Source organism: Arthrobacter sp. Y3221159 (assembly GCF_059089885.1).
The window spans coordinates 1-89581 of sequence record NZ_JBNHFC010000018.1 but is presented as its reverse complement, the minus strand read 5'-3'; the positions used below and the strand labels follow the sequence as shown (position 1 = coordinate 89581).

The 89581-nt window shown below is 66.6% G+C and carries 80 protein-coding genes and 1 pseudogene; 29 read left to right on the top strand and 52 right to left on the bottom strand.

The window, feature by feature from the left end:
• Both AC5RT3_RS17165 and pgl read left to right on the top strand, forming a co-directional pair.
• The coding region (locus AC5RT3_RS17165) for a glucose-6-phosphate dehydrogenase assembly protein OpcA (protein ID WP_494124742.1) at positions 1–478 on the top strand (478 nt) is incomplete at its 5' end.
• A complete protein-coding gene (gene pgl / locus AC5RT3_RS17160; protein WP_494052270.1) occupies positions 468–1286 on the top strand; it encodes a 6-phosphogluconolactonase in 819 nt (272 codons plus the stop codon). The genes AC5RT3_RS17165 and pgl, both read left to right, overlap by 11 nt.
• On the opposite strand, the gene AC5RT3_RS17155 is transcribed toward pgl, so the two are convergent.
• The 17 genes from AC5RT3_RS17155 to AC5RT3_RS17075 form a co-directional block, all read right to left on the bottom strand.
• Complete coding sequence (locus AC5RT3_RS17155; RefSeq protein WP_494009076.1) at positions 1239–1634, bottom strand: RNA polymerase-binding protein RbpA; 396 nt, start codon at positions 1632–1634, stop codon at positions 1239–1241. The two genes, pgl and AC5RT3_RS17155, sit on opposite strands and share 48 nt — an antisense overlap.
• A 126-nt stretch (positions 1635–1760) precedes the next feature.
• On the bottom strand, positions 1761–2015 hold the full coding sequence (gene secG / locus AC5RT3_RS17150) for a preprotein translocase subunit SecG (RefSeq protein WP_009357659.1): 255 nt from the start codon (positions 2013–2015) through the stop codon (positions 1761–1763).
• Positions 2016–2065: 50 nt separating this feature from the next.
• Positions 2066–2881, bottom strand: coding sequence for a triose-phosphate isomerase (gene tpiA / locus AC5RT3_RS17145; RefSeq protein ID WP_494124741.1), 816 nt, complete (start codon positions 2879–2881; stop codon positions 2066–2068).
• Positions 2882–2971: 90 nt separating this feature from the next.
• Positions 2972–4198 (bottom strand): phosphoglycerate kinase, encoded by a 1227-nt coding sequence (locus AC5RT3_RS17140; protein WP_494124740.1) that lies wholly within the window; start codon positions 4196–4198, stop codon positions 2972–2974.
• Between the two features lie 10 nt (positions 4199–4208).
• The gene (gene gap / locus AC5RT3_RS17135) at positions 4209–5219 is read right to left on the bottom strand and encodes a type I glyceraldehyde-3-phosphate dehydrogenase (RefSeq protein WP_494124739.1); all 1011 of its coding nucleotides are present in this window, start codon (positions 5217–5219) and stop codon (positions 4209–4211) included.
• 261 nt (positions 5220–5480) lie between these two features.
• Positions 5481–6107 (bottom strand): superoxide dismutase, encoded by a 627-nt coding sequence (locus AC5RT3_RS17130; protein WP_494009073.1) that lies wholly within the window; start codon positions 6105–6107, stop codon positions 5481–5483.
• Positions 6108–6206: 99 nt separating this feature from the next.
• A complete protein-coding gene (gene whiA, locus AC5RT3_RS17125; RefSeq protein ID WP_009357654.1) occupies positions 6207–7187 on the bottom strand; it encodes a DNA-binding protein WhiA in 981 nt (326 codons plus the stop codon).
• A gap of 9 nt (positions 7188–7196) precedes the next feature.
• Entirely contained in the window at positions 7197–8216 is a 1020-nt protein-coding gene (locus tag AC5RT3_RS17120; protein ID WP_494124738.1) for a gluconeogenesis factor YvcK family protein, read from the bottom strand.
• Entirely contained in the window at positions 8216–9139 is a 924-nt protein-coding gene (gene rapZ, locus AC5RT3_RS17115) for an RNase adapter RapZ (RefSeq protein ID WP_494009071.1), read from the bottom strand. Before rapZ ends, AC5RT3_RS17120 begins: the two co-directional genes overlap by 1 nt.
• Before the next feature lie 70 nt (positions 9140–9209).
• On the bottom strand, positions 9210–11255 hold the full coding sequence (uvrC, locus tag AC5RT3_RS17110; protein WP_494124737.1) for an excinuclease ABC subunit UvrC: 2046 nt from the start codon (positions 11253–11255) through the stop codon (positions 9210–9212).
• A 62-nt stretch (positions 11256–11317) separates the two neighbouring features.
• The gene (locus AC5RT3_RS17105; RefSeq protein WP_494124736.1) at positions 11318–11986 is read right to left on the bottom strand and encodes a lysophospholipid acyltransferase family protein; all 669 of its coding nucleotides are present in this window, start codon (positions 11984–11986) and stop codon (positions 11318–11320) included.
• Complete coding sequence (locus AC5RT3_RS17100; protein WP_494124735.1) at positions 11973–12689, bottom strand: HAD hydrolase-like protein; 717 nt, start codon at positions 12687–12689, stop codon at positions 11973–11975. The genes AC5RT3_RS17105 and AC5RT3_RS17100 overlap by 14 nt, the downstream gene beginning before the upstream one ends.
• Before the next feature lie 69 nt (positions 12690–12758).
• Positions 12759–15683, bottom strand: coding sequence for an excinuclease ABC subunit UvrA (uvrA, locus tag AC5RT3_RS17095; protein WP_494124734.1), 2925 nt, complete (start codon positions 15681–15683; stop codon positions 12759–12761).
• 50 nt (positions 15684–15733) lie between these two features.
• Entirely contained in the window at positions 15734–16114 is a 381-nt protein-coding gene (locus tag AC5RT3_RS17090) for a GntR family transcriptional regulator (RefSeq protein WP_494124733.1), read from the bottom strand.
• Positions 16111–17832, bottom strand: a complete 1722-nt coding sequence (locus tag AC5RT3_RS17085) for an ABC transporter ATP-binding protein (protein ID WP_494124744.1) — start codon at positions 17830–17832, stop codon at positions 16111–16113. Before AC5RT3_RS17085 ends, AC5RT3_RS17090 begins: the two co-directional genes overlap by 4 nt.
• An 89-nt stretch (positions 17833–17921) precedes the next feature.
• Positions 17922–19664, bottom strand: coding sequence for an ABC transporter ATP-binding protein (locus AC5RT3_RS17080; protein WP_494124732.1), 1743 nt, complete (start codon positions 19662–19664; stop codon positions 17922–17924).
• 172 nt (positions 19665–19836) lie between these two features.
• A complete protein-coding gene (locus AC5RT3_RS17075; RefSeq protein WP_494052264.1) occupies positions 19837–20613 on the bottom strand; it encodes a trans-aconitate 2-methyltransferase in 777 nt (258 codons plus the stop codon).
• A gap of 96 nt (positions 20614–20709) precedes the next feature.
• Here AC5RT3_RS17075 and AC5RT3_RS17070 point away from each other — a divergent pair, with 96 nt between their 5' ends.
• From AC5RT3_RS17070 to AC5RT3_RS17060, 3 genes are read left to right on the top strand one after another with little or no spacing between them, the layout of a single operon-like run.
• Positions 20710–23250, top strand: coding sequence for a DEAD/DEAH box helicase (locus AC5RT3_RS17070; protein ID WP_494124731.1), 2541 nt, complete (start codon positions 20710–20712; stop codon positions 23248–23250).
• 51 nt (positions 23251–23301) lie between these two features.
• On the top strand, positions 23302–23814 hold the full coding sequence (locus tag AC5RT3_RS17065) for a GNAT family N-acetyltransferase (protein ID WP_494052262.1): 513 nt from the start codon (positions 23302–23304) through the stop codon (positions 23812–23814).
• Positions 23807–25120 (top strand): alpha/beta fold hydrolase, encoded by a 1314-nt coding sequence (locus tag AC5RT3_RS17060; RefSeq protein WP_494124730.1) that lies wholly within the window; start codon positions 23807–23809, stop codon positions 25118–25120. The genes AC5RT3_RS17065 and AC5RT3_RS17060 overlap by 8 nt, the downstream gene beginning before the upstream one ends.
• Here AC5RT3_RS17060 and AC5RT3_RS17055 read toward each other — a convergent pair.
• The 4 genes from AC5RT3_RS17055 to coaE all read right to left on the bottom strand — a co-directional run bounded on the left by AC5RT3_RS17055 (position 25106) and on the right by coaE (position 31243).
• On the bottom strand, positions 25106–26464 hold the full coding sequence (locus AC5RT3_RS17055) for an MFS transporter (RefSeq protein ID WP_494124729.1): 1359 nt from the start codon (positions 26462–26464) through the stop codon (positions 25106–25108). The genes AC5RT3_RS17060 and AC5RT3_RS17055 overlap by 15 nt on opposite strands.
• Positions 26465–26572: 108 nt before the next feature.
• The gene (locus AC5RT3_RS17050) at positions 26573–27601 is read right to left on the bottom strand and encodes a TerC family protein (RefSeq protein WP_494009059.1); all 1029 of its coding nucleotides are present in this window, start codon (positions 27599–27601) and stop codon (positions 26573–26575) included.
• Between the two features lie 219 nt (positions 27602–27820).
• Entirely contained in the window at positions 27821–29935 is a 2115-nt protein-coding gene (gene uvrB, locus AC5RT3_RS17045) for an excinuclease ABC subunit UvrB (RefSeq protein WP_494124728.1), read from the bottom strand.
• A gap of 78 nt (positions 29936–30013) precedes the next feature.
• Positions 30014–31243 carry a dephospho-CoA kinase gene (gene coaE, locus AC5RT3_RS17040; protein ID WP_494124727.1) on the bottom strand — a complete coding sequence of 410 codons (1230 nt, stop codon included), beginning with the start codon at positions 31241–31243 and terminating at the stop codon, positions 30014–30016.
• Positions 31244–31280: 37 nt separating this feature from the next.
• Here coaE and AC5RT3_RS17035 point away from each other — a divergent pair, with 37 nt between their 5' ends.
• On the top strand, positions 31281–31970 hold the full coding sequence (locus AC5RT3_RS17035) for an IMPACT family protein (protein ID WP_494052256.1): 690 nt from the start codon (positions 31281–31283) through the stop codon (positions 31968–31970).
• Positions 31954–32487, top strand: a complete 534-nt coding sequence (locus AC5RT3_RS17030; RefSeq protein ID WP_494124726.1) for a GNAT family N-acetyltransferase — start codon at positions 31954–31956, stop codon at positions 32485–32487. The genes AC5RT3_RS17035 and AC5RT3_RS17030 overlap by 17 nt, the downstream gene beginning before the upstream one ends.
• Positions 32488–32553: 66 nt before the next feature.
• On the opposite strand, the gene rpsA is transcribed toward AC5RT3_RS17030, so the two are convergent.
• The 4 genes from rpsA to polA form a co-directional block, all read right to left on the bottom strand.
• A complete protein-coding gene (gene rpsA / locus AC5RT3_RS17025; protein ID WP_009357636.1) occupies positions 32554–34029 on the bottom strand; it encodes a 30S ribosomal protein S1 in 1476 nt (491 codons plus the stop codon).
• Positions 34030–34237: 208 nt separating this feature from the next.
• Complete coding sequence (locus tag AC5RT3_RS17020; protein ID WP_494124725.1) at positions 34238–35536, bottom strand: GNAT family N-acetyltransferase; 1299 nt, start codon at positions 35534–35536, stop codon at positions 34238–34240.
• The gene (locus tag AC5RT3_RS17015; RefSeq protein ID WP_494124724.1) at positions 35524–36204 is read right to left on the bottom strand and encodes a GyrI-like domain-containing protein; all 681 of its coding nucleotides are present in this window, start codon (positions 36202–36204) and stop codon (positions 35524–35526) included. Before AC5RT3_RS17015 ends, AC5RT3_RS17020 begins: the two co-directional genes overlap by 13 nt.
• 31 nt (positions 36205–36235) lie before the next feature.
• Positions 36236–38878: a DNA polymerase I gene (gene polA, locus AC5RT3_RS17010; RefSeq protein WP_494124743.1), complete on the bottom strand. Its 2643-nt coding sequence runs from the start codon at positions 38876–38878 to the stop codon at positions 36236–36238.
• Between the two features lie 220 nt (positions 38879–39098).
• Between polA and AC5RT3_RS17005 the strand changes: the two genes are divergently transcribed.
• Entirely contained in the window at positions 39099–39572 is a 474-nt protein-coding gene (locus AC5RT3_RS17005; RefSeq protein WP_494052252.1) for a hotdog fold thioesterase, read from the top strand.
• A gap of 35 nt (positions 39573–39607) precedes the next feature.
• On the opposite strand, the gene AC5RT3_RS17000 is transcribed toward AC5RT3_RS17005, so the two are convergent.
• From AC5RT3_RS17000 to AC5RT3_RS16975, 6 genes are all read right to left on the bottom strand, one after another.
• Positions 39608–40159, bottom strand: coding sequence for a dihydrofolate reductase family protein (locus tag AC5RT3_RS17000; protein ID WP_494052251.1), 552 nt, complete (start codon positions 40157–40159; stop codon positions 39608–39610).
• A gap of 57 nt (positions 40160–40216) precedes the next feature.
• Complete coding sequence (locus AC5RT3_RS16995; protein ID WP_009357630.1) at positions 40217–40438, bottom strand: hypothetical protein; 222 nt, start codon at positions 40436–40438, stop codon at positions 40217–40219.
• Positions 40435–41697 carry an inorganic phosphate transporter gene (locus AC5RT3_RS16990; protein WP_494124723.1) on the bottom strand — a complete coding sequence of 421 codons (1263 nt, stop codon included), beginning with the start codon at positions 41695–41697 and terminating at the stop codon, positions 40435–40437. The genes AC5RT3_RS16995 and AC5RT3_RS16990 overlap by 4 nt, the downstream gene beginning before the upstream one ends.
• A 155-nt stretch (positions 41698–41852) precedes the next feature.
• Positions 41853–42359: an HAD domain-containing protein gene (locus AC5RT3_RS16985; protein WP_494052249.1), complete on the bottom strand. Its 507-nt coding sequence runs from the start codon at positions 42357–42359 to the stop codon at positions 41853–41855.
• Positions 42360–42372: 13 nt separating this feature from the next.
• Positions 42373–43059: a hypothetical protein gene (locus AC5RT3_RS16980; protein WP_494124722.1), complete on the bottom strand. Its 687-nt coding sequence runs from the start codon at positions 43057–43059 to the stop codon at positions 42373–42375.
• Positions 43060–43157: 98 nt separating this feature from the next.
• Positions 43158–43592, bottom strand: coding sequence for a VOC family protein (locus AC5RT3_RS16975; protein ID WP_494052248.1), 435 nt, complete (start codon positions 43590–43592; stop codon positions 43158–43160).
• A gap of 125 nt (positions 43593–43717) precedes the next feature.
• On the opposite strand from AC5RT3_RS16975, the gene AC5RT3_RS16970 reads away from it, so the two are divergent.
• The 3 genes from AC5RT3_RS16970 (at position 43718) to AC5RT3_RS16960 (ending at position 46561) form a co-directional block, all read left to right on the top strand.
• The gene (locus tag AC5RT3_RS16970) at positions 43718–44338 is read left to right on the top strand and encodes an L-threonylcarbamoyladenylate synthase (RefSeq protein ID WP_494052247.1); all 621 of its coding nucleotides are present in this window, start codon (positions 43718–43720) and stop codon (positions 44336–44338) included.
• A 161-nt stretch (positions 44339–44499) separates the two neighbouring features.
• Positions 44500–44982, top strand: coding sequence for a hypothetical protein (locus AC5RT3_RS16965; protein WP_494124721.1), 483 nt, complete (start codon positions 44500–44502; stop codon positions 44980–44982).
• A gap of 142 nt (positions 44983–45124) precedes the next feature.
• Entirely contained in the window at positions 45125–46561 is a 1437-nt protein-coding gene (locus tag AC5RT3_RS16960) for an HNH endonuclease (RefSeq protein ID WP_494124720.1), read from the top strand.
• 50 nt (positions 46562–46611) lie between these two features.
• Here AC5RT3_RS16960 and ligD read toward each other — a convergent pair whose 3' ends face one another.
• Positions 46612–47634: a non-homologous end-joining DNA ligase gene (gene ligD, locus AC5RT3_RS16955; protein WP_494052245.1), complete on the bottom strand. Its 1023-nt coding sequence runs from the start codon at positions 47632–47634 to the stop codon at positions 46612–46614.
• Positions 47635–47704: 70 nt separating this feature from the next.
• Here ligD and AC5RT3_RS16950 point away from each other — a divergent pair, with 70 nt between their 5' ends.
• Positions 47705–48385, top strand: coding sequence for an alpha/beta hydrolase family protein (locus AC5RT3_RS16950; RefSeq protein WP_494052244.1), 681 nt, complete (start codon positions 47705–47707; stop codon positions 48383–48385).
• 19 nt (positions 48386–48404) lie between these two features.
• Here AC5RT3_RS16950 and AC5RT3_RS16945 read toward each other — a convergent pair whose 3' ends face one another.
• The 4 genes from AC5RT3_RS16945 to AC5RT3_RS16930 form a co-directional block, all read right to left on the bottom strand.
• Entirely contained in the window at positions 48405–48557 is a 153-nt protein-coding gene (locus tag AC5RT3_RS16945; protein WP_494052243.1) for a hypothetical protein, read from the bottom strand.
• A 153-nt stretch (positions 48558–48710) separates the two neighbouring features.
• Entirely contained in the window at positions 48711–51326 is a 2616-nt protein-coding gene (gene hrpB / locus AC5RT3_RS16940; RefSeq protein ID WP_494124719.1) for an ATP-dependent helicase HrpB, read from the bottom strand.
• A 26-nt stretch (positions 51327–51352) separates the two neighbouring features.
• A complete protein-coding gene (locus AC5RT3_RS16935; protein ID WP_494124718.1) occupies positions 51353–51871 on the bottom strand; it encodes a hypothetical protein in 519 nt (172 codons plus the stop codon).
• A 106-nt stretch (positions 51872–51977) separates the two neighbouring features.
• On the bottom strand, positions 51978–52325 hold the full coding sequence (locus AC5RT3_RS16930) for a hypothetical protein (protein WP_494052240.1): 348 nt from the start codon (positions 52323–52325) through the stop codon (positions 51978–51980).
• 276 nt (positions 52326–52601) lie between these two features.
• Here AC5RT3_RS16930 and AC5RT3_RS16925 point away from each other — a divergent pair, with 276 nt between their 5' ends.
• Positions 52602–53015 carry a CBS domain-containing protein gene (locus AC5RT3_RS16925; RefSeq protein ID WP_494052239.1) on the top strand — a complete coding sequence of 138 codons (414 nt, stop codon included), beginning with the start codon at positions 52602–52604 and terminating at the stop codon, positions 53013–53015.
• Positions 53016–53082: 67 nt separating this feature from the next.
• Here the strand turns inward: AC5RT3_RS16925 and AC5RT3_RS16920 are convergent, their stop codons facing one another.
• Both AC5RT3_RS16920 and AC5RT3_RS16915 read right to left on the bottom strand, forming a co-directional pair.
• Positions 53083–53598, bottom strand: a complete 516-nt coding sequence (locus AC5RT3_RS16920) for a flavin reductase family protein (RefSeq protein ID WP_494052238.1) — start codon at positions 53596–53598, stop codon at positions 53083–53085.
• A gap of 167 nt (positions 53599–53765) precedes the next feature.
• The gene (locus AC5RT3_RS16915) at positions 53766–54704 is read right to left on the bottom strand and encodes a 5'-3' exonuclease (RefSeq protein ID WP_494124717.1); all 939 of its coding nucleotides are present in this window, start codon (positions 54702–54704) and stop codon (positions 53766–53768) included.
• Positions 54705–54822: 118 nt separating this feature from the next.
• Here AC5RT3_RS16915 and AC5RT3_RS16910 point away from each other — a divergent pair, with 118 nt between their 5' ends.
• On the top strand, positions 54823–56136 hold the full coding sequence (locus AC5RT3_RS16910; RefSeq protein ID WP_494124716.1) for an aspartate aminotransferase family protein: 1314 nt from the start codon (positions 54823–54825) through the stop codon (positions 56134–56136).
• A 3-nt stretch (positions 56137–56139) separates the two neighbouring features.
• Here the strand turns inward: AC5RT3_RS16910 and AC5RT3_RS16905 are convergent, their stop codons facing one another.
• Positions 56140–56514, bottom strand: a complete 375-nt coding sequence (locus AC5RT3_RS16905; protein ID WP_133346879.1) for a cupin domain-containing protein — start codon at positions 56512–56514, stop codon at positions 56140–56142.
• Between the two features lie 248 nt (positions 56515–56762).
• Between AC5RT3_RS16905 and AC5RT3_RS16900 the strand changes: the two genes are divergently transcribed.
• From AC5RT3_RS16900 to AC5RT3_RS16880, 5 genes are read left to right on the top strand one after another with little or no spacing between them, the layout of a single operon-like run.
• On the top strand, positions 56763–58061 hold the full coding sequence (locus AC5RT3_RS16900; RefSeq protein ID WP_494103344.1) for an SWIM zinc finger family protein: 1299 nt from the start codon (positions 56763–56765) through the stop codon (positions 58059–58061).
• On the top strand, positions 58058–59500 hold the full coding sequence (locus AC5RT3_RS16895; RefSeq protein ID WP_494103345.1) for a DUF5691 domain-containing protein: 1443 nt from the start codon (positions 58058–58060) through the stop codon (positions 59498–59500). Before AC5RT3_RS16900 ends, AC5RT3_RS16895 begins: the two co-directional genes overlap by 4 nt.
• Positions 59497–60603, top strand: a complete 1107-nt coding sequence (locus tag AC5RT3_RS16890) for an ATP-binding protein (RefSeq protein WP_494009034.1) — start codon at positions 59497–59499, stop codon at positions 60601–60603. The genes AC5RT3_RS16895 and AC5RT3_RS16890 overlap by 4 nt, the downstream gene beginning before the upstream one ends.
• Positions 60604–60606: 3 nt before the next feature.
• The gene (locus AC5RT3_RS16885) at positions 60607–62856 is read left to right on the top strand and encodes a DUF5682 family protein (RefSeq protein ID WP_494124715.1); all 2250 of its coding nucleotides are present in this window, start codon (positions 60607–60609) and stop codon (positions 62854–62856) included.
• Positions 62838–64037 (top strand): VWA domain-containing protein, encoded by a 1200-nt coding sequence (locus AC5RT3_RS16880; protein ID WP_494124714.1) that lies wholly within the window; start codon positions 62838–62840, stop codon positions 64035–64037. Before AC5RT3_RS16885 ends, AC5RT3_RS16880 begins: the two co-directional genes overlap by 19 nt.
• Before the next feature lie 13 nt (positions 64038–64050).
• Here the strand turns inward: AC5RT3_RS16880 and AC5RT3_RS16875 are convergent, their stop codons facing one another.
• Positions 64051–64686, bottom strand: a complete 636-nt coding sequence (locus AC5RT3_RS16875) for a dihydrofolate reductase family protein (RefSeq protein WP_494052229.1) — start codon at positions 64684–64686, stop codon at positions 64051–64053.
• A gap of 115 nt (positions 64687–64801) precedes the next feature.
• Between AC5RT3_RS16875 and AC5RT3_RS16870 the strand changes: the two genes are divergently transcribed.
• A complete protein-coding gene (locus tag AC5RT3_RS16870) occupies positions 64802–66958 on the top strand; it encodes an amylo-alpha-1,6-glucosidase (protein ID WP_494124713.1) in 2157 nt (718 codons plus the stop codon).
• Positions 66959–66976: 18 nt separating this feature from the next.
• On the opposite strand, the gene AC5RT3_RS16865 is transcribed toward AC5RT3_RS16870, so the two are convergent.
• A complete protein-coding gene (locus tag AC5RT3_RS16865) occupies positions 66977–68977 on the bottom strand; it encodes a vWA domain-containing protein (RefSeq protein WP_494124712.1) in 2001 nt (666 codons plus the stop codon).
• A gap of 14 nt (positions 68978–68991) precedes the next feature.
• The gene (locus AC5RT3_RS16860) at positions 68992–70380 is read right to left on the bottom strand and encodes a sigma 54-interacting transcriptional regulator (protein WP_494124711.1); all 1389 of its coding nucleotides are present in this window, start codon (positions 70378–70380) and stop codon (positions 68992–68994) included.
• A 120-nt stretch (positions 70381–70500) separates the two neighbouring features.
• Here AC5RT3_RS16860 and AC5RT3_RS16855 point away from each other — a divergent pair, with 120 nt between their 5' ends.
• Positions 70501–70902 carry a RidA family protein gene (locus tag AC5RT3_RS16855; protein ID WP_494124710.1) on the top strand — a complete coding sequence of 134 codons (402 nt, stop codon included), beginning with the start codon at positions 70501–70503 and terminating at the stop codon, positions 70900–70902.
• A 6-nt stretch (positions 70903–70908) separates the two neighbouring features.
• On the opposite strand, the gene AC5RT3_RS16850 is transcribed toward AC5RT3_RS16855, so the two are convergent.
• On the bottom strand, positions 70909–71541 hold the full coding sequence (locus AC5RT3_RS16850; protein ID WP_494124709.1) for a dihydrofolate reductase family protein: 633 nt from the start codon (positions 71539–71541) through the stop codon (positions 70909–70911).
• Between the two features lie 133 nt (positions 71542–71674).
• Between AC5RT3_RS16850 and AC5RT3_RS16845 the strand changes: the two genes are divergently transcribed.
• On the top strand, positions 71675–72502 hold the full coding sequence (locus AC5RT3_RS16845; protein ID WP_494124708.1) for a DNA/RNA non-specific endonuclease: 828 nt from the start codon (positions 71675–71677) through the stop codon (positions 72500–72502).
• A gap of 11 nt (positions 72503–72513) precedes the next feature.
• Here the strand turns inward: AC5RT3_RS16845 and AC5RT3_RS16840 are convergent, their stop codons facing one another.
• Positions 72514–74097, bottom strand: coding sequence for an esterase/lipase family protein (locus AC5RT3_RS16840; protein ID WP_494124707.1), 1584 nt, complete (start codon positions 74095–74097; stop codon positions 72514–72516).
• Between the two features lie 242 nt (positions 74098–74339).
• Here AC5RT3_RS16840 and AC5RT3_RS16835 point away from each other — a divergent pair, with 242 nt between their 5' ends.
• Complete coding sequence (locus AC5RT3_RS16835; RefSeq protein ID WP_494124706.1) at positions 74340–75368, top strand: M12 family metallopeptidase; 1029 nt, start codon at positions 74340–74342, stop codon at positions 75366–75368.
• 434 nt (positions 75369–75802) lie between these two features.
• On the opposite strand, the gene AC5RT3_RS16830 is transcribed toward AC5RT3_RS16835, so the two are convergent.
• From AC5RT3_RS16830 to AC5RT3_RS16820, 3 genes are all read right to left on the bottom strand, one after another.
• Positions 75803–76591, bottom strand: coding sequence for an AfsR/SARP family transcriptional regulator (locus AC5RT3_RS16830; RefSeq protein WP_494124705.1), 789 nt, complete (start codon positions 76589–76591; stop codon positions 75803–75805).
• Between the two features lie 130 nt (positions 76592–76721).
• The gene (locus AC5RT3_RS16825) at positions 76722–77516 is read right to left on the bottom strand and encodes an alpha/beta fold hydrolase (RefSeq protein WP_494124704.1); all 795 of its coding nucleotides are present in this window, start codon (positions 77514–77516) and stop codon (positions 76722–76724) included.
• 47 nt (positions 77517–77563) lie between these two features.
• Positions 77564–78775, bottom strand: coding sequence for an ROK family protein (locus tag AC5RT3_RS16820; protein ID WP_494124703.1), 1212 nt, complete (start codon positions 78773–78775; stop codon positions 77564–77566).
• Positions 78776–78862: 87 nt separating this feature from the next.
• Here AC5RT3_RS16820 and AC5RT3_RS16815 point away from each other — a divergent pair, with 87 nt between their 5' ends.
• From AC5RT3_RS16815 to AC5RT3_RS16805, 3 genes are read left to right on the top strand one after another with little or no spacing between them, the layout of a single operon-like run.
• Complete coding sequence (locus tag AC5RT3_RS16815; protein WP_494124702.1) at positions 78863–80137, top strand: ABC transporter substrate-binding protein; 1275 nt, start codon at positions 78863–78865, stop codon at positions 80135–80137.
• 38 nt (positions 80138–80175) lie between these two features.
• Positions 80176–81114 carry a carbohydrate ABC transporter permease gene (locus tag AC5RT3_RS16810; protein WP_494052216.1) on the top strand — a complete coding sequence of 313 codons (939 nt, stop codon included), beginning with the start codon at positions 80176–80178 and terminating at the stop codon, positions 81112–81114.
• Positions 81111–81998: a carbohydrate ABC transporter permease gene (locus AC5RT3_RS16805; RefSeq protein ID WP_494052215.1), complete on the top strand. Its 888-nt coding sequence runs from the start codon at positions 81111–81113 to the stop codon at positions 81996–81998. The genes AC5RT3_RS16810 and AC5RT3_RS16805 overlap by 4 nt, the downstream gene beginning before the upstream one ends.
• A 53-nt stretch (positions 81999–82051) precedes the next feature.
• Here AC5RT3_RS16805 and AC5RT3_RS16800 read toward each other — a convergent pair whose 3' ends face one another.
• Both AC5RT3_RS16800 and AC5RT3_RS16795 read right to left on the bottom strand, forming a co-directional pair.
• Positions 82052–82411 (bottom strand): hypothetical protein, encoded by a 360-nt coding sequence (locus tag AC5RT3_RS16800; RefSeq protein ID WP_494009017.1) that lies wholly within the window; start codon positions 82409–82411, stop codon positions 82052–82054.
• Positions 82412–82457: 46 nt separating this feature from the next.
• Positions 82458–83177 (bottom strand): HNH endonuclease family protein, encoded by a 720-nt coding sequence (locus AC5RT3_RS16795; protein WP_494124701.1) that lies wholly within the window; start codon positions 83175–83177, stop codon positions 82458–82460.
• A 382-nt stretch (positions 83178–83559) separates the two neighbouring features.
• On the opposite strand from AC5RT3_RS16795, the gene AC5RT3_RS16790 reads away from it, so the two are divergent.
• Both AC5RT3_RS16790 and dapA read left to right on the top strand, forming a co-directional pair.
• A complete protein-coding gene (locus AC5RT3_RS16790) occupies positions 83560–83847 on the top strand; it encodes a hypothetical protein (RefSeq protein ID WP_494052212.1) in 288 nt (95 codons plus the stop codon).
• Between the two features lie 77 nt (positions 83848–83924).
• Positions 83925–84692: pseudogene (gene dapA, locus AC5RT3_RS16785) on the top strand (4-hydroxy-tetrahydrodipicolinate synthase); the annotation flags it as partial.
• A 70-nt stretch (positions 84693–84762) separates the two neighbouring features.
• Here dapA and AC5RT3_RS16780 read toward each other — a convergent pair.
• From AC5RT3_RS16780 to AC5RT3_RS16770, 3 genes are all read right to left on the bottom strand, one after another.
• On the bottom strand, positions 84763–85497 hold the full coding sequence (locus AC5RT3_RS16780; protein ID WP_494052211.1) for a lytic transglycosylase domain-containing protein: 735 nt from the start codon (positions 85495–85497) through the stop codon (positions 84763–84765).
• Positions 85498–85656: 159 nt separating this feature from the next.
• A complete protein-coding gene (locus tag AC5RT3_RS16775) occupies positions 85657–87063 on the bottom strand; it encodes a ferredoxin reductase (protein WP_494052210.1) in 1407 nt (468 codons plus the stop codon).
• Entirely contained in the window at positions 87060–88364 is a 1305-nt protein-coding gene (locus AC5RT3_RS16770; RefSeq protein ID WP_494052209.1) for an aromatic ring-hydroxylating oxygenase subunit alpha, read from the bottom strand. The genes AC5RT3_RS16775 and AC5RT3_RS16770 overlap by 4 nt, the downstream gene beginning before the upstream one ends.
• 157 nt (positions 88365–88521) lie before the next feature.
• Between AC5RT3_RS16770 and AC5RT3_RS16765 the strand changes: the two genes are divergently transcribed.
• The gene (locus tag AC5RT3_RS16765) at positions 88522–89454 is read left to right on the top strand and encodes a LysR family transcriptional regulator (protein WP_494052208.1); all 933 of its coding nucleotides are present in this window, start codon (positions 88522–88524) and stop codon (positions 89452–89454) included.
• The last annotated feature ends 127 nt before the right edge of the window (positions 89455–89581 follow it).

The window sequence follows — 89581 nt, the reverse complement described above, 5'->3', positions numbered from 1 at the left end:
GCTCGAAAACATCCGCGCCACCTACAAAGCAGGCGACACCGACCTCGCCTGGACCCGCCTCACCAACTGGCGCATCCAACTCGCCGCAGCCCTGGACGAGGTGGACACCTCCCCGGTGACGGCGGTCGCCGTCGAAGGTGCCTCGGATTCACCCAGCACCATCCTGCTCGCCGCCTGGCTCACCCTCACCCTGGATGCGCCGGTCACCATCGTGGCCGACCCAGCGGGGACCGGGATCCGCCGGGTGCGCCTCAGCCGCCCCGGCGGCGATGTGCAGCTGTTCCGCCCGGGGCTTTCCGTCGCCGAGCTCACCCAGCCCGGCCAGCCGGCCCAACGGATCTCCCTGCCACGGCGCAGCCTCCGCGACTGCCTCGCCGAAGAACTCCGCCGGCTCGACCCCGACGAAGTGTTTGGCGAAGTGATTACTATTGGACTGCCACGAACCAATCTAAGGAGCGTCCGTCCCAGTGAGCGTTGAGCCCAGAGTAAGCGTCCATCCTGATTCGTCCGTCCTGATGGCGGCCATTGCGGCCCGGCTCATCACCAAGCTCGTGGATGTGCAGGACAAGCACGGCGAGGCGACCGTGGTGCTCACCGGAGGCACGGTGGGCATCGGCACGCTGAAGGCTGTAGCTGACTCTCCGGCGGCGCCCGCCGTCGACTGGTCCAGGGTGAACTTCTGGTGGGGCGACGAACGTTTCGTCGGTTCCGCGGATCCCGACCGAAACACGAAGCAGGCGTTTGACGCCCTGCTCTCGCGTATCCCGGTGGACCCGGAGCGCGTCCACCAGCCCGGTTCCTCCGACGACTTCGAGACTCCCGAGGAGGCCGCCGAGGACTATGCACGGCGGCTGCGGGAGGCTGCGGCGGCCGAACATGCGGCCGACATGTCCGATGACCGCCCCGAACATCCGGCGGCGCTGCCCCGGCTCGATGTGGTGCTGCTCGGCGTGGGGCCTGACGCCCATGTTGCTTCGCTCTTCCCCGAGCAGGCAGGGATCCGGGAAAAGGAACGGACGGTGGTGGGAGTCCGCAACTCCCCCAAGCCCCCGCCCCTGCGCGTGTCACTCACCCTGCCGGCCATCAACACGGCCGCGGAGGTGTGGATGGTGGTTGCAGGCGAGGACAAGGCGGGTGCGGTTGGTCTGGCCCTTGCCGGGGCCAACCCCGTGCAGGTGCCTGCCGCCGGTCCGCGGGGAACGTCCCGGACCCTCTGGCTTATCGACGAGAACGCCGCGTCACGTGTCCCGCAGCAGCTCGTCCGAAAGGATCCCGCGGGCGCGTAGCTTTTCCAGCGCTCCGGCCAGGACGTCTTCGGCGTCCTGGCCGGAGCGCCTTTCTTTAACGTACTCAAGATGGCTCTTGTAGCCATCGTCCAGCGCGTCGGCCGCTGCCGCGGCATGGCCGTCCCTGGTGGCGGGAGCCCCGCACCTCCGGCAGTCCCACACCACCGGGATCTGGTCTTCCGGCAGCTTGAGGAACACGGGCTGCGTTTCGTGGCCCTTGGCGCACCAGTAGGACACCTTGATCCGCGGCAGGGGGGAGCCGTGGTCCTCGCCGGACTGGAGGCTGGAACCTGATCCCGCTGTTACTCCTGCACGGGTACCGCGGAAGCCTGATGCTGGATGGACCACCGGAACTCCTGCCTCGAAATTGCCTGGCTTAAACAAAAACTGTGGCTGTCGGGAACCGACAGCCACAGTTTAGTAGGCAGATCCGCCGGGCGGGAGTGCCCGCCGGCGCGCCTCAGCCGAGGAGAATCATGAGTCGCCGCCGCTGAACCGCATGATCAGGCCCAGGGCGATGATGACGATGCCCCAGGTGACGCCCAGGATCACGGTGAACCTGTTCAGGTTCCGCTCGGCCACGCCGGAGGAGCTCAGGCCCGAACTCATTCCGCCGCCGAACATGTCCGACAGACCGCCGCCCCGTCCCTTGTGGAGAAGGATGAGCAGCGTCAGCAGGAGGCTGGTGATGCCCAGGAGGATCTGCAGGATGACATGAAGAACGTCCACGACGGCCTTTCAGGAAGTTGGGATTGCGGGAGTGTGCGCAGCGGTACGGACTAGTCCGCCACCAGGTGACTCTCGAACCTGACAATATTAGCAAACTCGGCCGGATCGAGGCTTGCGCCGCCCACCAGCAGGCCGTCGACGTCGCGCTCCTTCAGGATGGCGGCGGCGTTGTTGGCCTTGACCGATCCACCGTAGAGCAGGCGGGTCCTGGCAGCGACGTCGGCATCGAACAGCGAGGCGAGCTCGGCGCGGATGGCGGCGCACATCTCCTGTGCGTCCTCCGGGCCGGCAACTTCACCGGTGCCGATGGCCCAGACGGGCTCATAGGCAACTACGAGTTCTGCAGCCTGCTCGCCGGTCAGGCCCGCGACGCCGGCGCGAAGCTGTTCCAGCGTGTGGTTCACGTGCGTGCCCGACTGGCGGACCTCCAGGCCCTCCCCGACGCACAGGACGGGCGTGAGGCCATGCTTGAAGGCAGCCTTGACCTTGGCGTTGAGGACGTCGTCGGATTCGTTGTGGATGGTGCGCCGTTCGCTGTGGCCTACCAGCACGTACTTGCATCCGAGCTTGTTGAGGAACTGGCCGGAGATGTCACCGGTGTAGGCGCCGGAATCGAACTGGGAAAGGTCCTGGCCGCCGTAGGCGATGTCCAGGTCGTCGCCCTGGACGAGCGTCTGGACACCGCGGAGGTCAGTGAACGGCGGGAAGACAGCTACCTCGACGCGGCTGTAGTCGTGCTTGGCATCCGAAAGGGTCCAGGCCAGCTTCTGCAGGAGGGTGATGCCCTGCACGTGGTCCATGTTCATTTTCCAGTTGCCCGCGATGAAGGGCTTGCGGTCGAAAGCGCCGTTCGTTGACGAAGTCACGTAATCTCCAAAAAGTCTTGATAAGTGATTGGCCGGCAGGCTGCCGCGCGGGCAACCTGCCGGCCTGAGGACTGGAAGGGGGGGTGCTGGCTAGCGGTCCAGGACGCTGAGGCCGGGAAGTTCCTTGCCTTCGAGGTACTCCAGGCTGGCGCCGCCGCCGGTTGAGATGTGGCCGAACTGGTCATCTGCGAAACCAAGGGTGCGGACGGCAGCCGCGGAGTCGCCGCCGCCCACCACCGTGAACGCTTCGGTTTCAGTGAGGGCCTGCGCAATGGAGCGGGTTCCGGCGGAGAATGCTTCGAATTCGAAGACCCCCATCGGGCCGTTCCAGAAGACCGTCCTGGCTCCCTTGATCCGGCCTGCGAACGCAGCGGCCGAGTCCGGGCCGATGTCCAGGCCGATACCCTGGGCACCGAAGCTGCTGTCCTCGATGGCGTCGGCGGAAACGGTCTCGTGCGCAGCGTCAGCCGCGAACTTCTCCGCCACCACGACGTCGGTGGGCACCACGAATTCCGTGCCGGCGTCCGAGGCGCGCTTCAGGTAGTCCTTGACCACCGGGATCTGGTCCTCCTCGAGCAGGCTGGAAGCCACCTTGTGGCCTGCCGCGGCGAGGAAGGTGAACAGCATGCCGCCGCCCACCAGGATGGTGTCAGCCTTGCCGATCAGGTTGTCGATGACCGCCAGCTTGTCCGAAACCTTGGATCCGCCGAGCACCACCACGTAGGGACGCTGGGTATCGGCCGTGAGCTTGCGCAGGACCTCCACCTCGGTGTGCACCAGGTCGCCCAGGTAGGACGGAAGCCGGGTGGCGACGTCGTAAACACTGGCATGCTTGCGGTGCACAGCGCCGAAAGCGTCATCCACGTACGCGCCGTTGTCACCGGTCAGCGCCACCAGCTCGTCAGCGAAGGCGCCGCGCTCAGCGTCATCCTTGCTGGTTTCGCGGGCGTCGAACCGGACGTTCTCCAGGACCAGGGCTTCGCCGTCCTGCAGCGACGCCGCGGCTTCCTTGGCGGAACTGCCGACGGTGTCCCCCGCCAGGGTGACCTTGAAGCCGGCAAGTTCCGCCAGGCGGTCCACTGCGGGGCGGAGGGAGTACTTATCCTCGGGGGCGCCCTTGGGGCGTCCAAGGTGGGCTGTTACCAGCACGCGGGCACCGGCGTCCGTGAGCTTTGACAGCACTGGAAGTGAGGCCTTGATGCGGCCGTCGTCAGTGACTGTAGAGCCGTCGAGCGGCACATTCAGGTCACTACGAACCAGAATGTACCGCCCGCGGACACCTTCAGCGAGAAGTTCGTTGAGGGTGTGTGATGTCATGTGTCTAACCCTAGCCCAGCTTGGACGCGACAAGCTCCGTAAGGTCGACGAGGCGGTTCGAGTAGCCCCATTCGTTGTCATACCAGGAAACAACCTTGACCTGGTTGCCGATGACCTTGGTCAGTCCGGCGTCGAAGATGGACGAGGCGGGGTCGCCGACGATGTCGGAGGACACGATGGGCTCCTCCGTGTAGGTCAGGAAGCCCTGCAGTTCCTCGGACTCGGCAGCACGCTTGAGGGCGGCGTTGACTTCCTCAACGGTGGTCTCGCGGGAGACGGTGACGGTGAGGTCGGTGGCGGAACCGGTGGGGACGGGAACGCGGATGGCGTAGCCGTCCAGCTTGCCCTTCAGCTCGGGCAGGACCAGGCCAATGGCCTTGGCGGCACCGGTGGAGGTGGGCACCATGTTGACGGCGGCGGCGCGGGCACGGCGGAGGTCCTTGTGCGGGCCGTCCTGCAGGTTCTGGTCGGCGGTGTAGGCGTGGACTGTGGTCATAAGGCCGCGCTCAATGCCGAACTCGTCGTTGACCACCTTGGCCAGCGGGCCCAGGCAGTTGGTGGTGCAGGACGCGTTGGAAATGATGTTGTGGGTGGCGTTGTCGTACAGGTTGTGGTTGACACCCATGACGATGGTGATGTCCTCGTCCGAGGCCGGAGAGGAGATCAGGACCTTCTTGGCGCCGGCGTCGATGTGCTTCTGCGCATCGGCGGCCTTGGTGAAGAAACCGGTGGACTCGATGACGATGTCCACGCCCAGCTCGCCCCAGGGGAGTTTGGCGGGATCGCGCTCTGCAAGGACCTTGACGACGTTGCCGTTGACGACGATGTTGCCGTCTTTGACCTCGATGGTTTCCTTCAGGCGGCCGCCCACGGAATCGTACTTGAACAGGTGTGCCAGGGCCTCGGGGCTGGTGAGGTCGTTGACGGCTACGATCTCGAGGTCCGCGCCCTGTGCAAGTGCTGCGCGGAAGTAGTTGCGGCCGATGCGGCCAAAGCCGTTAATACCAATACGGGTCGTCACTTTTTCAGTCTCCTTGGTGCTTTTAGAAGCACTACTAGTTGAGCGGGCGTTCAAGCCAACTAACAGATCCCGCACGCCATTGGGCAGAGATGATTTACATACGGAGGGCGACCAGCCTCATTGCTGAAGGCTAACCGCCTTCCGTGACCTATCTTACGTTTAACTGGGTCCGCCCCCGCAAGTGCGGGGGCGGACGGTCCACATCGCGGCCCATTTAAGTCCGAATGTGAAGTTTGTAACAAGCGCTTGTAGCGCGGGTCACTACGGGAGGGTGATCAGGCCCGTGGCGTTGGTGCGTGCTGCCTCGAAGCGCTTGGCGACGTCGGCCCAGTTCACGATGTTCCAGAACGCCTTGACGTAGTCGGCCTTGACGTTGACGTAGTCCAGGTAGAAGGCGTGCTCCCACATATCGAGCATCAGCAGCGGGGTGGTGCCCAGCGCAGTGTTGCCCTGCTGGTCGTAGAGCTGCTCGATGACCAGGTTGCCACCGATGGGCTCGTAGGCCAGGAAGCCCCAGCCCGATCCCTGCAGGCCGAGTGCGGCTGCCGAAAACTGCGCGCGGAAGGCGTCGAAGGAGCCGAAGGCGTCGTCGATGGCGGCAGCCAGCTCACCCTCGGGCTTGTCGCCGCCGTCCGGGGACAGGTTGTTCCAGAACACGGAGTGGTTGACGTGCCCGCCGGTGTGGAATGCGAGGTCCTTTGAGAGCCTGTTGATGTTGGCGAAGTCGCCCTTCTCGCGGGCATCGGCCAGCTGTGCCAGGGCGTTGTTGGCGCCAGCAACGTAGGCGGCGTGGTGCTTGCTGTGGTGCAGCTCCATGATCCGCGCGGAGATGTGCGGTTCAAGGGCGGCATAGTCGTAGCTGAGTTCCGGCAATACGTACTCGGTCACAAAATCCTCCAATATCGTGGACGCTCGGTCCGGTTGGTAACTCTCGGATTGTGCATCCGGGCGGCGGGCGCCCGGAATCTTTTTGATTCTATGGGTCGGTTACTCGTCCAGCATTTCGGGCGTCACATTGGCGTCCGTACCGGGAATGCCCAGGTCAGCGGCGCGTTTGTCCGCCATGGCCAGGAGGCGGCGGATGCGTCCGGCGATCGCGTCCTTGGTCATGACGGGGTCGGCCAGGCGCCCCAGTTCGTCCAGGCTGGCCTGCTTGTGGGCCACGCGCAGCTCGCCGGCGTACTTCAGGTGCTCGGGAACGTCGTCGCCCAGGATCTCGAGGGCACGCTCTACACGGGCACCGGCTGCCACTGCAGCCTGGGCCGAGCGGCGCAGGTTGGCGTCGTCGAAGTTGGCCAGGCGGTTGGCGGTGGCGCGGACTTCCTTGCGCATGCGCCGCTCCTCCCAGACCATCAGCGCATCGTGGGCGCCCATGCGGGTGAGGAGGGCGGCGATGGTATCGCCGTCGCGGATGACCACGCGGTCCACGCCGCGGACTTCCCGCGCTTTGGCCTGGATGTCCAGCCGGCGCGCGGCCCCCACCAGCGCCAGTGCGGATTCCGGGCCGGGGCAGGTGACCTCCAGCGAGGAGGACCGGCCGGGCTCGGTGAGCGAGCCGTGGGCAAGGAACGCGCCCCGCCACACGGCTTCCGCGTCCGCGGCGGAACCGTTGACGACGGCGGACGGCAGCCCGCGTACGGGCCGGCCGCGGCCGTCTAGGAGGCCGGTCTGCCGGGCCAGCGCCTCGCCGTCGCGCACCACCCGCACCACGTAGCGGCTGGCCCGGCGGAGTCCCCCGGCGGACACCACGATGATCTCGCTCTGGTGCCCGTAAACCTCGGCGATCGCTGCGCGGAGGCGCCGCGCCGTGGAGGCCAGGTCCACTTCGGCCTCGATGACGATCCGGCCGGAAATGATGTGCAGCCCGCCGGCGAAGCGGAGCATTGCGGAGACTTCGGCCTTGCGCACCGATGACTTTTTGATGTCCAGACGGGACAGTTCTTCCTTGACCGATGCTGTCAGTGCCATGGCACCTTCCTAACTGTTCCCAAAAATGTCCTGGTACGCCGTCGCCAGACGCAGGGGATCATGGACGGGCCGGCGTCCCGACGCCCCTACTTTACCCAAGACAACCTCGGCCCCGATCATCGCGGCGGCCCGCTCGAACTCCTGCCGTTCCGGCACCGAGGCAGGATCTGCCAGGACGACGTCCACCGTGAACTCCGGGGCGTAGCGCCGCAGCACGTCGAGGTGGTCCGCGGCCGTCATCCCGGAAGTCTCCTTGGTGTCCGTGGCGAGGTTCATGGTGAGGCAGCGTTTGGCCGGGGTGTTGCAAAGCGCCTGGCGCATCTCCGGCAGCAGCAGGTGCGGCAGCACGGAGGTGTACCAGGAGCCCGGGCCCAGGATGACCCAGTCAGCCAGTTCGATGGCCGTGAGCGCCTCCGTGCAGGCCCGGGCCGCCTCGGGCATGAGCCGGACGTGTTCCAGTGAGCCCGCCACGGCACAGCGCGCCTGCCCGCGGATGGTCTGCAGGGCGGAGGCGCCATCCGGCGCGGTGACGCGGACGTCGCCTTCGATGGTCAGCGGCTCGGTGGACATGGGCAGGACCTGGCCGCGGGCGCCAAGCAGCGCACCGGCCCACTTCAGTCCGGCCACGGTGTCCCCCAGCAGCTCCCAAAGCGTGACGATCAGCAGGTTCCCCATGGCGTGCTCGTCCAGCGAACCGCCCGGGCCCTTGCCGGGACGGAAGCGGTGCTGCATGACGTCGCGCCAGGTCCTGCCCCAGTCCGTGTCGTCGCAGAGCGCGGACAAGGCCATCCGCAGGTCCCCCGGCGGGAGGACGCCGTACTCTTCGCGCAGGCGCCCGGAAGAGCCGCCGTCGTCCGCCACCGTAACGACGGCGGTCAGTTCGGACGTGAGCAGGCGCAGCGCCGAGAGGGAGGCGGAGAGGCCGTGGCCGCCGCCGAGCGCCACAACGTTGGGACCTTTGTCCTGCTGGCTGGCTCCGGTTCCGGACGCAGGCGGAACCAGCGGCAGCGCGCCGGTGAACAGCGCCATTATTCGCGGCCCAGATCCCGGTGCGTGGTGGTCACGGTGACCCGGGGGAACTGCGCCAGTTTCTTGGAGAGCTCGACGGCGACTGCGACGGAGCGGTGTTTCCCGCCGGTGCAGCCCACGGCGATGGTGGCGTAGTGCTTGTTTTCGCGGCGGTATCCGTCCAGGACGGGCTCCAGGGCCATGACATACCGGTCCACGAAGTTCTTGACGCCTTCCGCCTCCAGCACGTAGTCGCTGACGTCCTTGTCCAGCCCGGTGTGCGGGCGAAGCTGCGGAACCCAGTGCGGGTTGGGGATGAACCGGACGTCGGCTACGTAGTTGGAGTCGACGGGCAGGCCGTACTTGAAGCCGAAGCTCATGATGTTGAGCCGGAGGGCCACGGGGCCCGTTTCGCTGAAGAGTTCCGTGATGGCCGTGGCCAGCCCGTGGACGTTGTAGCCGGAGGTGTCCAGGACGACGTCGGAGCTGTCGCGCAGTTCCTGCAGCAGCTCGCGTTCGGCGGCGATGCCGTCCAGGATGCGGCCGCCGCCCTGCAACGGATGCGGCCGGCGACCCTGCTCGAAGCGGCGGACCAGGACGTTGTCGCTGGCGTCGAGGAACAGGACCCGGAAGGTAACGCCGCTGGCCGCGAGGGCACCGAGGGCGGCACGGATATCCGCGAAGAGCCCCTTGCTGCGGACGTCGATCACCACGGCGAGCCTCGGGATGGACTGCGGGGCGTGGGAGACGAGTTCGGCCAGCGTGCCCAGCATCTGCGGCGGCAGGTTCTCCACCACGTACCAGCCGTGGTCCTCCAGCGCGTCGGCGGCGGTGCTCCGGCCGGCTCCGGACATTCCGGTGACCACAAGCAGCTCCGCTTCGAGCGGCTTGACGGGCTGCATCCCGTCCTGCCCGGCTCCGGATTCCGCCGTCGTGTCTGCCATTAGGTCCGCCCCGTTTCTGTTGTTGCCATGCCGGGGCGCGCACCGGCGCAAACCCCGCCCCTTACCCTAGCTAAGTTTCAATGATTTCGCCGGTGGACATGTTGATGGCGGGCACCGTTGCCGCAGCCGGCTCGCCCGTGGAGAAGTGGCTCACGATGGCGCTGGCCAGCGCAGGGCCAATGCCCTTCGCCTGCGAGAGCTCTTCGGCGGAGGCGGCCTTGACCCCCTTGACGGACCCGAAGTGGGCCAGCAGTGCCTTGCGCTTGGATGCGCCCAGCCCGGGGACTCCGTCCAGTGCGGATACCGTCATCGCCTTGCCGCGCTTCTGCCGGTGGAACGTGATGGCGAAGCGGTGGGCTTCGTCACGGATGCGCTGCAGCAGGTACAGCCCCTGCGAGGTCCGGGGAAGGATTACGGGGAAGTCGCTGTCCGGCAGCCAGACCTCTTCGAGGCGCTTGGCGAGGCCCACCACGTAGACATCGTCGATGCCCAGGTCCGCGAGGGCCCGGGCGGCGGCGTTGACCTGCGGCTTGCCGCCGTCGACCACCACCAGGTTGGGCGGATAGGCGAACTTGGCGCGCGGGGCGGGCGTCGTGGTGTCCGCCACGGTGCTGTCCTTCGGGCTGCTGTCCATGGGCGTCTCCTGCTGCCCGGGTTCCGGCTGTTCCGCATCTTCCGGGCCAGGGCCCAGCACCGAGTCATCCACCTGGGCGGACTTGTCCTGCAGGTAGTGGCGGAACCGCCGGGTGAGGACGTCGTGCATGGCGGCGGTGTCGTCGGCTGCTGCGGGCCCGGTGACGGAAAACTTCCGGTAGTCGGACTTCTTCGGCAGGCCGTCCTCCACCACCACCATGGAGGCCACCACGTTGGTTCCCTGGACATGGGAGACGTCGAAGCATTCGATCCGCAACAGGGGCACAGGCAGGTCCAGCGCTTCCTGGAGTTCCTGGAGTGCCTGCGAGCGGACGGTGAGGTCTCCGGCCCTTCGCGTCTTGTGCAGCTTCAGCGCATGCTCCGCGTTTTCACGGACGGTTGTCATGAGGGCGGCCTTGTCGCCGCGCTGCGGAACCCGGATGTCCACCTTTGCGCCCCGGATTCCGCCGAGCCACTGCGCCAACTCCCCGGCGTTGCTGGGCTCCACGGGAACCAGCACCTCGCGGGGCAGCCTGCCGTGGCTGTCGCCGTCGTTGCCGTAGACCTGCTGCAGGAGGTGCTCCACGAGGTCCGGCGTGGTGAAGTCCTCCACCTTCTCAACCACCCAGCCGCGCTGGCCGCGGATCCTGCCGCCGCGGACGTGGAACACCTGCACCGCGGCCTCGAGCTCGTCCTCATGGAGCGCGAAGATGTCCGCGTCCGTGTCCTCCGCGAGCACCACTGCATTGCGCTCGAAGACTTTCCGAAGGGCGGCGATGTCATCCCGGATCCTGGCTGCGTGCTCGTAGTCAAGCTCGGCCACGGCATCCGCCATCTGCTTTTCCAGTTTGGCGATGAAGCGCTTGGCCTCGCCGCCCATGAAGGCGCAAAAGTCCTCGGCCAGGGAGCGGTGGTCCTCGGCAGAGATGCGGCCCACGCACGGGGCCGAGCATTTGTCGATGTAGCCCAGGAGGCAGGGCCGGCCGGTGGCTTCGGCACGCTTGAACACCCCTGCGCTGCAACTGCGGACCGGAAACACCCGGAGCAGGGTGTCCATGGTTTCCCTAATGGCGCCCGCGGTGTAGGGACCGAAGTAACGGGTCCCCTTCTTCTTGTCGCCCCGCATGACCTGGACGCGCGGGTACTTCTCCCCCATGGTTACGGCAAGGTAGGGGTAGGTCTTGTCATCCCGGAACACCACATTGAACCGCGGCTTGAATTCCTTGATCCAGGTGTATTCCAGCTGCAGCGACTCCAGCTCGCTGCCCACCACCGTCCACTCCACGCTGCTCGCTGCGTGGACCATGGCGTAGGTCTTGGGCAGCAGCCCTGCCGGGTTGGCGAAGTAGGAGTTCAGCCGGGAGCGGAGGCTTTTGGCCTTGCCGACGTAGATGACCCGGCCGTGGGGGTCGCGGAACCGGTAGACCCCCGGGTTGGTGGGGATTTCACCCGTCCTGGGCCGGTAACTTGCTGGATTTGCCACTTATCCATTCTACTGAGCCGTACCCGCCGGCTGCGCCAGCCGGACCCCCTGCCGCTGGCGGCCTAGTCGAGCACTTTGCTCTGGTTGTAGCTGGTGGACCGTTCCTGACCGCTGAGTTCCGCGATGGCATCCATGATCCGGTCAGTGACCTCGCGCCGGGCCGGCAGCGAATGGTCCGGGCCGGTCTTGTCGAAGTACAGCGGCTCCCCCACCTTCATGGTGAAGTGCTGGGGCCGCACGCCCTTCTCGCCCGCACGCTGCAGGTTCTCCGTGCCGACCAGGCCCACCGGGATTACCGGCGCGCCGGTGGTCAGCGCAAGCCAGCCCACGCCGGTGCGTCCGCGGTAGAGGATGCCGTCCCGGGAGCGCGTGCCCTCAGGGTAGATGCCGATCCCGCGGCCGGACTCGAGGATGTCCAGGAGGGTCTTGAGCGCCTGGACACTCGCCGCCTGCTCGCCCCTCTCCACGGGAATGGAGCCCACGGACTCAAAAAAGGCCTTCATGACTTTGCCTTTGATCCCGCCGGTGGTGAAGTACTCGGCTTTGGCGAAGAACGCCACCGGACGGGGCATCAGCGCCTGGACGATAACACTGTCGAAGAAGGACAGGTGGTTGGGTGCCACGATGAAGGGACCGTCCGTGGGGACGTTTTCAACGCCGACGACGGTGGGCCGGCAGGTGCCCGCGATCAGGCTCCGCGTGGTCCAGCGGACGGCTTCAAACATTTCCATCGTTGGTCACCTCGCTCATGGCGGCACTGTGGATGGCCTGCAGCCGGTCGATGACCTTCACCAGCTCTTCCGCAGTGTGCACGACGGCCACGGACCCGGCGTTTTCCAGTTCGCCGTCGGGAGCGAAACCCCAGGCAACACCGATGCAGTCGAGCCCGTTGGCAATGGCTCCCGAGACATCCTGGGCGCGGTCCCCCACCATGAGGGCGTGCCGGGTTTCCAGGTCCCCAAGGGCGGCGGCGATGATTTCCGTCTTTCCCAGGGGCACTCCTTCGACGGCCGTCTCGTCGTCGGCCGAGCCGCGGATGCTCAGGAACAGCCCGTCGATGCCGTGGTGCGCCAGGACCTTCCGGGCCAGGTTCTGCGGTTTCTGGGTGGCTACGGCCACCGGTGTCCCGGCGGCCGCGAAGGATTCCAGCACTTCGCGGATGCCCGGGTACAGCCGGCTCTGGGCGATGCCGGTAGCCACGTAGTGCTCACGGTAGCGGCGGATGACCTCGTCCAGGAGGCGGGCGGGCACTTGTGCCACATTGAGCAGGGAATCGCTGAGCTTGGGGCCGATCATGGCTTCGAGCAGGTCCTGGCCGGGAACGGGAAGCCCCACGGCCGTCAGGGCCGCCGCGATTCCGTCTGTTATTCCACCGGCCGGATCGACAAGAGTGCCGTCCAGGTCAAAGATCACGGGCACTGTTGTTGGAGTCACCGGGTTAGTTTCTCACGTCAGCAGCAGTGCCTGAAACTCGCATTCCCGCGGCGGAATATTTCTCTTGTCCTAGCCCAGGATTTCGGCGAGGAAGGTGGCGGTGTGGCTGGTGGTGGACGTTGCAACCTGCTCCGGCGTGCCGGTGGCGACAATCTGTCCGCCGCCGGAGCCACCGTCCGGTCCCAGGTCCACTATCCAGTCGGCGCTCTTGATGACGTCCAGGTTGTGCTCGATGGTGATGACGGTGTTGCCTTTGTCCACCAGGCCCTGCAGGACCAGAAGCAGCTTGCGGATGTCTTCGAAGTGCAGGCCGGTGGTGGGCTCATCCAGCACATACACGCTCCGGCCGTTGGAGCGCTTTTGCAGCTCTGCCGCCAGCTTGACGCGCTGCGCCTCACCACCGGAGAGGGTGGTGGCCGGCTGGCCGAGCCTGACGTAGCCCAGGCCGACGTCCACGAGCGTGTTCAGGTGCCGCGCGATGGGTGAGAACGCGGCGAAGAACTCCGCGGCCTCCTCAATGGGCATGTTAAGGACCTCGGCGATGGTCTTGCCCTTGTAGTGCACCTCCAGGGTTTCCCGGTTGTACCGTGCGCCATGGCAAACCTCGCAGGGGACGTAGACGTCCGGCAGGAAGTTCATCTCGATCTTCAGCGTGCCGTCACCTGAGCAGGCCTCGCAGCGCCCGCCCTTGACGTTGAAGGAGAACCGGCCGGGAAGGTAGCCGCGGACCTTGGCTTCAGTGGTTTCGGCGAAGAGCTTGCGGATGTTGTCGAAGACGCCCGTGTAGGTGGCCGGGTTGGAGCGCGGCGTGCGCCCGATGGGGCTCTGGTCCACGTGGACCACCTTGTCCAGGTGCTCGAGGCCCTGGACGGTCTTGTGGCGCCCTGCCACCTGCTTGGCGCCGTTGAGCTTGTTGGCCAGCACCTTGTACAGGATCTCGTTCACCAGGGTGGACTTACCGGAACCGCTCACCCCGGTCACCGCGGTAAAGAGGCCGAGCGGGAATGCGGCGTCAACGTTGTTGAGGTTGTTTTCGCGTGCACCCACCACCTTGAGCTCGCGCTTCTTGTCGTACTTGCGCCGCTTCTTGGGCACGTCGATGCTCTTGCGCCCGGACAGGTAGTCGCCGGTCAGGGATGCGGTGTTCTCCAGGAGCTCCTTGTACGAGCCGGAGTGCACTACCTGGCCGCCGTGCTCGCCGGCGCCGGGTCCGATGTCCACTATCCAGTCGGCGACGTGAATGGTGTCCTCGTCGTGCTCCACCACGATCAGGGTGTTGCCCATGTCGCGGAGCCGGGTGAGGGTATCGATGAGCCGCCGGTTGTCGCGCTGGTGCAGGCCGATGGAGGGCTCGTCCAGGACATAGAGCACGCCCACCAGTCCGGAGCCGATCTGGGTAGCCAGCCGGATGCGCTGCGCCTCGCCGCCGGACAGCGTCGCGGACGGGCGTTCGAGGTTCAGGTACTCCAGCCCGACGTCCAGGAGGAACGTCAGGCGCGCCTGGATTTCCTTGAGGACCTGGTGCGCGATCTGGGCTTCACGGCCGGTGAGGACGAGGTTCTCCAGGAACGCGGCGCAATCCCGCATGGGAAGTGCCGCCACTTCGGCAATGGACTTGCCGTTGATGAGCACGGACAGGGACGCAGGATTGAGGCGCGCGCCGTTGCAGGCAGGGCAGGGGATCTGCCGCATGTACTCCTCATACCGGTCGCGTGCCCAGTCGGAGTCGGTTTCGCCGTGCTTGCGGTGCACGTACTGGATGGCGCCTTCGAACCCAGTGCTGTACTTGCGTTCCCGTCCGAAGCGGTTCCGGTACTGCACCACCACCTTGTGGTCCTTGCCGTGCAGGACAGTCTGGCGGACGTCCTTGCCCAGCTTCTCCCAGGGGGTATTCATCGAGAATCCGAGTTCCTTTGCCAGGCCCTCGAGGAGCCGGTTCCAGTACTCGGTGGTGGCAGTTCCCATCGACCAGGGGGCGATGGCGCCCTCGGACAGGGAGAGCTCCGGGTTCGGGACGATGAGTTCCTCGTCCACTTCCAGCTTGGTGCCGATGCCGCTGCAGGCTGCGCAGGCGCCGAAGGGGTTATTGAAGGAGAAGGATCGGGGTTCGATCTCGTCGATGGCGAGGGGATGCTCATTGGGGCAGGCGAGGTTCTCGGAGAACGCCCGGATCCGTGCGGGGTCATCCGCCTCGAGGTCCACGAACTCCGCCAGGACGCGGCCCTCAGCCAGCCCGAGGGCGGTTTCGATGGAGTCCGTGAGCCGCTGGCTGATGCCTTCCTTGACCACCAGCCGGTCCACCACCACCTCGATAGTGTGCTTGAACTGCTTGCCCAGCTTGGGCGGATCGCTGAGCTGGACGAGGTCCCCGTCCACCCGTGCCCGGGAGTAGCCCTTGGCGCTGAGCTCCTTGAAGAGGTCCACGAACTCGCCCTTCCGCCCGCGCACCACCGGGGCGAGGACCTGGAAGCGGGTGCCTTCGTCGAGCTCGAGCAGCTGGTCGACGATCTGCTGCGGTGTCTGCTTGGCAACGGGCTTGCCGCAGACGGGGCAGTGCGGCCGGCCCACGCGCGCCCAGAGCAGGCGCATGTAGTCGTAGATCTCGGTGATGGTGCCCACCGTGGAGCGCGGGTTCTTGCTGGTGGATTTCTGGTCGATGGAAACTGCCGGCGACAGGCCTTCAATGAAATCGACATCCGGCTTGTCCACCTGCCCGAGGAACTGGCGGGCGTAGGCGGACAGTGATTCGACATAGCGGCGCTGGCCCTCGGCGAAGATCGTGTCGAACGCCAGTGACGACTTGCCCGAGCCTGACAGGCCGGTGAAGACGATCATCGCATCGCGCGGCAGGTCCAGGTCAACGTTCCGGAGATTGTGTTCGCGGGCGCCCTTCACCACGAGCCGGGACAGGTCATGGCGCTGCACAATGCCAGTGGAAGGCTCGGTGACGGAGGTGGGTTCGATGGCGGTTTCTTCAGCTAAGGCTTTAGGCACCCAATAATGCTAATCGAAAACTTCTTCGAAACCGTCACCGCCCAGGGCCCTCAGCGGGCGTCGTAGGCGGCCGCCAGCAGCTTCACGGCTTCGGCAAACGTTGCCCCCTGCGACTTAGCGGCTTCGGCGTAGGCCGCCGCCGCCGCGGAGAGCCCGCTGAGACGTTCGTCACGTGCACTGACCACCGTCCCGTTCCGGCCACGGGTGGCCACGATGCCCGCCGCCTCCAGCTCCTTATAGGCCCGGGCCACTGTGTGCGGCGCCACGTCAAGGCTGTCAGCCAGGGAGCGGACAGCGGGAAGCCGGGTGCCGGGCGGAAGCGCACCGCTGTCAGCCAGGTGGATGATGCGGAGCCTCAGCTGCTCGTACAGCGCCACCGTGCTGGCGGTGTTGGGCTTCCAGGCCCCGGGGAAGTCGGGGACGGCCTTCACCGGCCCGCCTCGAGGACGCCGGCATTGCCGGCGCGGGCAGCGAACTGGGCGTAGTAGAGCCGGGCGTAGAAGCTTTTGGCCGCCAGGAGGTTTTGGTGGTTGCCCTGTTCGACGATGCGTCCGTGGTCCATGACCAAGATTAGATCAGCGTTGCGTACCGTGGACAAACGGTGGGCAATCACGAAACTGGTCCGGCCGCGCCTCAGCCGCTGGGTGGCCTGCCGGATCAGCAGTTCGGTCCTGGAGTCCACGGAGCTCGTTGCCTCGTCCAGGATCAGGACGGCGCGGCCAGCCAGCTGCGCCCGGGCAATGGTGACGAGCTGGCGCTGGCCCCGGCTGAGGGGTTCACCCCCGTCTTCCAGCACGGTGTCGTATCCGTCCGGCAGTGCCCGGACAAAACGGTCAACGTGGCTGGCCTCTGCGGCGGCCAGGATGCCGGCCTCGGTGGCGTCCGGCAAACCGTAGGCAATGTTCTCGCGGATGCTGCCCGCAAACAGCCAGGCGTCCTGGAGCACCACGCCGAACTGTGCACGCAGCCGGTCCCGGGGCACGGCGGAGGTATCGGTTCCGCCGATGGTGATCCGGCCCGAGGTCGGCTCATAGAACCGCATCAGCAGGTTTATCACGGTGGTTTTTCCTGCACCGGTGTGTCCCACGACGGCCACCGTCTGCCCGGGCTCCACCCTGAACGAAAGGTTGCGGACGGCCGGGGACGAGCCCGGGTAGCCGAACGTCACGTCGTCGAACACGATTGCTCCGCCGGCCGCAGGCTGCCCGTCCGCGGCATCAGGGTCGGCAGCTTCCTCTTCCGCGTCCAGCAGGGCGAAAACGCGGGCGGCGGACGCGGCGCAGGACTGCATGACATTGAGCAGGCCGCCGATCTGTCCCACCGGCTGGGTGAAGAGCCGGCTGAACTGGATAAAAGCCTGGATCCCGCCGATGGTCATGGCTCCCGCTATGACCTGGAGGGCCCCGATGACGGCCACCGCAACATAGTTCAGGTTGGCCATCAGCACCATGAGGGGCTGGACGACACCGGCTGAAAACTGGGCTTTCGTGGATGCACGGGCCAGCCGCGAGTTGCCGGCCGCAAAAACGCCGGCCGCCCGGGACTGGTATCCGAAGGCTTTGATGACTTCGTGGCCCGTGATGAATTCCTCTGCATGCGCATTGAGCTCACCGGTTTCCATCCATTGCCGCGCGTAATGCACCTGCGACCTGCGCGCCACGAAAAAGGTGATGCAGGTGGACAGCGGAACGGTGGCGAGTGCGATGGCCGCCAGCAGCGGCGAGATCCACAGCATCATGGCGAGCGACCCGGACAGCATCAGGACGGACATGATCAGCTGTGTCAGGAGCTGGTTCAACGCCTGGGAGATGTTGTCAATATCGTTGGTGGCCCTGCTCAGGACGTCGCCGCGGGAGCTGTCGCGGTAGTAGGAGGCGGGCAGCCGGTGCAGTTTGTCCTCCACGGCAGCCCTCATGTTGTACATCAGTCCCTGGACGGAACGCGCCGTCAGTGCGCCCTGGATCCAGTTGAACAGCGATGCGAGGACGTACATCACCGCCACTGCCGCAAGCAGCAGGACGAGTCGTTCCTGGTCCGTGCTGCCGCCGTAGACGCCATCAACCACCACGTCCGTGGCATCGCCCAGGTACTTGGGGGCGGCCACGTTCAGGCCGGCGAAGGCACAGGTGGCTGCGACGGCTCCGAGCATCAGCCGCAGGAACGGCCGCAGCAGCCCGAGGAGCCGCCACGATGTGGCGCGGAAAGCCGGGTCTGCCGCCGTAGCGCCGGCCGGGGCCGTCACTGCGGGCCATCCAGGGCCAGCTGTGATTCCGCGATTTCCCGGTAGGTGGACGACGTCTCCAGCAACTCCCGGTGCGTACCCTGCGCAACCACGTGGCCGCCGTCGAGCACCAGGATCAATTCGGCGTCCTCGACAGTGGAGACGCGTTCGGCCACAACAAGGATGGTGGCGGCCGCAAGTTCGGAATCCAGCACCTGCCGCAGCCGCGTGTCCGTGTGGTAGTCAAGTGCAGAGAAGCTGTCGTCGAAGAGGTACAGGGATGACTTGCGTAGCAGTGCACGGGCTATGCAGAGCCGTTGGCGCTGTCCCCCGGACAGTTTGGTTCCGCCCTGCCCCACCGGCGTCTCAAGGCCCAGGGGCAATCCGCTCATGAAGCGCATGGTCTGCGCCTTTTCAAGGGCATCCCACAGTTCCATGTCCGAGGCTCCGGGGGCCGCCATCCGCAGGTTGTCGGCGATGGTTCCGGAAAACAGGTGCGAATGCTGGGGCACCACGGACATGGAGCCGCGCAGCACATCCAGGGGCAGGTCCTTAATGTTGACGCCGTCGAGTGTTATGGCGCCTTCGGTGGTGTCGAGGAAACGCGGGACCAGGTTCAGCAGGGTGGACTTTCCGCTGCCCGTGGATCCCACGATGGCCGTGGTGGTGCCGGGCAGCGCGGCGAAGCTGACGCCGGCAAGGACAGGCGCCTCGGCCCCCGGATAGGAGAAGCCGACACCCGTGAACTCAATGGTGCCGCCCTGCGGGACGGACCCGCTGGGTCCGTCCCGGGGCTGGGCCGGCAGCATGGGTGCCGCGGGCTCCCCGGGATCCGCCACCGAGGGCTCGGTGTCCAGGACAGCGCCGATCCGTTCCGCGCACACGGCTGCCCGCGGTGCCGTCATCAGGACGTACATGGACATCATGATGGCCAGCAGGATCTGCATGATGTAGGCAATGAACGCCGTGAGCGCACCGATGTTCATCTGTCCGGCCTGGATGCGCTGGCCGCCGAACCACACGATTGCCACCGAGGACAGGTTCACCACCAGCATGATCATCGGCAGCATGGCGGCCACGAGCAAGGCTGACTGGAGGTTGTTGGCGGTGAGGCTGCCGTTGGCGCGGGCGAAGCGGTCGCTCTCATGCTCCTGGCGCACAAATGCCCGGATGGTGGCCACGCCGATGATCTGCTCCCGCAGGATGCCCCCGGAATTGTCCAGCAGGTCCTGCCCCTCGCGGTAGAGCGGGATGAGGCGCCGCACAATGGCGGACATGATCAGCACGAGCAGCGGCACGATGACGATGATGACTGCGGACAGCCCCACGTCCTGCTGGAGGGCAAGGATGACTCCGCCCAGGCCCATGGCGGGCCCGGCGATGAGCATGGTGAGCACCAGGAGCGCGAAGGCCTGGATTTGCTGGGTGTCGTTCGTCACCCGGGTGGTGAGGCTCTGGGTTCCAAACCGGGCCACCTCGCGCGAGGACAGGGACTGGATCTTCAGGAAGATCTCCGCCCGGAGCTGCTGGCCGAGCTTCATGGCGATGGCTGCGCCGAAGTAGCCTGCCCCAATGGCCGCAGCCGCCTGCACCATGGCGATTCCCGCCATGAGGAGGCCCAGTCGGTGGATGGACAAGGTGTTGCCTGCCACGATGCCGTCATCGATGATGGCCGCGTTGATGGTGGGGAGCAGAAGGTTGGCGGCGGCCTGCACCAGTTGCAGGAGCACGACGGCGGCAACGGGAGCTTTATGCGCCATAAGCAGCCGCCCCATGAGTCGGATCAGCAACGCACCTCCGGAAGGTCGGGAAGCCTGCGGGGCGGCGGCAACCGTTCCCCACCAGCCACATCGCTCATTGTAAGGCAGATCACTTACTAATTTTGTCAAGCGTGTGACAGTGCGGTAGAGGTTGTCCAGCGAATGGATTTCGTTACTTCTTGCGCCCCACAGCGAAGATCCGGCGGAATGGGAAGACGGTGCCGTGCCGTCCCGGCGGATAGGCGGTGCGGAGTGCCGCTGCGTATTCTGCTTCGAACTCCCTGCCGTCGTCGGGTGAGAGAACGGCCAGTACGGGGCGCAGGGCCGCGCCACGCACCCACTCAAGGACCGGGTCCGGGCCCGGCAGGACCTGCTGGTACGTGGTTTCCCAAGCATCTGCGGTGCAACCGGCGTCGAGCAGGATAGTGAGGTAGTCCGCCGGCTCACCTACCGATTCCCCGCCGCGAAGCACGCCGTCGAGTTTCGGTGCCCAACGGGCTGACGCTGCGAGTTCCCGCATCAACGTGTGGGAGGGCGCCCCGAAGTTCCCCGGCACCTGCATGGCGAACCAGCCCCCGGGACGCAGGGCGGCCAGCCAATCCCGGATGAGGTCCTGGTGCCCGGGCACCCATTGAAGGGCGGCGTTACTGACCACCACATCCGTTTCCGCTGGCGGCATCCAGCCGGCAATGTCGGCCTGTTCGAACCGCAGGAGCGGATGCCGCGCGGCCACAGTCCCCGCCTTGTCCAGCATCTCCGCCGACGAGTCCACGCCCACCACCTCGGCTTCCGGCCACCGCCCGGCCAGCGTGGCGGTGAGGTTCCCCGGTCCGCAGCCCAGATCCACAACGCGTCCCGGCCGGTCAGCAGTGATCCTGCCGGTGAGGTCGAAAAACGGCCGGTTCCGGTAATCACCGAACTGGACGTATTTGGCCGGATTCCATTTCATAAGCTTCCCCGTTGCCTGGTCGTGTCACAGATACCGCGAAGCCTAGCCGGTACGCGGCGGATTTCCGGGAGCACCCTGGCACTAAGCTGGAAACCAATGAAACTCGTTGACCAGCTGACCGATCTGCCCCGGAACTCCTCCGCCGCCGTCGATCCCGATGACCTTTACACCCGCTTTGTCGAATGGACGGAAAGCCGCGGCCTGGCGCTGTATCCGGCGCAGGACGAGGCTGTCATGGAACTGGCCACTGGTGCCAACGTCATCCTCGCCACCCCCACCGGGTCCGGAAAATCACTGGTTGCCATCGCCGCGCACTTCCAGGCCATGGCCCAAGGCCGGCGCAGCTACTACACGGCGCCCATCAAGGCCCTGGTGTCAGAGAAGTTCTTTGCCCTCTGCGACATCTTCGGCGCCGAGAACGTCGGGATGATCACCGGCGATTCCGGGGTCAACCAGGACGCACCCATCATCTGCTGCACCGCCGAGATCCTGGCGAACACGGCACTGCGGGAGGGTGCGGCAGCCGAACTCGGCGCCGTCATCATGGACGAGTTCCACTTCTACTCGGATCCGCAGCGCGGCTGGGCCTGGCAGGTGCCGCTGCTGGAACTTCCGCAGGCCCAGTTCCTGCTCATGTCCGCCACCCTGGGCGACGTCACCAGGTTCGAGAAAGGCCTAACCGACCTCACCGGCCGCCCCACCACCACGGTGAGTTCCGCCGAACGCCCCATCCCGCTGCACTTCTACTATCACGAGATCCCGGTGCACGAGACGCTGGAAGAGCTGCTCACCACTAAACAGGTCCCCGTCTATGTGGTGCACTTCAGCCAGATCGAGGCAATCGACCGGGCCCAGACGCTCATGAGCATCAACGTCTGCACCCGTGAGGAGAAGGACAGGATCGCGGAGCTGATCGCGAACTTCCGCTTCGCCGCCGGCTTCGGCAAGACCCTCAACCGGCTGGTCCGGCACGGCATCGGCGTGCACCACGCGGGCATGCTGCCCAAGTACCGCCGCCTGGTGGAACAGCTCGCGCAGGCCGGCCTGCTCAAGGTCATCTGCGGCACCGACACCCTGGGCGTGGGGATCAACGTCCCCATCCGCACCGTCCTGCTCACCGCTTTGAGCAAGTACGACGGCGTCCGCACCCGGCTGCTCAACTCACGCGAGTTCCACCAGATCGCGGGCCGTGCCGGCCGCGCGGGCTACGACACTGCCGGAACCGTGGTGGTCCAGGCCCCCGAGCATGTGACGGAGAACGTCAAGGCGATGGCGAAAGCCGTGGCAAAGTTCGGCGACGACCAGAAGAAGCTGCGCCAGGTGGTCAAGAAGAAACCCCCCGAAGGCTTCGTGTCCTGGGGCGAGCCCACCTATAAGCGCCTGGTCGAGTCCGTACCGGACCCGCTCACGTCCAGTTTCACCGTCACCCACGCCATGCTCATGAACCTCATGGAGCGGCCCGGCGATCCCTTCGCTGCGGCACGGCGGCTCCTGACCGAAAACCATGAGCCCCGCTCCTCGCAGCTGCAGCTGATGAAGAAGGCACTGGGCATCTACCGCGAGCTGCTGGCGGCGGAGGTGGTGGAGCGGATCCCGGCGGACCAGCAGGAAGCTGACGGACGCACCGTCCGCCTGACCGTCCACCTGCAGCCGAACTTCGCACTCAACCAGCCGCTCTCCCCCTTCGCACTTGCTGCGCTGGAGCTCCTTGACCCGGAGTCGCCGTCGTACGCCCTGGACGTGGTGTCCGTGATCGAGGCGACGCTGGAAAAGCCCCGCCAGATCCTCTCCGCGCAGCAGAAGAAGGCGCGGGGCGAAGCCGTGGCGGCCATGAAGGCGGACGGCATCGACTACGACCAGCGGATGGCGATGCTGGAGGAGGTCACCTACCCGCAGCCGCTCGCGGACATCCTTGGGGAGGCCTTCGAGGTCTACCGGAAGGCGGCCCCCTGGGTGGGCGACTTCGAACTGGCGCCCAAGTCCGTGGTGCGGGACATGTACGAACGCGCCATGAACTTCGGCGAGTTCGTGCAGTTCTACGGGCTGGCCCGCTCGGAAGGCATCGTGCTGCGATATCTGGCGGACGCCTTCAAGGCCCTGCGGCAAACGGTTCCGCAGGACATGCTGCGGGAGGACCTTGAAGACCTCACCGCGTGGCTCGGCGAAATGGTGCGCCAGGTGGACTCCAGCCTCCTGGATGAATGGGAAGAACTCGCGTCCGGGGCCATGCCCACCCCGCACGACGCGCCGCCGCCTCCCCCGCCGTCGCTCACCTCGAACATCCGGGCCTTCCGCGTGATGGTCCGCAACGAGATGTTCCGCCGCGTTGAACTGTTCGCTGACGAGGACGCGGCGGCCCTTGGTGAACTGGACGCCGGCTCGGGCTGGGACCGGGACCGGTGGGAAGACGTTCTGGACGACTACTTCGACGAGCACGACGACATTGGGACCGGTCCGGATGCCCGCGGCCCGGGGCTGCTCATCATCACCGAGGAATCCGGGCTGTGGAAGGTGCGGCAGATCTTCGACGATCCTGCCCGGAACCACGACTGGGGCATCTCGGCCGAGGTGGACCTGGCAGCGTCGGACGAAACCGGAACCGCCGTGGTGCGGGTAACGGACGTCAACCGGCTCTGACGCAGGGCTGACCTGCAGCAGGGGGAACGGGCCCGGCGGTAAGCTCGGACAATGAGTGTTATCCGCCCCGCCACCGAACACGACGTGCCCGCGATCCTTCGCATGATCCACGAACTGGCCCACTACGAGAAGGAACCGGACGCAGTCCGCAACACTCCCGAGATGCTGCGGCAGGTCCTCTTCGGCGAGAACCCGCGCGTCTTTGCCGCCATGGCCGAGAACGAGGCCGGAGACGTCCAGGGCTTCGCACTCTGGTTCCTCAACTACTCCACCTGGGAAGGCGTGCACGGCATCTACCTGGAAGACCTGTACGTCAGCCCGGAGGCGCGCGGCGAGGGCCACGGCAAGGCCCTCCTGCAGCACCTTGCCTCCATAGCGGTGGCAAACGGCTACGCCCGGGTGGAGTGGAGCGTCCTGGACTGGAACGAGCCATCCATCAATTTCTACCGCCGCCTGGGCGCCCGCCCGATGGACGGGTGGTCAACCTTCAGGCTCACCGGCGACGCCCTCGAAAAGTTCGGCAGCGCCTCATCCGCCCCCGTCCCCGCAGCGGCCCATGGCTGAAGCAGGCCACGAGGTCCGTGCCCGGCACGAATTCCGGGGCATGCGCACGGTGGAACACTACTTCACCGTGCCGCTTGACCACTCCGCGCCGGACGGCGAGGCCATCACCGTCTTCGCCCGTGAGTATGTCTCGGCCTCCCACAGCGGGGACGAGGCGCAGAACCTGCCCTGGCTGCTGTTCCTGCAGGGCGGCCCGGGCGGCCGCGGGAACAGGTTCGGCTCCCTCGGCGGCTGGGGCAAGGCCGCCGCTAAAGAGTTCCGGATACTGATGCTGGACCAGCGCGGCACCGGACTGTCCACCCCCGTGGACCGCAACACCCTGCCGCTCCGCGGGTCTGCGGCCGACCAGGCCGCGTACCTGGAGCACTTCCGGGCCGATGCCATCGTTGCTGACGCAGAACTGATCAGGAAAGCGCTGGGCTCGGAACCCTGGACCGTGTTCGGGCAGAGCTACGGCGGTTTCTGTGCCCTGACCTACCTGTCCTTTGCCCCCGGCGGCCTGAAGGAGGTCCTCATCACCGGCGGCCTCGCTCCCCTGACCGGTCCTGCCGACGACGTCTACCGCGCCACCTTCCAGCGGGTGGCGGCGCGGAACGCCGAGTACTTCAGCTGGTACCCGGAAGACCGCACTATGGTGGAGCGGATTGCCCGCCACCTGCGGACCACGCCGGAGTTCCTGCCCGACGGCGGTCCCCTCACCGTGGAGCGCCTCCAGATGCTGGGTGCGTTCCTTGGCGGCAACACCAGGGTGGACAGCCTGCACTACCTGCTGGAGGATGCGTTCACCGGAACCCCGGCCGGGCCGAGGCTCTCCGATCCCTTCCTTGACCAGATGCAGGGAATCGTCTCGCGCCGGTCCAACCCGCTCTATGCCCTGATGCATGAATCCATCTACGGGCAGGGCCAGGCAACAGACTGGTCGGCCTGGCGCGTACTGGCGGAGTATCCCGAATTCCGGCCTGACGCCGAGCCCCTGCTGCTGACCGGCGAAATGGTCTACCCCTGGTATTTCGAGCAGGATCCTGCCCTGCAGCCCCTCCGGGAGGTGGCCGGGCTGCTCGCCGCGAAACAGGACTGGCGGCCGCTCTACGATATCCGGCAGCTTGCCGCCAACCGGGTGCCGGTGGCGGCAGCCGTGTATTCCGAGGACATCTATGTGGACCGGAAGCTGTCCCTGGAAACGGCCGCCGCGGTCCGTGGGCTCGAGGTCTGGGAGACCGGGGATTTCCATCATGACGGCATCGCCGATGACGGCGAGGGGATCTTCAACCGGCTGCTTGGGATGGTGAGGTCAGGCCGCCGCTGACGCCCGGCGGCCCGCCACCCGGGTCAGGAACGCTACGGCCAGGACGAGGGCGCCCACCACGCCGCCCAGCATGTTCAGCCCCAGGTAGCCGGTCCAGCTGAGCACAAGGCCGGAGACAGCGCCGCCCACCGCCCCCGCTGCGCCCATCAGCATGTCCGAGACACCCTGCACCACCACCCGGGACTCCTGTCCGACGCTCTCGGCCAGCAGGGTGGACCCGGAGACAGTCGCTGCGGACCAGCCCATGCCCAGCAGCACCAGGCCGACGGCGACGGCTGCGGTGGAGCCCTGCCCGAACCCCGCCACGAGGACGGCGGTGATCAGCAGCATGCAGCCGATCATGACGGTCTCGGTCCGGCCAGCTTTGTCCGTTAGCCAGCCCATCACCGGTGACAGCGCGAACATGCCGGCGATGTGCAGGGAAATCGTGAAGCCGATGATGACCAGCACATCACCAGATGCCGTATGGCCGGCATGGGATGCCGCGGGTCCTTCCACGAGGTGCTGCAGGTGGAGCGGCGTCATGGACATGACGCCCACCATGACGGCGTGGGCCCCGACGACGGCGGCGACGGCCAGCAGCGCAGTGCGGGAACCCCGGATTGCGCGCATCCCGCGTGCCAATGAGCCCCCCGGCCGGGGCCCGCCCGGGGCGGCAGCCGCCGCAGCGCCGGCGGCTGCCGGCCCACGTTCCGCAAGCTGGCGGGCCGCAACTTCACGGGCGAGGTGCAGCGGGTCCGGCCGGAGTCCGATGAGGACAAGCAGGGTGGCCACCAGAAGCCCGGCGCCGGAAATCACAAACGGTCCTGCCACCGCTGGCAGCCCCAGCGCCGCACCCACCACCGTGCCGGGCTGGATCAGATTGGGTCCTGCCACGGCGCCAACCGTCACGGCCCACACCACGGTGGACAGCGCCCTGCCCCGGTGTTCCGCTTCGGCGAGGTCCACGGCGGCGAACCTGGCCTGCAGGTTCGCTGCGGTGCCCACCCCGATGCCTGCCGCGCCCAGCACAAGCAGGACAAAGATTCCAGTGACCACGGCCAGCACCATGAGCACCGTACCGGCCAGGGCAGCCGAGAGGCCGGCCACCTGGCCCATCCGGCGGCCACTGCGGTCCGCCAGCGAGGCGAGCGGCAGCGCGGACAGCGCTGCCCCCAGGGTCATGACCGTTGCTACGGCTCCCGCCCACGCGCTGGAGCCGGACAGCTCCACAGCGAGGATCGAACCAATCGAAACTGTTGCCCCCGTGCCGATTCCGCCGAAGACCTGGGCGGCGGCCAGCAGGGCGACGGTACGCCGCTGCACCCGCCGCACATCGTTGTCGGTTATCACCGTGGGGGCCATGGACAGAGCATAGTCCCCGCCGGTGGCCTCCTAAAGGGGTCAATTTAAAAGAAGCAGTCCCGGCCGCTCGCGTGGCCGGGACTGCTGCTGATAGAAGGCTGGAAGCCTTTAGTCGACGTCGCTGTGGCTCTTGCGGACGTCTTCTTCCAGGCGCGGATCCAGGTGCGCTTCCTTGGCCTTGGAGCTGACCAGGCTGGCGATCACCGCGATGACGATGGTGCCGACAATGACGGCCAGGGACACGAACGTGGGGATCTCGGGAGCCCATTCAATGTGCTGGCCGCCGTTGATGAACGGCAGCTCGTTCACGTGCATGGCATGTAGCACCAGCTTGACGCCGATGAATGCCAGGATGAAGGACAGTGCGTGCTTCAGGTAGATCAGGCGGTTCATGAGGCCGCCCAGCAGGAAGTACAGCTGGCGCAGGCCCATCAGGGCGAACAGGTTGGCCGTGAACACAATGAACGGGCTCTGGGTCAGTCCGAAGATGGCCGGGATGGAGTCGACGGCGAACAGCAGGTCCGTGAGGCCGATGGTGATGAAAACGATCAGCATGGGGGTGAAGACCTTCTTGCCGTTCACCGTGGTGCGCAGCTTGTTGCCGTCGAACTTCTCCGACATGGGGATCACCTTGCGGATCTTGGCGATCAGCGGGTTCTCACGGTCTTCTTCGTCTTCGCCCTCGTCCTGGGCCTGCTTCCAGGCGGTCCACAGCAGGAAGGCGCCGAAGATGTAGAACACCCAGCTGAACTGCTCGATCACCATGGCGCCCAGCAGGATGAAAATGCCGCGCAGGATCAGGGCGATGATGATGCCCACCATCAGCACTTCCTGCTGGTACTTCCGGGGCACCGAGAACCGGGCCATGATGATGATGAAGACGAACAGGTTGTCGATGCTGAGGCTGTATTCCGTCACCCAGCCGGCCACGAACTGGCCGCCGTATTCCGGGCCGGTGAAAGCGAACATGGTTCCGGCGAACACCAGCGCAAGGCTGACGTAGAACGCTACCCAGAGGCCGGCTTCCTTCATGGATGGTTCGTGGGGCCGGCGGACCACCAGGAGAAGGTCGATCAGGAGGATAAGGCCGAGGACGACAAAAGAGCCGACTTCGAACCACACGGGCAATTCGAGCACAGGGTAGCCTTTCGCAGGGTACAGAGATGCGGTGTAAGTCTCTCCGGCCTGCCTGCGCACTTGGTGCTGAGATGGCGGCCCGCTACGCCCGGCCGGGCAACCATGCCCTGCGTGTTGACGATCGTAGCGCTCGGGATACTCCCCTACGTGACGTTAACTGTACATGAGCCGGGAGCGTTGCCGCTCCCGGCTTACGTTGGGTGACGCCCTGGCGCCGGGTCAGGCGTGGCCTGCCGCCTGCATCTGCCGCAGTTCCTTCTTCAGTTCGCCGACCTCGTCGCGGATCCGGGCGGCCACCTCGAACTGCAGTTCGGCAGCGGCGCCGTGCATCTGCTCGGTGAGCTGCTCGATGAGCCCCACCAGGTCCTCTGCCGGGGCCGCCGCGAGGCCGTCCGAACGGACCTTCGCAGCACCCTTCTTGGCCCCGGCCTTGGTTGCCCCGGTGATCCCGCGCTTGCCCTTGCCGTAGTCGAAGCTGCCCAACAACGCATTGGTGTCGGCGTCTTCCCGGGCCAGTTGGTCCGTGATGTCCGCGATCTTCTTCCGCAGCGGCTGGGGGTCCACGCCGTGCTCAGTGTTGTAGGCCACCTGGATGGCGCGGCGCCGGTTGGTTTCATCAATGGCATTGGCCATGGAGTCCGTGATCCGGTCCGCGTACATGTGGACCTGGCCGGACACGTTACGGGCCGCGCGGCCGATGGTCTGGATCAGGGACGTGGAGGACCGCAGGAAGCCTTCCTTGTCCGCGTCCAGGATGCCCACCAGGGACACCTCCGGAAGGTCCAGGCCTTCCCGGAGCAGGTTGATGCCCACCAGGACATCGAAGCTGCCCAGCCGCAGCTCGCGCAGCAGCTCGACGCGCCGCAGCGTATCGACGTCGGAGTGCAGGTACTCCACCTTCACGCCGTGGCTCAGGAGGTAGTCCGTGAGGTCTTCCGCCATGCGTTTTGTCAGAGTGGTGACCAGGACGCGCTCGTCCTTCTCCACGCGCGTCCTGATCTCGCCCAGGAGGTCGTCGATCTGGCCCTTGGTGGGCTTGACGATCACCTCGGGGTCCACCAGGCCGGTGGGCCGGATGATCTGCTGGACGAAGCCGTCCGCCTTGCCGAGCTCGTACTTGCCGGGCGTGGCGGACAGGTAGACGGTCTGGCCGATCCGTTCCAGGAACTCGTCCCATTTCAGCGGCCGGTTGTCCATGGCGGACGGGAGCCGGAAGCCGTGGTCCACAAGGGTCCGCTTGCGGGACATGTCGCCTTCGTACATGGCACCGATCTGCGGGATGGTCACGTGGGATTCGTCCACCACCAGCAGGAAGTCGTCCGGGAAGTAGTCGATCAGGCAGTGCGGGGCGGTGCCGCCGGCCCGCCCGTCAATGTGGCGGGAGTAGTTTTCGATGCCGTTGCAGAATCCCATCTGCTGCATCATTTCAAGGTCGTAGGTGGTCCGCATCCGGAGCCGCTGCGCCTCGACCAGCTTGTTCTGCCCCTCCAGGACTGCGAGCCGGTCCGCGAGTTCGTCCTCGATGGACTTGATGGCGCGGCTCATGCGTTCCGGGCCGGCGACGTAGTGCGATGCCGGGAAGACGTACATCTCCGTTTCCTCGCGGATGACCTCCCCGGTGACGGGGTGCAGGGTGTAGATGTTCTCCACTTCGTCCCCGAAGAACTCGATCCGGAGCGCGAGTTCCTCGTACATCGGGATGATCTCGACGGTATCGCCGCGGACCCGGAACGTGCCGCGGTGGAAGTCCATGTCATTGCGCGCGTACTGCATGGAGACGAACTTGCGCAGCAGCGCATCCCGGTTCATTTCCTGTCCCCTGCGGAGCGTGACCATGCCGGCGATGTACTCTTCCGGCGTGCCCAGGCCGTAGATGCAGGAGACCGTGGCCACCACCACAACGTCCCGGCGCGTCAGCAGCGCGTTGGTGGCGGAGTGCCGGAGCCGCTCCACTTCCTCGTTGATGGACGAGTCCTTCTCGATGAAGGTGTCCGTCTGGGGAACGTACGCCTCAGGCTGGTAGTAGTCGTAGTAGGAGACGAAGTACTCCACCGCATTGTTGGGCAGCAGCTCCCGGAACTCGTTGGCCAGCTGCGCGGCGAGGGTCTTGTTCTGGACCATCACCAGGGTGGGGCGCTGGACCTGCTCGATGAGCCAGGCGGTGGTGGCGCTCTTGCCCGTGCCGGTGGCGCCGAGCAGCACCACGTCCTTCTCGCCGTTGTTGATGCGCTCCGTCAGCTCCGCTATGGCGGCCGGCTGGTCACCCGCAGGCTTGAACTCGCTGATGACCTCAAACGGCGCTACAACACGGTTTATATCCTGCGCAAGGCTCATGGATCTAATCTACAACCGGGCACCGACAGAACGGGCCGAGTCCGTTACGGGCGAACAGCGCAGCGGGTTTCGCAGGGGTCAGGACGCGCACGACGGCGGCTGCCACCCTGCGCTTTCGGCCCACCGTTCCATGGGGTCTTCCGCATTCCGGAACCACTCCTCCTTGGCTTCCGCGTAGCCTTCGGTGGTTGCGTCGCCGGCATGCTCGGCGGCCAGCCGCCGCTTGAAGGCCAGATAACCGGCGGCGGCGCCGGCATCGGCGCGCAGCCAGTCCCGGAAGCACAGGGCGAACCGCCATCCGGGCGACCCCGCAGCCCGCACATGCAGGTTCACGTCGCGGCCGGGGTCGGCGCTGGCATGGAAACGCTTGTACCAGTCCTCCGGCCGCGGATGGCCCGGTTTGGGTGCATCGGCGGAACTGCCCGGAACGAAGGGGAACCCGGCGGCCGACAGGAGCGGCGCAAGGGTGTCTGCCGCGGCCAGGTCAGGGACAGCGAGCTGGAGGTCGATGACGTCCTTGGCGTCGAGGCCCGGGACCGAGGTGGAACCGATGTGCTCCAGGCTGAGGCCGTTGACGTCCACCGCGTCCTGGCGGGACAGGGCGGCACGGATCCGGGCCATGATGCGCCGTGCCTCCTGCGGCCATTCCGGGCGGGACGGGAGCAGGACGGGTCCACCTTGCCGGCCGGCGCGGACCCCCTGGGCGATGTTCAGCGCAAAGGGCTGCAGGCGTCCTTTCCAGAGCCGGTCCACCTGCTCCAGCAGTTCCGCGACGCTGCCCGAATTGTCCAGGACCACGTCTGCGGCGGCCAGCCTGTCCTCCCGGGACGCCTGGGCCTGGATGCGCGAGCGGGCGGCCTCCGCGGTCATGCCCCGGTACTCAAGCATCCGCTGCACCCGCATGTCCTCCGGGGCGTCCACCACCAGGACCAGGTGGAAGTCGCTCCCCTGGCCAGTCTCCACCAGCAACGGGATGTCCTGCACCACCACGGCGTCGTCCGCAGCAGCTGCCACGATGGCCGCGGCGCGGGAACGGACAAGCGGGTGAACAATCCCGTTCAGGGCGGCAAGGCGTTCCGGCTGCCCGAAGACCACCGCGCCGAGACGGGCACGGTCCAGCCGCCCGCCGTCGTCGAGCATCTCCGCACCGAACTCGGCCACGATCCTGGCCAGCCCCTCCGTACCGGGCTCCACAACTTCACGGGCCAGCGCGTCCGCGTCCACCAGCACGGCGCCCAGCTCCTTCAGCCGCCCGGCCACCAATGACTTCCCTGAGGCGATTCCGCCGGTCAACCCGATCTTCAGCACGGCTCCCACCCTATCCCGCCTGACTAGACTGGGGCGGGTGCATGAGCAAGAGAGCAGGGCGGCGTCCTACACCACCCTGGCCGCGGGTCCGGACTTCCGCCACGAGCTGGAGATCAAGCGTTCACGCTTCATCACCGTCCTCCGGCGGGCAGGCACCGAAGAGGATGCCCGTGACCTGGTGGCAGGCCTCCGCCGGGAGTTCCACGACGCACGGCACCACTGCTCCGCTTTCATCATCGGACCGGATCGGGACATACAGCGGTCAAACGACGACGGCGAGCCCTCCGGGACGGCCGGAATACCGATGCTGGAAGCCCTGTCCAAGAGGGAGACGGCACCCGGAGTGGCGGACCTCAGCGACGTCAGCGCCGTCGTCGTGCGCTATTTCGGCGGCGTGCTGCTCGGGGCTGGAGGCCTGGTCCGTGCCTACTCAGAATCGGTCTCCTCAGCACTGTCACTGGTGCCCCTGGTACGGCGCAGCCGGCTGCGCATCTGTTCCGCGGCGGTACCCCATGCGGCAGCCGGCAGGCTGGAAAACGACCTCCGCGCTGCCGGCTTCGTGATGGCCGAAACCAGCTACGGCGCGAAGGACACGGTCCTGCGCCTCGCCGTTGCCGATAATGCGGATGCGATCGCCGCCGCCGCGGAACGGCTGCAGGTGCTGACTTCCGGCGGCGTTGGCCTGGCGACCGAGGGAACGGAGTGGGTGGATGTCGCGCTTGCCTGACGTGTCCCTGGTGGACGTGGACGACGCCGTCATGGAGTCGCTCCTGGCGCTCGCCAAGCGGGACGCATCACCGGACGAGGTGGCTCCCCCGCTGGGCGGGCCCGGCTGGAACCCGGAACGCACCGCGTGGTTCCGCAGCTACCACCGGGCGGCGGCTGAAGGCCTGGACGGAAAGGCCGGCGAAAAATCCTGGGGCATCCTCTGCGGCGGGGACCTGGCCGGATCCATCCGGCTCCGCCGCCTCGCACCGGGGCACCGTGGGTCTGGCCCTGAAGACGGGGCTGTGGCTGAGACGGGCATCTGGCTGGGCAGGAGCTTCCGGTCCCGGGGAATCGGAAGTGCCGCGCTGCACCTGGTGCTGGCTGAGGCCCGGAAGGCAGGACTCTCCCGGGTGATCGCCCGCACCCTGGCCGGCAACGGAGCGGCGCAGCATCTGCTCGAGTCGGCGGGCGGGCACCTGCAGCCCGAAAACGACGGAACTGTCCTCGCCGTCGTCGAACTTCAATCCGCCGGTTAACGCACAATGGGCCCCTGCTTCCGCAGGGGCCCATTGTGTCAGCCCGGAAATCCGGGCCGGCGGCAATTAGTTGCCGGTCAGCTTCTCGCGCAGGGCGGCAAGAGCCTCATCCGAAGCCAGGGTGCCGGCGCCGGTGTCGGCGGCAGCAGGCTCGGAGGAGTAGCTGGTGGCGCCGGAGTCGCTGTCACCGGACGTTGCAGCAGCAGCGTCGTCGGCAGCGTGCTGGGCAACCTGCTTCTTGTGGGCTTCCCAGCGGGTCTGGGCGTCAGCGTACTGCTGCTCCCAGGCGGCGCGCTGGTTCTCGTAGCCTTCAAGCCACTCGTTGGACTCGGGATCGAAGCCCTCGGGGTACTTGTAGTTGCCCTCTTCGTCGTACTCTGCGGCCATGCCGTACAGAGCGGGATCGAATTCGGTGCTGTCGGCGTCGACGCCCTCGTTGGCCTGCTTGAGGGACAGCGAGATGCGGCGGCGCTCGAGGTCGATGTCGATGACCTTGACGAACAGTTCGTCGCCAACGGAAACAACCTGCTCGGCCAGCTCAACGTGGCGGACAGCGAGCTCGGAGATGTGGACCAGGCCTTCGATGCCGTCTTCGACGCGGACGAACGCACCGAACGGAACGAGCTTGGTGACCTTACCCGGAACAACCTGGCCCAGGGCGTGGGTGCGGGCGAAGGTCTGCCACGGATCTTCCTGCGTAGCCTTGAGCGACAGGGAGACGCGCTCGCGGTCCAGGTCCACCTCGAGAACCTCGACGGTGACTTCCTGGCCAACCTCGACAACCTCGGACGGGTGGTCGATGTGCTTCCAGGACAGCTCGGAAACGTGAACCAGGCCGTCTACGCCGCCCAGGTCCACGAAGGCACCGAAGTTGACGATGGAGGAAACGACGCCGGGACGGACCTGGCCCTTTTCCAGCTTGTTGAGGAAGGTGGAGCGGACCTCGGACTGGGTCTGCTCGAGCCATGCACGGCGGGACAGAACAACGTTGTTGCGGTTCTTGTCCAGCTCGATGATCTTGGCTTCGATCTGCTGGCCGATGTACGGAGCCAGGTCGCGCACGCGGCGCATCTCGACGAGGGATGCGGGCAGGAAGCCGCGCAGGCCGATGTCGAGGATAAGACCACCCTTGACAACCTCGATGACGGTACCGGTGACAACACCGTCTTCTTCCTTGACCTTCTCGATGTCGCCCCAGGCACGCTCGTACTGAGCACGCTTCTTGGAGAGGATCAGACGGCCTTCTTTGTCTTCCTTGGTGAGCACCAGGGCTTCGACCTGATCGCCGACGGAGACAACTTCTCCGGGATCAACATCGTGCTTGATGGACAGCTCGCGGGAGGGGATGACACCTTCGGTCTTGTAACCGATGTCGAGCAGGACTTCATCGCGGTCGACCTTGACGACGGTACCTTCGACGAGGTCTCCGTCGTTGAAGTACTTGATGGTGGCGTCGACTGCTGCGAGGAAGTCCTCAGCGGTACCGATGTCGTTAATGGCGACTACGGGGGTACCGGGCTTCTCGGTGGAGGTGATGGTCATGTAGTAGGGGCTCCGTTGTGGATAGTTAGTCGGTCAGGCAAACCGGCGCGCCCGCGTTATGGAACGCAGGCGCGATTCGCGGTGAATCCGACGGATCCTCCGGGTCATCCTGATTTTGTGGATTTTACAGAACGTGCACGTGGTACACGTCCGTTTATTCTAGTCGCCGCCGCCAACAAGGGCAAAAGCGAGCAGGTACCCCTCCCCCTCAGAAGTGGGTAAGGCAGTGGGTGGCCCGCTCCACCGCGAACATCTGGCGGGCCTGCAGCGCCGCGCCTTCAGTGTTTTCACGGATCTTCCCTGCCGCCGCTAAAGTCACCGGGCAGACACCGCCGAGGTAGATGGAGGAAAGCGCGGAGACGTCCAGTGCCAGGTCCGCGGGGGTGCCTTCCGGGAGGCGTTCGACGGCGGCCCGGCCCCCCTCGACTGCCAGGACCCAGGTTCCCGCGGTGAGCCCGAGCGGGTCATCGAGGTCCAGCATCAGCCTGCCGTCGGCCGGATACTGCCGGGCCTCGAGGGCCGCGGCGGCGTCCAGGATCCGGAGCCAGAGCATGTCCCTGCTGTCCGACGAGTCGATGCAGCGGGGGTCCGTGAGGGCCCAGGGCAGGGGGTCGTCCAGTGGAGCTTCGCCCCAGGTGATACGTTCCACCAGGTCGATCGCCGCCAGGAACTGCCAGAGTTCGAGGTAGGCGTCGTTTGTGGCCGCCAGCAGGTCCACCACTTCCACTGTGTAGGGCTTGGTGTCCCAACCAAGGAACTTGTACGAGACGTAGCCGTCCACGTCACCGCCGGGCCCGTAGTGGAGCGCCACCTTGACGGCGGGGTCCTCTTTGCCGTCGTGTCCAAGTGACCCGGACGCCAGCTGCCGGTACCACTCCTGCCGTCCGATGGACCCCGGCGTCAGCCGGTGCACGCGGTCGAACACCACCGGGGCCAGCTCCAGCAGGGCCTTGGGGTCGGCAACCTCCACGGAGCCGGTGGGCTGGTGCTGCAGGGTGAACCGGGTGGTGGTGTCAACCTTCAGGGAGCGCTCGAAGCTCGCCACCCCGTAGCCGAACCTTCCGTAAATGGACCCCTCGGAGGCAGTGAGTGCGGCCATCGCCACGCCGTCCTCCTTCGCGAGCCTGAGGTCCTCGCTCATCATCCGCCGCAGCAGGCCCCGCCGGCGGTGCGAGGTACGCACCGTCACCGAGGTGACCAGTTGCGTCTCCAGTGTCCTTCCGAACCCGATGTTCAGGGTCTTCCGGAGCGTCGCGAACGTGGCCACGGGAACTTCTGCGGGCAGGGATCCAGGAGCCACGCCGCCGGTCTGGTAGGCGCCCGTCAGGACGCGGCCATCCACCTGGTAGGTGGCGAGGGCCTTTTCCACGTGCTCGGGCGTGCGGGTGGACTCGTGGAAACCGAATGACACCGCCCGGGACCACATGGCGGCTTCCTCATAGCCGTCGTTGCCTTTTGAGACCGCGCCAAAGCGCCGGATTTCATAGTTGCCGCTCAGATCGCCCATTCGTCCGAGCCTAGCCAATCCATCCGGCGCCTGACCAGCGCAAACAGCCGGGCATCACGTTCAGAGCGGGCGGACGGGCTGGCGCAGGATGGTCCGGAGTTTTCCGGCGCCACTTTCCGGGGGTCGCTGAGGTAGATCTCGTGGTGCGGCGCGAATCCGTACCTGTGGGATGGCATGAATTTACTGTGCAGCCGGTGCAGGGCAGGCCCTTCGTCGTCGTAGCTGCCGATGTGCAGGATCTGTACCGACAGGCCTTCGTCCAGGGTCTCCAGCCGCACTGCGTCCAGCCCGGCAACCCCCTTGGCAGCCGCCTTGGCCACGCCGGAGTGCAGTTCGGCGTGGCCGATCCAGTCGGGCTGCGGAACCATCATGGTCCACTTCCACCTGTCCTTGTCACGGGTGGTGAAAGCCTGGGGGTCGTCCGCGGTCCACAGGCCTTCCAGCGGTCCCACCGCGTAGTCCCGGCCAGCGCTTTTGCTGGCGAACCTGATGGCGTAGGACACCGAGTACAGTGCTTCCAGCGCCGCAGCGTAGGCGGGAGCAGTGCCCGGGTTTCCCTGCCCGTCCACCATCAGGTACTGGAACGGCGGGACGGTGACCACCTCGAAATCACGGGTGCGGGGCGCGTACAGCTCCTTGAACTGCCTCCGGACGTCGTATTTGTCCATCGCCCCGCCCCCGTTCGACTCGCGCTGGCGGTCAGTGGCCGGCGTCGTACCAGCTGGGACCGACGCCGATCTGGACTTCCAGGGGCACGCTGAGGTCCGCCGCGGCAGCCATCTGCTCCGTGACCAGCCTCTCCACCGCCTCGCGTTCCCCGGTGGCGACTTCGAGGACCAGTTCGTCATGGACCTGCAGCAGCATACGGGATTTGAGCCCCTGGGACTGCAGTCCGGCGTGGACTCCCAGCATGGCGCGCTTGATGATGTCCGCGGCCGAGCCCTGGATGGGGCTGTTGAGGGCGATGCGTTCCGCGTTTTCCCGCAGCTGCCGGTCGGTACTGGTGAGGTCCGGCAGGTAGCGCCGGCGGCCTTCGATCGTGGCGGTGTACCCGTCCACGCGCGCCTGGTCCACCACGCCGCGGAGGTAGTCGCGGACCGCGCCGAACCGGTCGAAGTAGTCCTTCATCAGGGTGCGGGCCTCGTCCACGGAGATCTCCAGCTGCTTGGACAGGCCGAAGGAGGTGAGGCCGTACGCGAGCCCGTAGGATATGGCCTTGACCTTCGAGCGCATGGCGCTGGTGACCTCGCTGGTGGGCACGTGGAAGATGTTGGAGCCAACGAAGCGGTGCAGGTCCTCGCCGTCGCGGTACGCCTGGATCAGGCCCTCGTCGCCGGACAGGTGCGCCATGATCCGCATTTCGATCTGCGAGTAGTCGGCGGACAGCAGGCATTCGTAGCCGTCGCTGACCACGAAGATCCCGCGGACCCGGCGGCCCTCCTCGCTGCGGATGGGGATGTTCTGCAGGTTGGGGTTGTTGGAAGAGATGCGGCCGGTGGCGGCCACATTCTGGGCGTAGGTGGTGTGGATGCGTCCGTCCTCCGCCACCGACTTCTTTAGCGACTCAATCATCTGCCGGAGCTTGGCCGCCTCCCGGTGCGCCATGAGCTGGACCAGGAACTCGTGCCCGGTCTTCTCCAGCAGGTTCTTCAGCGACGCGGCGTCGGTGGTGTAGCCGGACTTGATTTTCTTCGTCTTGGGCAGCTGCAGTTCGTCGAACAGGACCGTCTGCAGCTGTTTGGGTGAACCGAGGTTGACCTCGTGGCCGATGGCTGCGAACGCCTGCTCCTGGGCCTGGTCGATGACCCGGGCGAGGTCGGCGAGCTGTTCATCCATGCGGTCCATGTCGATCCTGATGCCGGCAAGCTCCATGTCCGCCAGGACCCGGCTGACGGGCAGCTCCAGGGTGGACAGCAGCTCCTCCGCCTTGCGCTCCTTGAGCTCCCTTTCGAAGTACCGGCTCAGGGAGAGTACGACGGCGGCTGCCTGGACGAGCGCGTCGGCGGCGGCGGTATCGTCCCCGTCAAACGACAGTTCCAGCTGGCCGGCTTTGCCGGTGGCCGCGGAAATTCCGACGTTCAGGTGGTGCTGGGCGAGTTCGTCCAGCTCGTAGGAGCGGCGGTCCGGCTGGATGAGGTACCCGGAAATCGAGGTGTCGTCCACCACGCCTTCCAGTTCCAGCCCGCGGGCCGTCAGCGCCTTCAGGGCGGCCTTGAAGCCGTGCATCACCTTGGGCGCTTCGGGGTCGCGCAGCCAGCGGGCCAGCAAGTTCTCCGTTTCGGCATCCTGGCCGGACAGGTCGATGTAGGCGGCCGCACCGTCGCGGACGATGGCCACGGCCGCAGCATCCTCGCCGATCCGTCCCGGGATGAGGTCCACGGCGAGGGCCGAGCGCTGCCCTGCACCGGCGGCCAGGAACGCCTCCAGCTCGGCGGCGGTTGCGGGGGTGGTGTAGTCCGGGGCGTCGATGCTTTCGCGTTCCGCGGCGGGCGCGTCCTCTTCACTGTAGAGCGCGAAGAGCCGGCTGCGGATGGTCTTGAACTCGAGCTGGTCGAACAGGTCTTCCAGGGCTGCCTGGTCCGGGCGGGGCTGGTACAGGTCGTCAAGCGTGACGGGAAGCTCCAGGTCCGTGTGGAGCTGGTTGAGCATTCGGTTCCGCTTCACGTTTTCGACGTTCTCGCGCAGGGCGTCACCCACCTTCCCGCCGATGGAGTCCAGGCGTTCCAGGACACCTTCCAGTCCGCCGTAGAGGTTGATCCACTTGGCCGCGGTCTTCGGGCCGACACCGGGCACGCCGGGAAGGTTGTCCGCCGTCTCCCCCACCAGGGCGGCAAGGTCGGAGTACCGGGACGGGCTGACGAAGTACTTGGCCTCGATGGCAGCGGCGTCCATCCGGGGGATGTCGCTGACGCCCTTCTTGGGATACAGGACGAACACGTTGTCCGTGATGAGCTGGAACGCGTCCCGGTCGCCGGAGACCAGCAGAACCTCAAAGCCGGCCTTCTCCCCCATGGCGGCCAGGGTGGCGAGGATGTCGTCCGCCTCGTAGCCCGGCAGCTTGATGGTCTTGATGCCCCAGGCCTCCACCACCTGCGCGATCAGGTCGATCTGGCCGCTCATCTCGCGGGGGGTCTCGTTCCGGCCGCCCTTGTATTCGCTGTATTGGGCCTTGCGGTGGGTGGTCTCATCGGAGACGTCGAAGGCCACGGCGATGTGCGTGGGCTGCTGCTCCTTGATCAGGTTGATCAGCATGGAGGTGAAGCCGTGGATGGCGTTGGTGTGCTGCCCGTTCATGGTGGAGAACTTGTCCGCGGGCAGGGCGAAGAAGGCACGGAAAGCCATGGAGTGGCCGTCCAGGACCAGGAGCCGCGGCTGGCCTGTCATGGGGACCACGGGGGCTGCGGTGGCTGAAACCGACTCACCGGCGGGAGCAGGAATCTTGTCCTTCACGACGGTGCCGCCCTGGGCACTTCCGCCTTCCAGGGCAGGGTCCTGCGGAAGAACTTCGGACGGGAAAGGGGCCGGTTTGGTTGTTTCACTCACAGGTGCCAGCCTAGTTGGCATGATGGACAATTTCACGCCCGGCCCCTTCGCGGAGGAGCTGACGGCGGCTGGCGTTCCGGACCACCTGCATGGCTGGCTGGGCCGGTACGGGATCGGCGCACTGGTGGTGAAGATGGGTATCCGGTTCCTTGAGATGAGCCCCGAACGGACAGTGGCCACCATGCCGGTGGAGGGCAACACCCAGGTGGCCGGCATCCTGCACGGCGGTGCGCATGTTGTGCTGGCCGAGACGCTGGGCTCGTTTTCCGCGGCCATGCATGCCGGCGACGGCCGGCACGCGGTGGGGATCGAGGTCAGTGCCACGCATCACCGTTCCATCTCAACAGGCATGGTGACCGGGACATGCACCGCCATCCACCTGGGCGGGACCCTGGCAACGCACGAGATCGTCATGACGGACGGACAGGGCCGGCGGCTCTCGACCGCCCGGATCACGAACCTGATCAGGAAGAACGCGCCGGCAGGGCAGTAGCCGGGTGCCTGGCGAGCTCCGGCAGCCGGGAGCTGCTAGGAACTATCGCGGTTGAAGTGGTAGCGCAGCTCCACCACGCCCCTGCCCAGGGTGCGCGAGGCAGCCAACTCAAGGGGCGGCGTCGGGCCCGCCAGCGGAAGCAGCCGCTTGCCGTCGCCAAGGACCACCGGGATGACCGAGAGGATGATCTCGTCCAGCAGCCCGGCGTCGGCGAACTGGGCGGCCAGGTTTCCGCCGCCCACCACCCAGACGTTCCTGCCTGCAGCGTCACGCTGGAAGTCCTCGACGAACTCACCCACGTCGCCCCGCACAAAGGTGATGTCCGCCCCTGAGGGTGCGGAATACTCGTGCCTGGTGAACACATAGCTCGGCGTCCCGGAATACGGCCACTTGTCCGGTTCGTGCGCCATCAGCCAGGCGTAGGTTTCCCCACCCATGACGATGCAGCCCACGTCGGCCATGAAGGCGTCGTAGCTTTCGGATCCGCCCTCGAAGCCGTCAAACTGCAGGAGCCAGCCGAGGTCGTCGGTGGACGTGGCGATGAAGCCGTCCAGCGAGGCAGCGACAAAGTACTGGAAGCGAGGCATGCGCCCAGCCTAGCCAAAGCCGCCCGGCGTGGACAGTGTTCCGAGCCCCCGCCCGGACTAGCCGGAGAAGTACGGGATGATCAGGTACAGCCCGAAGAGCACGGCCAGGCCGCACAGGCCGAAGCACACGTAGGCGAACGATTTCTTGATGCCGGGCGATGCCTGCTGGGAATCGGCAGCGATGGCGGTGAGCCGGACACCCAGCGAGTACAGGGTCACCACGGTAACGGCCGCGATCAGGGTGGCGCCGGCCACGGTCACGAGTTCCAGCCACTTCATCGCCGGGGCTCCTTCGGGTTGCTGGCGTCGGCGTCGGCTTGCGCCTCGGCCTCTTGCTGTGCCTTGTGTGCCTGCGCCCTCGCTCGGGCCATGGCCTTCTTCTTCCTGAAGCGGACAGCCTGGCCGGCTTCCTCCACTTCAATGGCGTTGTGGTGGCCCACGGCCGACTTGCGTGAGTAGAAGAACATGAAGAGTACGGCGGCGGTGCCGGCAACGGCCGCGATCAGCACGCCCACCACGCCGGTCTTGACCAGCAGGGCGGTGAGGGCACCCACGATGCCCGCGGCGGGCAAGGTGAAGAGCCAGCCGAGGGCGATCTTCCCCACCATGCTCCAGCGGACGCTGGTGCCCTTGCGACCCATCCCGGAGCCGATCACGGATCCGGAGGCCACCTGGGTGGTGGACAGGGCGAAGCCAAGGTGGGAGGACGCCAGGATGGCGGACGCGGTGCTGGTTTCGGCGGCGAACCCCTGGGCGGGCTTGACCTCGGTCAGCCCGGCGCCCATGGTCCGGATGATGCGCCAGCCGCCGGCGTAGGTGCCGATAGCGATGGCGAACGCGCAGGCAGCGATGACCCAGAAGAGGGGGCCGGAGCCAGGCTCCTGTGTACCGGCTGCGATCAGGACCAGCGTGATGATGCCCATGGTCTTCTGCGCGTCATTGGTGCCGTGGGCCAGCGCCACCAGGCTGGAGGTAAAAATCTGTCCGGTGCGGAAGCCGCCGCGTTTCTGGGTGAGCTTGCTGCCCGTTTCGGGATCGTGGCGTGACGTGAGGGCATAGGCGAGGCGGGTGCACACGTACGCCACGATGCCGGCGATGAGGGGCGCGAAAATCGCGGGGAGGATGACCTTCTGCATGAGGCCCTCAAGGTTGATGGAGTGGAACCCGATGCCGGCAATCGCCGCGCCGATCAGGCCGCCGAACAACGCGTGGGAGGAACTGGACGGCAGGCCCTTGAGCCACGTGATCATGTTCCAGAGGATGGCACCCATCAGGCCGGCGAAAATAATGTCCGGCGTGATCTGGATGCCGTCCGAGCCCTCACGGATGATGCCGCCGGAGACCGTCTTGGCCACCTCGGTGGACAGGAAGGCGCCCACCAGGTTCAGGATGGCAGCCAGGGTTACCGCGGTTTTCGGCTTGATGGCACCGGTTGCAATGGGGGTGGCCATGGCGTTTGCGGTGTCGTGGAAGCCGTTCGTGAAGTCGAAAAATAATGCCAGCGCAATGACCAGCGCCACCATGAAGGTGATATCCACCTGTTGCCCAATCTGCAGAGACGACGTTCGGCAGTTTCTATCCCCCGGCTGCTGCCTTGGACAGCATAATTCACCGACTGTTCGTGTGGAATGAGTTGCGGCGTTTACCAAACCGGCGGGAAACCTTATCGATCGTACGCGTCCCGGCCATCAGGTCAAAACATCGGTTGGGTCAGGAACGTGCGGACCGCCGCCAGTTCAGCCGGTGAAATCCCCCGGCGCGGATGAGGCGAAACAAGGCGGATCCGCCTGCCCAGCAGCCGTGCCCACGCTTGCGCCTCCGATTCGAAATCCAGTTGGTCATCGATCCAGGCCACCGCGTCCGGACCCGTCGCTTCCACATCGTCCTGGATGGCGCGCAGCTTCCACCATTCGTTTCCGCCCGACGGCCCGGTTGCCGAGAGATAGGGCCAGCTGCCGCCGTCGAGACCGATGGCCGGGCACAAGTACTGCGGAGCAAGTTCCTCCCAGCTGGTAAGCCAAACGCAGCGGACCCCGTCGGCCCGCGCCAGCGAATTCAGCCCGTCCACCAGTTCCCTGGCATAGGCAACGGGCAGGAGGCCGGCATCCGCAAGGCACCACGCTGAACCCCATCCGGTGGTTCCCGCCGGGCCGAAAGGGCAGATGACGCCGTCGACGTCGATATAAAGCGTGCGGCCCACGCTGCGCTGCCTCTCAGCTCCGGCGGAACTCCGAAGGCGCCCGTCCCGTGTCCAGCCCGGGGGCCATGCGCTCCTCCAGTGCGGCGACAGTCACGTCCGGCAGGACGATAAGGCCGTCCAATTCGCGCCGCGCCCGCTTGTACGCTGCCTGGCGCTCGGCGGGGGTGGCAGCCTGGTTCTCCGCGATCATCAGCAGCTTCCGGGCGGTGGCCAGCCGCTCACGCTCAGGTCCACTGAACTTGCTGTCCCTGATGCGCCGGGCTTCCCGCTCGGCCACATCCAGTGCCACGGCAAAACTGTTGACGGCCTGCCGGTAGGCCTCCAGCCGGGCGGGTGAGGTGATGTCCGTTGCAGCGTTAGGTCGCTGGCCGTCGGCCTCCCGCTTCGCCCGCAGGAATGCCACGGTCAAAGGTTCCCGGACATCCGTCATGAGCGGAAAATCGATGAGTTTGCCGACGTCCAGTTCATAGTCCAGCCAGCGCCGGTTGGTGGCGTCATGGGTTGCCATCAGGGCTTCCACTTCCGCCGTTGACGCCTGCTCCGCTGCCAGGTGCTGGTTGCGCAGCTTGTACAGTTCCACCTTGCGCTGGTGCCGGCGCTCACTGGCCTTGCGCCAACTGCTGGCCCAGTGTCCCGTAAAGGCAGCCAGCGGAAAGACCAGCCACCATTTGTCAGACAGGAACTCGAAAAGGGACTCCACCCGTCCATCGTCGCAGGCGCCGCAGCGCGCCTCAAGGAGGATTTCGGTCGGGACTGCTTCCCCGGGGAATGATCCCCGGGGAGACAGTCCGGCCAGGATCAGGCCGCGCCGGTGGTGCCCTGGGCGGCGTTGACGTTAACCAGCCAGCCGATGCCGTAGCGGTCCGTGCACATGCCGAACACATCACCCCACGGGGACTTCTCCATCGGGACGGTGACCGAGCCGCCGTCGCCGCTGAGCTTCTCGTAGTAGCCCCGCAGCTCTGCCTCGTCCTCGCCGCTGAGCGAGATGGAGATGGCGGACCCCTCACGGTATTCCATGCTGTTCGGGGTGTCGGCGCCCATGAGGACCAGACCCTGCGGTGTGGTCAGCATGCCATGCATGATCTTGTCCCCCTCCGCGGGATCCTCGCTGGCCTGGTAATCCCCGAACGTGCTGACGCGGAGGTCGCCGCCGAACACGGACTGGTAGAAGTTCAGCGCCTCGCGGGCGTTGTCACGAAAGTTGAGGTAAGGGTTGAGGATGGTCGGCATGGTTAATCTCCTTAGTGGGGACTGACACGGTGAAACCAGACAACATCCTGCCCCAAAGAAGGGCGCGCTGGTAGGGGGTTTGGCACCTTCGTGCAGGCAGGGCCGGGTGCCACTAGGCTCGGGGCATGGCCAGATACTTCGACGTTCATCCCCAGGATCCCCAGCCGCGGGCCATCACCCAGGCTGTGCGCATCATCCTCGACGGCGGGCTGATCGCTTACCCGACCGACTCCTGCTATGCGCTGGGCGCGCAGATGGGCAACAGGGACGCCCTCGACCGGATCCGCAGCATCCGGCAACTGGACGACAAACACCACTTCACCCTCGTCTGCCGTGACTTCGCCCAGTTGGGTCAGTTCGTGAACATCGGCAACGACGTGTTCCGGAGCATCAAGTCCGTCACCCCAGGGAGCTACACGTTCATCCTGCCCGCCACCCGGGAGGTTCCCAAGCGGCTGCTGCATCCCAAGAAGAAGACCGTTGGCGTCAGGATCCCGGACAACCGGGTGGTCCAGGCGCTGCTGGCCGAGCTGGGCGAGCCGCTGTTGTCCAGCACGCTCCTGCTGCCGGACGAGGAAGACCCGCTGACCCAGGGCTGGGACATCAAGGAACGGCTGGACCACCAGGTGGATGCGGTGATCGATGCCGGCGACTGCGGAGCCGAACCTACCACCGTGGTGGACTTCTCCAGCGGCCTGGCGGAAGTTGTCCGGCACGGCGCCGGAGACGCGTCCCGGTTCGAGTAGGTTCCGGTTGCGGTAGCGTACGACGGCGGCCTGCCGGGTCCGCGGCGCTGAACTTCTTGCGGTAGCTGGCGTGCGTCGATGTGACGGCGGGCCATCAGGGTCAGGCTGATAGGCTCCACGAGCGGCCGCTGGGGCCGCCAACTAAATGGGGGAATCGTCTCATGCGCACCAAACACCTGCTCCGCCTTTCAGCCTGTGGGGCCGTCGTCGCGGCCCTGGCAGTCGCGGCACCACTCCCGGCCCATGCGGCCAGCACCGAAGGCACGGAAACGACGTCCTCCAGCGAATGCACTGAACTAGCGCCCGGCGTCATCACGTGCCTGACCATGGAAGAGCGCCGGATCAAAGTGGTTACACCGTCGGGCACTGCAATCCTCCAGGGGTACCGGGAGTACTCGGATGCCACGACTTACCCTGGCGGCTCGTGGTCAAGTGATGGGGCACGGAGATACGTTGCCGTTTTCGGATCGTCGATAGTCGTTCCGGACGGAACCGTTTACTTTGACCCGAAGGTGACCAGGGTCGATGGTTGGGACATTCTGTCCTACTCAGATGGCCTGAATTGCGTACTGGACACAAATTACGTCGAGGTCAACGGCGCAAACAGCTACAACCACAGCACCGGGACTTGCACCACCAACTAAGCCAGGTTACTTGAGGCCCGCTCCGAGCGGAGCGGGCCTTGAGCATCCTGCGGTGAAGGAAACGACGTCGAGGCACGGATGGTTTTCCACATAGCGCTCTTGCCTGGACCGGATTGTCAGGGTTCGCTGGAAGACTCTATTCATGGAGGCGGTTGGGGCGTTGGGAGCGGTAACGGCGGGGCGCGGTGGTGTCCCGACCATCGCGGATGTGCTTGCTCTGCTCGCCCGGGTGCCTGTCTCCTCTGATGGTGCGGGGATGATCGACCAGCTGCGGCAGCTCGAGGATTTGAAGTCCTTGTCCGCCGCCCGGCAGGCCGAGATCGCTGTCGCCTTTGATCTGTCCCAGCGGCGGGAGCAGGCCGCTGCGGGTGTTCCGGCCGAGGAGCAGGGCACGGGTGTTGCTGCCCAGATTGCTTTGGCGCGGCGGGAATCCCCCGCCCGGGGCGGCAGGCTTCTAGGGATGGCGAAAGCGCTGACGGGGATGCCGCGGACGCTGGCCGCGTTCCGGACCGGGCGGCTGAACGAGTGGCGGACCACCCTGATCATAAAAGAGACAGCTTGCCTGACCGTGGAGGACCGGGCAGCGGTCGATGAGGAACTCGCCGCCGACACCGGCACCTTCGACGGCGCCGGAGACCACGCCATCACCAGCGCCGTCCGCGCCACGGCGTATCGACGTGACCCGCGTTCTGTTGCGAAGCGGGCAGCCCATGCCGTGACGGAGCGGACCGTGTCATTGCGGCCGGCTTCGGACACGATGACGTACCTGACCGCGCTGCTGCCCGTCGCCCAGGGCGTGGCCGCACACGCCGCGCTGGCCCGGGACGCCGATGCTGCCCGGTCGGCCGGGGATGAAGGGTCCCGCGGGCAGGTCATGGCCGACACCCTGGTCGAACGCGTCACCGGAACTCCGGGAGGGATCACCGGCATCGACCTCCAGGTCGTGATGACCGACCGGGCCCTGTTCCAGGGCGACAGCGAACCGGCCAGGATCCCCGGCTACGGCATCATCCCCGCCGAAACCGCCCGCACCCTCCTCGTCAGCCCCGAACATTCCGGCGCCGACGCCCATGGCATGCGCGGACTGCCAACCTGGGTCCGTCGGCTTTTCACCGCACCCAGAACGGGAGAACTGGTCGCGATGGACTCCCGGGCCAGGCTCTTCCCGGCAGGGCTCAAACGCTTCCTCCAGGTCCGGGACGACACCTGCCGCACACCCTACTGCGACGCGCCCATCCGCCACCACGACCACATCACCGCCTGGCACAACGGCGGAACCACCACCGCGAAGAACGGCCAAGGGCTCTGCGAAGCCTGCAACCACACCAAAGAAACCCCCGGCTGGGCAGCAAAACCGCTACTGACACCGGGCCTCCGGCACACAGTCCAGACCCGAACACCCACCGGGCATCTCTACCGATCAACAGCGCTGCCATTGCCTGGCGGCGGACCAGCAGCGGCCGCAGCTCCCGCAAGCGGCCGGTTGCGTGACACACTCACCGATTCAAAGGCATCTAGCCGGGAACACACTGCGGCGAAGAACTCTGTCCAGGTGTTAGGCAGGGCCGGACCTGGATAGATAGATCAATGCTGCCGCAAGTCCGGAGCAGGAGCTGTGGCGGTTAAGAATCAGTCCTGCTTCTTGGCCCGGCTTGGCTGTACCCGGGGCGGCTCGCCGGGCATCTTGGGGTAGTCCGGCGGGAAGGGCAGTTCACCGAGGCCGTCTTTGACGTCGCGTTCCCACCACTCCAGCAGGGTGTCGATGCTGCCGGGGTTTCGGTGGAAATCGGCCCAGGGGTCGCCGGTGGTCCGCAGGCGCTCCGGAACAGTGAGGATGGTGAAGTTCTTCGGATCGGCGTTCCCCAGCTCATCCCAGGTGATGGGGCAGGAGACCGGCGCATGCGGCAGGGCGCGCGGGCTGTAGGCGCCGGCAATGGTGCGGTCCCGGTTGGCCTGGTTGAAGTCGAGGAAAATCCGCTGGCCCCGTTCCTCCTTCCACCAGGCCGTGGTCACCTTGTCCGGCATCCGGCGCTCGACTTCCCGCGCTGCGGCAATCACGGCGTGCCTGACATCCAGGAACTCGCGGACGGGCGCGATGGGCGCGTAGACGTGGAGGCCCCGGTTTCCTGACGTTTTGATGAAGCAGTCCATGCCCGCTTCCGCCAGCACTTCCTTGAGGACCAGCGCAGCCGGAACAGCGTCGTCGAAATCTGTTCCCGGCTGCGGGTCGAGGTCGATCCGCAACTGGTCCGGGTTGTCAGTGTTTTCTGTGCGGGACGGCCAGGGATGGAACACCACTGTGTTCATCTGGACTGCCCACACTGCCGCCGCAGGCTCATCCAGCACCAGCTGCGGATGGGAGCGTGCGCTGGGATAAACCACCTTGACCGAGCGGACGAAGTCCGGGGTGCCTTTAGGCGGGTTCTTGGAAAAGAACATTTCCCCGTTGATGTTGTCTGAGTACCTCTGCAGGGACACGGGCCGGTCGCCGTTCGCGGCAATGAAGGCCTCCCCCACATCGCAGATGTAGCGGGCCAGGTCCAGCTTGGTCAGTCCCAAGTCAGGCCAGAGGACCCGGCTGGGGCTGGAAATGCGCATCGCGCGTTCACCGTGGGGACCCTGGACCGTGATGGTGGTCTGTTCGCTCGCCATGGGGACAACGTACACCCCGCCGTCCTGAAGGCGGCACATTTCAGCCGCCGCGGTCAGGCATGATGGAGTCATGCCCGATGCCGAAACACACCTTTCCCTTGACGTGGACGGGACCAAGGTTTCCGCGGCCTATGCCTGCCCCGAAGAGCACTGGGCTACGGTGGTGGTCGCCCACGGTGCCGGAGCCGGCATGGAACATCCTTTCCTCCGGGGCTTCACCGGGGCCCTTAATGCCCTGGGACTGGCTACCCTTCGGTTCAACTTCCCGTACCGTGAAGCCGGGCGCCGGTTTCCTGACCGGCCTCCCGCGGCCATCGCCACCTGGCGGGCCGCCATGGCGGAGGCTGTCCGGCAGGCTGCCGCGTATGGAGGCTCCGGCCCGTTCTGGGCTGCCGGGAAGTCGTTTGGCGGCCGGATGGCGTCCATGGCGGTGGCGGACGGGATGCCGGCCGACGGGCTCATCTACCTGGGGTATCCCCTGCACCCGCCGGGAAAACCAGAGAAACTGCGTGACGAGCACCTGTACGGGATCACCACCCCCATGCTGTTCCTGCAGGGCACCCGCGACACCTTTGCCACACCCGAAATCCTCGAGGGCGTAGTCTCCCGCATCGGGCCGTCAGCTGTACTTCAGTGGATGGAGGGCGGCGACCATTCCTTCGCCGTGGCCGGCCAGAAACGCCAGGCGGACGAGATAGGGGCTTCGCTGGGAGCGCCCGTCGCCGGGTTCATCCGCGCCAGCAGTCACTAGGCCCCCGGGGCAGCATCCGCTACGCGGCCTCCTCGTGCCACCAGCCCTCCCAGGCTGCGGAGGTGAGCTGCCCCTCGGGGAAATCCGTTTTTCCGGTGCTCCCGCTGGAAGACCAGGCGTCGTCGCCGCGCCGGCCGTCGAGCAAGAGGTTAAGGCTGTTCAAGAGAAACATCTTTACGTCCTTCCATAAGTTGAATGGACCACGCTGTCCATGTACCTGTGAGCCTAGCCAAGGCATGTTTCAGCACGTCGACGCAACGTTTCGATCTTGTATCGGAGTTATCACCCGGCCGCACCAACACAGACAGGAAGCAACTCGAAACGGCTACCTGCGTTGCTTGGTCCGGGCCGTGGCAGGCTCGCTCCAGGGGTCCTCCGGCCACGGATGCTTGGGGTAGCGGCCCCTCATCTCCGCCCGGACCTGGCTGTAGGGGCCGGACCAGAAGGAAGTGAGGTCGTCGGTCACCGCCAGCGGACGGCGGGCCGGGGACAGCAGATGGAAAAGCACAGGCACGGTACCGCCGAGCAGCCGCGGCGACTCGGCGAGGCCGAAGCACTCCTGCAGCTTCACGGCGACCACCGGGCGGGCGCCGTCCTCATCGTGGCCGGGATAGTCGATGGAGACCCGTGAGCCGCTGGGAACCTCCAGCCATTCCGGGGCAAGGTCGTCCAACCTGGCGGCCTCGGGCCAGGGCAACAGCCGGCGCAGCGGCTGGGCGAGGTCCACGGACCCGACGGCGGCCCCTGCCGCAAGCGTTTCGAGCTCAGGTCCCAGCCACTCATCGAGGCACAGCAGGAGGCCCGCGTCTGAGACGTCCGGCCAGGGCTCCCCCAGTTCCCGCCTCAGGAAGGCAATACGGCGGCGTAAGCCCGCGGCCGCCGTCGACCATTCCAGGACAGCCAGACCCTCCTTGCGCAGGGCGCCGATAACTGCGGACCTGCCCTCTTCCGGTCCGGGGCGGACTGGCGTGTCAGCAAGCACGATCGCGCCGAGGCGGCGGACCTTACGGGCCGTCACCCGCCCCTGGCCGAATTGCGCCTCGACAGTCTCGGCGACGAGGCCGGAGGCAGCGGCCAGGGCAAGTTCGCCGGTCAACGGTGCCGCCGCCCGGATGACGGCACCGGTGCCGGCAGAGTCCCGTCCGTCGGCCCGGGACACCTCGGCCACGGCCAGCCATTCCTGCCCGGACAGGGTGCTTCCTGCAGGAAGTCCCGCCCGTGTCCCGGAGGAAAGCAGGTAGCGGGCCGGCCCGTCGCCCGGTACCAGGCGGGCCACCCGGTCGGGAAAGGCGAGGGCGACGACGGCCCCCACCGCCGCGCTGTCCGCGCCGTCGATGGATAGGGCCGGTTTCGGGGCGGAAGACATGTTCCGGGCCAGTCGTTCCAGCCGCCGGGCTTCTTCGGCCCAGCGCCGCCCGGCGGGGCCGGAGTCACTCCGGAGCCGGGACAGGAGGCCGGGCAGGTCCGCGCCCGGAGCCCGCTGGTCGCCGGCCACGGCCGCCACCACTTCGGCGGCTTCCCGGGCTCCGAGGGCTGCGGAACCGTCAAGCAGGGCGCGGGCAAGCCGCGGGTCAGCCGGAATCCCGGCCAGGATCCTGCCGGCGGACGTGGCATGCCCGTCGGCGGAAACCGCGCCGAGTTCCCGCAGCACCTCCACGGCGTCCTCGAGGGCCTGCCGCGGCGGTCTGTCCGGAAGGGCCAGGCCTTCACCGCCAGGGGACCCCCAACAGGCGAGCGTCAACGCAGCCCCCGTTAGGTCCGCCACCTTGATCTCCGGTGTTACGTGGGCAGGTGACGCCCCATACGCCTGTTGGCTGTAGCAGCGCACTACTATTCCCGGGCCCTGGCGGGCAGCCCGTCCCGCACGCTGGTCTGCCGATGCCCGCGAGCAGGAAACCGTCACCAGGCCGCTCATCCCGCGGCCGGAGTCCCTGCGCGGCTCACGGGCCAGGCCGGAATCGACCACCAGCCGCACCCCCGGTACGGTCAGTGACGACTCGGCCAGGTCCGTCGAAACGATGATCCGCGGGCGATCCCCCGGCCTGCGTCCCGACACCGCCCGGTCCTGCTCAGCGGCGCCCACCTGGCCATGCAGTTCCAGCACGTCCACGGCCGGCCCCAGCCGCCGCCGCAGCCCTGCCGCCACCTGTGAAACTTCCCGGGCACCGGGAACGAAAACCAGCGCGTCCACGCTGCTGTCTTCGGCCAGCACTTCCGAGTGCGCCAGTGCCGCTGTCTCCGCCAGGTGGTCCAGGAAGCCCGGCGCCACTCCCCTGCCGTCCAGCCGCAGGCCCCCGCCCGGAGCCCACGCCAATGCCAAGGGATGAAGCACCGAAGGGCAGTCGACCACGGGAGCCGCGGGTCCGCCGTCGAGATCCCCCAGCAGGGAAGCGAAACGGGGCGCGTCCAGGGTGGCGGACATTGCGGCGACGGTCAGGTCACCGCGGAGCTGCCGCACTTCGGCCAGCATGCCGACCAGCAGGTCGGTCTCGAGGCCGCGCTCGTGCACTTCGTCCAGGACGACGGCGGCAGTGTCCTCAAGGCCCGGATCGGCCAGCAGGCGGCGCAGGAGAATCCCCGGGGTTACGAATTCAACGAGCGTTTCCGCTCCTGCCTGCCGTTCCCCGCGGACCGTGTAGCCCACCCGGCCGCCAAGCCGGGACCCGTCCAGGGCAGCGAGCCGCCGTGCCGCAGCACGCGCCGCAACACGCCGCGGCTGCGTCACGACCACCCGTCCAGCGGGGTGCACGAGGTTTGCCAGCAAGGGCGGAACAAGGGTGGTTTTGCCGGTGCCGGGCGGCGCTTGTACTACTGCCGTGCCGTTGGCAAGCGCATCCTTCAACGCGCCAAGCGAGCCTGCGAATGCCAGCCCCGCACCGATGGCATCGAGGTCGAAGGCCTTAGCTTCGAGGGGCCATTCCTGCCGCCTGGATAAAGTCACCCGTCCATTTTGCCCGGTCCAGAGGGTTACTGCTTGCCCTGAGCTTTGCCCTTCCCCTTGTTCTCCTTGGCCACCTCCGGGACCGCAGCGGGCGGTTCGGCCTGGTCGGCCGGTGGCAGCGGCGCAATGACCGGCTCTTTCGGCACCTGCCGGACAGGTTGGGGCTGGGTGTCCGCTGCCTCAGACGGGACGGTTTCCGTGGTACCCGGTGCGGCCGCTGCGCCCGCCTGGGACGCCTGCGAAGCCAAGTACCCGTCGATGTCTGTGCGGACAGCCGCCAGCGCTGTCTCAATGCCACGCAGCCGCGGTGCTGAAATCCGCCCATCCCGGGCCGCGGCATCCAGGTCGCTTTCCAGCGCCTGAAGGGCGGCCAGGGCTCCTTCCATCCGGTTCTCGGCGGCGGCCTGGCTGATGCTCAGGACCCTGATCTGGAAGCCCCGGAGCGTTGCTGTATCCGAATCGGACGGCCGGAAACCGGTGGTCGCCGCGAAGACAATGGCGGCCACGGCAAGCGCGGCTGCAAGCGCTGCGGCTGCTGTACGCACCCGCCTCCCCGGCACCGGCCCCGCTGCCACTTGCCGGGCTTTTACTGACCTTGCTTTGACTGGACGTGCCGCTCCCGCCAGCCTCTGCTGCCCGGCAGGCTGCAGGTCAGGCCGCATGCCGGCCCCGCAGGGGTGGAACCGCTGCGGGCCTGGGTGCCAGCACGGACACAGTGGCAAGCCGGACCTCGGGCGCCTCTGCTGCCGGGAGGGTGGACGCCGCAGCCGTCACCGCAGGGGTTGAAGCGGCGCGGGAGCGGACCCGGCGGACAATCCTGCCAAGGCCGGACCGCACCAGCATTGCCGCCAGGTGGCCGAGTCCCACGCCCAGCAGGACGTGGCCGGCGAGATACTGGCCGCCCAGGCCTGCAGCGCCGCCGAAGGGGGCGCCCGCTGCCACCGCGGCTCCCCCGGCCGTCAGCGTGATTGACAAGGCAACCGCAAACACTGTGCCCATTACTCCTGCTTCCATCATCCGATTCATCAGCAAGCTTACTAGTAATGCTCAGCAAGCTTACTACCTAACTTAGGAGGTGCAAGAAGGGAGTCTGAGCGAAAAGCCGCCGGCGCCTGCGCGGACCGGCGCGAAGAACACCCGCCGGCTCTGGACAGTAATAATCAGTAGGCTTAGCATTTTTCCAACGGTTCGGTCTTCGGATCCGCAGCTGGCAGCGGCTTTCCGCAGGGCCTTCCGGGCAAAAAATCACACGAGGTATCGCATCAGGAGACAATCATGGCAACGGCACGGGAAATCATGACCGGCGGCGTGGAGTGCATCGGCGAGAACGAGACTCTGGAGGCGGCCGCCCGCAAAATGAAGGACCTCGACGTTGGGTCGCTCCCCATCTGCGGCGAGGACAACCGGCTCAAGGGCATGCTGACGGACCGCGATATCGTCATCAAATGCCTGGCGGAAGGCGGCGACCCACGGTCAGTCAAAGCCGGTGAACTCGGCCAGGGCAAGCCTGTGACCATCGGCGCCGACGATTCCATCGAAGAGGCGATCAGGACCATGCAGGACCACCAGGTGCGGCGCCTTCCGGTTATTGACGGGCACAACCTCGTCGGCGTCCTCAGCCAGGGCGATATCGCCAAGAACTACCCCGAGGACCGGGTGGGCGAGCTGGTGGCTTTTATCTCCTACTGATCATCACGAAAAGAATGCTGCCGCAGCCATCCACGGCTGCGGCAGCTTTCTTTTCCTGACAGGCAGGTCAGCCGGCAGCCTCAAGGAGTCGCTCCGCCGGTGCCAGTCCTGCATAACGCCCCTTGAAGAACAGCAGCGGCTCGGCGTTCCGGCGGGCACGCAGGTGCCGCACGGCCGCCACCACGATGGTGTGGTCACCGCCGTCGTATTCGGCGTGCAGCTCGCAGTCAATCCAGGCAAGGGCGTCGTCAAGAACGGGGTTGCCCAGCGGCGAGGTCGTATGGCTGACCCCGGCAAACTTGTCCGAGCCGGACCGGGCGAACTGCGCGGCCAGGTCCTGGTGCTCTGCGGGAAGGATATTGACAGTGAAGGAGCCGGCCTCCCTCAGCACCGGCCAGGTGCTTGATGTCCTCGCGGGGTTGAAGGTGACCAACGCAGGTTCCAGGGACAGGGAGGCGAAGGACTGGCAGGTGAACCCGGCCGGCCCGTTCCCGGTGGAGCCTGAGATGACCGTCAGGCCGGTGGCAAAGGTGCCAAAAATGTCCCGTAGCCGGCGGGGTGCCAGGTCGGAGGTGAATGTCATGGGCGTGGCCTCTCACTTGGATCGTCACCTCACCAAACCAAAGGCCCGGCACCGTGATCAAGCCTCTGCGCAACGCTCCGACGCGTCCCGCAACGGGCCGTCATGGAGGGTCATTGCGCGACACCGGCCGTCACACGCCGGCCAGTGTTACGCCCGGGATGGTGGTCTTACGCCGTCCGGTCGAGCGCGTCGAGGAGCCGCCGCACCGACACGCCCAGGTTCCAGTCCGCCGCCAGCCGCTCCAGCTCCGCGCGCGGGTTCCCGGTCACCGGCCGCAGGCGCGCGCCGGCCTCCTCAAGGCCGGGCAGTTCGAGGTTCCGCACCAGCCGGACGACGGCGGGAGCTACTTTGAGGTAGTCGGCGGCAGCGGCGAGCTTGGCCCGGACCGGGCCGGCCAGTCCGCCGGCGTCGTCCTCTGCCGCCTCCAGCAGCCCCTCAAGGGTGCCGTACTTCAGGAGCAGGGAAGCCGCCGTCTTCTCCCCGATACCGGCAACGCCAGGCAACCCGTCGGAGGCGTCGCCCCGGAGGGTGGCATAGTCGGCGTACTGCTGCGGCAGCACCCGGTATTTGGCCACCACCGTTTCCTCCGTGACCACTTCGAGGTTCCGCATCCCGCGGGCGGTGTAGATGACGCGGACCTGCCGCCCGTCGTCGCACACCTGGAAAAGGTCGCGGTCGCCGGTGACCACGTCCACCGGGAAGGCGGCATTGCTCGCGTAGGTGCCCACGACGTCGTCGGCCTCATGCTCAGCGGCACCCACGATGGCGATGCCGGCAAGGCCCAGCACCTCGCGGATCATGGGAAGCTGTGCCTCGAGCGCGTCCGGGACAACCTCGATGTCCGGGGCGTCAACGACGGCCTCGGCCACCCGGTGCGACTTGTAGGTCGGAATGAGGTCCACGCGCCACTGGGGACGCCAGTCATCATCCCAGCAGGCCACAAGGTGCGTGGGCCGGTAGTCGGTGGCCAGCCTCGCGACCATGTCCAGCAGCCCGCGGACCGCGTTGACAGGTGTTCCGTCCTGCCGGCGGACCGTGTCCGGCATGCCGAAGAAGGCACGGAAATACAGGGAGGCAGTGTCCAGCAGCATCAGGCGGTCCGGCATACCTGCATCCTGACACGGATCTGCCGGGGTTTGCAGCCGCCCACGCAGGCCTGCCGTTGCCAGGCATAGGATGCAAGCAGGTCATACCGGGCCTATGCGGAGCCCAACGGAGGGTGGCATGAATCTCGACGACCTGGTGTTCCATCCCTGGGCGGTGCAGGGGCCGCGAGACGTGCCGACGCTGGTGGGGGGCTCCGGAAGCCATGTCTTCGACGACGGCGGCCGGCGATACCTGGACTTCGGCTCGCAGCTGGTGTTCGCCAACCTCGGCCACCAGCATCCGCGCATCGTAGCGGCGATCAGGGAGCAGGCGGACCGGCTCTGCACGCTGGCACCCGGCTGGGCCTCCGATGTGCGGGGAGAAGCGGCGCGCCTGATCGTGGACGTGGCTCCGGAGGGCCTGGGCCATGTCCTTTTCACCAACAGCGGCACGGAGGCCATCGAGCATGCGGTGCGGATGGCACGGCTCTTCACAGGGCGGCCTAAGGTGCTCGCCGCCTACCGCTCGTACCACGGCTCGACGACGACGTCGATCCACCTTACGGGCGACCCCCGCCGCTGGCCCTCTGACACCGGAACGGCCGGCGCTGTCCACTTCTTTGGACCATTCCTGTACCGGTCGGCGTTCGGATCGACGACGCCAGAGGAAGAATGTGATCGCGCCCTGGCCCACCTGGAACAGGTGATCCTGCTCGAAGGCCCCGGAACCATTGCCGCGCTGGTCCTGGAATCGGTAACAGGCAGCTCCGGCGTCATCGTACCCCCGCCGGGATACCTGCGCGGGCTCCGCGAGCTCTGCGACCGGCACGGCATTGTCTATATTGCCGACGAGGTAATGGCCGGTTTTGGCCGCACGGGGGCCTGGTTCGGCGTGGACCATGCCGGTGTGGCACCGGACCTGATGGCGTTCGCAAAGGGTGTCAACTCCGGGTACGTGCCCCTGGGCGGGGTCCTGATCTCCGATGCTCTTTACGAGCTGTTCACCACCCGCCCCTACCCGGCGGGCCTCACGTACAGCGGCCACCCGCTGGCTTGCGCGGCTGCCGTGGGCGCCATTTCGGCGATGCGCGACGAGAACACCGTTGCGGCCGCTGCCCGCCTCGGTTCCGAGGTGCTGGGGCCCGGCCTGCGGGAGCTCGCCGGCAAGCACCGGGTTATCGGGGACGTGCGCGGCATTGGCGGGCTGTGGAGCCTGGAGCTGGTGCGTGACCCGGTGACGCGGGAGCCGCTGGTGCCGCCGGGCGCCGTCGGCCCGACGAACGCGCCGATGGCTGCCGTGGCAAAGGGCTGCCTGGAGCGGGGCCTGCTGCCTCTGGTCCTGGGCAACCGGCTGCACGTCGCTCCCCCGCTGAATGTCAATGACGACGACGCCGCGGCGGGCCTGGCCGTCCTGGACGAGGCGCTGTCCGCCGCGGATGCGTACGCAGCCTGATCCTCAGGCAGGCTTGGCGTAGGTGGCGGCGCTCATGAGCTCGTAGCCCACGAACGTCTCATCGCCCTCCACCCAGGCATCATGGCCGGCCGGGATCGAATAGGCGCCTCCGGCCGTGACCGTGGCCCGGGTGCCGTCCTCCATTTCCACCGTCAAGGTCCCGGCCGTGCAGAAGCCCAGGTGGTTGACCTGGCAGCTGTCGGTGTGGACCACCGTCTTCACCGTTTCCGACCAGCGCCAGCCGGGTTCGAAAGTCATCCTCGCCAGTGTGGTGTCTCCGAGGGTGACCACATCAACCTGCGTCTTCGGCGGCCGGCGCTTTTCGTCGGGCTCGTCGAAGGACTTTGACTCAAGGGCTTTGACCGTTACTGCGGTCATTTTCTGTTCCTCCTGGCGGAGAGTTGTGCTGCTGTTCGTCCGGAAACCGGCGAGGGGATCCGGGTAGCGGGACGTGGCACGGGCTGCGCGTCGTGGACGCCGCGGCCCGCGCACCCCATCGACTGCGCTTCCAGCGTGCTCTTGGCAACAGGCCCTGTCAATGCTCCCTGACCTGCGGAAAGAGACACACTGAATCCGGTTCGCCGCAGCTGTGCCGGAACCGTCCCGCATCAGGCACAATGTGGTTCATGGGGCGTTGGAGCGAGGACCGGGTTGTCAGCGCCGCGCCCGACGACGCCTCCCTCGCGGCCGCGCGCAGGCTGGCCCATCCGGGACCCTGGTCCGATACCGGCAGCAACGAGGACCTGGTCTGGGGAAAGTGCCAGGGAAGCGGAAAGACCCCGTACCAGGTAAGCGTGGACACCACGGCGCCCGCATACCGCTGCACCTGCCCGAGCAGGAAGTTCCCCTGCAAGCATGCCCTCGCCCTGCTGCTCCTGTGGGCCCGGGGCGAGGCCGCCGCGGCCGGCAGTGAGGCCGCCGGCTTTGCCCAGGAATGGGCAGCCAAACGGACCGGTCTCTCCGTTGCCCGCAACCAGCGCCAGGGTGCTGAGCCTGCGGATCCGGCGGCGCAGGCCAGGCGACTGGCAGACCGGATGGCGCTGATGGACACCGGTATTGACGACTTTGCCCGCTGGCTGGCAGACCTGGCGCGGACAGGGCTCGCCCCGGCACGCAACCAGCCGTACTCCTGGTGGGACGGGGTGGCGGCCCGGCTGGTTGATGCACAGCTTCCCGGCCTGGCCGACCAGGTGCGTGCCATGGGATCGGACGTCCATGCCCGCGCCGACTGGGCCGACCACCTGTTGCTCCATGCGGGCCGCTGGTGGGCCCTCACCAAGGCCTGGCGGCAGCGGGACCGGCTTGGGCCCTCAGAACTGGCTGACCTTCGCGCAGCAGTGGGATGGCCTACGCCCTCCGCTGAGGTGCAGGGGTCCGAGGCGCTGCCCGGACCCTGGTTGGTGCTGGGCGCCCACCGGAGCGACGACGGCCGCCTCCAGCAGCAGCGCACCTGGCTGCGCGGCCCGGACGGAACAGTGGTGGTGCTCCTCGACTTCGCCGCCCGGGGTGAGGCGTTTGCCATGCCGCAACTGGCAGGGGCCATGCTGGACGGAACCGTCGCACGCTATCCCGGCACCGCACCCCGGCGTGCCCTGTTCAACGCTCCGGCCGCGCCCCGGGGTGCGGCCGGAGGGCTCGGTCCGGGCTGCAGCATCCAGCAGGCCCTGGAAGCGGAGTCGGGCGCCGTCGCGGCCTCCCCCTGGCGGGACCGGCATCCGGTACTGCTTTCCGGCGTCCGGATCTGCCCCGTGGACCACGGGTGGGTGCAGGACGGGTCCGGCCAGGGACTGCCACTGGTTGACGCCCGCCTCGACTACCTGCTTGCGCTGACAGGCGGGCACGCCGTCGAACTTTTCGGGGAACTGGAGGACGGCCGCCTGCGTCCCCTGTCGGTTGTTGTTGGCGGGTCTGTGGTGGCCGCATGAGGTGGCTGGCGGAACTCCGCGCCTCTGCGCTCGTGGGCACGGGCCGCCACCCGGCCCCTGCGCCGCCGGCCCAACTAAACCTCGACGCTCCCGTCGGCCTCTCTGCCGAGGAATCGCTGCTTGAGCAGGCGGCCCTGGCGGATGTGGCAATGCGTGCGGCGCGGACCGCCGGGCAGGTTCCGGACGGCCACCTGCCGGCGGCGCCGCCTGATGACGCCCCGGCAGCCGACGGTGAAGCCGCCAGGCTTTTGGAACTGCTCCTTAACCAGCCCCCGGTCGGGGCTGAGTTGCGGACCCGCCTGGTGGCTGACTGGCTTCAGCTCGCGGAACGCGCAGGCCGTCGGGTGCCGCACCCGCTGTTGCCTTCCTTGTTCTCGCTGGCGGACTCGCAGCCGCGCGTCGCAGAACGGCTCCACCCGGCCATCGGGACGCGCGGCCGCTGGCTTCAGGACGTCCTGCGGCCAGGACGCACGGCCCCCTTGCCCGGCACTAGGCCGGTGGCGGAGGAAGCCGGTACCGCCGCCAACCTGGAACGGCTGCGGAGCACCGACCCGGCTGCCGCAGCCGGCAAGCTGGCCGCGGACTGGGACGGCCTTGGCGCCCGCGACCGCGCCACCCTCCTGGCGCTGCTTTCGACGAACCTCTCCGCGGCTGACGAGCCCCTGCTGGAACGGGCGCTGGATGACAAAGCAAAAAGCGTGCGGGAGGTTGCGGCCGGGCTCCTCGACCGGCTTCCGGACAGCGCCCGGGCAACCCGCATGGCCGCCCGCCTCCGCCCCCTGCTGGGCACCCGCGGCATGCTCCGCAAGCGGCTGGAGGTCGACCTGCCGCCCGATCCCGACGCTGCCGCCCTACGGGACGGGCTGCCCCCGGCGCCAGCCACTGGGGACCCGGACCGGTTCCGTTGGCTGGATGCGATCATCCGCGGCGCACCCTTGGCGGTATGGACGACGGCGGCAGGCCGGGACCCCGCAGGCACGCTCGCCCTGCTGGACGCGGAACCCCGCATTATCGGTGCGATCAGCGCCACCGCGGTCCTCAGGGACGAGCCGGAGTGGGCACGGGCCCTGCTGGGTGTCCGCACAGACCCGCGGCTCCTGTCCTGCCTGCCCCCTGAAGAACGCGAGCGGTGGCTGCTGCAGCACCTGCGGTCCGGCGGCATCCAGCCGGTGGCGCTGGTTCAGCTGCTCCGCGACCTTCCAACGCCCTGGGGTGCGCCGCTCGCCGGAGCTGTCCTTGAGGTCATCGCCCGCAAGGAGAACGGTTACATGGCGGGCATGCTGGCTTCCATCCTGCCCGGTGCGCTTCCGCCGGAGGCCGCCGACGAGTGCCGGCGCCTGCTCGCGCGTCCCGACGACGACGGTTCGCGGCGGCGTGTCCTGCGGGACGCCGTCCAGTACCTTTCATTCCGACAATCACTGACGGAGGCTTTTCCATGACCGATGCCCAGGCACCCGCCGACATTGTCCGCGCCCATGCCGAGGACGCCTACGCCAGGGAACTGCAGGCACTGGCCGCCGCCGACGACCGGCCCCGCCCGCCCAGCTGGCGGCTCTCCCCCTGGGCCGTCACCACGTACATCCTTGGCGGCACCCTGCCCAACGGGGTGGAGATCACGCCCAAGTACCTCGGTTCGTCCCGGCTGGTGGAGATCGCGGTGGCGTCCCTGGCCACCGACCGGGCACTGCTGTTGCTGGGCGTGCCGGGCACGGCGAAGACCTGGCTGGGCGAGCACCTCTCCGCGGCAATCTCCGGCTCCTCCACCCTGGTGGTGCAGGGAACCGCCGGGACGCCGGAGGAAGCACTGCGCTACGGCTGGAACTATGCGCGGCTGCTCGCCGACGGCCCGTCACGCGAGGCCCTTGTCCCCGGGCCCGTGATGCGGGGCATGGAGTCCGGAAGCCTGGTCCGGGTCGAGGAGCTGACCAGGATTCCCTCGGACGTGCAGGATTCATTGATCACGATTCTCAGCGAGAAGACGCTTCCCATTCCCGAGCTGGACGCCGAAGTGCAGGCGCGAAAGGGCTTCAACATCATTGCAACGGCCAACAACCGGGACAAGGGCGTCAACGACCTGTCCTCCGCGTTGCGCCGGCGGTTCAACACGGTGGTGCTTCCGCTTCCCGACACCATCGACCAGGAGGTGGAAATCGTCACCGCACGGGTCCGTGCCCTGGGCAGTGCGCTTGACCTGCCGGCGGACCTCGCGGAGCTCTCGGAGATCCGGAGGGTGGTTACGGTGATGCGGGAGCTCCGGGCCGGCGTGACGCAGGACCAGCGAACCACCATCAAGTCGCCGTCGGCCACCCTGTCCACGGCGGAAGCCATCTCTGTGATGACGAACGGCCTGTCCCTGGCTGCCCATTTCGGTGACGGCACCGTCCGGGCCGGGGACGTGGCTGCAAGCCTGGTAGGTGCCGTGATCAAGGATCCGGTGCAGGACCGGGTCATCTGGCAGGAGTACCTGGAAACAGTGGTCCGCAACCGCCCCGACTGGAAGGACCTTTACCGGGCCTGCCGCGACCTCGATTCCTCCAACTAGCCGATGACAGACGTCCACGTCTTGGGAATCCGGCACCACGGTCCGGGATCCGCCCGGTCCGTCGCCGAGGCCCTGGCCGAGCTACGGCCCGGCCTGGTCATGGTGGAGGGTCCCCCGGAACTTGACCAGGTCCTTCCCCTGCTCGCCGACCCTGACATGGTGCCGCCCGTAGCCGGGCTGATCTACGCCCAGGACGAGCCCCGGCTGGCGTCCTTCTACCCGCTGGCCGGCTTCTCCCCGGAATGGGTGGCCATCCGCTGGGCCCTGTCCACCGGGGCCCAGGTCCGGGCCATGGACCTCCCGGCGGCCATCACGTTCGCGCGCCGCATCGCGGATGTGCCCGAGGGCCCTCCGGGCGGCTCCGACGGCTCGTACCGGCCGGACGCGATCGCGATGCTGGCTGAGGCAGCCGGCTACAGCGATGCCGAACGGTGGTGGGAAGACGCGGTTGAGCACCGAAACGGCGGACCCCTTGACCGGTTCCTTGCCATCACTGATGCCATTGCGGAGATCCGCGCCGGGGATCCAAGGCCCGAGGGGCATCCGGATGTGGTGGAGAACAGCCTGCGCGAGGCCGCCATGCGGCGGGTGATGCGCGCCGCTATCCGCGAGGGGCATCAAAGCGTGGCGGTGGTGTGCGGCGCCTACCACGCGCCCGCGCTGGTGCCGGACAACTTCCCTCCGGCCACGGCAGACAACAAGCTCCTGTCCGGATTGCCCAGGGCCAAGGTCACTGCCACATGGGTGCCGTGGACCTCGGACCGCCTGAGCTTCCGCAGCGGATACGGTGCCGGGGTCACGGCCCCCGGCTGGTACCAGCACCTTTTCAACCACTGGATGGTCCGGGACGGGGGGGCCGACGTGGCCACCACGTGGCTCGTTCGGGTGGCCCACGCCCTGCGCCGGGAAAACCTTGGCGCCTCCACCGCTTCGGTGGTGGAGGCAAGCCGGCTTGCCACTGCCCTGGCCGCCGTGCGGGGCCGGCCCAGCCCCGGTCTGGCCGAACTCGACGACGCCGCTCAGGCCGTGCTGTGCGACGGCTCGCCGGAGCCACTGTCCATCGTGCACCGCGAGCTCACGGTGGGACAGAAGCTCGGAAGTGTGCCGGATACCGTGCCGACCCTTCCGCTGGCTGCAGACCTCACTGCGTCCCAGCGCCGCCTGCGCTGGAAGCCGGCCGCCACTGAGGAAATCCTCGTCCTGGACCTCCGCAAGCCGAACCAGCTGGCCCGGTCCGTGCTGCTGCACCGGCTGCAGCTGCTGGGCGTGGACTGGGGGGTCCCCGCGGAAGCCGGGCGCACCACCGGCACCTTCAAGGAGGCGTGGACGCTCTGCTGGAAGCCGGAACTGAGCGTGGCAGTGGTGGAGGCCGGCCTGCACGGCACCACCGTAGCCGCAGCCGCTGCTGCAGCGGCCGCGGAGCAGGCGGCACACGCGGACAGCCTTGCGGACCTCAGTGAACTGCTGTCGCGGTGCCTGCTGGCCGATCTCCCCGACGGGGTCGGAACCGTAGTTTCGGCGCTCGCCGAGCGCACTGCCCGCCAGCAGGACGTCGCACCGCTGCTCGAAACGGTGGGGCCGCTGGCGCGCACATGCCGGTACGGCAACGTCCGTGGCGTGGACGTCAGCGGCGTCCGGAAGATCCTCGATGCCACGGTGGTGCGGGCATGCGTGGGCCTGCCCACCGCCTGCGCCGGCCTGGATGATGAAGCCGCCGCGGCCATGCGCCACGCCATCGACGCAGCCAATGACGGCCTGTCGCTCCTGCCCGACCTGCCGCGCGATGACTGGCGGCAGGCGCTGTCCGCCGTCGCGGGTTCAGACCGCATCCATGGCGCCGTGGCCGGGCGCGCCACGCGGCTTCTCCTGGACGCAGGGCTGCTCGACGGCGCCCATGTGGCGGACAGCCTGAGCCGCCGCCTTTCGCTGGCCACCCCGGCGCCCGCTGCCGCCGCATGGCTGGACGGCCTGCTCTCCGGCGATGCGTCCCTCCTGGTGTACGACCCGCGGCTCCTCGCGATCGTCGACGGCTGGATCAGCGGGGTGGACGAGGAAGTGTTCGACGACGTCCTGCCGCTCCTGCGCAGGACCTTTTCGGCGTTCAGCAGGCCGGAGCGGCGCGAAATCGGCGAACAGGTCAGCCGGACAGGCGGCAGCCAGGCAGCCGCCGCACCCGACGGGCCGGATTTTGCGGCGGCTGCCCCAGCCCTCCGGACAATGGCAAGGTACCTGGGATGGGAGACAACAGGATGACGGCTGGAGAACCCGCACGCGAGCGGCTTGGCCGCTGGCGCCTGGTGCTTGGCGGGCATGAGGCGGACGGGGTAACAGCCGCCGATGGCAGCGCCGTGGGTCTTTCCGCCGACGATGCCCGCCGCGACCAGGCACTCGAACAGCTGTACGACACGGAGCGGAGCGGCCGTGGAGGCATGGGCGCGTCCAGCCCCCGTGTGGCACGGTGGCTCGGGGACATCCGCGGCTATTTCCCGTCCTCGGTGGTCCAGGTGATGCAGGCCGATGCCATGGACCGGTTGGGCCTGCGGCAGTTGCTGCTCGAACCGGAGATGCTCCGCACCGTGCAGCCCGACGTCGGACTCGTCAGCACCCTGCTCGGGCTGGGGCGGGTCATCCCGGAACACTCACGCGAGAGCGCCCGGGCGGTGGTGCGCCAGGTAACCGCGCAGCTCGAGGAGCGGCTGCGGGCGCGGACGGTCCAGGCGGTCACCGGGGCGCTGAACCGGGCCGCCCGGACCCGGCGGCCGCGGCACCGGGACATCGACTGGAACCGGACCATCGCCGCGAACCTCAAGAACTACCAGCCGGCGTACCGCACGGTAGTGCCCGAGCGCCTGGTGGGCCACGCGCGGCGGAGTACCGAGATCCAGCGGGAAATCATCCTCTGTATTGACCAGTCGGGATCGATGGCGGAGTCGGTGGTGTATTCCAGCGTCTTCGGGGCCGTCCTTAGCTCCCTCCGGTCCGTCCGCACCCGGATGGTGGTGTTTGACACCGAGGTGGTCGACCTGACGGACGAGCTGCATGATCCCGTGAATGTCCTGTTCGGCGTCCAGTTGGGAGGCGGCACGGACATCAACCGGGCATTGGCCTACTGCCAGGGCCAGATTTCCCGCCCGGACGAAACTATCCTGGTGCTGATCAGCGACCTCTACCAAGGCGGGATAGCCGAGGAGATGCTGCGGCGGGCAGCCTCGATCGTGGGCTCGGGGGCCACAATGATCGCCCTGCTGGCACTGAGCGACAACGGGCATCCGACCTTCGACGCCGGCCATGCCGCTGCGCTGGCCGGCATAGGTGTCCCCGCGTTTGCCTGCACGCCCGATCTCTTCCCCGAGCTGATGGCCGCCGCGATCGAACGCCGGGATGTCAGCGAATGGGCAGCCTTCCACGACATCCCCACCAGCCATGCGGAATGAGCGCCGGTCCTTGTCACGTCCGGCTGGCGCCCGGCGGGCCGTCCAGCACGGTGGGAACGTATTCGAGTAGCTGGAGCCGGCCGTCGAAGGTCCTGCTCTGCACCAGCTGGAGCGCGACGTCGGGATAGCCGTCATAGATGCGTTCCCGCCCGGTACGCCCGGTGATCACCGGGAAGACCACCAGCCGGAAACGGTCCACCAGGTCCGCCGCCAGCAGCGACCGGCAGAGGCTGAGGCTGCCCAGCGTGCTCAGCGGCCGGTTTCCCGACTGCTTCATTGCCCGGACCGCCTCAACCGCGTCCCCCCGGACCAGTTCCGAGTTCGGCCAGCTGAGCGGCTCCTGCAGCGTGGAAGAAAAGACCACTTTGGGCACCGCGGCAAGCCCGGCCAGCGAGGCACCTTCCTCCGCGGAAAAATCGGAGCCGCCGGCCGCAGCCTCCCCCGACATGCCCGACATCAGCCGGTAGGTGTTGGCTCCCAGGAGGAAGGTGTAGTTCTGCTCCGCTTCCTGGTCCAGCCACGCGAGGTACTCCGGCCCCTCCAACCCCCACCAGCCGGGCCACCCCTCGGCAGAGGCATATCCGTCCAGGGAGATGATCAGGTCCACCATCACGCTTGCCGCCGCCGTCTCCGCCGGTGTTCCGCCCATGGCCGCCTCCTCCGTCCGATCGGCATTCGTGTGCGGGGACAGGGTATGCCCGGCCCGGTGGAGGTTCAAGAGCTAACCCCTTTTATCCGGGGCGAGCGAGGCGTAGCGTCATCCCATGGCCGGATGGAATGCGGACACAGCTGCGGGACCTGTGGGGGCAGGAACCATCACCCTGGTTGAGGGTTCATCGTTTTGTATCTCGTCCGCCAACGGGGATATCCATCCCGAGCATCCCCACGGCACCTTCCATGAGGACACCCGCATCCTGTCGCGCTGGAACCTGACCGTGAACGGTCAGTCACTCGAGCCGCTGACGGCCGAGACGAAGGAACCCTACCGCGCCCTCTTCATCGGCCGCGTCCCCCGGTCTGACGGCTACGCAGACAGCCCCCTGATCGTGGAGCGACTCCGGGAGGTGGCCGCCGGGATCGTCGAGGAAATCACCATCAGGAACTACTCGTCCGACCCGGCGGAATGCAGCGTGTCCATTGAGGTGGAGTCGGACTTCGCCGACCTTTTCGAGGTCAAGGAGGCGCGCGTCCAGCGCCGCTGGGAGGAATCCCGCACCGCGGAGGGCGAGCGCCTGACAGTCAGCTCCTCGTGGAACGATGTCCGGAAAACGGTTCTCATCAGCGGACACGGTGCCACCGCCACTGCGAGGGCCCTCACGTTCACGGCGGCGGTTCCGGCGCGCGGCCAGTGGACCACACTGCTCAGTGTCGCCCCGGCCGGGGACGACGGTGCACCCGCGGCACCGCCCCTGCGCCCGGCAGCGCACGGGATGTCGCCGAGCGACCGCCGGCGCCAGGAATGGGTGGCCAAGATTCCCCGGCTCCATATGACGAACCGCTCCATCGAACGGACCCTGCGGCGCAGTTATGACGACTTGGGTGCCCTGCGGATCGAGGACCCCGCGCATCCGGAACGGATCGTCGTGGCGGCAGGCGCCCCCTGGTTCATGACGCTGTTCGGGCGGGACTCCCTGTGGGCCTCGGAAATGGCCCTTGCGGTGGACCCGTCCCTTGCTCTTGGCACGCTGCAGACGCTGGCGGACCGCCAGGGCCAAGTGGTGGATCCGATGAGCGAGGAGGAGCCCGGGAAGATCCTGCATGAAGTCAGGCTGGGCGTTTCCAGCGGGCTGGCCCTGGGCGGCAAGTCGGTCTACTACGGCAGCGTCGATGCCACACCCCAGTTCCTGATGGCGCTCGGCTCCGTCAGCCGCTGGGGCTTCGCGAAAGACACCATCGCCTCGCTCCTGCCCAACGCGGACCGGGCGTTGGACTGGATCAGGAACTACGGGGACAAGGACGGCGACGGGTTCGTCGAGTACGCCAGGCTCAACGACCAGGGGCTGATCAACCAGGGCTGGAAGGACTCCTGGGACGGCATCAACTTCGCGGACGGCACCATGGCCGAGCCGCCCATCGCCCTGTGCGAAGTCCAGGCGCTGGTCTACTCCGCGCTGCTGTCCCGGGCCTGGATGGCCTACGACGCCGGGGACGCGCCCCTGGCGGCGCAGCTCACGGGGGAAGCGGCACGGCTGAAGAAGAAGTTCAACGAGGAGTTCTGGCTTCCGGAGCGGGGCTACTACGCCGTCGCCCTGGATGGCCGGAAACGGCCGGTGGACGCCTGCGCATCGAACATGGGGCAATGCCTGTGGCATGGCATCATCGACGACGACAAAGCCCCCCTGGTAGCCGAACGGCTGATGTCCCCCGAGATGTTCAGCGGCTGGGGCGTCCGGACCCTTGCCTCGGACATGGGCGCCTACAACCCTGCCAGCTACCACAACGGGTCGGTCTGGCCGCACGACAACGCGATCATCGCGGCCGGCCTGATGCGCTACGGCCTCGTGGAGGAGGCCCAGCGGATTTCCACCGCACTGCTGGAAGCGGCGGAGTTCTCGAACGGCCGGCTGCCGGAACTCTTTTGCGGATTCAGCCGCGACCAGGTTGCCGAGCCGGTGCCGTACCCCACAGCCTGCTCACCCCAGGCCTGGGCGGCCACCACGCCGATCATGCTGATCACCAGCCTCATGCGGTACGACGCCCACGTGTCCCGGGGCGGCTTCTGGATGGACCCGGTCCTGCCGGAGTCCTACGGCAACCTGCACATCACCAACGCGCCCATAGCCGGCGGCAGGATGACCATCGACATCGTCGGTTCCGAGCCCACCGTCCAGGGCCTGCCCGAGGGACTCCAGTTCCGGCGCGGGCACCGGCCCTGGCTGACCGAACTCCTGGCGGAGGCGGGCCTGGGCACCGAGGGGTAGATCTGCCGAGGTGTGGATCTAAAGATCCCAGTCGGAGCCGCCGTAGTAGCTGCGCACGTGGGCGCGGAGGTACTCGCCCACCACGGCGGCCCCCAGCCCGCCGACGTCGGGTGCGACCACCCGGCCGTCGATCCGGCGTGCCAGGCGCTGGATGAACCGTTCGAGCCCCGGATCGTCGCCGAGGCGGAAGAACGTCGCCTGCACGCCGGCGCGTCCCAGGCGGTCGAGTTCGGTGACCGTGGCGCGGATGGTCTCCCTGTCCGGCGGCCAGTTGAACCAGGAATCGCCGTCGGCCAGCAGATGCGCGGTGGGCTCACCGTCGGTCACCACCAGCAGCACGTGCTGCATGGACGGGTGCCGCCGGAAGAAGCGGCCGGCCAGCAGCAGGCCGTGGTGGAGGTTGGTACCCTGCTCGCGCAACGCAGGCAGGGCCGTGAGCTGGGCTATATCCATGGACTGCGCGTACCGGCCGAACGTCACCAGCTGCAGCCGGTCACCGTGGAACCGGGTGGAGACAAGGTGGTGCAGCGCAAGTGCGGTGCGCTTCATCGGCACCCAGCGGCCCTCGGCCGCCATCGAGAAGGACACGTCCACCAGCAGGACGACTGCGGCCTGCGTCCGCGCCTCGGTCTCCGTCACCTCGATGTCCCCCACCCCCAGGCGGAAGCCACGGCCCGGATCCCGGCCCTCGGCAACCGTGCGCCGGATGGCGTTGGTCATGGTGCGGGTGACGTCCCACGGACCGGCGTCACCGAACTCCCACTGCCTGCTGGAGCCGGTCTGGTCACCGGCCGCGCCCGCGGCGCGCGTTTCCCGACGGCCCTGCCGGCCGGACAGCTGCTTCGCTGTGTCCCGCAGCAGCGACTTTCCCAGCCTGCGCATTGCCTGCGGGGACAGCCGGAGGTCCCCGTCTGCACCCCGGCGCAGGTAGCCGCCGTCGTGCATCGCCCGCTCGATCTCCGCGAGGGTCCGCGCGGTCACGGCGGCGTCCTGCCCCAACTGGCGGGCCAGGGCATCCAGGTCCAGATCATCCAGCCGCGAACCGTTGTAGGACTGGGAGAGCTGTTCGGCCAGGCTGTCGAGTTCGGCAACGTCCTGCAGCACACCGGTGCCGTCGCCCAGCCCGAGCCCCTCCTGGCCCTCAAAGCGCTCTGACCCGTGCCAGTCCTCCCCCGGCCGGAGGGCCCGCAGGCTGGCATCGAGCTGGTCGAGCTGTGCCATCAGTTCGGCGGACCCGAACGCCTGGGCGGACAGCCGCATCAGCTCTTCACGCTGTTCGGGTGACATGGATTGCAGGAGCCGCTGGGCCGCTGCCGCCCTTTTCGCCAGGGCGTCGATCAGCTCCTCGACCGACTGCGGATTCTCCGGAAAGAAGGAACCATGCCGGGCCATGAACTCCCGGAAGTCGGCGTCGGTGTCCTCACCCCTGCGATGCTTGTCCAGCAGTCCGTTGAGGTCGCGCAGCATCCCGTTCACGGCCTCGCGGTCCTCGTCGGTGGCGTTCTCGAGCGCCTGCTTCATCCCTGCGAAGCGCTGGTCCAGGACTTCCCGGCCCAGCAGGTCCTTGATCCGTTCGTACGCTTCGCGTGCGGCACCGGACTGCCAGTCGTAGGAGGCTAGTTCGTTGACGGCAGCGGCGGTGTAGGCCGGGAGGTTCTGCAGCTGCATTTCACGGAAGGCACGGTCCGTGTTGTCCATCATGGCGTCCCGGGCGAGCTGCTTGCGCTCCTCCAGCACGGCGGTGTCCAGCAGCTTGCGCACCTCGTTGAGGGTGCCGTCCAGCCGGTGCCGGTCCAGCAGGTCCTTCCGGCGTTGCTGGACACGGGCAGCGAGGTCGTCCAGCCCGTCCCGGTTCCGGCCGCCGCGGCGGAGGAACTCCTGGAGGGCGTGCCGGGGCGAGTAGCCGGCCATGACGTCCTCGGCCACCGCCTCCAGTGCCTCGGACAGGTCCACCGGCGGGGCAAGGGGGTCCGGTCCTCCGGCATACCTGCCGTACCGGGACCGGTGGTGCAGCACCATGATGCCTCCTGTGGCTAGCCGTAGACCCTTGCTTCGTCGTCGGACTCCTTGGAGATCCGGCGGGCAAGGTAGAGCCCCTCCAGCGCGAGTTCGACGGCGGCAGCCCGCTGGCCGTCGTTTTCCGCCCCCAGGCGGCCGCTGATTTCGTCGTAGAGCCCGGATCCGTTGAGTGAGGGCAGGTTCTCGAGGAATTCCCGTGCGGTGACCTGGTCTCCCGTGGTCACGGTGGTATGGCCGTCCAGGGCCGCCACCAGCGGACCCATGTCGATGCCGTGGAAATGGGCCCGCACGGCTTCGGCTGTTGCCGTTCGGAGCAGATGGTCCAGGACGCCCTGTTCCCGGCCTTCCTCGCCCGACTCAAATTCGATCTTCCCGGTGAGGACCTCCGCTGCGGGTTCCAGGTCAATGATCCTGGCCACTGCATGCTCCTCACCGCGCACGCTTGCACGGCGCAGCGCGGCCGCGGCCACCGTCTCGGCACCTGCGATGGCGAACCGGGCAGACACTCCGGACGTCTGGTTGATGGCCGGAGACTGCCGCAGGGCCCGGGTGTAGCGGGCCAGGATCTCCAGGATGACGGGCGGGACGTCGGCCACCAGCCGGCCCTCCTGCCGGATGACGGCCACCTCGTCCTCCAGCTCGATGGGGTAATGGGTGCGGATCTCGGCGCCGAAGCGGTCCTTCAGCGGCGTGATGATCCGGCCGCGGTTTGTGTAGTCCTCCGGGTTGGCGGAGGCGACCACCAACACGTCCAGGGGCAGGCGCAGCACGTAACCGCGGATCTGGATGTCGCGTTCCTCCATCACGTTGAGCATGGCCACCTGGATGCGCTCGGCAAGGTCGGGCAGTTCGTTGATGGCGATGATGCCCCGGTTGGAGCGCGGAACCAGGCCGTAGTGGATGGTCTCCGGGTCCCCGAGCCGGCGGCCCTCGGCAACGCGCATGGGGTCGACGTCGCCAATGAGGTCGGCGACCGAGGTGTCCGGCGTCGCCAGCTTCTCCACGTAGCGTTCGGAACGGTGACGCCATGCCACCCGCAACCGGTCCCCCTCGGTAAGCGCCCGGGCGCGCGACTGCTCCGTGATGGGCTGGTACGGGTGTTCGTTGAGTTCGGACTCCTCGATCACCGGCGACCATTCGTCCAGCAGCCCGGCCAGGGTGCGGAGCAGGCGCGTCTTGCCCTGTCCCCGTTCGCCGAGCAGGACAACGTCGTGTCCGGCAATCAGGGCCCGCTCCAGCTGGGGCAGGACGGTCCGGCTGAACCCGTACAACCCGGGCCATGGGTCCCGGCCGGCGGCGAGCGCCGCGAGCAGGTTGTCACGGATTTCATGCCGCAGGTCCTTGTGGACATGCCCGGCGGCGCGCAGCTCGCCGACAGTGAAAATATCGGGACGGTCACTCACCCCTCTACGGTAAGCCCGGCCATGCCGGAGATCGAGCAAACTCCCATAATTCCTCCCGTCCCCGCAGCGGCCTGGCGGAACAGCCTCGCCAGCGGCGGTGCGCGGTGGGATCATACAGCCATGGCATCCATCCAGCGTCTCCGGCCCCAGGGCCTCGTCTCAAGTCCCGCGTTCAGTCACGTAGCCGTCGTGCCGCCTGGTGCAACCACCATCTATGTTGGCGGCCAGAACGCCGTCGATGCCGCAGGCGCCCTCACTGGGGAGGGTGACGTGGCCGCCCAGTCGGAGCGGGCCCTTGAGAACGCCCGGACCGCGCTCGCCGCTGCCGGGGCCACCCTTGCGGACGTCGTGCAATGGACGGTGCTGTTCGTGGAAGGTGCCGATATCGCTGCCGGCTACGGCGCCATCGCCCCCCAGCTCGCGTCGGCAGGACCTGCCCTGGTGACGGCGGCGTTCGTCAGCGGGCTGGGCGTGCCCGGCGCGCTGGTCGAGATTAGCGCCGTGGCTGCCGTCATGCAGTAGCAGGAGTCAGCCCGGTTGTGCCGGCAGCACCCGGTAGGTCACGTGGGTGACCTGGCTCGCCCCGCGGGATGTCAACTGTTCCAGCTTCAGGGGCGGGACGCCGTCGAACAGCCTGGTGCCCGCACCCAGCGTCAGCGGCGCGATGTGCAGGCGCAGTTCGTCGATCAGCCCCGCTGCGAGGTACTGGTTGACGGTGGTGGCACCGCCCTGGACCGCGACGTTCCCGGTGCCGGCCGCCGCGCGCGCCTGCGCCAGCGCAGATTCAATTCCGTCCGTGACGAAGTGGAACGTGGTGCCGCCCTCCATGGGCTGGGGATCGCGGGCATGGTGCGTGAGAACGTGAACCGGGGCGTGGAACGGAGGGTTGGTGCCCCACCAGCCATTCCACTGCCGGTCCCATTCGCCGCGCACCGGACCAAACATGTTGCGGCCCATGATGAACGCCTTGGCGGCACCGATCTGTTCGATCTCCGCCCGGTTCTCGCCCGGAGTTTCAAACATCCATGCGTGCAGCCGGTCCCCCGAACCGTCGCTGCCGTCATCACCGAAGGGGCGCTGCTCCGTTTGGTTGTGCCCGGCAGAATATCCGTCCGCCGTGACGGTGATGTCGCAGACCACCCGGCCGGCCGCTGTTGTCATGGCCTGTCCTCTCGTGGCGGCCCGGCCGCCTTTCCCTGTGGGCTTGCCCGGAGGGCTTCAGCATACGGCCCTCCCGCCGTCCCGGCGAGCGCTGTAACGTCCGGATAACGTCACTGGAACTAGAGTCCGCGGCATGGGTGAGCAGCCGGATGTCCAAAGCCGCGGGTACGATCCAGGGTTCCTTGGCAACGAACTCGAGCCGCCCTCCATCAATGCCGCGCTACTGGAGGACACCGTCCAACTCAACGGTTCAGCCGTCATCCCGTACACCCACTTCTCCCTGGCCGTCAGCAAGTCCCGGCGGTTTGCCCGCTGGGTCGCCTGGAATATCGACGGCGGCAGCATCAAGAGGTTGAGCCGGAAGGGCAGCGCCTTTATCAAGGACTCCCGGATTCCGGAGGAGTTCCAAAACGGCGACGAGCTATACAACGGCAACCGCCTGGACCGCGGGCACATCGCCCGCCGGGCGGACCTGCTCTGGGGTCCGCTGCCCGAGGCGAAGAAGGCAAACGATGACTCGTTCTTCTTCACCAACATCGCACCGCAGATGGACGACTTCAACCAAAGCGGCAAGAACGGCATCTGGGGACGGCTGGAGGAGGCCGTCTTTTCCGACGTTGATGTCCAGGACCTCAAGGCCACGGCGTTCGGCGGCCCCATCTTCCGGGACAACGACCGGGAGTACCGGGGCGTACCGCTGCCGCGCGAATACTGGAAGATCCTCGCCTACATGGAGGAGGGCGGGTTCCGCAGCGCGGCGTTCCTCCTGACGCAGAACCTGAATCCCCTCGAAGCCCTGGACCTGAACGAATTCCGTGCCTTCCAGGTCAGCATTGCCGAACTGGAGGAACGCACCTCCCTGCGCTTCGCGGATCCGCTGCGCGGCGATGACAGCCGGACGTCACTGCGGGCAGCCGATGACAGGGCCCCGCTGGAAATCCTTGCCGACATCCGCTGGTGACAGCCGGCCGCCTAGAGGGGCAGCACCCGCGGGGTCACGCTGATCTGCAGGCCGGCGTTCCCGCCGAGCAGCGGCTTCATCACGTCCGGAACGTCAATGCGGCCGCTCCACCTGTTGGGTGTCCCGTCCCGGTCAAGCAGCCGGTCCTTCTCCTCCGGGTTCCAGTCGCGCAGGGCGGTGGGAATGGTGCTGTTCCATGCAGCCCAGGCCTTCGGCAGTGGTTGCCCGGTGGACGGTGGTTCGATGTCCACAACCAGCGTGTCCTGCCAGTCCTCCGTCTGTTCCATGTGGTCGTCGAAGAACAGGCGGCCCTGCTTCTCGGCGATGGACAGCAACCGCAGCTTCAGCGCGTGCCGCAGCCTGGGCACCACCCGTCCGCCCACCAGCGGCCGGGGCGCCTGGGACGAAAGGAACGTGGTGAGCAGCGGTTTGGGTGAATCGATGGGATCGCCTTCCCTCCAGCGCTCGATCTGCACCGGACAGAAATGCGCGGCACTTTGCTCATGGACCAGCACTGGCAGCCCGCGGATGGCCACGCCGACGTCCAGCTGGAACTCCACTTCATCCGGCGCGTCCCGGCCGACGGTGAAGCCCACCAGCTCAATCTGGATTTTCAGGTCCCCGAAGAGGAACCGCTGGAGGTTCTGGTAGCCCTCTTCGGAGTTGACGATGCCGTACCGGCCGCTGTGGCTGCGGTGGACAATGGCCAGGGGGGCGCCCCGGACAGCGGCGTTGTCGATCTGGACCAGCCCGTCGCTGCGGGGACCGACAGCCCGGGAGGACAGTCCAAGGGCGACGTCGTAGTCCTCGGGGTTGGAACCGATCAGGCAGAAGAGCTCGGAAACCGGGAACCCGTCGTCGGGCATTTCGGTGCCTTTGAAGCTCTCGCGCCGCAGTGTCCGCCGTCGTGCCGCGGGAGTGAGGTAGTCATACATGCGGTCCGGCCCGAAGATGTCAGCGCCGTGGATGCCGGTGGCGTCCCTGATCCGCTCCAGCAGTCCGAATCCGACTGCGAAGTTGATGCCGCCATGCGGTGTGGCATAAGTAAAGACCCTGGCCACGTACTTTGCGCCGGCCGCGGGATCAATCATTCCGTCCGTCTTCGCGAGCTCCTCCGGAATGACACGCTGCAGCAAAGACCTGCAGACCAGCCCGCCCATGGAGTGCGCCACCAGGAAGACTTTGGGCGCCCCCGTCCTGTCGAGCACCAGTTTGATGAGCTTGAACAGGTCCCGGGCGGCCGTCTCAAAGGAGAAGCTTTCCGGGTCCTGGTCAAAGGTGTCCGCGGAGTCGTCGTAGAACCGGTGGATCCACACCGAGGCGGGATTGACGGACCTGGTGTCCACCCCCTGCAGGAACGCCCACTGGTCTCCGTGTACCGGGACCTCGTATTTGTGGTCCGAGATGAGCCGCAGCATGGGCGATTCGAACTGGTGGAACTGCGCCCTGCCGCTGCTGTCCGACCGGACATGGACTGATCCCTGGCTGAAGCCGTAAAACGGATCGTCCACCGCGCTGTTGATGGCACCTCCGTTCCCGGCGAACCCGCGGACATAGATGATGGGCAGCCTGCCGTCGCCACCTGGAGTGCCCACGTCCTGTCCCCTTTCCGAAGGTTTGCTTCCGCCGCGCCTATTGTCCACACGGCTGCGGGCATTTGAGCACGTCCGCCGTTACGACGGCGTTACCGGCACGGATGCGCCCCGGTGGTATCCCCGGAGCAGTAATGCGGCAGTAACGGTGCCGCGCTCTACTGGATGCAGACCGTCCCGGTGTCCGTTGCCGGGGGCAGCGGTTCCTCCGGGCGTGTCCCGGCCCCAGCAAAGGAGCGCACACCATGACTACAGAGACTGTCCGGCCGCACTGCGACACCAAGCCGCAAAGCCGTCCCCTGCTCCGTCCCGACCTCGCACCCGGCAGGGAACGCCTCATTCGCCGGTTGCGGGGGAAATGGGTGAACGGCACGGTGCTCCACTACTGGTTCTTCCAGGGACCGGCCCCGCAAAAGGAGGCAGTGCGGAAGGCCTTCCAGGAATGGAAAGCACTGGGCATCGGCCTGGAGTTTTCCGAAGTGGCGGACAAAAGCGAGGCCGAGGTAAGGATCGCCTTTGACCAAAGGGACGGGTCCTGGTCCTACGTGGGGCGCGACGTCCTGGAAATCAACGCCACGGAACCAACCATGAACTTCGGCTGGGACCTCACCGACGAGTACGGCCGGACAACGGCGTTGCACGAGATAGGCCACACGCTGGGGATGCCGCACGAGCACCAGAACCCGTTCGCGGGCATCGTCTGGGACGAGCCGCGGGTCTACGAATACTTCGGCGGAGCGCCGAACCACTGGCCGCCGGAGCAGACGCTGCACAATGTGCTGCGGAAGATCGACCCCGGCGAGGTTGAAGGTTCCTCGTGGGACCCGGATTCTGTCATGGAATACTGGTTCCCCGCCGGACTCATCAAGGAACCTGCCAGGTTCCAGGCAGGCCTGAATCCTCCGGGCGGGCTGTCCGAAGCGGACAAGGAATGGGTGCTCAAGTTCTTTCCTGCCATCAAACCCGAACTCCCCCTGCTCGACCCGTTCAAATCCGTCCCGCTGTCCCTGAGCCCCGCGGAGCAGGCCGACTTCGCCCTGGAGCCCTCCGCTTCGCGGACTTACGAGATTGCCACCTTCGGGACAGCCGATACCGTACTGGTGCTGTTCGAGAACGTCGACGGCGAACTTCGCTTTGTCGCCGGGGATGACGACAGCGGCGAGGACCGCAACTCGCGCGTTTCGGCCAAGCTCTTCCAGGGACGGCATTATGTGGTGCGGGTGAGGCTCTACTGGGCAGGTGAGTCCGGGCAGACGGCCCTGATGTATTGGTGAGTCCACTCTCCATCCGCCGGGCCCGAATTCGTGCGCCGGCAATTGCGGCGGGGTGTTGCTCAAGTTTGTCCGAATCTTTGCTAAAGGCAGCGGGCTACCGGTTCTTCTGGGGCAGGATGGGAGCTGTTCGGCTCAGTGCCCTGCCAATCCAGGCAGCACCGCAGCCGGCAGGACGGGTTGCCGGCAGTCAAACCGTCACCTGAACGGGGCTGGTCCCGGCGGAGAGTGGGGAGACGATGCGATCGGAAGACGTGAGGGCAGAACCTGCCGGCGGGCAGGCAGCAATGCATGACGTTTCGGACGCCGGCACCTTGGTGATCCGCACCTGGCATGAACATGGCGGGCAGTCCCCCGCATTCCGGGCAAGGATTACGTACGGTCCTGCCCACGGCCGCGACCAGACAACGGTGTCCGCCGCCGACCCCGACCGGGTCCTACACGTTGTGCAGCAGTGGCTGTTGTCCCAAGCCATTGCCCCAGGCGGGAACTAGCTGGTCCTTTGTACCGTGCGCCTGGGGCTTTACGGCCTCGCTGATGAGGTGTTTAAGCGCCCCGGAGGGTTCTACGCCCATATCCTGCAGCAGCTGGTCGTGGTACTTCTCGTACGCGACCAGGGCGGACGCGAGGTTTCCCTGGGCAAGTTCTGCCGCCACAAGGAACCGGACTGCGCTCTCGTACAACGGCTCGATATGGAGTGCCGCGGCGGCGGCTTCCGCAGCCGCGCCATGATCACCACGGCTGGAAAAGCCGGCGGCAAGGAGCGTCAGGACGCGGAGCTGGTCGTGCCGCAGCCGCCCTTGCTCGAACAGTACCCAATCCTCATACCAGCCGGGCAGGAATTCCAGGTCGCGCAGTTCCTGCAGGTTCGCTGGAAGCACTTCGCGGCCGGGGATGCCCGCTGCCTTCAGGACAGCCCGGATCTTGTGCAGGTCCACCACAACCCTGGCGTCCAGTGACAATAAAGCTCCGTCCTTGACGAGCAAGCCGGGCAGTTGCCGTGTGACCAAGTGGACTGTTACCCGAAGGCTTTCGAGGGCCTTGTCATCCGGATATTCGGGCCACAGCATACCGGCCAGGAAGGTGCGAAGGCTGGCACCGCGGACCGCCAGTGCGGCGATGAGCCGCTGCTGGCGTGCAGCAACGTGAACTACTTCCCCGCCCTGGCGGAGCTGCCAGGACCGCATGAGGTCCAGTTCAAAAATTCCATAGTCATCGTTGCCCATGGCTACCCGATCGGAACAGGTGTTACTGCAGTGAATTGTAAGATTGAGCATCCTCATGTTGACAGGGAAAGTCAATCAACAAATCCCCCTAATTGCTTAGCGAGAGAAGCCTCTCAGGGGTTCCGTGGCCCTACATTGGCGGGTCATTCAACGCTTCAGCGGATGCGTCGAGGAAGGTGACGACGACGTCGCGCACCAGGTTGGTCCGTGCGAGCCCGAAGAAGTGCGTCGTGCCGGGAAACACCGCCAGCTGCGAGGCGGGCACACCCTCGAAGTCGCCGTTCACGTCTCCGCCGCGCAGCTGGAGGAACTTCACCGCATGGTCGAGCCTGACCATATCGCAGTCGCCCACGGTGAAGAGCGTGGGGGCGGCGATGCCGCGGATCTCGTCGTCGCTCCAGCCGGTTTCGCCCGCGCCGTAGCGTCCAAGCTTGTCCAGCAGGCCCTGCAGGTGCTCCCGGTCCGGATGCGGGGACACGGCGAGGTAGCGTTCCTCCATCGGGGTTCCGGCGATCATGTCCACTGTCATCACCGCTACCGCTTCTGCGTTCCCGCCGCGGTCGCCGTCCGGGCGGAAGGATACCGAGGACACGATGAGCTTGCGCACCAGCTCCGGCCGGTGGACCGCGAGATCCAGCGCCACCGCACCTCCTATGCTGAATCCGAAGACATCGACGTTCCCAACACCGAGGTGCTCGAGAAGCCCGGTGACGTCCGAGGCCAAGGAGGCAGTACCGAGCGGGCGGTCGATGTCGTTGGTACGTCCGTGCCCCTGGAAGTCCGTTGCAATCACCCGGCGCCCGGCCGACAGGCCGGGAATCAGCGCACCGAACTGCTGCTCAATTTCGAAGAGCCCGCCATGCAGGAGCAACAGCGGCACGCCGCCGCCGTCGCCGTCGCCGTCGCCGTGCAACTCGTAGTACATCTGAAGCCCGTTGACCGGCGCGTATCCGGTTTCGGGCGCGCCTGCTGTCAGACCCCGGCCGCCCGCGGGAGGAAGGCGCTCGGTTCCTGCCTGATCCGTGCCAGTGCGGACTCCACCGCACCCTGGACAACGGCTTCGGCTCCGAGCGTGCTTGCGACAAGATCCGGAAGCGGGGCACCGGAATCGGCAGGGAGCAGGCTGCGTGCGTGTTCCAGGACGGGGTCAACGGCCCGTGAGATCGCGCCGGCTATGACCACACGCTCAATATCGAGGAGGCTGGAAAGAACCACCGCAATTTTCGCCAGCCGGGCGCCGAGCCGGGCGATGATGTCCTTCCCCAGAGGATCCCCCTCACGGGCTGCCTCGAACACGTCCTCCGCCTTGATCTGCTCCTCGGGAATGGCCCGCAGCGTTGTCCGGCCCTCGTAGGAGTGGATGCCCGAACGGGCCCACTTTCGTGCGAGTGCCCCGAACCCGTCCGTGCTGCCCTCGCCGGGGAGGAACTTGTCATCGGTGAACGCGTCCAGGAACCGCATCTCGCCGGCTCCGCCCCGCGGTCCGCGCAGCAGGCGCCCATCGACGATCAGGCCGGCGCCAAACCGTTCGCCAGTCAACAGGGTGGCCACGTTGGCGGAGGGGTCCTGTGCCCGTTCGGCGATGGCGGCGAGGTTGGCGTCATTATCGACGACGACCCTGCCGTGGAGGTGCGAGGCGAATCCGCTGTTCATCAGCTGCCAGAATTCCCCCTCCGCGGGAGACGCGCCGCCGGCGTCCACCGGCGCGGGTACGCCGACAACCGTGAGCAACACATCCTCACCGGTGAGCCCGGCATCGGCAAGTGTCAGTCCGATCAATTTCCGGGCTTTTTCGCAGCGGCCGGCGCGCCCCAGGACGTGTGAATCAAGCCCCTCGCGGCGGCTGCCCAGTTCGCGTCCCCGCAAATCCGCGACGACGGTTGTGAAGGACGTTTCGCCAGCGTCCAGTCCCACAACCACGCCCACAGCTTCGCGCAGCCGGTACCGGCGCGCCGGCCTTCCTTTGAGCGTGCGGCCCGTGGCGTCACCGCCGTCGTCAACCTCTTCCAGCCATCCTGCATCAACCAGCCCGTCACAAACTCCCAGCACTGTGGCGCGGGTCAGCCCGGTTTCAGCCATCGCCTCGCCCGCGGTGAACACCTGTTCCTGCAAGGCGAAGCGCAACAGCGCCTCCGAGTTGATCTGCCGTAACAGTTGGGTGGAGTTCGCCGTTGTTGCGTTCATCCCTTGACGATATCCCTTCCGTCGCCCATCCTCGTATAGGTCCTAAATATAAGATCCATATAAATCTTCCGAGACCCCCAGGAGCCAATGTTGCCACCCTTGACGTCAGCCGGGACGCGAGTCTCCCGACGTACATTCCTCGCCGCAGCCGGAAGCGCGCTGGCCGCTTACGGCATGGCAGGATGCAGCGCGTCGGGCACCCCGACCATCACATTCCACCAGTCAAAGCCGGAAGCCGTTCCCTATTTCCGCGACCTGGCAGCGAAGTTCACCGCGTCCCAGGACCAGTTCCGCGTTCTGCACGACATGGCCACGAATCTCTCCGCCGGATTCGTCCGGAGCAGTCCCCCTGACCTCGGTTGCCTCAATTACAACCTTGAGATGGCCCGGTTCATGGAGCGGGGTGCGCTGTCGGACCTTTCCGACCTGCCCGAGGCAGCCGCCATCCGCGAAGACGTGCTCGACCTGACGAACTGGTACCCCACCTATGCAGGCCGTACCAGCGTGATCCCCTACTCGGTGATGGCGGCGTCCGTCATCTACAACCGCCGGATTTTTCAGGACAACGGCCTGGCGGTCCCGACAACCTGGGACGAACTTATCGAGGTATGCGAACGGCTCAAGGCTGCCGGCGTCACCCCGATATACGGCACATTCCGCGATCCCTGGACCATCGCCCAGGGCCTGTTCGACTACGCGGTGGGAGGCATGGTGGACGTACGCGCGTTCTACCAGGCGATGCACGGCATCGGAGAGAAGGTTGGACCGGATTCCGAGGTGTCGTTCCAGAAAACCATGCTGGAACCGGTGCAGCGCATGGTCCAGCTGACGAAGTACGTCAATGCGGACGCCTCCAGCCGCGGCTACGGTGACGGCAACACCGCCATGGCACAGGGGCAGGCGGCAATGTACTTCCAGGGGCCGTGGGCCTTCGGGGAGATTGAAAAGGCCGGCACCGATGTGGACCTCGGCACCTTCCCGCTGCCCATGACCGATAACCCCGCAGACCTCAAGGTCCGGGTCAACATCGACCTCTCGCTCTGGGTCCCCGAGGTGGCCAACGGGCAGCAGGGAGCCCGCGCCTTCCTGCAGTACCTGATGCAGCCGGAGATCCAGAACCCCTACAACGCCCAGTTCCTGGGGTTCGGCACAGTCAAGGACGCACCGGCGGTCACCGACCCCCGCATCGTGGACATGCAGAAGTACTACGACGGGGGCCGCTTCTACATGGGCGCCTCGCAGTTCATCCCCAACACGATTCCCGCCGCGAACTACTTCCAGTCGATCGTCTCCGGAGCGGACGCTGAGAGCACCCTGCGCCGCCTGGATGCCGACTGGGCCCGCCTGGCCTTCCGCGCGTAGCGCATCCCCGAACCCCTGCACGAAACGAGGACCACCCCATGTCATCAATGACGAGACCTTCCACCAGGCCGGTGGTGAGCGCCCCACCAGCGGCCACGCCGGCAAGAGTAAGCAAAAGCCGGGTCGACCCGCTCTACTATCTTTTCCTGTTGCCGTCGCTGGCGATCTTCACGCTCGCCGTCACACTCCCTGCGGTACTCGGCTTCATCTACAGCTTCACGAACTCTGTTGGCTTCGGCGACTTCGAATTCATCGGCCTCCGTAACTTCATCGCTGCCTTCCGCGATGAAGGGATCCTCGGCGCCTATGGATTCACGCTCGCCTTTTCGCTCGTGACCGTCGTCGTCGTGAACGTCCTGGCCTTCCTGCTGGCCCTGGGCCTTACGTCCCGTGTCCGCTTCCGCACCGCGCTGCGGACGGTCTTCGTTATCCCGATGGTGATCTCCGGCATCGTCATTGCCTTTGTGTTCCAGTACCTGTTCTCCAATTCGCTGCCGCTGGCAGGCCAGAGTCTGGGAATCGAACCGCTCACCACGAGCATCCTCGCCAACCCGGACCTCGCCTGGCTGGCGATCGTCTTCGTCACGGCATGGCAGTCGGTTCCGAGTGCGATGCTGATTTACATCGCAGGCCTGCTGACCGTGCCCGCCGAGGTGTACGAGGCGAGCTCCATCGACGGTGCGAAGCCCTGGCACAACCTGCGGCACATCACGTTGCCGCTCGTGGCCGGGTATGCCGTGATCAACACCGTGCTGGGCTTCAAGAACTACCTCAACGCCTACGACATCATCGTCGGCCTTACCGACGGCGGCCCCGGGGTCGCCACCCGGAGCGTAGCGATGGCAATCTTCCGCGGCTTCGAAGGCGGCGACTACGCCTACCAGATGGCCAACGCCGTGATCTTCTTCCTCATCAGCGTCGCCATCGCACTCATCCAACTCCGCTTCACACGTGGCAAAGGAGGGATCGCAGCATGAGCAACGCGACCCGAACCATCCCCGCACAACCAGTGACCCCTGCCACCCGCCGCATCCGCGTTGGCCAGGAGCGCACCAACTGGCCCGCCACCGCCGTCTTGATCGTTTGCACCCTTGGCGTGCTTGTCCCGCTGTACGTCACGGTCAGCATGGCACTCAAGACCACTGGCCAGGCGGTGGACGGCAATGCCTTCTCCTTGCCGAGCCCCCTGACCTTCGATGGTTTCACCCAGGCATGGACGCTCACGAACTTTCCCCGCGGCTTCGCGATCTCCGTGTTCGTCTCCGTCATCGCGGTCATCGGGGAGATCGTGGTGTCGGCGCTCGCAGCCTATGCGATCGTCCGCAACTGGGACCGCCGGCTCTTCCGCTGGTCCTTCTTCTACCTGCTGGCGGCGATGTTCATCCCGTTCCCGGTGGTGGCGCTCCCCCAGATCCAGCTGACCGGCATGGTCGGACTCGACAATCCGCTCGGCGTCGCGATCCTGCACATCGTGTTTGCCCTGGCCTTCAACACGATGCTGTTTACCGCGTTCCTGCGCTCGATTCCGCTGGAGCTGGAGGAAAGCATGCGGATGGACGGCGCCGGGACGTGGCAGGTGTTCTGGCGGCTCATCTTTCCCCTGCTCGGGCCAATGAGCGCAACAGTGGGCATCTTCGCCTTCATCGCGTCCTGGAACGACTTTATGATGCCGTCACTGATCATTTCCGACCCGGAACTGCAAACAATTCCCGTGCTGCAAAAGATGTTCCAAACCCAGTTCAGCAACAGCTACAACGTAGCGTTCGCCTCGTACCTGATGGCGATGGCACCCGCGATCGTCGTCTACCTGTTCACACAGCGTTGGGTCATGTCCGGCCTGACCCAGGGCGCCGTCAAATAGTTCCTGCGAAGAGGGGTGCCTTCCGACCCCACGCGCGCGTTGGAAGGCGCCCCTTAGAGTGCGGGCCTGGTCAAGGACCGGCGGATACCGGCTATCCTGACGGCAACTCCCAGCAGCACCAAAGCGATACCGAATGCCATGAGAATCCAGACGGGCGCCGCCGCGGCTTCGATGTTCCGGTAGCACTCCGGCGCGAGCGCCGTGATGTGCAGTTGGGCATCGGCCATTTCAGCTGCCTGGCTTTCCGGCAGCAGCGGACTGCCGCAGAGCGGCCCCGCGGGCCTTAAACCGATGACGATACTGAGGATGTGGACGGCCAGCCCCACGGCGATGACCAGTAACCAGCCGCGCCGTTGGCTCAGTTCCTGGTTGATGGACCTGGTGGGATTTTCCGCAGAATCTTGAACCGCCATGATCCGAGCATAATGAGGGCCGGAGTGTTTTGCAGTGTTCGTGCGCTTACCGGCAGCCGCTGAGGATGCCGGCGATCGCATCATGCTCAGCCTGCGTTACCCATAGTTTGTACTTGGCCTTAACGGCCGTCTGCCGGATGACATACTCGCACCGGAATGCCCTGTTCGGCGGCAGCCAGGTGGCAGCGTCCTTGTCACCCTTGGCGCCGTTGGTGGGTCCATCTGCGGCCATGAGGTTCAGCGGGTCGTTGGCCAGGTCCTTGCGCTCTTCAGCAGTGAGTTGTTGCGCGCCCTTTTGCCAGGCGTCGCTAAGTGCTACGAGGTGGTCGATCTGGACGGCGGAACTGGTGTCCTGCCCGCGCACGAAATCGATGGTTGTGCCGGTGTATTTGTCGGCCAAGGTGCCGGTCACAACAACGCAGTCGTTGGTACTGGGCTTGAAGGTTTCGTCGGTGAGGTCCCGGGCCAGGATGTCATTGCGGGTGTCGCAGCCGTTCCGGTCAACGTCGGCCCAGGCCGGACCAAACTCATCGCGGGAATAGCCGGTCTTCGGCGCACGGCCCTTCACCGGAATGGTCTGCAGCTGGTTGAGGGCGTTGCCGGCAGCAGCCGGATCTGCCGGAGCGGGATCACCGGCGGCGCTGCGCGGAGCGGATTCGATGGCCTCCAGCGCATTAGCGGCGGCATCACAACCGGCAAGTGAACCAGCCAGCAGAACGGCAGTGGCGGCGGCAAGGGACTTGGTGGCAAAGCGGGAAATCTTCATGGTCCTTCGGGGGTCAGCGGGCTTTCAACGCTAACGTCCGCTGCTGCTCCGGAGCGGCAGGCTGTTAGGTGGCGCCTGTCACATGCGGCAACCCCGCATCTCGCTACGCGGTCCGGTCCGCATCCTTGCGGACAGGCTGCGGGGGGGCTTTAGGCAGCAGGGTCCGGTTCCGGCTTTGTCAGAAGACCTGGGGAGATGGACCGGCCGCGGAGCGAAGCCAAGCCAAGCCAAGGCCTTGTTCCCTGGGAGCTGTCGTCGATCCAGCAACAATCTGGCCACCACACCCTGACATTCGACTTGGACTGCAAACCTGCAACCACGGATCCCCTGCCAGGGCCGCACCCCTTCCATGCACGGTTCCAGGTCCAATTCAGTTCTGACCATGACGCTGTCTGTGACCCACCTGGGTGATGAGCCTGCCGTCTACGGACAAACCATTGGTCCCTTCCAGGACGAATGGATGACCACCCGGCAAGTCAGTGAGATCGAAAAGATCCTTGGCACCAAAGTGACGATCACTCAACGCTGGCAAGGGGTCTACGCCGCCAGCCCCCTGACCTCCCTCCTGCGTGAGGAGATGGAACCAGCAACAACAGCAATAACAGTCGCCTCCGGCATCGGGATGACCCTGTCCTTCGGCATTGCGGCCAAAACGATCGAAAGTCTCTGACGCAGGAGCCACCCAGGCATCGCCGTCGTGATCCATGCCTTCCGCAGGCACAAAGCCGAGTCAACGGAGTCCGACCAGTGACAACAGCACCACACCGCCTTTCCCGTCCAGACCGCCCCTTCGGAAGCCTTCTGACCGCCATGGTCACGCCTTTCACCCTGGAAGGGCGCTTGGATCTCGATGCCACCGCGGATCTCGCGTCCCAGCTGGTGGACGGCGGCGACGACGGCCTGGTGGTATGCGGAACAGCCGGCGAAGCCTCAACGCTTGAAGACCGGGAACAAACAGACCTCATTCGGGCAGTGAGGGACGCCGTCGGCCACCGGGCATTTGTCGTCGCCGGAACGGGGACCAATGACACTGCACGGTCCGCCGCGTTAGCCAGGCGCGCTGCCCAGGCAGGGGCAGACGGCCAAATGGTGGTTACTCCCTACTTCAGCAAACCCACCCAGACTGGAGTAGTGGAGCACTTCACCACTGTCGCCGGAGCGGCAGAACTTCCCGTGATGCTCTACGACATACCGGGCCGGGCGGGCATATCGGTCTCCACCGAAAGCATCAAACGCCTGGCCGATAACCCCCGCATCGTTGCACTGAAGGACGCAAAGGCGGACTTCAGTGCAACAACGGAAGTCCTGGCCGAAACCGACGTCGCTGTCTATGCCGGCGACGACGCCCTCGCTCTTCCCTGGCTGACCGCAGGAGCTGCGGGGCTGGTCAGCGTCTCGGCTCACGTCGCGCCGGGAAGCTTCCGCCACCTGATCGACGCCGTGGACGCCGGCAACCTGGCGCTGGCCAGGCAGCTCCACTTCGAGCTGGCACCACTCATACGCGCCGTGATGAACTACGCACCTGCAGCCGCCGCCGCCAAACACATCCTCCACGGGCCCCGATCCCGGCTGACTGCCAGGTGCATCATCTCTCCAGGGTTTCCGCCTTCGCTGCATATGCGGTGGCCTGGTCACGCACTTGGCGGATGTAGGTGTCGGACTGGTTGTAGGCGTAGATGGCGCCGGTCCATCCTTCCGAGGTGGTGAGGTCACGGCCGTTGGCGCATAAATAGTGTGCTGCGCTAAGAGCGGCATCGTCGATATTGGACGGGTCTGCCGTTCCGTCCCCGTTTCCGTCGCGCGCTACGAGCTGCCAGGTGGAGGGGATGAACTGCATCGGTCCCACAGCCCGGTCCCAGCGCGCGTCCCCGTCCAGGGTCCCGGCGTCCGTGTCGGCGATCGCGGCGAATCCGGTACCGTCCAGGACCGGGCCCACAATCGGGCGGCTCACTTCCCCCTCGGCGGTGAGGCCGCCGCCCCCGTATGTTCCGTGTCCTGTTTCAACGAAACCGACGGCCGCCAGGGTGTTCCACCCGAGCCCGCACGCCGGAACGGAATCAGTGACGGTTACAGCTGCGGCAACGTACGCCCGCAGCGCTCGTTCCGGGATGCCGGTCTGCCCGGCGGCCCGGACAACCCATTCGGCATCCGGACTCCTGGTGACGTTCACCGCGGTGGTCATACCAGAGGACAGCGCCTCGAGCTCGGCCCCCGCCCGGGGCGGCGGAGCAAGGGCCTGCCGCGCATCGACGCCGGCTTGCCCAAGCAGCCAGAACACGAAAGCGGTGGAGACACAGACCGAAAAAACGATAAGAACCAAGAGACGCCTGAGACCGAGCACCGACTAATCAAACCATCTGCAATCAGGACCGCGCCGCCATCATGTTCCTGAGCATCCTCCACTGCACGAAAAAACCCGGGCGTCATCCCGCAAGTACTGCGGAATGACGCCCGGGACTGCTATTACCGTTGAATGCTGTTAGGCGTCGATCACCATGTCGGTCTGCGCCGTGGAGCAGCAGGGCAGGAACTTGCCTGCGTCGATTTCCCGTTTGCGGATACCACCCTGGTGGTTCATCTCGATTTCCCCAGAAAGCTTGACGACCTTGCAGGAGCCGCACATGCCTTCCTTGCAGTTGGCGCCGATCCGGACACCCGCTCGCTGCGCCACCTCGAGGATGTGCTGGTCGGGATCAATCCGCACGTTGACGCCGGTGCGCAGGAAGGACAGGGTGAGGCTTCCCGTTCCCACCGTCTCAAAGCTCGAGGCATCGGGGGTCACGGCCTCGGGCTCCGCGTCCGCACTGCCCCCAGACGTGGACGCATCCGTGTCAACGGTTTCCAGCGGCAGCCCCGTGGCCTCGAGGGGTCCATCGGCGTCGTAGCCGGGCTCATAGAGTCCGAACGCGCTTGGCTGGCCTTCGTAGTAATCCTCGGCTGACTCGGCGATCTCCTCGGCGATTTCCTCCGCGATGTCCGTTGCCAGCGCGATCTCTGCCTGGTACTCAAGGAGTGTCTGGCGGTCTCCCGAGAAGAACTCCATGTAGATGGATGTGTCGTCTACGCCGACCTTCTTGAGGAGCTCGGTGGCGCTGTTCAGGTAACCCTCGGGGCCGCAGGCGTAGACCTGGCGGCCGTTGGCGTCGGGGGCCACCTGATCGAGCATGGCCGCCGTCAGCCTTCCGGTGAGCCCTTCCCACCCCTCGGGCTTGCTGCGGTCGCCCAGGGAGTAGAAGACCTTAATCCGCGAGTCCACGGAGGCGATGTAGGCCAGCTCCCGGTGGAAGGCAAAACCTCCGGCTTCCGCCCCGTGGTACAGGACCACCACATCGGCGTGTCCGGGCAGGGAGTGGATGGTCCGCACCATGGACATGATCGGAGTGATGCCTGCACCGGCGGCCAGAAGGAGGTAACGCGCCCGCCGGTCGGCGTCGGGCAGGTGGAACGCCCCGACCGGTCCGAGCATGTCCAGAACGGTGCCGGGTTTGACGTTCGCATGCACCCACGGAGAAACCAGGCCCGTGGGGTCGCGCTTGACGCTGATGCTGAACGTCCATGGCTCCGTGGGCGAACTGGACAGCGAGTAGCTGCGGTCCACCGGATCCTGGTCCTCACCGTTTACCGGAAAGGCGACGTTTACATACTGGCCCGCACGGAAGGCCAGGGGCGCACCGTCGGTGCGCCGGAACACGAAGGTCATCAGGCCGCCGGCCTCGACAACGGTCTCCACGCATTCGGCCATGAACTCCTGGGGGTGCCAGGGGCCCAATGCACGGGCAGCGCGGGCTGGTGTCTCGGTGCTGCCCATGACCCTGTTCCACGGCATCTCCAGACCGCGAATGCGCTGTGGTTCCTGGATCACCGGTTCAGTGAGGAGTTCGGTCATGCCAAGTGCTCCTGAACGCGCTGCACGTACCAGTTGATGAATGCCTCGACCTGGTATTCGCTCTTCATGTACGGGCCGGGCTCGTAGGCGGGGCTGGCAGCGCCCTGCTGGCACAGTTCCACGAACGCCTTGTCCTGCAGGTTGGTCTGCTTCCAGGTGTAGGTGAGCTTCTCCAGGTCGTAATCGACGCCTTCTTCGGCGTCGTCAGCCACCAGCCAGGTGGTGCGGACCAGCGACTGGTGTTCGTTGATGGGGAAGACGCCGAACGTGATGACGTGGTCGCCGAGGAAGTGGAACCAGCTGTTGGGCTGCAGGTGCATGGAGCAGCGGCCAAGGCGGAAGTCCGGCAGGTCGCCGAGCAGCTTCTTGGAGAGCCGGCGCCCGTCGGCGGAGAAGGACTCGCCTTCGCCGTCCAGGGATTCGCGGGAGATGCGGATTCCGGCGATACGGGTGTCAAGCTCCTCTACCACCTCGTAGGGCAGGCCGTAGCGGCGGCAACGCTCTTCAAGAGAGGACTGCGCTTCCTTGTTGCGGTCCCATACTTCCTCAAGGTGCGGAGGAATCAGGCCCTCGGTCAGGCCCCACGTGGGGAAGAGTGAGCATGCGAGTTCCGGGTGCCCATCGCAGTGGTAGCACTCACGGTTGTTTTCCATGACGAGCTTCCAGTTGCCCTCTTCGATGATGTTCTGCTGGTAGGCAATCTTTGCTTTGGAAAGGTCGTGCGGGGCCAGGTAGGGCTCGAAGATCTTTGAGGTCTCGTCGAAGTCTGTGGGCGGTTCGTCAGCGATGCAAACGAAGATGAGTCCGGCAACCTCGCGGCTGTGGGCACGCTTGAGCGCGAAGCAGTTCTTGTCGAACTTCGCTTCTCCGGGGGCGGATGCGTGGATCAGGTTGCCCTCGGGAGAGTAAGTCCAGGAGTGGTAGCCGCAGACGAGGTTTCCGGTGGAACCGGCAGCTTCGGTCAGGACGCGCGCCCCGCGGTGGCGGCAGACGTTGTGCAGGACGTTGACGTCCCCTTCGTCGGTGCGGAGGACGATCAGCGAGTAGGGACCGTAATCGACCGTGATGTAGTCGCCCGGCTCCGGCAGCTCGGCGACACTCCCGGCAAAGATCCAGTGCTGGCCGAAGATAGCCTCCATGTCGACCTTGAAGATTGCCGGGTCGGTGTAGAAGGGGGCATCGAGGGAGTAGCCCGTGCGGCGGAACGCAAACAACTCGGTGATCTCAGCCAGCTGCTCTGCAGGCAATGAGGACGCGAGTTTTCCGCGTGAGTTGAGGGGCTGGTGCACTGGAGCAGTCATGGGTTTCCTCCCGGGAGGCGTGGTTACGTGTGATATCTGGGGCGACTACGGATGCGTCAGTGCAGCCGTTGTCAAAAAGCGTTGTTCCAAGAGATTAGGGCGCACGAGAGCTCAATAAAAGCGCAAGAATCCGGAGATAACCGTGCACAATAGGTGCATGATTGATCCGAGACTTATAACGCTCCGAGTATTCGCCCGCTGCGGGACCGTAGGCGCAACCGCGGAGCTCACGGGGTACTCCCCTTCAGCCGTCTCCGCGCAATTGCGTGAACTCCAGCGCGTGCTCGGTTTGCAGCTCCTGGCGAAGGACGGCCGCGGCGTGCGGCTGACCGCTACGGGCCGGTTTCTTGTGGCTGGTTCGGACTCCCTCATCGCGGAATGGGAGAGCCTGCGCGCCGCCGCCATGGAGGCCGGGGACCAGGTGCAGTCACATTTCGGCCTCGGTGGATTTTCGACGGCGGCCGCCCAGTTGCTCGCGCCGCTTGCGGCCACTCTCCGCTCAACGCGTCCGCAACTGGAGGTACAGGTACTTGAGGCTGACCCGGCCCGCTGCTTCGATTTGTTGGTAGCCGAGAGGATTGACCTTGCGGTCATTGTCGCCATGCAGTCGAACACCTACGGCGAGGATGACCTGCGCTTCGAGCAGACCGTGCTGCTCGACGATCCCCTGGACGTGATCCTTCCGTCTGACCATCCGCTGGCATCGCAGGAACGGGTGACGCTCGAAGAATTGGCCTCGGAAGCCTGGATCACCGAAGCTGCGGGCTCCACCTACCACTCCCTCTTCACTGCGGCGTTCACGGCAGTTGGTGTGACACCACGGATTGCCCACGAGGCCGTCGAGTGGGAAACCCAGATCGCCTTCGTGGGTGCGGGGCTCGGCGTGGGCTTGCTGCCGCGACTGGCGCCCTTGCGCAATGCAGAGAATGTGGTTCGCCTGCGCCTAACGGGCAAAGGCAGGCCCTCGCGGCGCATTGTCGCGGCCGTACGTAGGGGCAGCATTGCCTCTCCGCTGATTCAGGAGTCGCTCGACATCCTGCAGAAGAACGCTGAGCGGATCGTCGCCGCCCGGCCGGAGGACGAACTCTGAGAATCGTTTCCCGACAACAAAACAAACATGTTGACCTGTGTCACAGTCGAGTATACGCTGGGGTCCAATCTAATATATCAGTTCGCTACTTTTGAATATATCTAGAAGGAGGAGGGGACATGACCCT

Coding starts and splice junctions, on each gene's coding strand:
- AC5RT3_RS16915 (WP_494124717.1), bottom strand. CDS start 54,704: ATGCCGGACCGCCTGATGCTGCTGGACACTGCCTCCCTGTATTTCCGT.
- AC5RT3_RS16920 (WP_494052238.1), bottom strand. CDS start 53,598: ATGACATTCACCTCCGACCTGGCACCCCGCCGGCTACGGGACATTTTT.
- AC5RT3_RS16975 (WP_494052248.1), bottom strand. CDS start 43,592: ATGCCGACCATCCTCAACCCTTACCTCAACTTTCGTGACAACGCCCGC.
- AC5RT3_RS16830 (WP_494124705.1), bottom strand. CDS start 76,591: ATGGGCAACGATGACTATGGAATTTTTGAACTGGACCTCATGCGGTCC.
- AC5RT3_RS17140 (WP_494124740.1), bottom strand. CDS start 4,198: ATGACATCACACACCCTCAACGAACTTCTCGCTGAAGGTGTCCGCGGG.
- AC5RT3_RS16795 (WP_494124701.1), bottom strand. CDS start 83,177: ATGAAGATTTCCCGCTTTGCCACCAAGTCCCTTGCCGCCGCCACTGCC.
- AC5RT3_RS16950 (WP_494052244.1), top strand. CDS start 47,705: ATGCCCGATGCCGAAACACACCTTTCCCTTGACGTGGACGGGACCAAG.
- whiA (WP_009357654.1), bottom strand. CDS start 7,187: ATGGCACTGACAGCATCGGTCAAGGAAGAACTGTCCCGTCTGGACATC.
- AC5RT3_RS17120 (WP_494124738.1), bottom strand. CDS start 8,216: ATGGCGCTGTTCACCGGCGCGCTGCCGCTGGTTCCGCCTGCGTCCGGA.
- AC5RT3_RS16775 (WP_494052210.1), bottom strand. CDS start 87,063: ATGACCGAACTCCTCACTGAACCGGTGATCCAGGAACCACAGCGCATT.
- AC5RT3_RS17080 (WP_494124732.1), bottom strand. CDS start 19,664: ATGGCGCATAAAGCTCCCGTTGCCGCCGTCGTGCTCCTGCAACTGGTG.
- AC5RT3_RS16970 (WP_494052247.1), top strand. CDS start 43,718: ATGGCCAGATACTTCGACGTTCATCCCCAGGATCCCCAGCCGCGGGCC.
- AC5RT3_RS17060 (WP_494124730.1), top strand. CDS start 23,807: ATGGCTGAAGCAGGCCACGAGGTCCGTGCCCGGCACGAATTCCGGGGC.
- AC5RT3_RS16865 (WP_494124712.1), bottom strand. CDS start 68,977: ATGGTGCTGCACCACCGGTCCCGGTACGGCAGGTATGCCGGAGGACCG.
- AC5RT3_RS16870 (WP_494124713.1), top strand. CDS start 64,802: ATGGCCGGATGGAATGCGGACACAGCTGCGGGACCTGTGGGGGCAGGA.
- AC5RT3_RS17055 (WP_494124729.1), bottom strand. CDS start 26,464: ATGGCCCCCACGGTGATAACCGACAACGATGTGCGGCGGGTGCAGCGG.
- AC5RT3_RS16925 (WP_494052239.1), top strand. CDS start 52,602: ATGGCAACGGCACGGGAAATCATGACCGGCGGCGTGGAGTGCATCGGC.
- AC5RT3_RS16965 (WP_494124721.1), top strand. CDS start 44,500: ATGCGCACCAAACACCTGCTCCGCCTTTCAGCCTGTGGGGCCGTCGTC.
- AC5RT3_RS17015 (WP_494124724.1), bottom strand. CDS start 36,204: ATGGACAAATACGACGTCCGGAGGCAGTTCAAGGAGCTGTACGCGCCC.
- AC5RT3_RS16850 (WP_494124709.1), bottom strand. CDS start 71,541: ATGACAACAGCGGCCGGCCGGGTGGTCTGCGACATCACCGTCACGGCG.
- AC5RT3_RS16805 (WP_494052215.1), top strand. CDS start 81,111: ATGAGCAACGCGACCCGAACCATCCCCGCACAACCAGTGACCCCTGCC.
- AC5RT3_RS16930 (WP_494052240.1), bottom strand. CDS start 52,325: ATGGGCACAGTGTTTGCGGTTGCCTTGTCAATCACGCTGACGGCCGGG.
- rapZ (WP_494009071.1), bottom strand. CDS start 9,139: ATGGCAGACACGACGGCGGAATCCGGAGCCGGGCAGGACGGGATGCAG.
- AC5RT3_RS16910 (WP_494124716.1), top strand. CDS start 54,823: ATGAATCTCGACGACCTGGTGTTCCATCCCTGGGCGGTGCAGGGGCCG.
- AC5RT3_RS17065 (WP_494052262.1), top strand. CDS start 23,302: ATGAGTGTTATCCGCCCCGCCACCGAACACGACGTGCCCGCGATCCTT.
- AC5RT3_RS16875 (WP_494052229.1), bottom strand. CDS start 64,686: ATGGGCGGAACACCGGCGGAGACGGCGGCGGCAAGCGTGATGGTGGAC.
- AC5RT3_RS16885 (WP_494124715.1), top strand. CDS start 60,607: ATGACAGACGTCCACGTCTTGGGAATCCGGCACCACGGTCCGGGATCC.
- AC5RT3_RS16880 (WP_494124714.1), top strand. CDS start 62,838: ATGGGAGACAACAGGATGACGGCTGGAGAACCCGCACGCGAGCGGCTT.
- AC5RT3_RS17000 (WP_494052251.1), bottom strand. CDS start 40,159: ATGCCTCGCTTCCAGTACTTTGTCGCTGCCTCGCTGGACGGCTTCATC.
- AC5RT3_RS16815 (WP_494124702.1), top strand. CDS start 78,863: ATGTTGCCACCCTTGACGTCAGCCGGGACGCGAGTCTCCCGACGTACA.
- AC5RT3_RS16825 (WP_494124704.1), bottom strand. CDS start 77,516: ATGTACTACGAGTTGCACGGCGACGGCGACGGCGACGGCGGCGGCGTG.
- AC5RT3_RS16900 (WP_494103344.1), top strand. CDS start 56,763: ATGGGGCGTTGGAGCGAGGACCGGGTTGTCAGCGCCGCGCCCGACGAC.
- AC5RT3_RS17075 (WP_494052264.1), bottom strand. CDS start 20,613: ATGAAATGGAATCCGGCCAAATACGTCCAGTTCGGTGATTACCGGAAC.
- uvrB (WP_494124728.1), bottom strand. CDS start 29,935: ATGAGCCTTGCGCAGGATATAAACCGTGTTGTAGCGCCGTTTGAGGTC.
- AC5RT3_RS16800 (WP_494009017.1), bottom strand. CDS start 82,411: ATGGCGGTTCAAGATTCTGCGGAAAATCCCACCAGGTCCATCAACCAG.
- AC5RT3_RS17005 (WP_494052252.1), top strand. CDS start 39,099: ATGATGGACAATTTCACGCCCGGCCCCTTCGCGGAGGAGCTGACGGCG.
- AC5RT3_RS16845 (WP_494124708.1), top strand. CDS start 71,675: ATGGGTGAGCAGCCGGATGTCCAAAGCCGCGGGTACGATCCAGGGTTC.
- AC5RT3_RS16855 (WP_494124710.1), top strand. CDS start 70,501: ATGGCATCCATCCAGCGTCTCCGGCCCCAGGGCCTCGTCTCAAGTCCC.
- AC5RT3_RS16890 (WP_494009034.1), top strand. CDS start 59,497: ATGACCGATGCCCAGGCACCCGCCGACATTGTCCGCGCCCATGCCGAG.
- AC5RT3_RS17020 (WP_494124725.1), bottom strand. CDS start 35,536: ATGGGCGATCTGAGCGGCAACTATGAAATCCGGCGCTTTGGCGCGGTC.
- rpsA (WP_009357636.1), bottom strand. CDS start 34,029: ATGACCATCACCTCCACCGAGAAGCCCGGTACCCCCGTAGTCGCCATT.
- AC5RT3_RS16995 (WP_009357630.1), bottom strand. CDS start 40,438: ATGAAGTGGCTGGAACTCGTGACCGTGGCCGGCGCCACCCTGATCGCG.
- AC5RT3_RS16835 (WP_494124706.1), top strand. CDS start 74,340: ATGACTACAGAGACTGTCCGGCCGCACTGCGACACCAAGCCGCAAAGC.
- AC5RT3_RS16945 (WP_494052243.1), bottom strand. CDS start 48,557: ATGTTTCTCTTGAACAGCCTTAACCTCTTGCTCGACGGCCGGCGCGGC.
- AC5RT3_RS16765 (WP_494052208.1), top strand. CDS start 88,522: ATGATTGATCCGAGACTTATAACGCTCCGAGTATTCGCCCGCTGCGGG.
- AC5RT3_RS16905 (WP_133346879.1), bottom strand. CDS start 56,514: ATGACCGCAGTAACGGTCAAAGCCCTTGAGTCAAAGTCCTTCGACGAG.
- AC5RT3_RS17070 (WP_494124731.1), top strand. CDS start 20,710: ATGAAACTCGTTGACCAGCTGACCGATCTGCCCCGGAACTCCTCCGCC.
- AC5RT3_RS16820 (WP_494124703.1), bottom strand. CDS start 78,775: ATGAACGCAACAACGGCGAACTCCACCCAACTGTTACGGCAGATCAAC.
- AC5RT3_RS17085 (WP_494124744.1), bottom strand. CDS start 17,832: ATGCTCGGAGCCGTCGCAGCCACCTGTGCCTTCGCCGGCCTGAACGTG.
- AC5RT3_RS16790 (WP_494052212.1), top strand. CDS start 83,560: ATGACGCTGTCTGTGACCCACCTGGGTGATGAGCCTGCCGTCTACGGA.
- polA (WP_494124743.1), bottom strand. CDS start 38,878: ATGGCTTTCCGTGCCTTCTTCGCCCTGCCCGCGGACAAGTTCTCCACC.
- AC5RT3_RS17030 (WP_494124726.1), top strand. CDS start 31,954: ATGTCGCGCTTGCCTGACGTGTCCCTGGTGGACGTGGACGACGCCGTC.
- AC5RT3_RS17105 (WP_494124736.1), bottom strand. CDS start 11,986: ATGGAAATGTTTGAAGCCGTCCGCTGGACCACGCGGAGCCTGATCGCG.
- AC5RT3_RS16895 (WP_494103345.1), top strand. CDS start 58,058: ATGAGGTGGCTGGCGGAACTCCGCGCCTCTGCGCTCGTGGGCACGGGC.
- AC5RT3_RS16960 (WP_494124720.1), top strand. CDS start 45,125: ATGGAGGCGGTTGGGGCGTTGGGAGCGGTAACGGCGGGGCGCGGTGGT.
- AC5RT3_RS16770 (WP_494052209.1), bottom strand. CDS start 88,364: ATGACTGCTCCAGTGCACCAGCCCCTCAACTCACGCGGAAAACTCGCG.
- ligD (WP_494052245.1), bottom strand. CDS start 47,634: ATGGCGAGCGAACAGACCACCATCACGGTCCAGGGTCCCCACGGTGAA.
- AC5RT3_RS16810 (WP_494052216.1), top strand. CDS start 80,176: ATGTCATCAATGACGAGACCTTCCACCAGGCCGGTGGTGAGCGCCCCA.